The sequence below is a fragment of the Azospirillum halopraeferens DSM 3675 genome (assembly GCF_000429625.1).
GTDB classification, from domain to species: domain Bacteria; phylum Pseudomonadota; class Alphaproteobacteria; order Azospirillales; family Azospirillaceae; genus Azospirillum; species Azospirillum halopraeferens.
Window position 1 is genome coordinate 55,259 of record NZ_AUCF01000014.1, and the last position, 114,489, is coordinate 169,747.

Consider the following 114,489-nt stretch of genomic DNA (forward strand, 5'->3'; position numbering starts at 1 on the left):
CGAGCCGTGCAGCGCGCGCATGGCGCGCCCGGCCGGGCTCTCGATCAGGTTCAGCGACAGCCACACCGCCAGCAGCAGCAGCGCGCCGACGACCCAGTACCACATGGATTCCCCGGCCACTTCGATCCCGAAGACCTCGAAGGGGACGACGACCATGCCGTCGGGGCCGCCGGTGATGTCCGTCTCGGTGCGCAGCACGATGGAGATGATGATGCCGATGCCCAGCGTCGCCATGGCCAGGTAATGGCCCTTCAGGCGCAGGATCGGCTTGGCCACGGCGAAGGCGAGGACGCCGACGAAGGCGGCGCCCGCCAGCAGCGCCGGCAGCGGCGGCCAGCCGTGGGTTCCCACCAGCACCGCCGAGACATAGGCGCCCAGGCCGAAGAAGGCGGCGTGGCCCAGGCTGATCTGCCCGGCATAGCCGATCAGCAGGTTCAGGCCGACGCACACCACGGCGTTGAAGCCGGCGATGATGGCGACGTTGAGCAGGAAGTTGTTGGTCAGGACCAGCGGCAGGACGGCGATCACCGCCGCCAGGCCGACCAGAACGGGAACGCGGCCGAGCATCGGGGACCTCACACGCGCTCGGTGCCGCGCTTGCCGAACAGACCGTTCGGCAGGAACATCAGCACCAGCAGGATGATGACGAAGGCGATGGCGTCCTTGTAGGCGGACGAGATGTAGCCGGCGCCCAGCGCCTCGGCGATGCCGACCAGCAGCCCGCCGACCACCGCCCCGGCACCGTTGCCGAGCCCGCCCAGCACCGCCGCGGTGAAGCCCTTCAGCCCCAGCATGATGCCCATCTCGGTGTAGGAGAAGGTGATGGGCGCCACCACGGCGCCGCCGACGGCCCCCAGCGCCGCCGACAGGGCGAAGGCCACCAGCACCACCCCGCGCACGTTGATGCCGACGAGCTGGGCGGCCAGCCGGTTGTGCGAGGTGGCCAGCATGGCCTTGCCGGCCAGGGTGCGGTTGAAGAAGAAGCCGGTGGCGGCGATCAGCACCAGCGCCACCCCCAGCACCCACAGGGACTGCGGCAGCACCGCCGCCCCCATCACCGCGATGGGATCGTCGCCGGAGAACGCGGCCAGCCGGTGGAACTCCTTGCCCCACACCACCTCGGCCAGGCCGCGCAGGAAGATGGAGGCGCCGATGGTGATGATGATCAGCGTGACGACGGAGGCGTTGCGCGCCCGCTCGATGGTGAACTTCGCGATCAGCACGCCGCCCAGCATGGCGGCGGCCAGGCCGAACAGCATGGCCAGCGGCAGCGGCACGCCGGCGGCCGTCAGGGTCGCGGCGCTCATGCCGCCGATCATGATGAACTCGCCCTGGGCGAAGTTGATCACGTGGCTGGCGTTGTAGATGATCGAGAAACCCAGCCCGGCCAGCGCGTAGATCGCGCCGATGGTGATGCCGGATAGCAGGTATTGCAGGAACTCGGCGAACATGGTCGTTCGTCTCCCGGTGACGGGGCGCCGGAACCCCCTCTTCCGGGACGGAAGAGGGGGGATTGCACTTCGATCGGCGTGCCGCGCGTCAGTCCACCAGCTTCCAGGTGCCCTGCTTGATCTCCACCATGTGGAAGGCGTCCAGGCCCAGGCCCATGTGGTCGGTCGGGCTCATGTTCACGACGCCGCCGGTGCCGATGTAGCCTTTGGTCTTCTCGATCTCGTCACGCACCCTGGCCCGGTCGGTGCCGCCGGCGCGGCGGATCGCCTCGACCGCCAGCATCAGCCCGTCGTAGGCGTGGCCGGCGAAAGTGGAGGGCTCGCCGCCGATGTGGTCGATGTAGAGCTTGCTGAACTCCGCCACCACGCGCTTCTGCGGGTCGCTGTCGGGAAGCTGGTCGGCGACCACCAGACCGGCTGCCGGCAGGCGGACGTTCTCGGCCGCCCCGCCGGCCAGCCGGATGAACTCCATCGAGGCGACGCCGTGCGACTGGTAGATCGGCAGCTCGATGGCGAGCTGGCGGTAGTTCTTCGTCACCATGGCCGGGCCCTGGCCCAGCCCGAAGACCAGCACCGCCTGCGCCTCCTTGTTGGAGCGGATCTTGGTGAGCTGGGGCGTGACGTCGGTGTCCTTGGCGCCGTAGGTCTCATCGGCCACGACGGTGATGCCCATGTCTTTGGCGACCTTGAGCGTCTCGGCGCGGCCGGACTTGCCGAAACCGGAATCCTCCGACAGGAGCGCCAGCCGCGACAGGCCGCGCTTCGTCATGTCGGCCATCACCTTCTCGGCGGCCATGCGGTCGGTGTGGGGCGTCTTGAACACCCAGGGCTTCACCGGCTCGACGATGACCACGGCGCCGGCCAGGGAGATGAAGGGCACCTCGGCGCGCTCCACCAGCGGCACCGCGGCCATGGTGGCGGCGGTCGTGGTGCCGCCCACGATGACGTCGACCTTGTCGCTGTCGATCAGGCGCTTGGCGAAGCCCGCGGCCTTCGCGGCGTCGCCGCCGTCGTCGTAGACGGTGAGCCGGATCGGCCGGCCGTCGACGCCGCCGGCCTTGTTGATGCGGTCCACGTACAGCTCCAGCACCTTCTTCTCGGGCTCGCCCAGGAAGGAGGCCGGGCCCGTCACCGACAGGAAGGAGCCGATGCGGATCGGATCGGCCGCCTGCGCGGCGCCGGCCGCCAGGCCCAGCGCCAGGGCGCCGGCGGCCATCAAGGAGGTGAAGAGGCGGTTGGCCATCGGTTTCTCTCCCAAGATCGTGTTTGTTTTGGTGTCGCTTCGGACCGGCGCGCCGGGGGCATGCGGTCCCGCCCGGCCCCGCCCGGCCGCGGTGTCGCGTCCGCCCTGCCGGTCGGTTCGTGACACATATTATCGTTGTTACCGAACGGTAATGTATCAAATCGAACCGTGTCAAACGGAAAGTGCCCCGCCGATTCCCGCTGGCCGTGCGGTGGTTGCTGCGCTACATGGTTCTGCATCATGTGTTCCGGCCGGGCGGCGGCGGGGGCGGAATCGTGACGCATTCCCCCGGAGCCGTCGGCCGCCGCGCCCGCCGCCGAAGCCCGCCCCGCCAGCCGATCAGATGCGCCCATGGCCCGACACCGCCGCACCGAGGATTTGGTCCCCCACCTGCTGGACGCCGTCGGCCCCCGCGCGAAGTCGCTGATCATCACCGTCTACGGCGATGCGGTGCGGCCGCACGGCGGCTCGGCCTGGCTGGGCAGCCTGATCGACCTGATGGCGCGGTTCGCGCTGAGCGAGCGCATCGTCCGCACCTCGGTCTTCCGCCTGTGCAAGGACGAGTGGCTGATCAACACCCAGATCGGCCGGCGCAGCTTCTACCGCGTGACGGAGAGCGGGCACGAGCGCTTCGCCGCGGCGGAGCGGCGGATCTACGCCCCCCTCGTCCGCGCCTGGGACCGCAACTGGCACATGCTGCTGATCGGCCAGGCGGCCATCGACGCGGAGACGCGCGAGACGCTGCGGCGCGAGCTGGGCTGGCTGGGCTTCGGCACCGTGTCACCCGCCGTGCTGACCCACCCGTCCTGCGACGAGGCGGCGGTCAACCGCCTGCTCGCCCGGCTGGGCGTCAGCGACAAGGTGGTGCTGATGAAGGCGACGCAGGACCCCGGCGGGGCCGGCGGGGTGGCGGCCCTGCGCGACCTGGTGCGGAGCTGCTGGGACATCGACCGGCTGGAGGCCGACTACGCCGCCTTCCTGGCCCGCTTCCGCCCGGTCTGGCAGGCGCTGGAGGATGCCGCGGACCCCGATCCGGGGGCGGCCTTCGTCCTGCGCACGCTGATGATCCACGATTTCCGCCGCATCCTGCTGCGCGACCCGATGCTGCCGCCCGACCTGCTGTCGCCGGACTGGCCGGGTCAGGCGTCGCGCATGCTCACCCGCAACCTCTACCGCCGCCTCCGCCGCCCGTCGGAGGCGTTCCTGGTGGCCGAGCTGAAGACCGCCGACGGCCCCCTGCCCGAGGCGGCCCCCGCCTTCTACGGCCGATTCGGCGGCATCGACGACGACCGGGCCGACGTGGCGGCCCAGTAACCGGCCCGGCACTACCCGCACCCGATACGAATCCCCTGCCCTTACCCGCCGTTCTGCATCGCGAATGCCGCGCCGGAACCCCTGTGCGCGTTGGGGATTCGCGCGTCTAAGGGGCGCCGCGTTTCACATGATACTGAATCACGTTGATCGCCACAAAAATCTGTGTCACGTTCTGTGCGTGCACCGGACGACGCCCGCGGGTGGCCCGGAACGAACGAGAAGCGGTGCGGACCCGGTCCCCCCCATTCCGCACCCACCCCCCAGGAGGAACACGCGCATGGCCAGGAACTACGAGCGGATCGCCGACACCATGGAGCTGCCGCCGCCGACGCCGCAGCCCAACGTCTTTCCGCTGTCGTGGGAATCGCACACCAGGAAGCTGGAGGAGATCTGGACCGCCGCACAGCGCGAGGTGTGGGACCCGGCGAAGCTGCCGTGGGAGACCTTCGACCCCGCGCGCTATTCGTGGGAGGAGCGCGAGGCCATCGCCTATTGGTGGACGTTGCTGTCGGTGTTCGACGCCTCCGCCCCGCCGGTCTTCGCCGAGGCCCTGATCAAGACTTACGAGGTGCACGAGGAGGATCCGGTCCGCCGCTGCTTCTTCTCGGTCACCCGCGACGAGCAGAACCACGAGCAGCTCTGCGGCCTCGCCATCACGCGACTGCTGGGCCACGACAACCCGCTGACCTACGAGCCGCGCACCGAGCTGGGGAAGAAGCTGCGGCGCAACGCCCACTGGCTCTATTACAACGGCGGACGCTACTGGACCGGCTACAAGCAGGCGGTGCCCAAGTATCCGCTGGCGGTGCTGTTCAGCTCGTTCCTGATGGGCGAGATCGCGGCGGCCACCATCTTCCACCAGATGGCCGCGCAGTCGAAGGAGCCGGTGTTCCAGACCGCCTTCAGGAATGTCGGGCGCGACGAGGGCCGCCACATGGCCATCTGCATGTCGCTGATGGAGCGCGACTATCCCGGGCTGCCGGCCGAGGACCGCGCCGTCATCACCAAGCAGATCCGCGCGGGATACCTGTTCCTGTCGGCCGTGCTGTTCGAGCCGCCGCCCGAGTTCTGGGACCTGCCGGAGGACTTCATCCCCGTACAGCGCCGCGCCGAGGAGATCGCCCGCAAGGCCGGCTTCGGCATCCCCACCTACGAGATGAAGCACGAGAACTGGCGCAACGCCATGCTGAACCTGAAGGGCGTGCTGGATAAGTACGGCATCCCCTTCCCCGCCATCCCCGAGGTGGGCATCACCGGCGAGGAGGTCACCGACATCGACATGGACGAGATCATCCCCGTCTTCTGATGCCGTCGGTATGACGACCGTCACATCTCCCGCGTCCGCAACCTGAGGGGCGGCGGTGGCCGATGGTGCCGCCGCCCCCTTTTTTCCCATCCAGCCGAGGGTTCGCCCGTGAGCCGCATCCGCCTGCATCCGTCCGGTCGCGAAGTCCAGTGCGGCGAGGGCGACACCGTCCTCTCCGCCCTGGAGAAGGCCGGCTACGCCCTGCCCAACAACTGCCGTGCCGGCGCCTGCGGCGAGTGCAAGGTGAAGGTGATCAGCGGCCGGTTCGACCAGGGGATGGTGCTGGACATGGCCCTGTCCCGCGACGAGCGCAAGGACGGCTACGGCCTGATGTGCATGGCCAAGCCCATCAGCGAGGAGCTGGTGATCGAGTGGGGCACCGCCGACGCCAAGCCCAAGCTGTTCCCTCCGCGCGAGGACGTGTGGTTCGTCGTCACCGACCGCATCCCCCGCACGCCGCGCATCGTGGAGATCCTGCTGCGCCCGCTGGGCCAGCCGCTGCGGTACTGGCCGGGCCAGTACGTGCTGTTCGGCGACGAGCGCGAGGGCGCGCCGCCGCGCTGCTATTCCATCGCCAACGCGCCGCGGCCCGACGGCGAGATCGCGCTGCACGTCACCCGCGTCGACGGCGGCGCCACCAGCACCTGGATCCACGACCGCGTGAAGGTCGGCGACATGGTGCGGCTGTCCGGTCCCTACGGCACCTTCATCGGCGACCCCTCGGTGGAGACGCCGGTGCTCTGCATGGCCGCCGGCTCCGGCCTCGCCCCCATCCTGGCGCTGGCCGACGCGGCCCTGCGCCGCGGCTACCGCCTGCCGGTGACCCTGCTGTTCTCCGCCCGCTGCGAGGAGGACGTGTACGAACGCGGCCTGATGGCCTATTGGCAGGCGAAGCACCGCAACTTCGAGTTCCGGCGCACGTTGACCCGCGAGGCGCGCCCCGACGCCCTGCACGGCCGCATCCCCGACGTGCTGCCCGGCCTGTTCGCCGACCTGTCGCAGCACAGCGTCTTCATCGCCGGCAGTCCGGAGTTCGTCGATGCCTGCACCGCCGCCGCCCGCGCGCTGGGCGCCGACGAGGCGCTGATCCACACCGAAGGCTATTTCACCCAGCAACAGCCGGAATACCCCGTCGCCGAACGGCTGGCCGGCTGATCCGCATGGGTCCGTGCCGCCGGCGCCCGTATCACGCGTCGGCGCAGGACCGGTCGACGATGCGGGCGAGGACGCTCTTGGCCATCTCCCGCAGGGCGAGGCGCCGCTTCCCGTCCGGCAGGTCGGCCAGGACCTTCATGACCCGGGCCATCTCGGCATCGCTGTCGAGGTGGGTCAGGAAGCCGTCGAGCGCGTCGGAGCGTCCGGCGTCCGGGGCGTGCGCCGCCGACAGGAGCCGTTGCGCGGCCATGGCGTGCATCGCGATCACCCGGTCACCGCTCATCCCCCGGATGCGCCCGACCAGCACCGCGACGCGCATGGTGTCGTCCGGGCCGTCGAGCATGCCGTGCAGGAACATCAGCCCGACGATGCGCAGCATGAACTGCAACAGCTCGTGGGCGTCCCGGCCGGCGCTGGCCGGGGGGAGGTTCAGGTTCCGCTCGATGGCGGCCTTGAGCCAGGGGCTGACGAACGGGGAGACGAGCAAGCGGCGGGGGTCGACCGGCGGGGTCAGAGGGTCCGGGGGAAAGGCGTCGGCGAGAAGCCGGGCGTCCTCGGCCGCGGTCAGCGGCGGGCGCCGCAGGGCGCCGCGCAGCGCCTCGTTCAACCATTCGCAGGCGAAGGGAGCGACCGCCTCGGGGCCGATGTCCGTCCCTTCCGGGCGGCCGCTCGTTCTTCCGGACATGCGCGGACCCCTGCTGACGAATATACCGGGAAGACGATCCGCGTGATTCGGCGTGTCGCGCGTGTCGCCAGTCTTTCCACACCCACTGGGTAACGTGTTTTGCAACCCAGTTCAACACGATTTCTTTCCGTCATGGCCAATCCTGGTCATGCCGCGGGGCATCAATTGCCGGCATTTTGTGGACATTCGGGCCTTCGGCCGTCCGGGCAAAGCCGGGACGGTCCAAACCAAGCCGCTGCACCGGATCAGGCGGCGGTGACACATTGCGCCCGGTGAAGGGAAAACGACCGATGCCACGCCCCACCCACTCCCCCTTTCCTCCCCTGGATGACCTGTTCTCGTCGCTGTCTTCGGCGGGGCCGTTGCGCATGCGCAACATCACCGTGAAGGGTCAGCGCACCACCATGCGCCTGGAATCCGCCCTGTGGAAGGCGCTGGAAGAGATCGGCGCGCGGGAGGGCATGTCGATCAGCCAGCTCTGCTCCCGGGTCAAGGAGCAGATCGAGAACCGGACGCCCGTCTGCGCCGAAGACGAGAAGGTGTCGCTCACGGCGGCGGTCCGGCTGTTCCTGCTGACCTACTACCGCGCCGCGGCGCTGGAGCACCCCCTTTTCGACATCCCGCCGATGATGAACGGGCGGGCGCGCCAGGGCGAGGGCTACCGCCTCTGATACGGCCGGCGCGCCCCCCTGGCCGGGGGGTGCGCACCCCTCATGCCAGGGTATGCAGAATCGTACCCGCAATCGCTGCGCAGTCTTGATGATCGGGCCGCGACCGTGTACTCCTATATGCAGCTTCCGAATTCTCCGGATGCGCGTGGCGGGGTGAGAGGGGTCGTTGATGAGCATCAGCACGGCGATCGGCATTCTTCTCGACCGCGCCGAGCGTTCCGGAGCGGCGCTGAGCGTCTACGACGAGAATGACCGTCTGCTGGCAGCCAATCGGCGCCAGTCGGAAATCTATCAGTTCGTCGACTTCGCCCGGCGACCGACGTTCGACGAACTGGTCTGGAAGTGCATCGAGCACCGCAAGCTCGCCGACGGTACGGTCTACCGCAATCCGCAGCACTGGATATCGACCGCTGCCGCCTTCCGGGGCTTCTCGGAGTTCAGCCAGTTCATCACCCATCATTCCGACGGGCGCACGCTGCTGGTGTGCCATGAGCGCATCCGGGATTCGTCGAACTGGTGGTATCAGGCGCGCATCGACATCACCGCGGAGATGAAGCGGCGGGTGCGCGACGGCGACGACCGGCTGGATTCCGCGAGCTGGACGACCGCGTTCACCCCGCTCACGCGCAATTCCTTCGTTCCCATCGGCAACGTGCTGGCGGCCATTCCCGCCGCCGCGGCGCTGGTCGTTGATCGCGGCAAGATTCTGGACGCCAACCCCGCCTTCCTGAAGATGCTGGTGGCCGCCGACGGGTTCATCAATGTGGGCGGGCGCGTCGCCCTGCACGATGCGGCCGAACAGGCGGACTTCCAGCGCCGGCTGAGCCGGTTCTTTCAAGGGCCGGAGAGCGGAACCACGATCCCCCTGCGGGTGTCCCGCCGCGACGGCGGCGAGCCGTACCTGGCCACCCTGTCGGCCCTGCCGGGCGATGAGGAACAGAACGCGGACGCGGTGCCCCTGGCCCTGCTGACCGTGGTCGATTGCAGCATCCTGCCCACGATCGACCCGCGGACGCTGGCGACCTTCCTGCAGATCACCCTTGCCGAAGCGGACGTCGCCTGTCTGCTCGGCGCCGGACGGACGGTCGAGGACATCGCGCGCGAGCGCGGCGCCTCCCGTCAGACCGTGTACAACCAGGTCAAGTCGATCCTGGCGAAAACCGGATTCAACAATCAGGCCGATATCGCTCGCCGCGTCGTCGGTTTGTCCAGTGTGTTCGGCCGAAGGACCTGAACATCCTGGTCCGTGTCCGTCCTTCAAAACCTTGTGCAACTGAGGACTTCGGTAATGGCGATCATGGACTACAACGCGCAGGCGGCGTCTGAGCGCGTCGCGACGATGGACTTCACCTTCCTGGCCCGTCGCCTGGAGACCATCGGTGAGACGGCCGAGACGAGCGCCGAAGCGGTCTCGCTCTATCGCCAGTTCCTGCAGCTCCACGCGGAGAATCCGCAGCAGCCCCTGGTGCCGCCGCAGGCCGCCGACCGCGCCTGGCACGAGCACATCCTGTACACCCGCCGCTACGATGCGGACATGAAGGCGCTGTTCGGCCACAGCGTCCATCACGTCCCCGACGTGGAGGACGCGTCCACCTACGAGGCGGCCGTCGCCTTCACCCGTGAAGCCTTCAAGGGCCGCTTCGGCGTCGACATGAAGGCCGGTGATTTCGCCATGTGCATCCGCGCCAGCGATTTCGCCATGTGCATCCTCACCGCCGACGAGCGCGTCGCGGCGTGATCCACCGTCCATCCGCACCGGAGGCGCCCCGGTGCGGATGGGTCCGCGCCCGTCAGCGCGGTTCCCCCAGGCCGTGCGGTGCGGGGGCGAGGTGGACGATCCGGGAATAGAGGGCACGCGCCGATTCCTGCGCGTCGTCACTGAACAAGGGATCACGGTTGTCGGCGAAGGCCGCGTCGATGACGCGCCAGTCCTCGGGCGTCAGGGCCCGGGTCGCCATGGGGATGACGATCCCCTCCTCCTTCTGCACGTGGCGAAGCTGCAGGTCGCGGTAGGTCGCGGCCGCCGCCGCGAAGCGTTCGGCCGCGCCCGGCCGGCCGGCCCGGTAGGCTTCCAGCGCCTCCTTCAGCCCCGCCGTGGCGCCGTAGCACCCCTCGTGCTCGCGCTCCAGCTCGTCCAGGATCGGGCCGGCGTCGGGGTCGCGCGCGCGCAGCGCCCGGAACAGGAAGCGGTCCTCCTTGGGGTGATGGTAGCGGTCGGTGAAGGTTTGCAGATACTCCACGATGGCGTCCAGCAGGGCGAAGTCCGGCGCCCGCCGTTCCCCCTCCCCTTCTCCGTCCCCCGGCGCCGCCGCGCGCATGACGATGTCGAACAGGTTGACGACCCGCATGAGGTTGCGGTGCTCGGTCTTGATGACGGCGATGGCGTCGGTCATGGCTTCACGGTGTACAGGGGTTTGGACGTGCCCGCGTCGACCCGCGGACGGTCGGCTTCCGGTTCGGACAGGGGATCGCATGCCACCATGGTGGCGGCGCTGCGCGCCACCAGCCGCTGATAGTCGCGCGTCCCCTCGGACTTCCAGGCGATCTCCGCGTCGTCCAGCGGGCGCAGCACCCGGGCCGGCAGGCCGGCCGCCAGATGCCGCGCCGGCACCCGGAAGCCCGCCTTGACGAAGGCCATGGCGGCGACGATGGCGGACTCCTCCACCACCGCGCCGTCCATCACCACCGCGTTCATGCCCACCAGCGCGTTGCGCCGCACGATGCAGCCGTGCAGCACCGCGCCGTGGCCGATGTGCCCGTCCTCCTCCACCACGGCGTCCAGGCCGGGGAAGGCGTGGAGCGTGCAGTTGTCCTGCACGTTGCTGCCGGCCTCCAGCACGATGCGACCGAAGTCGCCGCGCAGGCTGGCGCACGGCCCGACGTAGCAGCCCGGCCCGATCACGACGTCGCCGATCAGCACCGCCGAGGGATGCACGAAGGCATCGGGGTGGACGACGGGCACCACGCCGTCGATGGCGTAGACCCGCGGCCGCGGGAACCCGCTCACCGGCCGCCCCCCGTCACGCCGCCGCGGGAGCCGCCGCCGCGGGCTCCCGGCTCTGCACCACGCGGAACCGCCCGGCGACGAAGTCGAGATCGCACAGCGCGGCGTTGCAGGCGGGGTTGGCGCCGGTGCCGTGGAAGTCGCTGAAGGCCGCGGACTGGTTGACGAAGACACCGCCGGTCAGGTTGACCGACAGCGCCACCCCCGCCTCCACGAAGGCGTCCCGTGCCGACGCCGCGAGGGCGGGGTCGCGGGTGTAGAGCGCGGCCGTCAGCGCCCCCCGGGTGCGGGCCAGCCGGGTGGCGCGGTCCAGCGCGTCGGCGGTGTCCCGCACCTTCACGATGAAGGTGACGGGGCCGAAGCGCTCCTCTCCGTAGGCCGCTTCGTCCCCGGCGTCGACGGTCAGGATCAGGGGCGTGCGCACCCGCGCCTGCGGGAAGGCGGGATGCTCCACCGCCCGCGACGCCAGCACCACCGTGCCCAGACCGGCCGCCCCGGCGATGCGGTCCAGCGTGGCGTCGGACTGGATGGCGCCCAGCACCTCCACCGCCCGCGCCGGGTCGGACAGCAGGCCGTCCACACCCCGGACCAGCGCCGTGACCACCGCGTCGAAGCCCATGGTGCCGTCGCCGGTGCGGATGCCGTCGCGCGGCACGAAGATCGCCTGCGGCGTCGTGCACATCTGCCCGGAATAGAGCGACAGCGAGAAGGCGAGGTTGCGCGTCATGCCCTTGGGGTCGTCGGTGGAATCGATCACCACCGTGTTGACGCCGGCCTTCTCGGTGAAGACACGGGCCTGGCGGGCGTTCGCCTCCAGCCAGTCGCCGAAGGCGGAGGAGCCGGTGAAGTCGATCAGCTTAACCTCCGGCCGCAGGGCCAGGTCGGCGGTGATCGGGGCGGCGGCGGTGTCGGCGGCCAGCGTCACCAGATCGGGGTCCAGCCCGGCGGCGGCCAGCACCTCCCGGCACACCTCCACGGTGATGGCCAGCGGCAGGATGGCGCCGGGGTGCGGCTTGACCACCACGGCATTGCCGGTGACCAGGCTGGCGAACAGGCCGGGGTAGCCGTTCCAGGTGGGGAAGGTGGCGCAGCCGATGACCAGCGCCACGCCGCGCCCGGTCACCTCGAAGGTCTTGTCCATCACCAGCGGCGGGTTCTTGCCCTGCGGCTTCTCCCAGCGCGTCGCCGGCACCTGGTCGGTCATCGCCTTCCAGCCGTAGGCCACCGCCTCCAGCCCACGGTCCTGGGCGTGCGGGCCGCCGGCCTGGAAGGCCATCATGAACGCCTGCCCGGTGGTGTGCATCACCGCCTGCGCGATCTCGAAGGAGCGGGCGTTGAGGCGGAACAGGATCTCCGCGCACACGCCGGCCCGTCCGTCCGGGCCGACGCGCCGCCACGCGGGCATGGCGCCCCGCGCCGCCGCCAGCAGGGCGTCGACGTCGGGCGGCGGGTAGGTGACGCCGAGGTCGAACCCGTAGGGCGAGCGTTCCGCCCCCACCCGCGCGCCGGTGCCGGGCTGCGCGATGGCGAAGGGGGCGCCGAGGCGGGCCCTGAAGGCGGCCTCCCCGTCCGCCGCCGCCGTCTCGCCGTAGCTGCGCGGGCTCGGCATCTCCGCGAAGGGCGACCAGTAGCCGCGGCCGCGCGCCGCGGCCACCGCCGCCTCCAGCACCGGCCGGTGCCGCTCGAAAAGTTCCCGGGGCGTCATCCGTTTCCTCCTGCCGGCATCGGCCGGTCCGTTTCGTATCGTTTCACGGCGGTGCTATCCGGGCGCAGATCCCCGCCCGGCGCAACATCCGTGCGCATCAGCCGTAGGCACTTTACACGAGGAAACGACTTTTATGATACCGGATTTTATGGTAGACGGAACAAACTGTATCCCATCGGCACGATGCCGGCGGGACGGCTCGACGAGGGCGGAGCGAACCGCCCCGGAGCGTTGGGAGCGAAACGCATGTCCGACCGATCTGTCGCGGCGGCACCGCCGCGGCGCCGCCCCGTCCCGCCTGCATTGTTGACGTTGCGTACAATCGGCGCAATCAGCCAAGGCGGTCGGCGATGACCTATTCCTGCATCCTTTTCGACGTGGCGGACGGCGTGGCGACGCTGACCCTGAACCGCCCGGACAAGCTGAACTCCTTCACCACGGCCATGCACGCGGAGCTGCGCGCGGCGCTGGCGGCGGTGGGCGCCGACGCCTCCGTGCGCTGCCTGCTGCTGACCGGGGCGGGGCGCGGCTTCTGCGCCGGGCAGGACCTGTCCGACCGCGCCGTGGCCCCGGGGGAGGAGGCGCCCGACCTGGGTCTGTCGCTGGAGGACAACTACAACCCCCTGGTCCGCACCCTGCGCGCCCTGGAGATTCCGGTGTTGTGCGCCGTCAACGGCGTCGCCGCCGGGGCCGGGGCCAACCTGGCGCTGGCCTGCGACATCGTGCTGGCCGCCCGCTCCGCCCGCTTCATCCAGCCCTTCTGCAAGCTGGGGCTGGTGCCGGATTCCGGCGGCACCTGGTTCCTGCCGCGCCTCGTCGGCCCGGCCCGCGCCGCCGCCCTGGCCATGCTGGGCGACGCCGTGCCGGCCGAGCGCGCGGAAGCCTGGGGCCTGATCTGGAAGGCGGTGGACGACGACGCCCTGATGGCGGAGGCGACGGCGCTGGCCCGCGACCTCGCCACCCGGCCGACCCGCGGCCTGGCGCTGACCAAGCGGGCGCTGCAGGACTCCTGGACCAACACGCTGGACGACCAGCTCGACCTGGAGCGCGACCTGCAGCGCGAGGCCGGCCGCACCCGCGACTACCGCGAGGGCGTGGCCGCCTTCACGCACAAGCGCACCCCCGTCTTCGAGGGCCGCTGATGGCGCCGCTCGACCGCACCGCCGCCGTGGCCGTGGTCGGCTGCGGCGCCATGGGCACGGGCATCGCGCAGGTGGCGGCCCGGGCCGGCCACCCCGTGCTGATGGCCGACGCCCGCCCCGGGGCCGCCGAAGCCGCCGTCCGCTCCATCGCCGATGCGCTGGCCCGCCTGGTCGACAAGGGGCGCCTGGCGGCGGCGGAGCGCGCCGCGGCGCTGACCCGCCTGACCCCGGTGGCCGCCCTCGCCGACCTCGCCCCGGCCGCCCTGGCGGTGGAGGCGGTGGCCGAGGACGCGGCCGTCAAGACGGCCCTGTTCGCCGAACTGGAAGGGGTGGTCGGGCCGGACGCGATCCTGGCCACCAACACTTCGTCCCTGTCGGTGACCGCCATCGCCGCGGCGCTGGCCCGGCCGGAGCGCGTCGCCGGCCTGCATTTCTTCAACCCCGCCCCGCTGATGCCGCTGGTGGAGGTGGTCAGCGGCGTGGCCACGGCGCCCGCCGTCGCCGACACCCTGTACGCCACCGCCGCGGCCTGGGGCAAGGCGCCGGTGCACGCCCGCTCCACCCCCGGCTTCATCGTCAACCGCGTCGCCCGCCCCTACTACGCCGAGGGCCTGCGCCTGCTGCAGGAGGGGGCCGGCGACCCCGCCACCCTGGACGCCGTGCTGCGCGAGGCCGGCGGCTTCCGCATGGGCCCGTTCGAGCTGATGGACCTCATCGGCCACGACGTGAACTTCGCGGTCACCCGTTCGGTCCACGCCGCGTTCTTCGGCGACCCGCGCTTCCAGCCCTCGCTGATCCAGCAGGAGCTGGTGGAGGCCGGGCGCCTCGGCCGCAAGACCGGCCGCGGCTTCTACCGCTACGCGCCGGAGCCCGAGGTGCCGCAGCCGCGCAGCGTCGCGCCCGGCCCGGCACCGGCGGCGGTGCGGGTGGAAGGCGACCTCGGCCCTGCCGCGCCGCTGGCGGGCCTGCTGCGCGCCGCCGGCGTGGCGGTGGAGGAGGCGCCGGGGCCCGGCCGGCTGGTCGCCGGCGGGCTGGTTCTGGCGCTGACCGACGGGCGCACGGCGACCGAGCGCGCCGCCGCCGACCCCGCCGACGGGCGCGACCTCGTGCTGTTCGACCTGGCGCTCGACTACGCCGCCGCCCCGCGCCTGGCGGTGGCGGTGGCGGACGGGGCGGCGCCCGACGCGGCGGCCCGCGCCGCCGGCCTGTTCGCGGCCGCGGGCAAGCGGGTGTCGCTGATCGACGACGCGCCGGGGATGGTGGTCATGCGCACGGTGGCGATGCTGGCCAACGAGGCGGCGGACGCCGTCCTGCACGGCGTCGCCACGGCGGCCGACGTGGACGCCGCCATGGTGCGCGGCGTGAATTATCCGCAGGGGCCGCTGGCTCTGGGCGACGCCCTGGGCTGGCCGCGCATGCTGGCGGTGCTGGACGCGCTGGCGCGCACCTACGGCGAGGACCGCTACCGCGCGTCCGCGCTGATCCGACGCAAGGTTCAGGGAGGGAGCAGGTTTCATGGCTGAGCGGTACACCGCCCGGGAGATCGCCGAAGCCGTCGGCCGCGGCATGTACGCGCGCGACCGCTGCGCGCAGGCCCACGGCATCGCGTTGCTGGAGATCGCGCCGGGCTACGCCCGCATGGCGATGACCGTGCGCGAGGACATGGTCAACGGGCACGACACCTGCCACGGCGGCATGACCTTCACGCTGGCCGACACGGCGTTCGCGTACGCCTGCAACGCCGCCAACGAGACCACCGTCGCCGCCGGCTGCTCCATCGTCTTCCCCAACCCCGGCCGGCTCGGCGACGTGCTGACGGCGGAGTGCCGGGAGGTCCACCGCCAGGGCCGCAACGGCGTCTACGACTGCACCGTCACCACCGGCGACGGGGTCGTCGTCGGCCTGTTCCGCGGCCAGTCCGCCGCCATCCGCGGCGCCGTCGTTCCCCTGCCCGGCCAAGGAGATGCCCCGTGAGCGACGCCTATCTGTGCGACGCCGTGCGCACGCCCTTCGGCCGCTACGGCGGGGCGCTGGCTCCGGTGCGCCCCGACGACCTCGCCGCCGTCGCCGTCCGGGCGCTGGTGGAGCGCAACCCCGGCCTCGCCGGGGCGGTGCCGGACGACGTGGTGCTGGGCTGCGCCAACCAGGCGGGGGAGGACAACCGCAACGTCGCGCGCATGGCCGCCCTGCTGGCCGGCCTGCCGGTGGCGGTGCCGGGGACCACGGTCAACCGGCTCTGCGGCTCCGGCCTGGACGCCGTCGCCATCGCCGCGCGCGCCATCAGGGCGGGCGAGGCGGACCTGATCCTCGCCGGCGGGGTGGAGAGCATGACCCGCGCCCCCTTCGTCCTGGGCAAGGCGGACGCCGCCTTCGCCCGCAGCGCCGAGGTGCACGACACCACCATCGGCTGGCGCTTCGTCAACCCGTGCATGAAGGAGGCGTACGGCATCGACAGCATGCCGGAAACGGCGGAGAACGTCGCCGACGATTTCGCCGTGTCCCGCGCCGACCAGGACGCCTTCGCCCTGCGCAGCCAGCAGCGCGCGGCGCGGGCCATCGCCGCCGGCCGGCTGGCCCGGGAGATCGTGCCGGTCACCGTGCGGGGCCGCAAGGGCGACACGGTGATCGACGCCGACGAGCACCCGCGCCCCACCACCGCCGAAGCGCTGGCCGCGCTGAAGCCCATCGTGCGGCCGGGGGGCACGGTGACCGCCGGCAACGCGTCGGGCGTCAACGACGGGGCGGCGGCGCTGATTGTGGCGTCGGCGGCGGCGGTGCGCCGCCACGGCCTGACGCCGCGCGCCCGCGTCGTCGGCATGGCCGCCGCCGGCGTGCCGCCGCGCATCATGGGCATCGGTCCCGCCCCCGCCAGCACCGCGCTGCTGGAGCGCCACGGCCTGACCATCGGCGCCGTCGACGTGGTGGAGCTGAACGAGGCGTTCGCGGCGCAGGGTTTGGCGGTGCTGCGCCTGCTGGGGCTGCCCGACGACGCCGACCACGTCAATCCCAACGGCGGCGCCATCGCGCTGGGCCACCCGCTGGGGGCCAGCGGCGCGCGCCTGGTCACCACCGCCATGATGGAACTGGAGGACCGCGGGGCCCGCCGGGCCCTGTGCACCATGTGCATCGGCGTCGGCCAGGGCATCGCCCTGCTGATCGAACGCGTCTGAAAACAAAGAACATCGTATTCGGGAGAGAACGCCATGGCCCCGTTGATCGCGCCGCTGCGCCACGACCGCGACCATTACGAGATGGCGAGCCGTGACGAGATCACGGCGATGCAGACCGCGCGGCTCGCGTGGTCGCTGCGCCACACCTACACCAACGTCCCCCACTACCGTGCCCGCTGCGAGGCGAAGGGCGTCCACCCCGACGATTTCCGGGAGCTGAAGGACCTGGCCCTGTTCCCCTTCACCGTGAAGGACGACCTGCGGCGGAACTATCCCTACGGCCTGTTCGCCGTGCCGATGACGGAGATCGTGCGCCTGCACGCCTCGTCGGGCACCACCGGCCAGCCGACGGTGGTGGGCTACACCCGGGCGGACATCGACCACTGGGCGGACCTGGTCGCCCGCTCCATCCGCGCCTCGGGCGGGCGGCCCGGCGACAAGGTGCACGTGGCCTACGGCTACGGCCTGTTCACCGGCGGCCTCGGCGCCCATTACGGGGCGGAGCGGCTGGGCTGCACGGTGATCCCCATGTCGGGCGGCCAGACGGAAAAGCAGGTGCAGCTCATCCGCGACTTCCGGCCCGACATCATCATGGTCACCCCCTCCTACATGCTGAACATCGCCGACGAGATGGTGCGCCAGGGTCTGGACCCGCGGCAGACGTCGCTGCGCGCCGGCATCTTCGGGGCGGAGCCGTGGACCAACGCCATGCGCGGCGAGATCGAGCGGACCTTCGGCATCGATGCCGTCGACATCTACGGCCTGTCGGAGATCATGGGACCGGGCGTCGCCAACGAATGCGTGGAGACCAAGGACGGCCCCGTGATATGGGAGGACCATTTCTATCCCGAGATCATCGACCCCGAGACCGGCGAGCCGCTGCCCGACGGGGAGTACGGCGAGCTGGTCTTCACCACCCTGACCAAAGAGGGGCTGCCGATGATCCGCTACCGCACCCGCGACCTGACGCGGCTGCTGCCGCCGACGGCGCGCAGCATGCGGCGGATGGACAAGATCACCGGCCGCTGCGACGACATGCTCATCATCCGCGGCGTCAACGTCTTCCCGTCCCAGATCGAGGAGGTGATCTGCCGCGACCCGACGCTCGCTCCCCATTACGAGCTGGTGCTGACCCGCGACGGCCACCTGGACAGCCTGACGGTGCGCGTGGAGACCGCCCCCTCCCCCTTCCCTGCCCCCGCGGGCACCGGCGCCGACCCCGCCGCCCGGGCGGGTGCCCTGAAGCACCACATCAAGTCGCTGATCGGCATCTCCACCCGCGTGGAGATCTGCGCCCCCGGCAGCATCGAACGCTCCGTCGGCAAGGCGAAGCGGGTGCGCGACCTGCGGCCCAAGGGGTGATGGCGGGGAACGGAGCCGGCGCTGCGGAATTTAGCGTGGTGCCGGTTTCCGAACCGGGGCCGGACGTGCCTGCCGGGAAGGCTTCGGGCGGCCGGGCAATCGTGCCGGACCGGCGTGTTCCCCGGCATCCGTGCTGTGGTCTGTTGAGTGTCCGTTCGTAGCAGTCACGCGCCGACCTCCCGTGGGACGCGCCGCTTCAGGCGCCTTCCGGGGATGAACACCTCGTCGCGGCCGCGGGCGATCGGCCGGACCGTGATGCCGAGGGCCACGGCTGCCTTGGCGAGACGCTCGCCGCGATAGCCGGGATCGCCGATGGCTGGCCCTTGGAACCCGCGCCCGACTCCACCGTGTCGCCGCTGGCCAGGCGCCACGTTCGGTGCAGCCGATCGAGCAATCGGCGCCACAGCCCGGGCCGGGCCGGTTGCGTGCCGTCCGCCGCCATCGCTGTCATCTCGACCAGCCCGTCCGCCCGCCGTAAAACCTCTGCTCTCCTTGAAGTCGCATCCCGACCACCGCGAGTCGGTGCGCCCTTGCTACGAACACGGTCTGAAGCGGTTGCGGTCGAAGTGGATCCGGCAGGTTTTCGACACGCTGACCGGTCTCGGGTGTGGCGCCTGTTGGGCGCGAACGATCCGGCGCAGGTAGACCGCCACGCAGGGCATGCGCCTGTGGCGCGGGCAGCCGCCGGAACCGGCCCGCTGTTCCGACGTCGGAACGCCCTTTCAGGTTGTGCTCACGAAGATCCGCAACCATCGGAAGCGTTCCGACGTCGCAACGCCGGCGTTCGTCGCACAAGCTCAGCCGCGCAGCAGCGCGTCGATCTCGTCGCGCAGGGCGCTCAGGCGCTCCCGGTGCTCCGGCAGCAGGCGGTGGCGGACGGTGCGCACCGCCTCGACCTCCTTGCCGATCCGGGTCAGGCTGCGGCCGAGGGTTTGCAGGAGTGCGGCGTCCTTGCCGGCGGTGCCGGCCGCCGCCTTGCGCTGCGCCTGGACCTCGCGGACGGTCAGGCCGGCCTTGGCCCGCTCCCACAGGCGGCGGCGCACCGCGTCGTCGTCGACCTGGGCGATCTCCACGAGGATGGAGCGGCTGATGTCCGCGGTGCGCCGGCGGTAGTCCGCCAGGATGTCGTCGGGCAGGCGGAGCACGGCCAGGCGGCGGTTGACCTCCGCCTTGGTGCAGCCGATCACCGCGCCGGCCTCCTCCTGGGTGTAGCCGTGGGTTTCGACCAGACGGTTCAGCCCGCGGGCGAGGTCGACGGCGTCCAGGTCTTCGCGCTGGACGTTCTCGATGATCGCCACCTCCTCCGGCTTGCCCGTGGTGACGATGGCGAAGATGGTGTCCCGGCCCAGCATGCGGTGGGCCCGCAGGCGGCGCTCGCCGGCGACGAGGCGGTAGCCGTCGCCGTCCGGCTCCTCGCGCACCAGGATGGGCTGCTGGAGCCCGTGCCGCGCGATGGAGTCCGCCAGGGAGCGCAGGCCGGCCTCGTCGAACACGGTGCGGGGCTGGTCCGGGTTGTCGGCGATGCGTTCGATGGACAGCTCGATCAGGCGGGGGAAGTCGGCGGACACGCCGGTCATCCCTTCGACCACCCCCAGCGAGTCCGAAGCGGGGAGGGTGCGGACGGGCTTGCGGGCGAACTTAGGCGGCATCGGCGGTCTCCGGCCGGTGGGCGGCGGCGATCAGGTCGCGGGCGATCGCCACATAGGTTTCGACGCCGGGCGCACCGGGGTCGCCGGCCAGGGTGATGGTCTGGGCGGCCGACGCCTGAGCGTAGACGGTGGAGCGGGGCACCGGCTCGTAGATGGTGAAGCGGCTCCCCCAGAGCGCGCGGATCTCGTCGTACGAGGCGCGGTCCTGGCTGAGGCGGGCGTTGTACAGGGTCGGCACGATGCCCAGCACCTTCAGGCGCGGGTTCTCCTTCTTGCGCACGGCATTGATCGTCTCGTTCACCAGGTCTTCCAGCGCCATCACAGCGAAGGATTCGGTCTGGCAGGGCAGCAGGACGTAGTCCGCCGCCACCAGCGCGTTCAGGGTGACGGCGCCGACGGCGGGCGCGCAGTCGATGACGACGAAGTCGTAGCGGCCGGCCAGGCTGCGGATCATCGTCGCCATCTGCTCGTACCGCGACAGGCCCAGCCCGTTCAGCTCGTTGTCCGCCCGCGCCAGGGCGATGCTGGACGGCAGAAGGTCCAGTCCGGGCACCGTGGTGTCGACGATCAGGTCCTGCGCCGCGGCCCGCCCGAGCAGGGCATCGGCCAGCGTCCGCCCGGCCCGGGCCAGCGCCATGATCCGGTCCTTGCCCACGCCCACATGGACCGAGGCGTTGGCCTGGCTGTCGGCGTCGATCAGCAGCGTGCGGTACCCCGCGCGGGCCAGGATGTAGGCGATGCACACCGCGCTGGAGGTCTTGGAGGTGCCGCCCTTCTGCAACGACAGGGCCAGCACCAGGGGCCGCCGGCTCTCCGGGCGGGTCCGCCCGTCGTCCAGCGCCGCCATCAGCAGCGTGCCTTCGATCTCGCGCGGGATCTTCTCGCGCTCCGTCTCCCAGCGGCTGATCTTGGAGCCGTCGTACTTCCGGTTCAGCAGGGCGTTGATCCACCCCGCGAACTCGACCTGGTTCATCGCCTTGCGCTCGCGAAGCGCGCGCATCTCATCGCCGGTCATGGCGTCCCCCATACCCCCATCGGTCGAGGGATGGTATCGACCTGATTCCAGTGGGTCAATGGTATCAAGTCGGAGGCTTCAACCCACGACGGTGCGGCGGCTCAGGTGCATGGGGTGGCGGCGGAGGGCAGGGGGTGGTGAACCGCAGCCGGCAAACGTTGCCAAACACACAGCCGATCACGCCTCACCGTCACATTGAAACGACAAAGCATACAATATTATGGTGACACGACATGCCTATGTAATCGGTTTTCGACATTTTGAATCATGAAGAACGCTTCTGAATAAATTCCGTTGATTGCTGAAAATTGCGTGTCATAGCCTCCCATGCAGCCAATAGGGAGGTGGATATGCACAACCGGTTCAACCCGCCGCACACCCGTCGGACGGTCCTGAAGGGCGGGGCGGCCGTCATCGGCCTGGCGACCGTCGGTCTGCCGCTGCACCCCGCCGCCGCGGCGACGCCGGTGCGGCCGGCCCTGTCGACGCCGGAAGGGCAGGCGATGCTCGCGATCTACGAGCAGGCCGTGGGCCTGATGAAGGACCCCGCCATCAACAACCCGCCGCAGCCGCAGAGCTGGACGTTCCAGGCGTACATCCACGCCCTCGCCATCGATCCCACCAACCCCAACTCCAAGGGCTATCCCCACGGCTCCGTGGCGTTCAAGGCGAAGATCGACGAGATCTACGGGCTGAACCCGTCGGGACCGGCGGCGGAGTGGAAGAAGGCGGCGCTGGCCTGCTGGTCGACCTGCCCGCACGGCAGCGCCTACTTCCTGCCGTGGCACCGCTGGTACATGTACTATTTCGAGCAGGTGATCCGCGCCGTCACCAACCGGCCGGACTTCGCCCTGCCGTACTGGGACTACGCCGCCAACGAGAGCACGACGCTGCAGCTCCCGGCGGCGTTTCAGAACCCGCAGAGCCCCCTGTACGAGTCGATCCGCGGCAACGGCTTCACCGACCCGCTGAACCTCGTCTCCCAGACGCAGCCGATGAACGACAACGGCTATCTCGGCTACGCGCTCGTGGAGTACGACGGCTCGCTGGTCGCCACGGAGTACTTCCTCGCCGACACGGGCGACACGCTGTTCTTCCCGCCGACGCCCGGCTGGTACGCGTACGGCTACACCGGCCGCACCGAGACCCAGCCCCACGACAACGTGCACGACGGCGTCGGCGGCCTGATGGGGAATGTGCCGACGGCGGCCCGCGACCCGATCTTCTACATGCACCATTGCCAGATCGACCACCTGTGGGCGAGCTGGCAGAGCTATCCCGGCAACGACACCATCAACTTCGCGCCCGCCGGCCAGGGCACCGACGCCCGGCCGACGCAGGCGGATTGGGACGCCACGGTGTTCGCCTTCGTCGACGGCACCGGTGCCCTTGTGACCGCGACCGCCCCCGGCGCCGTCGATTACCGGGGGCTCTACGGCTACGACGGGCTGGCGCCCAAGCCGGGGGACAAGGCGGTGGCGGTCGCCGCCGCCGCCGCCGGGGTGGTCCGGGCGGCGGCACCGGGGGGCGGCGCCCCGCTGGCGGCCACGGCCGGGGTCGTCGTCGGCCCCGGCGGCACGACGCTGACCCTGGACCCCGCGGCCCCCGCCGCTGCCGGCCTGCCCCGCGCGCTGGGGAGCACCGCCGCCCCCGGCACGCTCCTGCTGAAGGACGTGGTGCTGGAGACGCGGCCGCCGGCGCCGCTCTACGTCTTCGTCAATCTGCCGCAGGGTGCCGTGGCGGAGGTGGGCGGCCCCAACTACGTCGGGCCGGTCAACCTGTTCAAGCTGGAGCCGGCGGGCGGCCAGCCGCAGGGCGGCCATGGCAGCCACGGAGGCCACGGCGCTGCGGCCGTCACCTACTCCTACGACGTCGCCGAGGTCCTGCGCGCCCAGCGCGCCGCGGGCACCTGGTCGGGCGGCCCGATCACCGTGACGATCACGACGGCGGGCGCGGTGCCGTCGCCCGACGCCGTCTATCTGCGCATCGGCGCGGTCGAACTCAGCGAATAGCCGGCTCCCGCCTGATCCGCCGGCTTGCGAAGGCCGCCCCCGTCACCGCACGGGGGCGGCCTTTTCGCGCGCCTACGCCCCCCGGACTATTGCGGCATGTCGGTTTGCGGCACATACTGTATGCATACAAGACCATCCCGTCGTGCAAGGAACGGGAGGCCAAGGGGAAGGGAAGGGGGAAGCCATGGAAGGCTCCGGGGCCACGCTCGCCGAGCGCGCCCGGACGGGAAGCATCCGGCTGGCCGTCACGCACCGCGCCGACCCCGACGCGGCGGTGGCGGAGCTGGCCGATGGCCTGAGCACGGACGACCCGTCACTGCTGCTGTTCTTCTGTTCCGCCACCTCCGACCTGCGGCGGCTGGGTCCGGCGTTGCGCCAACGCTGGCCGGGTGCCGGGATCGCCGGCTGCACCACCACGCGGGAGATCACGCCGTCGGGGTATGCCGCCAATTCCATCGTCGGCATCAGCCTGGCGGAACCCGATTTCTTCGCCGTGACGCGGCGCATCGACGATCTGCGCACCTTCGGCATCGAGCGCGGGCAGAAGCTGGTGGCCGATGCCCTGGACGAGCTGTCGGATCGCGCCCAGAAGGCCCGCCGGCCGGTCAACACCTTCGCCATGCTGCTGATCGACGGCGTGTCCTGCTGCGAGGAGACGGTCGTCAGTTCGTTGCAGAGCGTGCTGGGCCACATCCCGCTGCTGGGCGGCTCGGCCGGCGACGACCTGGCGTTCGAGCGGAGCTGGGTGCTGCACGGCGACGGCTTCCACGAACGCAGCGCCGTGCTGGTGCTGGTGGCCACCCATCACCCCTTCGAGGTCTTCAAGACCGAGCATTTCGTGGGTTCCGAGACGCGCCTGGTGGTCACCGCGGCGGCCCCCGACCTGCGCATCGTCCACGCCATCAACGGCCGCCCGGCGGCGGCGGAATACGCCCGCCTCACCGGGCTGGAGCCGCACGAGCTGACGCCCGCGGTGTTCGCCGCCAACCCGCTGGTGGTGCGCTCGGGCGGCGGCAACTACGTGCGCTCCATCCAGCAGGTCAACCCGGACGGCAGCCTGACCTTCATGTGCGCCATCGACGAGGGGCTGGTGCTGCGCATGGCGCGCAACATCGGCATCATCGAGGATCTGGAGCGGCGGCTGAGCGAACTGCGTCAGCGGCTGGGCTCGCTCCAGCTCGTCATCGGCTGCGAATGCATCCTGCGCTACCTGGAACTCCAGCAAAAGCGCCTGACCGAACGGTCGGGGCGAATCCTCAGCGAGAACAACGTCGTCGGGTTCTGCACCTACGGCGAGCAGTTCAAGTCGATGCACATCAACCAGACCTTCACGGGGGTGGCGATTGCCCGGTTCGACCCTGACGACGATCGGGCTGTCTAGCCCGGGCGCGGAGCGGCGATACGACGGCGCCGCCGCCGAACGCATCGCCGCCCTGGAAAGCGAGATCGAGCGCCTGAACCGGGTCAACACCGCGCTGATGGACCGGGTCGAGCGCAATATGGAGTTGCAGGGCAACGCCTTTGCCCTGTTCCAGACCGCCACGCTGCTGGAGCAGCAGGTGCGCGAGCGCACCCGGGCGCTGGAGACGGCGCTGCACGACTACGCCGGCGCCAACCGCGACCTGCAGGCCGCCAAGCGCGAACTGGAGACGGCGCAGAACCGCCTGAACGACGCGCTGGAGGCGATCTCCGACGGCTTCATCCTGTGCGACGTGAACGACCGCATCGTCGCCTTCAACGTCCGCTTCCGTGAGCTGTGGCGCGGCATGGGGGATCTGCTGCGTCCCGGCCAGTCCTTCGCCCGCCTGATCTCGCGCGCCATCGACAGCGGCCTGGTGCGCAACGACAAGGAGGCGCGGCGCTGGCTGGCGCGCCGCGCCCGCAACCGCTATCGCCACACCGCCCACGTGCTGGAACTGTCCAACGGCCTGTGGCTGCGCATCAGCGAACGGCAGACCCGCGAGGGCGGGTCGGTGGGCATCTACAGCGACGTCACCTCCATCAAGGCGCTGGAGCGCCGCCGGCGCGAGCGCGAGCTGGCGGCCAAATCGACGCTCCTCCAGGCGACGCTGGACAACCTGTCCCAGGGGGTGTCGGTGTTCGACCGCAACCTGGAGCTGGTAGCCTGGAACCACCGCCTGGCCGAGCTGCTGGACGTGCCCGAGGATCAGCTCCACCCCGGGGCGGCGCTGGAGGAGTTCCTGCACCTGCCGGCCGTGCGCCGCCAGTTCACCGACGACGCCATGGAGCCGCGCGAGCTGGAGCGCCACCTGAAGGCGGCCCGCAGCTTCGCGGCCCGGTCGCTGGAGATCACCTGCCCGTCGGGGCGGGCGCTGGAGGTGCGCTCCAACCCCATGCCCAACGGCGGCTTCGTCACCACCTACACCGACATCACCGACCACAAGCGCTCGGAGGAGGCGCTGCGCGACAGCGAGCGGCGCATCCGCCTGGTCACCGACGCCATGCCGGCACTGATCGCCTACATCGACACCGAGGAACGCTACCGCTTCACCAACAAGGCCTATGAGGCGTGGTACGGCCGGCCGCAGAGCGAGATCGACGGCCACCGCATGTGCGACGTGCTGAGCCCCGAGCAGTACCGGCTGCGCCGGACCTATGTGAAGCGGGTGCTGGCCGGCGAGTCCGTGGAGTTCGATTTCGAGTTCGCCCTGTCGGACAACGGCGGCGACGGCGCGCGCACCGACGCCCACGCCGTCTATGTGCCCCACCGCGCCTCCGACGGGACGGTGCTCGGGTTCTTCACGCTGATCCAGGACATCACGGAGCGCAAGCGCTCGGCCTCGCAGCTTGCCGAGGCCAACCGCACCCTGGAGCGGCGCGTGGCCGAGCGCACCCACGCCCTGACGACGCTCAACACCCAGCTCCGCCAGGAGGTGGCGGAACGCGCCGCCGCCGAGGCGGCGCTGCGCCTGGCCAAGGCGGAAGCCGAGCAGGCCAACCTGTCGAAGACCAAGTTCCTGGCGGCGGCCAGCCACGACCTGCTGCAACCCCTGAACGCGGCGCGGGTCTTCACCGCCGCCCTGTCCGAACGCCGGCTGGGCCCGCGCAACATGGAGCTGGTGGACAACCTCACCCAGTCGCTGGAAGCGGTGGACGAGATGCTGACCACCCTTCTCGACCTGTCCAAGCTGGACGCCGGGGTGCTGCCGACCTGCGTCACCCATTTCGAGGTGGACACGCTGCTGCGCCACATGGCCACCGAGTTCCAGCCGCTGGCGCTGGAACGCGGCCTGGCCCTGCGCGTCCACACCTGCGGCCTGACGGTGCGCAGCGACGCGGCCCTGCTGGGGCGCATCCTGCGCAACTTCCTGACCAACGCGCTGCGCTACACCCCGTCGGGGCGCATCGTCCTGGGCTGCCGGCGCGGTCCGGGCGGCCTGCGCATCGGCGTCTGGGACACCGGCGTCGGCATCCCGTCGGACAAGCTGGCCGAGGTGTTCCAGGAGTTCCGCCGCCTCAAGGGCTCCGCCGACAAGCTGAGCCGCGGCGCCGGGCTGGGGCTGGCCATCGTCGACCGCATCGCGCGGCGCCTCGGCCATCCCGTGCTGGTGCGCTCCACCTGCGGGCGCGGGTCGATGTTCGCGGTGGAGGTGCCCTACGGCGACCCGGCGCTGGTGGCGCGCGGCGCCCCTGCCTGTCCCGCCGCCGCCGCCGGCACGGTGGCCGGCGCCACGCTGCTGGTGATCGACAACGAACCGGCGACGCTGACCAGCATGGCCTCGCTGCTCCAGGAGTGGGGGTGCAACGTGCTGACCGTGGAAACCGAGGACGAGGCGAGGGCGGCCATCGGCCCGCGCCACGACGCCATCGACCTGATCGTCGCCGACTTCCATCTGCACGACGGCCGCACCGGCCTGGACGCCATCCGCACCATCCGCGAGCATTGCGGGCGCTATGTCCCGGCGGTGGTCATCACCGCCGACCGCACGGCGGAAATGCAGGCGAGCGTCAAGGAGCACGGCCACCACCTGCTGACCAAGCCCGTCAAGCCCGCCCGCCTGCGCGCCACCGTCGCCCACCTGCTGAGCCGGCGCGGGGTGTGATCACCGCGCCCCGCCGGCCCCGCAGCACGGTCGCCGGCGGGTGAAGGCGTCGGCGATCAGGGCGTCGTCGCAGCCGCGCCGGATCTCGAACCAGTGGCTGCGGCCGTCTTCGCCGTCGCGAACGCCGCACAGTCCGACGGACAGCGTGTCGCCGGGGTTGATGTTGCCATAGAAGAACAGGTCGCGCGCCGCGGTGACCAGACCGGCGCTCAGGTCGGGGAACAGCGCCCATTCCGCCCGGTCGACGAAGCCCTGGAAGGACGCGAAGTAGAGGAACCCGGCGCCGTTGAACTCTGAATGCGGGCAGGGGGTGATACGCACGGCGTCCAAACGGCGGCGGTCCGACCGGCGGAAGCCCCCGTGCTCCTCCCAGCGTCCCCGGCCGAAACGGTGGGTGAGCCCGGCCAGGGAATCGGCGGCGGGAGGCCCGGGCGCCTCGACGGCCGCGCGCAGCGGCAGGGCGCGTTCGACGCTGTGGTTGTCGCCGGGCACGGCGCGCCGCAGGAAGGCGGACACCATCGCCATGCGGGCGACGGGGACACCGCCCGCGGTGATGCACTGTTCGCTCTGGAACCGGGTGCGGGTCACGCGGCGGATGCGCCCGTCGAAGCGCAGCGTGTCGTGCTCCGCCACCCGCTCCGGGTGGGCGTCGCAGAGGGACAGGCCGGTGAAGGTGGCGTAGAGCGTGTTCCCGTCGCGGTCGCGGAACTCCGGCCGCGGCAGGCCGAAGAGATCGGCCAGCATGAGCCAGTGGCGGTGGCCGCACTCCTTCAGCAGCCATTGCTCGGACAGGCCGTGGAGCCCGAGCTGCGGCATGCCCGCCACCACCTCGTGCGGCGGCAGCCCTTCCCGGAAGGGCAGGGGAGCGGGGCGCGCCAGCGTCATGGTCATGGGGGAGGTCCTTGCGTTCAGGCGAAGGCGACGACGGTCACCGTGGGCTCCGCGCGGTCGGCGAAACGGGCGGCCATGGCGTCGATCTCGGCGATCTGGCGGGCGGCGCGGGAGCACGGGAACCCGTACCGGGCGGCGACCCGCGCGCCGGCGATGGACAGGGCCTCGCGGCTGATCCGGGCGAAGGCGTCGAGGGGATAGGTCTGCCCCTCCGTCAGGTGCTCCCGGATCACCAGCGACGGGGAATAGCAATCCGACAGGCTGCCGTCGGGCCAGCGGACGCGGAAGATCATCTCGGGCATGGCGCTCTCGTGCTCCACTGGTTCCACAGCTCGGTGTAGACGGTGCGGTGACGCCGGGCGCAGCGGTCCCATCCCATCAGGGCGGCCCGGCGCAGGCCGGCGGCGCGCAGGGCGGATGCGCGGCCGGGTTTGACCGCTTCCCCCATGGCGGCGGCGATGGACGCGACGTCGCAGGGGTCGGCCCACAGCGCGTCGTCCGGGGCGAGGTGCTCGGTGAAGGGCGCGATGGCCGACACGACGCAGGGCGTGCCGCACGCCATCGCTTCCAGCACCACCAGCCCGAACCCTTCGCGCAGGGACGGGAACACCAGGGCGTCGGCGATCCGGAACAGGGCGGGCATGTCCCCGTCCGGCAGCGGTCCGGTGCGCACGACCGGCGCGCCGGGGCCGACCGCGACGCCGTGCGCGGCGATCAGCCCCTCGAAGGCGCGGACCTCGGCGCCATGGTCGAGCAGGGTGGCCCCGCCGGCGATGACGAGCTGCGCCGCCGGCAGGACCGCGCGGACCCGCAGGAAGGCGTCCAGCAGGCGGGCGCTGTTCTTGCGCTCCTCCACCCCGCCGACGGACAGGAAGACCGGTCCGGTCCCGAGGCCCAGGCGGGCGCGCAGCGCGTCGTCCCGCGGCGCCGGTTGCGGCGTGAACCGCCGGGTGTCCACGCCGTTGCCCACGGGGGTGGCGGCGATCCCGTGCTCGCGCAGCAGCCGCTCCTGCCAGAGCGCGCTGACGCACAGCACCCGGTCGGCGTTGCGGATGGCCCGCCACTGCCGGGCCTCGACCGCCGCATCCTCAAAGGCGTCGAGATGATGGACGGTGCAGACGTAGCCGGGAATGCGCCCCCGCTCCCGCAGGGTCGCCAGCGCGTTGCCGCTGATGCCGTCCTGCGCGTGGAGAATGTCGAACCGCTCCACCGCCCCCGGCCGCTCGAAGAAGGCGAGGTAGTCGGCGATGCGCGTCTCCACCAGGGCGCCCAGACCGCCGCTCACCGGCCGGGCCGGCACGGCGACGGTGCCGCAGCGCGTCCGCCGGAAGAAGCCGCGGCCGCCGGCGTCCGGGGCGTGGACCACGGCACGGTGGCCCAGGCCGGCCAGGCTGTCGGCCAGTTCCAGCGCGTGCACCACCCCGCCCCGCGGGTTGGTGGAATGGGCGAGCAGCGCCACGGACAGGGCGGGGCCGGTCATGCCGCGACCCGCCCCGGCCGGCAGCCGATCAGCGGACCGTCGGCGAAGTCCCAGACCACGGCCCGGTCGGTGCCGTCGGTGAGGGTGACGGCGCTGCCGTCCTCCACCGTGCCGATGGCGGCGCAGGCGATGCCGCGCCCGGCGAAGCGGGCGGCGACGGTCTCGGCCGCCTCCGGCGCGACGCTCAGCAGGAACCCGAAACTGGGGAAGGACAGCAGCCAGCGGTCGAGCGGCACCCCCGCCGGCCGCGGCACCGCGGCGACGTCGATGGTGGCGCCGACGCCGGAGCATTCCAGCAGCATCAGCGCCGTGCCCACCGGGCCGGCCATGCTGATGTCCTTGGCGGCGCGGCACAGCCCATCCTCGGCAAGGCCGGGCAGCAGCGCCAGGTCGCCGCGCAGGCGGTCCGGAGGCGCCCCGGTGGCGGCGTCGAAGAAGGGGTTGGGCTCGTGGTAGCGCCCGCGCAGGTCGATGGCCGCCAGCAGCCGGTCGCCGGGGCGCGCGTCGAAGCTGGTCAGCAGGCGGCGCCCGGCCCGGCCGACGATGGCGACGGCAAGCTGCGGGCGGTCCGTCCGCAGGTTGGAATGGCCGCCCACCACCGGCACGCCGTAGGCGGCGGCGGCCGCCCGCAGTCCCTCCAGGATGGGGCGGGCCTCCGCCTCCCCGTGGCTCCACAGCGCGTCGGTGACGGCAACCGGCCACCCGCCCATGGCGGCGATGTCGCTGACGTTGACCATGACCCCGCACCAGCCGGCGAACCAGGGTTCGGCGGCGACGAAGGCGTTGACGAAGCCCTCCATGGCGAACAGCAGGTGCCCGTCGCCGTCGGGAATGGCGGCGCAGTCGTCGCCGACCGGGACGGCGCCGGCGGGCGCCAGCGCGCCCACCACCGCGTCGATGTCGCGTTTGTGGGCGAAGCCGGGGCTCGCCCGCAGGGTCTCCACCAGGGCGGGCAGGGCGATCATGCCGCCCTCCGCGCCAGCGCCAGGAAGCCGCGGTCGCCGTCGTGGATCGGCGGGTAGTGGGCCAGGTCGGCCTGCATGTGGTGGTGGGGATGGCCGTGCAGCGTCACCTCCTCCAGCGTCCGCCAGTGCAGGCGGCGGAACAGCAGGGCGTTGCGGGCCTGCACGTGGGCGTGGAACCGCAGGCAGCCGCGCCCGGCGGCGGTGCACACCGCCATGCGGATCAGCGACGCCCCCAGCGACCCCGCCCGCCGGTGCGCCGGCGCCACCGCCAGGCGGGAGCCGATCCACAGCCCCGGTTCCGGCTGGTGGATGCGCACCGTTCCGACCACGGCGTCGGGCATGCCGCAGAGGTCGGACAGGGCGACGATGGTCAGGGCGTGCGCGTCGACGGCGTCGCGGTCGTCGCCGTCGAACAGGCCCTGCTCGGCGCAGAAGACCTGCCGGCGCAGGGCGGCGGCGCCCGCCCGCTCCCACGCTTCGGTGGCGTGCTTGATGCGGTAGGCGCCGGCCGTGAAGGCGGGGACCGGCCCGTCATACAGGGCGTTCGGTGTCTGGTCCTGCATGGGCGACTCTCCGTGTCGGGGCCGGCCGGGTCATGCCGGCCGTATCAGGCGGCGGCGGCGGTTCCGGCGAGCAGGCGTTCGGACATCACCCGGGCGAGGTGCGCGGCGTCGTCCGCCACGCCGAGGAAGCGGCCGGAGCCCCAGGTGTGCAGCCAGGGAAGCCCGATGAAGTACAGCCCGTCCACCGGCGAGACCCCCCGCGTGAACCTGGGATGGCCGCGCCCGTCGAAGGCCGGCAGGTCGATCCAGGAATAGTCGGGCCGGAAGCCGATGGCCCAGACGATGGCGGTGATCCCGGCCGCCGCACAGTCGATTTCGGTCGGTGTGGCGCGCGGCGTCCACACGGGCAGGAAGGGCGGCTCCTCCGGCGCGTCGATGCCGTTCTTCGCGATGTACGCGTCGATGTCGCGCCGGATCGACACGTACACCTCGTCCGCATCGTCGAGGTTGCGTTCGAGATCGTCGGCGAAGCGGAGCACGGTGCCGTCGATCCCCGCCAGGCTGCCGTAGAGCGACACCCCGTCGAGCGCGAAGCGGCGCAGGTCGATCTCATGCCCGCCGGCGCGGCCGGTCATATAGTGGTTGGTCTTCTCCTTCGCCCGCTCACCCAGCGGATGGCGGTCGATGGTCAGCTTGTAGTAGCCCATCTCCATCAGCCACTCCGTGGCGTCCTTGCCCCGGTACCGGCGCGGCGAGCGCGGGGCCGGGCCGACGCAGAGATGGACCGTGCGGCCGGCGAGATGGAGATCCTCCATGATCTGCACGCCCGACTGGCCGGAGCCGACGACCAGCACCTCGCCCGGCGGCAACCGGTCGGGATTGCGGTAGTGCACGGAATGGACCTGCGTGACGGACGCCGCCAGGGCGTGGGCGAAGGGCGGGACGATGGGGATGTCGTAGCCGCCGGTGGCGACCACCAGGTGGTCGGCGGTGACGGTGCCGGCGCTCGTCTCCACCTCCAGCACGCGGCCGCCGTCCCGGCGCGACACGCGGCGCACCGCCACCCCCTCGCGCACCGGCGGGTCGAAGCGGCGGGCGAACGCCTCGATGTAGGCGACAATCTCGTCCTTCAGCATGAACCCCTTGGGGTCGGGACCGGCGTAGGGGAAGTCCGGAAGCCGGCACTGCCAGTTCGGGGTGACGAGGCAGAAGCTGTCCCAGCGGTCCTCCCGCCAGGAATGGCCGATCCGGTTCTTCTCGAAGATGACGTGATCGATGCCAAGGGCCTTCAGGTGGTAGCTGACGGACAGCCCGGCCTGGCCGCCGCCGACGATGACGACGGGGTGGTGGGGCACGGGGCGGCTGGCGGCGGAGGGGGACATGGCATTCTCCGGAACGGGGGCGCGGGCGCGGGCGGCGTCTCACGCCTCGAAGCTGGCGAGGGAGGAGCAGGCGCCGCATTTGCCGCAGCCGGCCTTGCTGTCGGACGAGCGCATGCCCGCGGCCTTCAGCATCGCGCCGATGGGGGCCAGCAGGTCGCGCATGAAGGTGGCGTCCGGCGGGGGATGGTCTTCCAGCGGGGTGCCGGTGACGGGGACGAACGGCACCACGAAGGGGTAGACGCCCATGGCGATCAGCCGCTCCGCCATGTCCAGGATCGCGGCGCGGCTGTCGCCGAGCCCGGCCAGGATGTAGGTGGACACCTGCCCCCGGCCGAAGACCGGCACGGCGGCCCGGAAGGCGGCGTAATAGCGCTCCAGGGGGACGCCGGCCTTACCGGGCATGATGCGGGCCCGCACCTCCGGCGTCACCGCCTCCAGATGCATGCCCAGCGCGTCGATGCCGGCGTCGCGCATGCGGGTGAACCAGGCGTCGTCATCCGGCGGCTCGCACTGGCCCTGGATCGGCAGGTCCACCGCGGCCTTCACCGCCGCGGCGCTGTCGCACAGGATGGCCGCCCCGCGGTCCGACGTGGCCGGCGTTCCGGTGGTCATGACCATGTGCCGGACGCCGTCGAGCAGGACGGCGGCGCGCGCCACCTCGGCCAGTTGCTCCGGCGTCTTGCGGGCGATGGTCCGCCCGGCGGCCAGCGACTGGCCGATGGCGCAGAACCGGCAGGTCCTGGTCCGGCTCTGATAGCGGATGCAGGTCTGCAGCACGGTGGTTGCCAGCACGTCGGCCCCGTGCAGCACGGCGATCTTCGAATAGGGGATGCCGTCCATGGTCTGCAGCGCGTAGAAGCGCGGCTGGCCGGGGAAGCGGATGCGCCCGACCGGCGCGCCGTCGCGCCGCACCAGCGCCGTGCCGTCGGCGTCCGGCGCCTCGGCCAGGAAGGGCGACCGGAAGGCGCCCGCCGTGTGGACCGGCACCATGACCGCGCGGCCGTCGATGATGACCGCCTTGTGGTCGCTGGGCCCGGCCCCGCCGCGCCGGCTCGGCGCGCCGGCTCGCGGGTCAGCCAGCCTTATGCCGAAGGATTGCAGCTCCGGGATCAGTTGGCCGGACGCCGGCGGGGAAGACGGCGAGGGGGCTGCGGGCGTCGTCATGGTCGGTCGTCTCCTGTTCGGTCCGCGGCGCGGCCGGGCGCGCGGCGGTGGTCATCGGGCGGGCCGGGCGGTCGTCGAGCACCAGGGACAGCAGCTCCGGCCGGGCGTAGTGACCGACGGAATCCATCATCCGCTTGCGCTTTGTGATCAGGGCCATGTCGAGATCGGCCACGAGGATGCCCTCCCCCGTGGTCAGCGGCGGCACGACGTGGCGCCCCTCCGGCGAGATGATGGCGGTCATGCAGCCGCCGCGCAGGCCCTTCTGAAGCGTCGGGTCGGCGGTGATCCCCGCGATCTGGGTGTCGGTCAGCCAGCCCGTGGCGTTGACGACGAAGCAGCCGGACTCCAGCGCGTGGTGGCGGATCGTCACCTCGATCTGGTCGGCGAAGATGTCGCCGACGAGCGATCCCGGGAACTGTGCGACATGGATCTCCTCGTGCCGGGCCATCAGGGCGTAGCGGGCCAGGGGGTTGTAGTGCTCCCAGCAGGCCAGCGCCCCGATGCGTCCCGCCGCGCTGTCCACCACGGCCAGCCCGGCGCCGTCGCCCTGGCCCCAGATCATCCGTTCGTGATAGGTCGGCGTGATCTTGCGCCGCTTCAGCAGCAGCCGGCCGTCGGCGTCGAAGACGAGCTGGGTGTTGTAGAGGGACCCGTGGTCGCGCTCGTTGACGCCGAGCACCACCACGATCCCGTGGGCACGGGCCGTGGCGGCGACGGTATCGGTCACCGGCCCGGGCACGACCACCGCGCGCTCGTAAAGCGTCAGGTGGTCGGCCCCCGCCAGGACCGGCGGACGCACGAAGGAGAAGTAGGGATAGTAGGGGACGACGGTCTCGGGGAACACGACCAGGGCCGCCCCCTTGCCCGCCGCCTCCGCGATGGCCCGGCACACCCGGTCGACCGTGCCGTCGGCGCTGTCCAGGTCGGGGGCGATCTGCACCGCCGCCACCCGGACCGTTCGCTTCTCCGTCATGGATCCGCCCTCCGCCGGCCGCCTACAGGGTCCAGGTGTTGAGGATGAAGGCGTTGGCCTTGCGGTGGAGCAGCACGATGTCGAGCACGTCCAGCGGGCTGATCGGGCGGATGCCGGGGATGAGCGAGCCCTCGCCGTGGCCATAGAGCGCCTGGAGCGCGAAGCGGCAGGCGTAGACCTTGCCGCCCTCCTCCATGAACTTGACCATCTGCTTGTTCATCGCCTGGTGGCCGGGAAACGCCTCGTCGCCCAGGGTCGGGAAGCCGCGCTGCACGCCCAGCGTCACGCCGGGGCCGTACAGCAGGATCGACGTCTCGAACCCCTTGCGCTGAAGGCGCGTCGCCTGGAGCAGGTTGACGAGACCGATCGACCCTTCGAACGCCACGGTGTGGAAGGTGACGAGCGCCAGCTCACCCGGTTCGGCCTTGACGTCCTCGAAGACCTTCTCCTCGTAGTCGACCAGAAAATCGCCCTTCTGGTTGTGCGGCTTGGTAACGGCAGGCATGGGTCTCTCTCCTCTCCTGATGTCGGGCCCCGGCCGTGCGGCAGGCCACCGGACGTTCAGCAAGCACCGTGCCAGTCATTTTCCGAACATGACTGCATTCTAATGAGGCCGAAGACGCATCAATTTTCCGATCAAAGACCGCATTTCAGATGGGGGTATGGACGGTGTGCCGGGCCCGCAGTTTAGGCCACGTCAGGTCAAATTTTGGGCGGCTCGGGTATTTGACTGCATATTGTGCAGTTTTCCGGATGGGTCCGGCGCCCGCACGGGGCGCGACAACGGCCGCACCGCACCCCGCCGCGCCCGGCAAAACTCCATGCTTTCCAAGCATTTTGTCGCGCTTTCCGCGGATGATTGCGGCGGACCGAATCTGCGGCTAGGATGGCGCGCCGATGCGGGAGGGGCGTGCTGCCCGAATGATCAATGCCCAAATTGCATCCATAGACCCGAAGCCGATTGACTGCATTCACTGTTAGGCTATCGTTGCTCGCATGACCCAGCCGACCCACCCCTGGCTTTCCCTGATCCGTGGCAGCGACAAGCCGCGCTACGTGGCGATCGCCGATGCCATCGCCGATGACCTGCGCCGGGGCCGGCTGGCCCCCGGCGACCGGCTGCCGCCACAGCGCACGCTGGCGGAAGCTCTGGATGTGGACTTCACCACCGTCGCCCGCGGCTACAACGAGGCGCAGCGGCGCGGGCTGGTCGAATCGCGCGTGGGCGCCGGCACCTTCGTGCGCCCGCCGGAGACGCCGGCGGCGGCCGTTCCCGGGCCCGCGGCGCCGGCGCCGGTGCGCACCGGCACGCCGCGCCGGGCGGCCGACCGCTCGATGAACCTGCCTCCGGAGATCGAAGACCCCGCCCTGATCGCCCGCATGCGGCAGGGCTGGGCCGAGGTGGGCGAGGATCTCGTCGATCTCCTGCGCTACCAGGAGTTCGGCGGTTCACCGGAGGAGCGGCAGGCCGGGGCCGACTGGCTGGCCCGGCGCGGGCTGCCGGCGCCGGTGGAGCGGCTCCTGGTCTGCCCCGGCACGCACGCAGCCCTGCTGGCCGTGCTGGGATCGCTGACCAAGGCGGGCGACGTCATCTGTGCCGAGGCGCTGACCTACCCCGGCCTGCGGGCTCTGGCGGCGCAGTCGGGGCTGGAGCTGATCGGCCTGCCGATGGACGGGGACGGCATCCTGCCCGATGCCTTCGCCGAGGTCTGCCGGACGCGCGCGCCGAAGGTCCTGTACTGCAACCCGACGCTCCAGAACCCCACCACCATATCCCTGCCGGCCGAGCGGCGGGCGGCGCTGATCGAGGTGGCGCGGCGCCACGGCGTCACCATCGTCGAGGACGACGCCTACGGCGCCCTGCCGGTCGACGGTCCGCCGCCGCTGGCGGCGCTGGCCCCGGACATCGTCTTCTACATCGGCGGCCTGGCGAAAAGCCTGGGTGCCGGCCTGCGCGTGGCCTATCTGGTGGTGCCCGAGGCCCGCCGCATCTGGCAGCTTTCGGCGCATCTGCGCGCCACCACGGTGATGGCGTCGCCCCTGACGGTGGCGCTGGCCACGCGCTGGATCACCGACGGCACGGCGGACGCCATCCTCGCCGCCGTGCGTGCGGAATCCGCGGCCCGGCAGGTTCTCGCGCGCGGCATACTGCCGACACCCAAGCCCCGCTCCGCCCCCGAAGCCTTCCATTTCTGGCTGCGCCTGCCCGACGACTGGAGCCGCTCCACCTTTGCGGCGACGATGCGCACCTCCACCATCGGCATCGTGGTCAGCGACGCCTTCACCGTGTCCGGCCCACCGCCGGAGGCGGTGCGCATCGGCCTCGGCGGCTGCTGCGCGGCGGAGGTCCGCATGGCCCTGGAGATGATGGCCCACACCCTGTCCCGCCCGCCGGCGCTGGCGTCCGCGTTCCTGTGACAGGGCCGGCCCGCCGTCAGGCCGGCGCCGCGGTTTCCCGTTCAACGCGTCGGGTCACCTCGGCCAGCGCTGCGTCCAGTTCGCTGCGCAGCAGCGGCAGCACCGCCGTGCCCGGGTCGGGGTCGCCCTCCCCGGCGGCGCTGTGGATGATGCGGGCCAGTTCCGACACCACGGGAAGCCCCAGGTTGCCGGACTGAGTCCGCAGATCGTGGGACGCCGCGCGCACCACCGCCGCGTCGCCGATGGCCAGGGCGTCGGACATCGCGTTGACCGCGGCCCGTGCGGTCCGCCCGTATTCGGCCACCAGGGCACGCAGCCGGTCGCTCCCCAGTGCCGCACCCAGCGCCGTCAGATGGGACGCGTCGACCCGGCGCGGGGCAGGGGGCCGTGCATCGCCGCTGCCGGCGCCGGTCAGGGCGGCCTTCAGGGAGGCCGGCGTGACCGGTTTGGTCAGGCATCCGTCCATGCCCGCGGCCCGGCACATGTCGGCGGTGTCGGCCGACGCGCTGGCGCTCATGGCGATGACGGGAATGCGGCGCTGCGGGTCGGGCAGGGCGCGGATGGCGGCGGTGACGGCGAAGCCGTTCATGCCCGCCATGCCGAGGTCGATCAACACCACGTCGACGTCCCCCCGTCCGGCCGCGGCCACGGCGTCGGCACCGTCGGCCGCGATCGTCACGGCGTGCCCCAGGCGCCGCAGATACTCCCCGGTCAGGCGCCGGATCAGCGGGTCGGTCTCGGCGAGCAGCACACGCAGCGGCGCCCCGGGACGTGCGTCCGGCCTCCCGGACGCCGGGGCGGGGTCGAGATGGCGGGCGAGCATGCGGCCGATGTCCTCGCGGGTCACCGGTTTGCCCAGGTGGTCGTCCATCCCGGCGGCCAGGCAGGCGTCGCGGTCCTCGGTCAGCACGTTGGCGGTCAGGGCGACGATGCGCTGGCGGTCGCCGCCGGGGGATTGCTCCGCCTCCATGGCGCGGATGCGCCGCGTCGCCTCATAGCCGTCCATGCGCGGCATCTGGCAGTCCATCAGGATCAGCGCGTAGCCGCCGCGCCGCCACTCCTCGATGGCTTCCACGCCGTCGCGGGCGATGGCGACCTCGCACCCGAAGCTGCGCAGCAGCGCCCCCGTCACCTCGGCGTTGATCGCGTTGTCCTCCACCAACAGGACCCGGCCGCGGCTGCGGCCGGGCGCGGCCGCGGCCGCCGGCGGGACCGGCTCCGCGGCCGCGGCCGGGGGAGCCGGCGCGTCGGCGGCGGGCAGGTCGGCCAGGGTGGCGAGCAGGTGGGACTGGCGCACCGGCTTTTGCAGCCGGCGGGTGAACAGGCGGGCCTCGTGGGGCAGGTCGGGCGCGTCGACCGACGTCAGCAGGATCAGCGGCATGGTCGCCGACGCCGGCCGGGCCCGGATGGCGGCGGCCAGGGCCACGCCGTCCATGCCCGGCATGGTGCGGTCCAGCAGGGCGAAGGCGTAGGGGCTCCCCTGCGCCTCGGCGGCGGCGATCAGGGCCAGGGCCTCCCGGCCGCCCTCGGCGCCGTCGGGCACCGCACCCCGGCCGGCCAGCATGCGCGTCAGGATCTCCCGGTTGGTGGCGTTGTCGTCCACCACCAGCACGCGCCGGCCGGCCAGGCGCGCCGGTGCCGGCATCCCGCTGCCCGTACCCGCACCCCGGCGGCAGCGCAGGCGCACGCGGAAGGTGGAGCCCCGGCCCGGCTCGCTGTCCAGCTCCAGCCCGCCGCCCATCATGCGCGCCAGGTCGCGGGCGATGGTGAGGCCGAGCCCGGTGCCGCCGTATCGCCGCGTGGTCGACCCGTCCGCCTGGGCGAAGGCGTCGAAGATGTGGTCGCGCACCGCCGGCGCGATGCCGATGCCGGTGTCGCGCACCGTGATCTCCAGGGTGACACCCTCCGCATCGGCGGCGGCCACCGCCGCGCGCACGACCACCTCCCCCTTGTCGGTGAACTTGACGGCATTCCCCACCAGGTTGACCAGGATCTGGCGCAGCCGGTTGGGGTCACCCTCCAGCGGCGCGGGCACGTCGGGTTCGACCAGGCTGGCCAGTTCGATCCCCTTGGCCAGGGCCCGCGGGGCGAAGGCGTCGGTCACCTCCTCCACCAGGTGGTGGAGGTCGAAGGGGATGGTTTCCAGCTCCAGCTTGCCCGCCTCGATCTTGGACAGGTCCAGAACGCTGTTGATGAGGCCGAGCAGGGTGACACCTGACGTCCGGGCGGTTTCGGCATAATGGCGCTGGCGGGGGTCCAGCGCCGTGTCCAGCAGCAGCTCCAGCATGCCCAGTGTCCCGTTCATGGGCGTGCGGATCTCGTGGCTCATGTTGGCCAGGAACTGGGACTTGGCGCGGCTGGCCAGCTCGGCCGCCTCCTTGGCCGCGCGCAGGTCGGCGACGGTGGCCTCCAGCTCGCGGTTGGCGGCGGTGAGGGCGGCGGTGCGGGCCGCCACCTCCTGCTCCAGGGTGGCGCGGTGGTGGGCCAGGGCACGGTCGCGCTGCTCGATCTGGGAGAGCATGCCGTTGAACCCGCCGATCAGCAGCCCCAGCTCGTCGCGGCCGCTGGCGGGCACGCGCACGGAGTAGTCGTTGCCGGCGGCGATGCGCGCCATGGCCGCCTGCAGCTCGCGGATCGGCCGCGAGATCACCCGTTGCAGCACCAGCGACAAAAGCGCTGCCGCCAGCAGCGCGACCGCGGCGATCACTGTCGCCGTGACGGTGTAGCGCTGCAACCGGTCGGTCAGCCGGCTCAGGTCCGACACGATGGTCACATGGCCCAGCAGTTCGCCGTCGTGGACCACCGGCAGGGTCACCGTCAGCGTGTCGCCGTCGATGCGTTCCTCGGCCCTGACGGGACCGTCGACCGGCGCCATCGGCACCCCCCGGGGCGGCGTGAAGGCGGCCAGCACCCGCCCGGACCGGTCGACCACCCGGCCCGCCCGGATGTGGGTCTGCGCCAGCAGGGCCGACAGGGTGTCCGCCGCCGCCTCGGGATCGCCGAAGGTCAGGGGGGCCGCGAGGTTGCTGGCCATCACCCGGGCCACCCCGTCCACCTCCTCCACGGCGTGGCGGCGCATCATGGCGACGACGTCGAATCCCAGCGCCACCGCCGTCCCGACGATGCCGACGCTGCACACCAGCAGCATGATCGCGATCAGCTTCTGGGCGATCGGGCGGTTGCGCAGCATCCGGGCGATCATGGCGCATCCTCCACGATGCGGGCCAGCCGCAGCACCTGCGAGCTGAGCGTCACGCCGCTGCGCGCCAGGGCGTCGCGGTTGACCTCGAAGCGGACGCGGCCGTCGGCGATGTACAGATTGATGATCCCGCCCCGGTGCGTGAAGCCGTCGCTGTCGGCAATGGTCAGGACCGGCCGGCCCCTCAGGGCACCGGCGACGGCGGTCCAGCGCTCCACCGCCGCCCGGGCGATGAACAGGAGGTGACAGGCCACGGCGTCCTCCGCTGCGAACGCGGCGTCCGCGATCTCGCGCACCGCCAGATGACGGTCGCCCACCGGCCGGTGGTGCAGCGCCCCCAGCGCCGGGCCGAACGGGTTGCCCCCGGCGACGCACAGCACCAGCGGCGCGTCCGGTCCGGTGAAGGCGGCGGGCGGCCAGGTCGCGAACTTGGCGAAATTGTACACGAAGGCGGCCTTCACTTCGTACTCTTCCACCGCCGCATCCTGCGCCGCACCGTCGCGGGCGCCGGCCACCGCCAGCAGCAGGGCCGCCAGCAGCGTCCCCGCACGCTTCGGGATGCGGGCGCGTCGGGCCGGACTGTCCTGATGATTGGCCGCGGTTCTCATCATCCCCGCCCGTCGCCGGTCAGAATCGCCGGATCACGCGGGCGTAGACACCTCTCTGCACCCGGCTGGGCGTCAGGTCGATGACCCCGGGGGTCGCCTCCATCCGTTCGGGTCCGATCAGGTTCTGGCCGACCAGCGCCAGTTCCCATTGCTCGGTGGGATGCCAGGCGAGGCTTACGTCCAGCGCGGCGTAGCCGCTGATGATGCCGTCGCCCAGATCGTCGACGGCGCGGGCCGTCAGGTCGAGCTGCACGCCGGACCCCAGGTCGTGGGAGGACCGCAGGATCACCTGGTGAGCCGGGCTGCCGGATTCGGCAAGCCGGGCGGGTCCGGCGGCGGAGCCGTCCTTGTTGCGGATGTGCATCTTCAGGGCGCTGTATGCTCCGCGCAGGCGCCAGCCCGGACGGACATCCCACTCCGCGGCCACCTCGACCCCGTACGTCTCGCCCTCCAGGGAGTTGGCGGCGCTGACCGGCAGCAGCAGGTGCGGCACCGGCATCCGCACGGGCGCCGGAGCGCCGACCCGGAAGCCGCGCAGGTCGGTGTACGTGTTGTAGAAGGCGGCCACGTCCAGCGACACCGACGCCACCGGCTGCACGCGGTAGCCCACCTCGTAGGCGACCACCTTTTCGGACGCCAGGTCCTCGCTGCCGGTCAGCGCGATCGCCAGGGGCAGGCGGCCGGTGGGGATGACCTGCTGGACGCCCACGAAGTCCTGTTCGGCGCGCGACGGGGTGCGCACGGCGCGCGATACCGCCGCCCACACCACATGATCCTCATGGGGCGTCCACACGGCACGTACGGTCGGTTGCAATTCCAGCCCGGTGGTCTCCCGGTACTCGGCCTTGGCCCCCGCGGTCAACTTCAGCCGGTCGGGGACCAGGGTGTGCTCGTTCTGGGCGAACACGCTGAACAGGGTGGAGGTGCGCGTCGTTCCGCGCGCGGAGATCAGGCCATCCTCGATGTCGCTGCGGTACCAGCGTGCGCCCATGCCCCAGATGAAATCGTCGCGTTCGCTCAGGGCGAAGCGGTGCTCCGCTTCCACGTCGACGGTCTGCTCACGGAAATTGCCGAGACGGCCGCGGAAGGTGCTGTGCTGGTAATAGCCCTGGACCAACAGGTGCGAGGCGGGCGCCAGGGTGCGCCGCCAGCGGCCCAGCACGTTGGCGTTGCCGGAGACCATGTCGGCACGCACCATGCGGACATAGGGCGGCGTCAGCAGCGGGGCGTAAGTGGCGTCGTCGGCCGTGCCGTGGAACATGTCGCCCTGCACCGTCAGCCGGTCCCGCGGCGACAGCTCCAGATCCGCCCGGAAGCCGGCGCGTCCGAACCGGCTGTGGTCCTCACCCGAACCGGGGGAGTCGGCCCCGCCGGCGTCGCGCGCCGTTCCCTCGGCGTAGATGCGCGCGTGTCCGGCGTCGCCCAGCCGGCCGCCGTAGCGCGCCCCGATCGAGCCGCGCTCCTGCGTGCCGACGGTCGCGCTGACCAGCCCGCCGGTGGTCGCCGCGGCGGGCTTGGTGACGATGTTGATGACGCCGTTGACGGCGTTGGCGCCCCACAGGGCGGCACCGGGACCGCGGATGACCTCGATGCGTTCCACATCCTCCAGGAAGACGCCCTCGCGTCCCCACAGGATGCCCGAGAACAACGGGGTGTAGGAGCTGACGCCGTCGATCAGCACCAGCAGCTTGTTGGCGTCACTGCCGCCGAAGCCCCGCGCCGTGACGAACCAGCGGTTGGAGCTGATGCGGGCGACCTGCACCCCCGGCACCAGGCGCAGCGCATCGGGGATCGAGGTGGCGCCAGACCGGCGGATCTCCTCCCCGGTCAGCACGAACATGGCCGCTGCGGTGTCACCCATGCGCTGCGGGCGCTTGGCCGCCGAGGTCACCGTGACCTCCAGCGACATCAACTCTTCCAGGCTGAGCCCCATCAGGCCGGACAGGGTTCCCGCCGCCGTCCGACCGACCGGTCCGTCAGCGGCAAAGACAGCCGCGGGTGTCAGCAGCGGCACCAGCAGCGCGACCAGGGCCGGGAAGGCGACCCGGCGGTGGCCGGGCTTGTGTTCGTTGGTCATCCGCAGCACCCATGGCCATCCCCACACCCGTCGCGGCCGCTGCCGGCCGGCGGGCGTCGCTCAAATACAGGACAAATCGATCGGCGTCGAGGGTGCGCGCCATGTTGCCGATCCGGTGCGGCGGAAAGGACAAAATCCGGGCCATCCGCAATGATTGCAGTAGCGGCGGGATGGGAGAGCAGGGCAGGGCGCCGGGAGGGCCGTCATGCGACGTCGCATGACGGCGCTTCGTCAGGCAACCACCAGTCCGAGAAAGGTCAGCAGGACGAAACCGACCAGTCCGCCGATGAAGACGGCGCGCCGTGCCGGTGTGTTCAGGATGATGCGGCCGCCGCGGGCCTTCTCCGCGGAGATCGGCCGGCCGGCGGAGCCGGGCGGTCGGCGGTCCGTGCGGGGGTCGGGGTTTGCGGGGTCGGTCATGGCAATGCTCCGGCCTGTTGACGGGGTGGCATCCCCCCGTCAACAGGCCGCTGCCCCGTCCCTCACACACCACCGTGCGGTTCAGACGGCCGTGCGGTGGCGCCCGATGCAGGTGGCCAGCACCTCGTCCATGGGCAGCGCCCACCAGCGCTCGGAGAAGATCTCCACCTCCGCGAACCCGGCGAAGCCGGCGGCCTCGACGCGGGCGCGCAGGCGCGGCAGGTCGATGACGCCGTCTCCCATCATGCCACGGTCGTTCAGCAGGTCGGTGGTCGGCACCAGCCAGTCGCAGACGTGGAAGGCCAGCAGCCGGCGCCGGCCGGCGCGGGCGATCTGGGCGTCCAGATCGTCGTCCCACCACACGTGGTAGGCGTCCACCGCCACCCCCAGCGCGCCGCCGCCGTCCGGGTCCAGCCGGTCGCACAGGTCGAGGGCGTGGCGCAGCGTGTTCACGCAGGCGCGGTCGGCGGCGTACATGGGGTGCAGCGGCTCGATCGCCAGGGGCATACGGGCGCCGCGGGCGTACTCCAGCAGCTCGGCGATGCCGTCCTCCACCCGGGCCCGGGCGGCGCCCAGGTCCTTGTCGGGGCGGCAGCCGGGGCGCGAGAACTGCGGCAGCCCGCCGACCACCAGCACCAGGCAGGGGGCGCCCAGCGCCGCCGCCTCGTCCACCGCGCGGCGGTTGTCGTCGCGCACCTCGGCCCGCCGCTCGGCGTCGGCCGGGAACATGCCGCCGCGGCAGTAGCCCGACAGCTCCAGCCCCGCGTCGCGCAGCGCCCGCACCGCCCGCTCCAATCCGATCGCCGCCACCTGGTCGCGCCAGGGGGAGACGGCGCGGATGCCGTGGCGCGCGCAGGCGTCGATGATGGCCGCCAGGTTCCCTTGCCGGCGCACCGTGGCGGTGTTGACGGACAGCCAGCGGTGATCGCCCGAGAAGTCGCGCATGTCCGGCCCCTCCCGTCAGCCCGCGTCCACGCCGCGCACCGCCAGCACCGCGCGCATGCGGGCGGCGGCGGCGGCGGGGTCGCGCAGCAGCCCGGCCCGGTCGGCCAGGCGGAACAGCGCCGCCAGATGCAGGGTGGAACGGGCGCTCTCCTGGCCCCCGATCATGGTGAAATGGTCCTGGTGGCCGTTCAGGTAGGCCATGAACACCACCCCCGTCTTGTAGAAGCGGGTGGGGGCGCGGAAGATGTGGCGGGACAGGGGCACCGTCGGCCCGAGGATGTCGTGGAAGACGTCCTCCCGGCCCTCCGCCAGGGCCGCCAGGGCCGCTGCCGCCGCCGGGGCGATGGCGTCGAAGATGCCGAGCAGCGCGTCGGAGTGATGGGCCCCGTCGCCGGCGATCAGCTCGGCGTAGTTGAAGTCGTCGCCGGTGTACATGCGCACCCCCGGCGCCAGCCGCCGGCGCATGGCGATCTCCTTGTCCTTGTCGAGGAGGGAGATCTTCACCCCGTCCACCCTGGACGCGAAGTCGTTGATGATGGACACGGCCGTGTCCATGGCGGCGTCCGGGTCGTCGCTGCCCCAGTAGCCGGCCAGAGCCGGGTCGAACATGGCGCCCAGCCAATGGATGATCACCGGTTCGCGCACGCGCCCCAGGACATGGGCGTAGACCCGCAGGTAGTCGTCCGGCCCGCGCGCCACACGCGCCAGGGCCCGCGACGCCATCAGGATGATGCGCCCGCCCAGCGCCTCCACCGCTTCCGCCTGCTCCTCGTAGGCGCGGATGACGTCGTCGATGCCGCGGGCATCGTCGGGTGCCAGGTGGTCGGTGCCGACGCCGCAGGCCACGAGTCCGCCGCGCGGCCGGGCGGCGTCCAGGGAGCGGCGGATCAGCTCCAGCGAGGCCGGCCAGTCCAGCCCCATGCCGCGCTGGGCGGTGTCCATGGCCTCGGCGACGCCGAACCCCAGGTCCCACAGATGCTCGCGGAAGGCGATGGTGCGGTCCCAGTCGATGGCGGCGTCCAGCCACGGGTCGGCGTCGGCCAGCGGGTCGGCCACGGTGTGGGCGGCGGCGAAGGCGACGCGGGTCAGCGGCCGCTCGGTGCGGGCCGGAAAGCCCCGCGGCGGGGAGAGCCGGTAGGATTCCAGCGTGCGGTCGGCGCGCGGCAGGCGCAGGGTGATGTCCATGGCGGGGGTCTCCGGTTCAGACGGTCAGCGCCGGCACGTCGACCCAGCGACGCTCGCGCCAGCTCTGCATGGCGCATTCCACCAGCTGGACGCCCTTGGCGCCCTCGATCAGGCCATGGGCGTAGGGGGCGTCCTCCGCCACGTGGCGGATGAACATCTCCCACTGCACCTTGAAGCCGTTGTCGCAGACCTGATTGTCGGGCACCGGCTGCCAGGTGCGGTAGAAGTCGATGGTCTGCTTCTCGTCCGGGTTCCACACCGGGCGCGGCGTGCCCTGGCGCGGCTGGATCACGCAGTCGGTCAGCCCGGCGACGGCGGAGCCGTGGGTGCCGTCCACGTGGAAGGTGACGAGGTCGTCGCGGTAGACCCGCGTCGTCCAGGACGAGTTGATCTGGGCGATGACGCCGCCCTCCAGCTCGAACGTGGCGTAGGCGGCGTCGTCGGCGGTGGCGTCATAGGGACGCCCCTGTTCGTCCCGGCGCTGCGGGATGTGGGTGGCGCCCAGGCAGGACAGACTCTTCACCGCGCCGAACAGGTTGTCCAGCACGTAGCGCCAGTGGCAGATCATGTCGAGGATGATGCCGCCGCCGTCCTCGCTGCGGTAATTCCACGACGGGCGCTGGGCCGGCTGCCAGTCGCCCTCGAACACCCAGTAGCCGAACTCGCCGCGCACCGACAGCATGCGGCCGAAGAAGCCGCTGTCGCGCAGCATGCGCAGCTTCTGCAGGCCGGGCAGGAACAGCTTGTCCTGCACCGTGCCGTTCTTCACCCCGGCCTCCCGCGCCAGGCGGACGATGCGCATGGCCTCGTCCAGGCCGGTGGCGATGGGCTTCTCGCAATAGACGTGCTTGCCCGCCCGAATCGCCCGCTCCAGCAGGGCCGGGCGCATCTGCGTGGTGCCCGCGTCGAAGAAGATGGCGTCGTCGGGGTTGGCGAGGGCTTCGTCCAGGTCGCCGCTCCACCGCTCCACCCCGTGGCGCTGGGCCAGTTCGCGCACCTTGTCGGCGTTGCGGCCGACCAGGATGGGGTCGGGCACGACCCGCGACCCGTCGGACAGGGTGACGCCGCCCTGCGCGCGGATGGCCAGGACGGAGCGGATGAGGTGCTGGTTCATCCCCATGCGCCCCGTGACGCCGTGCATGATGATCCCGAGTCGTCGCTGAGCCATGTCCGCCTCACTCCCTCGCCCGTGTTATAAGTAAGTAACTTGTTAGTTACATAGATGATGAATACAGGATGGCGCGGCCGCCGTCAACGGCCGGGGGCCAGAGGTGCCATCCCTTCGGTTTGCGGATGGGCGCCCGCGGCGAAGCCCGGCCCCCACAGGGAGCCGAGGGCGATCCGCCCGTCGGCGATGCGCAGCCGCACGCGCCCGTTGCGGCGCTCGTAGAGGTCCGGGTGGGCGGCCAGGAAGGCGTCGGCCTCCGCCTGCGGCGCCGTGCCGAACCCGTCCACGTAGTGGTGGCCGTTGCGCTCCACGTGCGTCAGCCCGAGCAGGGCCACCAGCGCCAGGTCCTGCTGCACGCCGAGCCCGGCCTGCGTCGTCAGGTCCTCGGCCGACTGGAAGTGTCGCCGCGTGCCCTCTTCGGCGTTCCAAAGGGCGCAGCGCGCGGCGTTGAGCAGGGATTTGTAGAGCCCCTTGCACGCCTTGCTGGACACGCCCGTGTATCCCAGCGCCAGCGCCCGCACGAAGGCGTCGGGGGTGCCGTCCGCCTCGTCGATGATGACGGGACGATGGGCGGCCAGCGCGTGCACCGGCTCTGCGAAGGTGCGGGCGCGGGCGACGGGCTGTTCGATGAAGGCGGTGGCGGCGGCGAAGCGGGCCAGCCGCGGCGTCTCGCCGATGCGACGCCACAGCTCCAGGATATCCTCCGCCGTGGCGTACTGCTCGTTGCCGTCGAGCGTCACCAGGATCGGGTCGGGGATGCGGTCGAGCACGGCGGCGATGCGGGCCAGCCGGTCCAGGTCGGCGGCGGCGTCGCCGGACACCTTCACCTTGAAGTGCCGGTGCCCGTAGGCCGCCACCACCTCCTCCAGGCTGTGGGGCAGCCCGTCGTCGACCCGGCCGCCGGGCGGGATCTCCGCCGCGGTGACGGGATCGACCAGCCCCACCGTGTGGCGGGCGGCGATGGCCGGTGCCGGGGCCAGGCCGGCCAGGAAGGCCGGCGGGTCGAAGCCGGCCAGATCGGGTGCGGCCTCTGCGGTGGTGAGTCCGACCAGGTTGCGGCGCACCAGATCGGCCGCCGACAGGCCCAGCGCGCGGCCCAGCGCGTCCAGCACCGCCTTGTCCAGTTGCGCCGCCCCGAACCCGGCGGCGAGCGGCGGCACGCCGGTGACCGCGTCGCGGTGCGCCAGGGAATGGCCGTACGCCGTCCGCGCGACGCCGTCCGCGTACGCGGCGCCCGCCCGCCGCAGCACGGCGCGGAGCTGGTCCACCGTGTCGGGGCCGCTGAGCGCCGGGTCCTTGTCGAACCACTTCGGCACCATCAGCTCGGCCGCCATGCCCTCGGCCGTGCGCCCGTCCTCCAGGCGGATGCGGATGCGCACGTACGCCTGGGCGGTCTCGGTCAGGGTGATGATGCCGAAGCGGAAGGGGATGCGCAGGCGCACGGGCCGTTCGTACAGCGCGACGGCGGTGACGGACAGGCGCGGGGCGGTTGCCGGGCTTTCCCTCATGGGGTCTCCGTATCCAGGGCGTCGAGGATGCCGCGCAGATAGCCGATGCAGCGGGCGGCCACCGCCTCGCCGTCGGGTTGGTAGACGAAGGGCTCGACGCTGATCGCCCCGGCGTAGCCGGTGTCCCTGAGCGCGCGCAGCAGCGGGGCGAAGCGGTCGCCGCCCTCGCCGGGACCGCGGCGGTTGCGGTCGCTCACCTGGACGTGGCCGATCAGCCCCCGCGGCACCCAGCGCCGCGCCAGGGCGTCCGGCGCCTCGTCGCCGGACAGGGCGGCGGCGCCGGTGTCGATCATCGTGCGCAGGGCCGGCACGCCGGCGGCCTCCACCAGGGCCGCCGCCTCGGCCACCGTGTTGGCGAAGGCGTCCTCATGGCGGCCCAGGGGCTCCAGGCACCAAGTGATGCCGTGGCGGGCCGCCCGTCCGGCCACGCCGGCCAGCAGGTCGACGGCGCGCCGCCGCACGGCGGCCGCGTCCTCGCCGGGCGGCAGGCGGCGCTGCAGGGGGGAGCCGTGGACCATCACCCGCCCGCCCAGGTCGGCGCACAGCTCCGCCAGCCCGTCCAGCACCGCGGCGGTGCGCCGCCGCAGCGCCGCGTCGGGGTCGGTGATCGACAGCCCCTCCGGCGTCACCAGCAGCCAGTGCAGCCCGACCACCGACAGGCCGGCGTCCGCCGCGGCGCGGCGCAGGCGCTGCCGCTCGCCGGCGGGCAGCCGGTGCGGTTCCGGGCCCAGCGTGAAGGGGGCGATCTCCAGCCCGTCGTAGCCGAGCGCCGCCGCCCGCTCCGCCTGCGCCTCGAAGGGGAGGTGGCGCAGCACCTCGTTGCACAGGTGGATCTTCACGGCGCGCTCCCCTGCCGGCCGAACGCCAGGCCGACCAGGCGGCCGGCGCCGCGCCGCACCGGCGCCAGGCCGACCAGCAGCATGGCCAGCGTCGTCACCCACAGCACCATGGACACCGGCCGCGTCAGGAACGGTGTCAGGTCGCCGTCGGCCAGCATCAGCGCACGGCGCAGGTTCTTGTCCAGCAGGTCGCCCAGGATGATGCCCAGCACCAGCGGCGCCATGGGATAGTCCATGCGCCGCATGACGTAGCCGATCACCCCGAAGGCCAGCATCACCCACACGTCGAACAGGCGCTGGGTGATGGCGTACGGACCGATCACGCACAGCACGAACACCACGGGCATCAGCCGCTCGCGCGGGATGCGCAGCACCAGCAGCAGCGGCCGCGTCAGCAGCAGGCCGAAGATGCCCATGGCCAGCGTGGCGAACACCACCATCCACACCACGCCGTACACGAACTCCGGCTGTTCGATCATGATGGTGGGGCCCGGCCGGATGCCGTGCAGGAACATGGCCGCCAGCAGCACCGCCGCCGGCGCCGAACCCGGCACCGCCAGCGTCAGCGCCGGGATGAGGGCGCCGGGGATGGCGGCGTTGTTGCCGGTCTCCGCCGCCACCAGCCCTTCCGGGGCGCCTTTGCCGAAGCGGTCCCGTTCCGGGCTGGAGCGCCGCGCCGCGGCGTAGGACACCCAGGCGCCGATGTCCTCGCCCACGCCGGGGATGATGCCGACGCCGGTGCCGATCACGCCGGAACGCACGATGGTCCGCCGGTAGCCCCACAGGGTGGACAGCCGCGGCATGATGCGCCCGACGGTGCGCGCCGCCAGCTCCGCCCGGCGTTCGCGCAGCACGCAGAGCACCTCGGCGAAGCCGAAGGCGCCGACCAGCGCCGGGATCAGCGCGATGCCGCCGGCCAGATCGGTGCTGCCGAAGGTGAAGCGGGCGTGGGCGTGCAGCCCGTCCTGCCCGATCATCGCCACCAGCAGCCCCAGCACCCCGGCGATCCAGCCCTTCAGCGGGTCGTTGAAGGCGGTCATGCCGCCGGCGATGACGATGCCGAAGACGGCCAGCCAGAAATACTCGAACGAGCCGAAGCCCAGCGCCACATCGGCGAGCACCGGCGCCACCACCGCCAGCGCCGTCACCCCCACCAGGGTGCCCAGCACCGACGACACGGTGGCCAGCCCCATGGCCTCGCCGCCGCGCCCGGAGCGGGCCAGGGGGAAGCCGTCCAGGGTGGAGGCGGCGCTGGCCGGCGTGCCGGGGATGTTCAGCAGGATGGCCGTGCGGCTGCCACCGTAGATGGCGCCGACGTAGCAGCCGATCAGCACCAGGATGGCCTGGTCGGCCGCCAGCGTGTAGGTCAGCGTCGTCAGCAGCGCGATGCCCATGGTGGCGGTGAGGCCGGGCAGCGCGCCGATGATGATGCCGAACAGGGTCGCCAGCGTGACGTTGAGAAGGCTTGCCGGCGTGGCCATGGCCACGAAGGCGTTCGCCAGGGGGGTGACGCTCTCGAACACGGGGCCTCACGGCATGCGGACGAGGAAGAGGTCCTGGAACAGCAGGTGGATTCCCGCACCCGTCGCCGCCGCCAGGACGGCGGCGGCGAACAGCTTGCGCCGGCGGGCGGCGGGCGGGTCGGCGGGGTCCCGCTCCAGCACGGCGGTGAAGGTGAAGACGAACAGCGCCGTGGCCAGCCAGAAGGGCAGCCGGCCGACCAGCCCCACCGCGTAGACGAGGCAGAGGCCGAGCACCAGCGGCACCCGCAGGCGGTCCCCGTCCGGGGCCGCGGCGTCCGCCGCCGCCGGCGGGGGGCGGCGGACGCCGCGCCGCAGGGCGAGCGCCAGGCCCAGCACCGCCAGCGTCGCGCCGAGGACCCCCGGCACCATCCCCGGCACCGTCCAGGGATCGACGCCGCGCTCCGGCAGCCGGTCCATCAGCACCGCGCCGGCGGTGACGGCGATTCCCAGGGCGGTGAGGAACACGCCGGTGATGCGGTCGGCGCGGACGTCGCCACGGACGTCGGTGCGCACGGGGGTCGTGGCGGTCATGGCCGCACTCCTGTCCCGGCCCGCGGATCAGGGCTTCGGGATGCCCAGCGTCGCCGGGTCGGCCTTGGCCTGGCCGCGCTCCACCATGCCGTAGGCCATCTTCTGGATGGACGGCATGGCCGCCGCATAGGCTTCCTCACCCATGACCACCGCGGGGATGGAGCCCTTCTGGGCGCCGTAGCGCTGCAACGCCTCGGACCCGTCGATGGTCTTCGACCAGATGTGCGCGACGGTGTCGACCACCTCCTGCGGCACGCCCCTGGGAATGAACAGGCCGAAGTAGTCGTCGGCGACGGGGTAGTCGGGATAGAAGCGGGTGATCGGCGGGATCTCGCCGACGCCGTCCAGGGTCAGCGTGCGGCCGCCCAGCACCGCCAGCGGCCGGATCTTGCGGGCGCGGATCATCTCCGCCTGGTCGGCGGCGAGCTGGGTGGTGGCGACGGTCTCGCCGCCGGCGGTGGCGATGGTGGCGGGGTTGCCGCCGTCGTAGGTGACCTGCTTGACCTCGACGCCCAGCGCGTTGCTCAGCGCCGCCACGGCGGCCCCGCCCGAGGAGTTGACGCCGGCGGTGGCGACGGTGACGGTGCCGGGCTTCGCCTTCATGGCGTTCACCAGCTCCTCCGCCGTTTGATACGGGGTGTCGGCGTTGACGCTGAGGACCGAGGTGTTGACCACCGCCAGGAACAGGTGCCAGTCCGTCAGCTTCGTGTCGGCCAGGCCGCTGACGCCGTAGGTGCCGATGTCCTTGGCCGCGCCGGAGGCCCAGGTGTAGCCGTCGCGCGGTGCTTCCATCACCGAGCGGGTGCCGATGGCGCCCTGGGCGCCCGGCTGGTTGACGATCACGAACTTCTGGCCCAGCTCCTTCTCCAGCTCCACCGCCACGAGGCGGACGATCTGGTCGGTCGAGCCCCCGGCACCCCAGGGCACGACGATGGTCACCGGCTTTTCCGGCTTCCACGACGCGGCCGACGCCGGCGTCGCCGCCACGGACAGGGACAGGGCGCCGACGCCGACGGCAGCGCCCAGGGCGAGCAGCTTCTCTTTCAGCATGTCCATCCTCCCTCGGCCAATCCGCTGGATGGCCGGATTGTTTTGTGCTCCCATCATTGCCCGGGGCTTGACCCGGCGTCAATAAGTAAATAACTGGTTAGTTCTATCGTCGGTATCGTGGCCGTCGCGGGTCTTGCGGTTCGCCGCCGCCGCCGCCATAGAGGGTTCGGAACAGGAAGAAGGCGATCCGGATGCCCGCCACCAAAGCCGCTGCCGCCCCCGGCTCCGCCCCGGGCCCGGGGTCCGCCGACGCCACCGTCGCGCCGGACGCCGCCCGGCCGGTCCGCCACCGCCGTTCGGCCGAGGCCACGCGGGCCCGCATCCTGGAGGCGGCGCACCGGGAGTTCGCGGCCAAGGGATTCGAAGGCGCGCGCATCGACGTGATCGCCGACACGGCGGAAGCCAACAAGCGGATGATCTACCAGTATTTCGGCGACAAGGAGGGGCTGTACGTCGCGGTGCTGGAGATGGCGTACGACCGCGCGCGCTCGGCCGAACGCCGGCTCGACCTCAAGCGTCTGAAGCCCGACGCGGCGATGCGCCGCCTGGTGGCGTTCACCTTCGACAGCTTCGTGGAGGACCGCTCCTTCATCCAGCTCCTGAACACGGAGAACATGATGGGGGCGCGCTATCTGGCGCGATCGGGGGCGGTGCAGGCCATGCATTCACCGCTGTTCGGCATGATCGCCGACATCCTGGAGCGCGGGGCCACCGAAGGTTCCATCCGCGCCGACGTGGACCCGGCCCAGCTCTGGATCTCCATCGTCGGGCTCAGCTACTTCTACTTCTCCAACATCCACACCCTGTCGCTGGTCACCGGCCAGGCGCTGGAATCCCCCGACGCCCTGGCCGCCCGGCGGGACCACGTGGTCGGGCTGATCATGGACTATCTGCAGCCGGCCGCCCGGCCGTCGCGCTGACGGCGCCGGCCGCCGCCCGGAATGTCCGCGCCAGATACCGGGCGTAGGCGATGGCGTGGCCGGCGCGCATGAACTCGTGGTAGCGGCTCTGCGGGTGGGTGTTGACCTCCACCACCCAGGGGTGGCGGGCGCCGTCGACCAGCAGGTCGATGCCCAGCTCGTCGATGCCGCCGCCGTACCGGCCATCGACCGTTTCGGCAACCTCCAGGCCCAGCCGGTGCAGCCGGTCCACCAGGGCCGGCGCGTCCTGCTTCAGGCTGGCGAAGAACTGGTGGATGTCGCCCTGGTAGCCGCCGCGGCTGGTGTTGGACACCATCAGGCCGGCCTCCGACAGGCGCACGTACGCGCGCACCGGGGACCACGCGCCGGTGCTGTCCTTGTGCACGTGCACGCGCACATCGAAGTACCGGTCGCCGCGCGCCCGCGACAGGATCAGGCGCTGCATCAGCCAGCGGCCCTCGTCCAGCATCGGCAGCAGGTCGGCGGCCACCGCCGCCACCGTCGTGTCGACCTCCTCGGCGTGGCGGCGCAGGCGGACGCCGCTCTCGGTGGCGGTCAGGAACAGGATGCCGCGGCCCCGCTGCCCCTGGGCCGGCTTCACCACGATGCGCCGGTGGACGGCCAGAAAGTCGGCGATCCGCCCGGCGATCCGGTCCGCCTCCAGCGGGGCGTAGGGGATGACGTGGGGGGCCAGCGCCGTCCCCTCCAGCATGGCGGCGACGCCGATCTTGTCGGCGATGCGCAGGGTGGTGAAGGGGGCGTGCCGGCGCAGGACCGCCTCGACCGCATGGTCGATGTCGCGGCGGGCGTAGATCGGGTTCATGACCACGTCCGGGAAGCGGAACCGGCGCTCCCGCCAGCCGTCCGGTTCCAGGACGAGCCCGCGGATCGTTTCCGAATCCGGGTCCGCGTCCTCGGTCGCGAACACCATGAAGGATGCCCCCTGCAGCAGGGCTTCCGCCGCCAGGGCGCGCAGCCGCAGGGGCTCGACCGCGTCGAGGGGCGGGCGAAAGCCGGTGTACAGGCCGATCAGGGGCGGCCGGTCGTGTCGGTCGGGCATGGGGGGAGCGCGATGAGGTGGTCGAGGATGGCGCCGCTGACGTCCTGCGCCTCGCCTTCCCATGGGTAATGGTACAGGACGACGCCGGGCGAGCTGTTGATCTCCAGCACCCGGTGGTTGTCGGGTGCGGCGGGGCGTCCGCGGTCGGCGACGACCATGTCGACGGCGGCCACGACGAGGCCGGGAATCGCCCGGCACGCCGTCTCCGCCACCGCGGCGTAGGAGGGGTGGGTGTCGCCGGGGCAGGCGATGCTGTCGGCGCCGGTGGCCCCGTTGGAGGTGGCGCGCAGCAGCACGCGCATGCCCGCCGCCGGCACGCTGGCCAGCGACAGGCCCTGCCCGGCGAGGTGGCCGAGCAGGTCGTCGTCGACGATGATCGGCAGGTGGTCGGGCAGGGCGCGCACGGCCCGCTCGCGGTTCTTCGCCTCGATCAGCCGGGCGATGGTGGCGGCTCCGTCGCCCGTCACGTTGGCCGGCCGGTTGAGCGACACCGCCACCGCGCGTGCGCCTGCGAGGAAGAAACGGATGACCTCGCCCTCGACGCTGTCCTCCACGAGGATGCGGGCGAAGCGGCTGCCGGCCCGCTCGAACGCGGTGCGGACCGCCGCCGCGTCCGTTAGCCCGGGGAAGACCATGATGCCCTTCATCCCGTTGTTCGGCTTGACGCACTGCGCACACCCCGCGGCGGCGGCGTGGGCCAGCGCGCCGGACAGGTCGCCGGCGTCGAAGACGGCGCCGGCCGGAACGGGCACGCCGGCGGCGGCCAGGATGGCCTTGGTCCGCGCCTTGTTCGTGGTGATCGCGGCGGCGGCGCCGTTGACGTGGCGCCAGGGTGCGCCGTCCGGTGCGCGCAGCAGCATGCCGACCCGGTAGGCGTACACCCGGTCCCCGATCGCCAGCCGCAGCCACTGCCGCACCGGATGGGACGGGGATCGGGCGGCGCGGACGACCGACAGGGGAATGCCACGGGCCAGGGCGGCGGCGGCCAGGCAGCGGGACTGCACCTCGAGGGTGCGCAGGGGCGCCGGATCATCCCCGTCCCGGCCAACCGACGGGGCCGCCGACCCCTGCGGGGGGAGCGTATGAGGATGTTCGGTCACGGTCGGCGCGTTCCCCCTGCACCACGTCCCGCCCCGACACGGCGGCGCGCGGACGGCGGACCCTAAGGCGGATAAGCCGGCATCGTCAATCGGGCACGCCACCCGCATCGCGGGCATCGTTACAATTTGTACAAAATGGTCCGTTGACGCGCCTTGCGCAGATGCGGAATACCTTTGCGTTGACCACAAATGGTGCCCGGTCAGCAAGTATATCAGTTTCGCCGCCGCCTTCGACCCCGGTCGTTCGACGCATTCGACGCCGGCGTGGAACAGAACACGTCACATTGCAGTCCAGCTTAACCGTCACCGCGGAGTTTTTTTTATGTCGAACTACACCCATATGGGAAACGGCGAAGGCAATTACCTGACGGGCAGTGACGGCGACGACTGGATCGGCGGCTTTCTCGGTGACGACACCCTCGACGGGGGCAACGGAAACGACACGCTGGAGGGCGGTGGCGACAACGACATCCTGTACGGCCGGGCCGGCGACGACGTGTTGAGCGGGGAAGCCGGAAACGACACGCTCTATGGCGGTAACGGCAACGACATCCTGTACGGCGGCGACGGCGACGATCTGCTGCAGGGCGGCAACGGGTCCGACACGCTGTACGGCGGCGCCGGCAACGATCTCTTCCTCATCGAACCCGTGGGTTCGGGAACGGATCTCATCGGCGATTTCGCGGACGGCGACGTGATCCGCATCAACGACACGACGCTGACCGGACCGGTCAGCGCCGGCGCCGGCATCGGCATGACGCCGTTCTCCGTTCAGATCGACGCCTTCGACGCGGTCAGCGGCACGACCACCGTGCACTTCGATGTCGGGGGCATGCTTCGGTCGGTGGTGCTGTCCGGAAGCTACGATCTCGAAGGCTTCGCGGTGAACAACGGCGCCCTCACCTACTCGTTGCCGCGGCTGACCGGCTCCGCGCCGGCCGACGACGCCACCGGGGTGGCGGTGGGCAGCGCCATCGTCCTGACCTTTTCCGAGACCGTCCAGGCGGCGACCGGCTCCATCACGCTGCGCCGCCTGTCCGACGGCGGGGCGGTGGAAACCTTCGCGGTGACCGACACGGCCCGGGTCACGATCAACGGCAACCAGGTCACGATCGTCCCGTCCAATCCGCTTGCCCATCTGACCGGTTATTACGTGGAGATCGCCGCCGGCGCCTTCACGGATGCCGAGGGCAACGCCTTCGCCGGCCTGAGCGGCTCCACCCGGCTCAACTTCTCGACCGCAGCCGCCGCCTCGCCGCCACCGTCCACGGGCGGCGGCGACGGCGGGGGGACGCCGTCGACGGTCACCCTGACGGTGGACGGCGTCAGCGTGCAGCAGACGACGCAGACCGCCGGCGACGGCACGGTCACCCGGACGCTGACCATCCCCGTGGTGACCGCCGACCGGCGCGAGGAGATCGCCTCCACCCCCAACGCCGACATCCCGCTGGCCAGCGACGCCGGCGGACGGACGCTGCTGATCGCCCACGTGCCGGTCGGCGTGGGCATGCAGGTGGACGCGGTCACCACCGCCGGCGGTTCGGCGGCGGACGGGCTGATCCGCGCCATCCTGGGCCGCACGCAGGAACAGCCGGCCGCCGGGCAGGACATGTCCGGCATCGGGCAGACGTTCCTGAACGGGCTGCCGGCGGGCACCAACCTGACCGTGCGCACCATCACGCCGGTCGTCGCCCCCGGCGCCACGGCTCCGCCGGGCCAGCCGATCATCATCGACGGCACCTCCTCGGCGCCGCCGGCCGGCGGCGGACCCGTCACCGAACGCCAGGCGATCGTCATCGACGCCCGCGGCCTGCCCTCGGGATCCGTCATCGAACTCCACAACGTCGAGTTCGCCGCCGTGGTCGGCGCGGTCCGCGTCACCGGCGGCACCGGTTCCCAGGTCGTGGTGGGCGACGGCTCCGACCAGTGGATCGTGCTGGGCGAGGGCGACGACACCCTGCACGGCGGTGCCGGCAACGACTACGTGGGGTCGGAGGGCGGCAACGACGTGCTGTTCGGCGGGTTCGGCGCGGACACCGTGGTCGGCGGCAGCGGCGACGACGTGCTGTACGGCAACCAGCAGGACGACCTGCTCTTCGGCAACCGGGGCATGGACACCCTGTTCGGCGGGCAGGACAGTGACACGCTGTTCGGCGGCCAGGATGGCGACGTGCTCTATGGCCAGCTCGGCGGGGATGTGCTGTACGGCCAGATGGGCGACGACACGCTGTTCGGCGGTCAGGGCAACGACGTGCTGTTCGGCGGCGAGGGTCGCGACGTCCTGTACGGCGGTCTGGGCGCCGACACCTTCGGCTTCGAGAGCACGCTCGACGGCGGCGACGTCATCGGCGACTTCGAGGCGGGGGTGGACCGCATCGCCGTGGTCGGACCCAACTTCGGGTCGATCCCGGCGGGCACCCTGCCGGCCGCCCACTTCGCGCTGGACAACCCGGCGTCGGCCAACGCGACGTTCGTGTTCGACACGCGCACCGGCGTGCTGTCGTTCGACGCCGACGGATCGGGGGCCGGCGCGGCGGTCACCATCGCCACGCTCAACGTCCGCACGCTGAGCCACACCGACATCATCGTGGTACCCGGCGGCGCCTGACGGCTCCGCCGCCCGCCGCCCGGGGGTTCCCGTACCCCGGGCGGCGGGGCCGGTTACGGGCTCGTCGCGACGGCAGGGGAAAGCGCATCGTCGAGGCTGACGTGGCCGGCGAAGCGGCCGGTCGTGACGGCGGGCTCCCCGTGCTCCACCGCCCGGGCGAAGCGGACGGCGGGGTCCTCGCAGAGCCGCTCGTACAGGCGGTTGACGGCGGGGTACGCGCGCCGGTCGAGTGCGTCGTGGACATCGACCCAGCGCGCGATGCCGGCGAAATAGGCGTCGGCCAGGCTGCGCCGCTCGCCGAGAATCCAGTCGCGGCCGTCCAGCATCCGCTCCAGGTCGGCGTGCGCCTCCGCCACCATGCGGTGACCGAAGGCGGTGAGGACGGTCTTCTCCGGCTCCCCGACGTCGCTGTCCAGGGTGTGCCAGAGCGGCGTGAAGGCGTTGAAGAAACTCGTGTTGAGAAACGCCAGCGCCTGGTTCAGGCGGTCGAAGCCGGCGCTCCCCTGCGGGAAGGCGAGCCCCCGGTCGATCGCCCCGGCACCGATGTGGTTGAGGATCGCCATGCTCTCGACGATGATCGCGCCCGTCGCGGTCATCAGTGCGGGCGTCTCGCCGACGGGATTGACCCGCCGGTAGGCCGGGCTCGCCGCCATCTCGGGCAAGGCGATGCGGCACAGCCGGTACGGCCGGCCGGCCCATTCCAGCGCGACGATCGATCCGAAGGAGCAGCCCTCGGGCACGCCGTAGAAGAGAATTGGGTCCATGATCGTCTCCCTGTCGCCGCAACGGCGGATTGCCGTCGCCGCCGGCAGCATGCAGGTGTGGACAATCAGCCGATAGACGCTAGAATCCGAACTCATTGTTCACAGACGTGGACGACGTGGCCCCGGAATGCTGAACCTCAACGACCTCCGCTATTTCGTCCGCGCGGTGGAGGACGGGGGAATCACCGCCGCCGCCCGGCGGCTCGGTGTGCCGAAATCGACCGTCAGCAAACGCATCGCCGAGCTGGAGGAGAGTCTCGGGGCCCGGCTGCTCCGCCGCACCACCCGCAGCCTCACGCTGACCGACCCGGGGCGTGATTTCTACGAACACGCCCGTGCCGCGCTGATCGAAGCCGAAACCGCGGAGACCGCCGTGCGCATGCGGCTGGCCGCGCCGAGCGGGACGGTGCGGCTGACGGCGTCGGTCCCCGTTGCGCAGTTCCATCTGGCCGATCACCTGGCGGAGCTGGCGCGGGCCTATCCCGCGATCCGGCTGGAGGTGCACGTCACCGACCGCTTCGTGGACCTGGTGCAGGACGGTTTCGACATCGCCGTGCGCAGCCATTTTCAGCCGCTGCCGGATTCGGGGCTCGTGCAGCGCCGCGTGGCGGTCGATCCCGTGGTCATGGTCGCCGCCCCCGGGTACCTGGACCTCCGCGGCACCCCGGAACGGCCGGACGACCTCGCCGCCCATTGCGGCCTGCTGACCGGCCCGACGGCCACGGTCTGGCGCATCGGCGACGGCCAGGGCGCCGAGGTGACGGTCGCGCCGCGGCCCCGCCTGGTGGCCGACGAATCGCTGGTGCTGCTGCGGTCGGCCACCGCCGGCCTGGGCATCGCCTGCCTGCCCGAGGGCCTGTGCCGCGCCGGTCTCGCGGCCGGGGCGCTGGTGCGGGTGCTGCCCGGCTGGACCGCCGGTGCCGTGACGACCACGATCCTGACCACGCACCGCCGCGGCCAGTTGCCCGGCGTGCGCGCGGTGGTGGAGTTCCTGTCCGACCGCCTGGCGCGGTGACGCCGCCGGGGCGGCAACCGGTCTGCGGCCGTATCAGTCCGTGGTCGGAGTCAAAAGGGCATTTTCCGGCGGCACGGAGCCGCGCAGGACGCGGGCGACAACGTCCGGTCGATCGCCCCCCGGATGCGGCGGACAAGGCCGGCTGTACGGGCGGTCAGACGGTCCACCAGCCCCGCAAGGTCGAGGGGCGCCGAATCGGCGGGCTGCCAGCGCTTCCTCCGTCCGGTCCGGAAGAGGAGCAGGATGCCGTAGCGCGAGCGGTGGTCGCGCAGGTGCCGGCCGACAAGCTTGTGTTCGAGGGCGTTTTCCAGATCAGGAACGCTCCGGCCCTTTTCCAGCACCTTGATCTCGATACACGCCGGTCCATCGCGGGCGGCGTTGTGCAGTCGGATGTCGGTCCGCATTTTCCGGTCAACCTGTTCCTCGCGATGGACCGTGTGCCGGCAATTGGCCCGGATGCGCAGAACACCGGCAAGCCAGGCGACCAGTACTCATCGCCACGGCACAGGATGTTCACGTGCGTGCTGGCGGGGCGTTGCTCCTTCCGTTTGATGTCGGCCGCCCGCTGCCAGAACACCGCCCGCTTCAAGGCGGGATGACGGGCCACCGCGTCGCGGACGGCGTTGGAACCGCGATCACGGTCGGGCAGGTGCCAATGCGTGGACTCCGGCACGCGCTGACATCCCGGGGAACGAGCCTCCTGAGGCGCCGTGCGAGGATCGAGACGAAGGCGATTTCGACGAACGCGACGAGGTGCTCGTTCGTCCGCTCGACGATGGTTGTTCAATCGCCGGTAGCGGCTGCTCCAGCTGAAAGAACGCTCCACGACCCGGGCGATTTCGCTGGGGATGAACATCCCGTCGCGGCCGCGGGCGATCGGCTGGATCGTGATGCCGAGCGACTCCCCGGCTTTGGCGAGGCGCTCGCCGCGATAGCCGAGATCGCCGATCGCCGGCTCCTGGAAGCCGCGGCCGGCGAGCCGGCGCAGGACCGGGACGATGTCTTTGGTGTCATGCACGTTGGCCGGCGCAGCATCGATTGCCAGCGGGATGCCGTACGTCTCGACCGCGATGTGGACCTTCACGCCGCGGATCTTCTTGCCGCCGTCCACGCCCCGCGCGAAGCAGCTCGGGGCCGAGGGGCATGTCCGGCTGTCGATCACCACCGTGCTCGGCTCTGGCGTATCGCCGCAGGCCAGCCGCCACGTGCGGCCCAGCCGATCGAGCAACGGCGCCACAGCCCCGGCCGGGTCCAGCGGGCGAACAGCGTGTACAGCGTGCCGAAGGGGATGCCCGAGAGCTGACCGATGGCGCGCCACCGCATGCCGCAAAAGCACACGCACCACACGGCCATGATCGCCTTGCGCAGGGCGCTTCCGGTGATGGGCGCTCAAGGGTCGCGGCGGGTCGGCCGCGTACCGTCCGCCGCCATCGCCGTCAGCTCGACCGGCACCGCATCGACGAAGGCATCGACATCCGAGAACGCGTCCCGGGACGCCGGCGTGGTGCTTGCCGGACGGACGGCGGTGCCCATGGACTACCGGTCCAGGCGCTGTTGACGACGGCCATAAATCCACCAGCCCGCCCGCCACAATACCTCTGCTCGCCTGAACCTCTGCTCGCCTGAAAATGGCATCACGACCGCCGCGAGCCGGGACGCCCCAGCTACGAACAGGCCCTGAATACGGGCAGGTCGATGCCTCCTCCGGCGGACGTGAAGGAGACCTCAACCGGCAGGCCGACGCTGATGCGGTCGAGGTCGTCGGCGAGGATGCGGGTCATCAGCCGCGGTCCCTCCGCCAGGTCGACGAGCCCGACGGCGTACGGCGCCTCGTCCCGGAAACCGGGGGGCGCCTTGTGGACGATGGTGAAGGAGTAGACGGTGCCGCGGCCCGACGTCTCGACCCACTCCAGCGCGTCGCTCATGCAGTGGGGGCAGAGCAGGCGGGGATAGAAGATGTGTTCGCCACAGGCCCGGCACCGCTGGACCAGCAGCCGCCCCTCGCGGGCGGCGTCCCAGAAGGGGGCGGTCTCGGTGTTGGGGATCGGCAGGGGCTTGGCGGGGGATGGGGTGGGTGTGCTCATCGTGGTTCGCTCCCGAGAATCAGTGTCGCTCCCGACGACAGGGCGCCGCCGGTGCCGTGGCAGAGGGCCAGACGGGCGCCGGCCACCTGCCGCTCGCCGCATTCGCCGCGCAACTGGCGCACGGCTTCCGTGATCAGGAAGATCCCGAACATGCCGGGATGGGTGTAGGAGAGGCCGCCGCCCTGGGTGTTCATGGGGAACGCTCCCCCGGGGGCGATGCGGCCGTCCCCGACGAAGCGGCCGCCCTCGCCCTTGGGGCAGAAGCCGAGGTCCTCCAGGGTCATCAGGACGGTGATGGTGAAGGAGTCGTAGATCTGCGCCACGTCGATGTCGGCCGGGGTGATGCCGGCGCCGGCGAACGCCCGTGGCCCGGTGATGGCGGCCGGGGTCACCGTCAGCTCCGGCATCGCGCCGATGCTGGTCTGGTTGTGGGATTCCGCCGAGCCCCACAGATAGACCGGAGCCTTGGCCGTATCGCGCGCCCGCTCCCGGCTGGTCACCACCACCGCACCGCCGCCGTCGGTGACGAGACAGCAGTCGAGCCGGTGCAGCGGCGAACTGACGGGAGCGGAGGCGAGGACGTCCTCCACGGTGATCGGCTCCCGCCGGAAGGCCAAGGGGTTCATGGCCGCCCATTGCCGGGCCGCCACGGCGACGCGGGCGAGCTGCTCGCGCGTCGTGCCGTAGAGGTGCATGTGCCGTTGGGCCGCCAGGGCGTAGGCGCCGGCCATCATCGGCAGACCGTAAGGCGCCTCGAACTGGGAGGCCGGCAGCCACGGTTCGGCCCCGCCGCCGAAGGACCCGCCGCCGGTGCGCTGGGTGCTGCCGTAGGTGATCAGGCAGACCGAGCACAACCCGGCGGCGATGGCCATCGCCGCGTGCTGCACATACGCCTCGAACGAACAGCCGCCCAGCGAGGTGGAGTCGGAATAGCTCGGGACGATGCCAAGGTATTCGGCCACCTGCATGGAGGGGAAGCGCACACCGCGCGCGGAGCCGATGGACAGGATGCCGTCGACCTCGCTCTTGGCGATGCCCGCGTCGTCCAGGGCGCGCTTGGCGGCCCGGGCATGCAGTTGCAGCTCCGTGCGGTGCGGCAGGTGCCCCAGTTCGGACTCGGCGACGCCGACGATGGCGACCCGGTCCCGGAAGTCGTCGCGTGGTCCGGCGCGCGTCATCGGGCGATCTCCTCACGTTGGGGTGACTGCACGGCCCGGTCGGCGAAGGTCTCGTCCGCCGCCGCCAGGCGCGCCAGCAGGGGCGCCGGCAGAAGGCTGTCGTCACCGCATTCCGCCGCCAGCGCCCGCAGGCGATCGGCGATGTGGCGCAGGCCCACGGCATCGGCGTGGTGCATCAGGCCGCCCCGGTGCGCAGGAAAGCCGTAGCCGTGGACGTAGACGACGTCGATGTCGCCGGGGCGGGCGGCAATGCCGTCCTCCAGCACCCGCGCGGCTTCGTTGATCATCGGGAACAGCAGGCGCTCGACCATGTCCTCGTCGGACAGCGGGCGCGGTGGTACGCCGTGCTCGCGGGCGAAGTCGGCCACAAGCGCCTCCACTTCGGGGTCCGGCACCGGCGTGCGCGAGCCGTCCTCGTAGCGGTGATAGCCGCGGCCCGTTTTCTGCCCGTGCCAGCCGCGATCGGTCACGAGGTCGGCGATCGGCAGAACGATTCCCCGGGCACGGCGCACCCGCTGCGAGACGTCCAGCCCGGCGAGGTCGGCCATCGCGAAGGGGCCCATGGGAAAGCCGAACCCCACCAGCGCACGGTCCACGGCGGCCGGCGTGGCGCCCTGCTGCAGCAACCGTTCCGCCGCGGCGTGGCGGCGCCAGAGGATGCGGTTGCCGACGAAGCCCGGCGCGTTGCCGACGATCACCGGGATTTTGCCGATGCGCGGCGCCAGCGCGGTGACGGACGCCAGGACGGCAGGCGACGTGGCGCCGCCGCGGACGATCTCCAGCAGGCGCATGACGTTGGCCGGGCTGAAGAAATGCATCCCCAGCACCGCGTCCGGCCGGGACGTCGCCGCGGCCATGGCGTCGATGTCCAGGGACGAGGTGTTGGTGGCGAGGATCGCCCCCGGCGGGGCAATGGCATCCAAGCGGGCGAACAGTGTGCGTTTGACCGCCATATCCTCGAACACCGCCTCGATCACGAGGTCGGCCGCGGCGACGCCTTCCGGGCCGGTGCCGGGGGCGATCAGCCCGAGGCGCCGCTCCACCTCATCCGCCGACAGACGGCCGCGCGCGGCGGCGCTCTCGTAATTGCGGCGGATGCGGGCGAGCCCGCGGTCCAGCGCCTCGCGCGATTCCTCCAGGAGCGCGACGGGAATGCCGGCGTCGGCGAAAGCCATGGCGATGCCGCCGCCCATGGTGCCGGCGCCGATCACGGCGGCCCGGCGGATCGGACGGCTGTCGCCCGGTTCCGCGCCGGCCACCTTGGCGGCGGCCCGTTCGGCAAAGAACAGGTGGCGCAGCGCCCGTGATTGCGGGCCAGCGCGCAGGCGCTGGAAGAGCACCTGCTCCTCCTCCAGGGCCTCGGCGAAGGGACGGTCGAAGGCGTTGCCGACCGACGCCACGGCAGCCCGCACCGCCTCGCTCGCGCCGGCGCGCCGGAGGAGGGCCTCGGCCGTCGCGTCGAAGGAGGCGCGTTGGTCGGGGGCGATGCGCTCCGCCGGCGGCACCGGGCGCGCCCCCGCCTCCGCCAGGGACCGGGCCAGCGCCACGCCGGCGGCGAGCGCGTCCTGCGCGGACGCGGCCACCTCGGACACCACGCCCAGCGCCAGGGCTTCGGCTGCGGACAGGATGCGCGCCCGCGCGATCAGGTCGAGCGCCGGCCCGGCGCCGATGATCCGCGGCAGCCGCTGGGTACCGCCGGCACCGGGAATCAATCCGAGCTTGACCTCCGGCAGGCCGACGCGGGCGGCCGATGCGGCCACCCGGCCATGGCAGGCCAGCGCCAGTTCCAGCCCGCCGCCCAGGGTCTGGCCATGGACGACCGCGATCACCGGTTTGGCGAAGCCCTCGATGCGCCGCAGCAGGTCGGTCGTCCGCGGCGGGTCCTGCGGCTTGCCGAATTCCTTCAGGTCACCGCCGGCGCACAGGCATCGGCCGGCACCGGCGATGACCACGGCGGCGACGGCCGCGTCCGCCCCGGCGCGGTCGAGGTGGTCGGCCAGGGCGACGCGCAGCCGGTGGCTCAGCGCGTTCACCGGCGGGTTGTCCAGCGTCAGGACGGCGACCGCGCCGTCCATGCGCAAGGTGACGGCGTGCTCCGTCATCCTTGTCCTCCCGTTGATGGTTATGGGGTTTGGCCGATGCGTCGCATGCGACGGGCGGCGGAGGCGAGGTAGGGCCAGAACGACACCAGGATCAGCGCCGCGGTGGCGCCCATCAGGACGGCGCTGATCGGCCGGTCGATGAAGACGGCGAAGTCGCCGCGCGACACCAGAAGCGAGCGCTTGAGGTGCTCTTCGATCAGCGGTCCCAGGATGAAGCCCAGCAGCACCGGGGCCGTGGGATAGCGCAGCACGTTCATGAAGAAGCCGAGCACGCCGAACGCCAGGGCGGTGTAGACATCGAACACGCTGGAGCGCACGGAATAAACGCCGACGCAGATCAGGAACAGCATGGAGGGGTAGAGCATCCGGTAGGGGATGGTCAGGATGCGCACCCACAGGCCGACCAGCGGCACGTTGAGGATCAGCAGCAGGACGTTGCCGATCCAGAAGCTGGCCACCAGCCCCCAGAACATGGTGGGCTGCTCGGCGACGAAGCCGGGGCCGGGGATGATGCCGTGGATCATCAGCGCCCCCAGGAGGATCGCCATCACCGAATCGCCGGGAATGCCGAGGCTGAGGGTCGGGATGAAGGCGGCCTGGACCGACGCGTTGTTGGACGCTTCCGGCGCCGCGATCCCCTCCACCGCACCCTGGCCGAAACGTTGGGGTGCGGACGACAGGCGCTTCTCCACGGCGTAGGAGATGAAGGTCGCGATGCTGGGGCCGGAGCCGGGCAGCGCGCCGATGATCGAGCCGATGCCGGTGCCGCGCAGGATCGGCATACCGATCCGCCGCCATTCCTCGCGGGTCGGCAGCATCGAGCGCAAGGTGATGTCGCGGGCGCGGACCGCGGCACCGTCGCGGTTGACCAGGGTGGACATGATCTCGCTGATGCCGAACATGCCCATGGCGATGGGCACGAGGTCGAACCCGTCGGCCAGTTCGAACCGGCCGAACGTGAAGCGCATCAGCCCGGAATTGACGTCCGTTCCGGGGATTGCCAGGGCCAGCCCGACGAGAACCATCGCCAACCCCTTGACCGGTGAGCCCACCGACAGGGTGGAGGCGGCCACCAGCCCCAGCAGCATGGCCGCGAAGTACTCCACCGAGGAGAAGTTCAGCGCCAGCGACGCCAGGAGCGGCGTGAAGAACATCATCAGCACCACGGCGAGGCAGCCGCCGATGAACGACGCGGTGCTGGTGATCAGCAGGGCCACCCCGGCGCGCCCCTGCTTGGCCAGCGGGTTGCCGTCCAGACAGGTGATGGCCGCGGTGGCCGTGCCGGGAATGTTGAGCAGGATGGCCGCGGTGGAGCCGCCGTACTGCGCGCCGTAGAAGATGCCGGCCAGCATGATCAGCCCGACCATCGGCTCCAGGTAGTAGGTCAGCGGCAGCAGCATGGAGATGGCCGCCAGGGCGCCGACGCCGGGCAGGACCCCGACGAAGGTGCCGATGGTGACGCCGAGGAAGCAGAACAGCAGGGCTGCGGGCGACAACGCCGCCTCGAAGCCCAGGGCAAGGTTGGAGAGGGTCTCCATGGCTCACCACCAGAAGGCCGGGAGGGAGACGCCGAGCGCCCGGATGAACAACTGGTCGCCCAGGATCGCCATCGCCACCGCGGTTATCACCGCGCTGCGCAGGTGAGCCGGCCGTTCCGCCCGGGCGCTGACCATGACCAGCAGCAGCGTCGTCGGCACCAGGCCGATGCGCGGTGCCAGCAGGGCAAACAGCAGGACCGGCAGGGCCATGAACAGGATCGGCCGCGGCGCGAAGGGGATCGTCGCCCTCGACGCCGCCAGGGCCTGCACCAGCAGCACGGCGCCGAGGCCGCACAGGGCCACGCCGAGGACCACGGGGAAGAATCCGGGGCCCATTCTCTGGATGGAGCCGAACGGGTAGGTCAGCCCGACGCCGACCATGAACAGGCCGAACAGCAGGACCACCGCGGCGGCGGTGATCTCGGGCAGATTGAGCGTGCGGAGCGGGGGAATGCGCATGGAAACCTCCCGTTACCAGGCGTCGACCAGGGGGCGCCGGGCGTCCTTGGGGGCGTGGACCCGTGGCGCCGCCGTCATCGCGGCGACGAGCCGGCGGCGCGTGTCGGCGGGATCGATGACGTCGTCGATGCTGAGGAAGGGGGCGATGTTGACCGCCTTGCCGTCGGTATAGAGCCGGGCCACCAGTTCCTCGTAGCGGGCCTGCCGCTGCGCCGTGTCGACGATCGCCTCCAGTTCCTTGCGGTATCCCAGACGCACCGCCCCTTCCAGCCCCATGGCGCCGAACTCGCCGGTCGGCCAGGACAGCGTCATCAGGGAGCTTTCGTGGAAGCTGCCGCCGCTCATCGCCATGGCGCCCAGTCCGTAGGCCTTGCGCAGGATCACCGTGAACAGCGGCACGGAGAGGCTGGCGCCGACCAGGAACAGCCGGGCGAAGTGGCGCACCGTCGCGCGCTTTTCCGCCTCGGGCCCGACCATGAAGCCCGGCGTGTCGCACAGCGACACGATCGGCAGGCCGAAGGCGTCGCACAGCTTCATGAAGCGGGCGGCCTTGTCGGCCTCGTCGCGGTCGACGGCCCCGCCCCGGTGGGCCGGCACGTTGGCGATCAGGCCCGCCGGCCGCCCCTCCAGGCGGACCAGGGCGGTGACCAGCCCCGGCCCGAAGCGGCGCCGCAGCTCCAGAACGCTGCCTTCGTCGGCAAGCGTGTCGATCACCGTGCGCACGTCGTAGGCGCGCAGCCGGTTTTCCGGAACGGCGGCGCGCAGCCGCCGCTGGTCGGCGCAGCGCCAGTCGGCGACCGGGCCCTGGAAGTAGGAGAGATAGGTCTTGGCCAGCCGGGTCGCCTCGGCCTCGTCCCCGGCCACCAGATCAATGACGCCATTCGGCTCCTGCACGGCAACGGGGCCCACGTCCTCCGGCGCCACGGTGCCGAGCCCGGCCCCCTCGATCATCGCCGGACCGCCCATGCCGATGGTGGCGTCGCGGGTGGCGATGACCACGTCGCAGCAGCCGAGCACGGCGGCGTTCCCGGCAAAGCAGCGGCCGCTGACGATGCCGACCAGCGGCGCCACCGCGCTCATCCGGGCGAAGCGCCAGAACGTCGGGTTGGCGAGGTTCACGCCGGGGCGATTGTCGGTGTCGCCGGGCCGGCCTCCGCCGCCCTCGGCGAACACCACCACCGGCAGGCGGGCCTTCTCCGCCACGTCGAGCAGCCGGTCCGTCTTGCGGTGGCCCATGTGCCCCTGGGTTCCGGCGAACACGGTGTAGTCGTAGGCCATGACGGCGCAGCGCGCCCTCTCCGGCCCGAACAGCGCGCCGTTCACCGCACCGATCCCCGACACCAGCCCGTCGGCCGGGCTGATCGCCCGCAGGGTCTCCACCGGGTGCCGGCTGCGTTGCGCGGCGACGGCCAGCGCGCCGTATTCCACGAAGCTGTCGGGATCGCAAAGGTCGGCGATGTTCTCCCGCGCCGTGCGCTTGCCGGCGGCGTGGCGCCGGGTGACCGCATCCGGGCGGCCGGCGTCCAGCCCCTCGGCGTGGCGCGCGATGGCCTCGGCAAGGTCGGGGCGGATCGCATCGGGGTCCGCGGTCTCCTCCGCCTCGACTGCACCGGCGTCGACCTCGGCCGGCTCGATGAAGGCCAGCGGCGCACCTTCGGCCACCGTGTCGTCGACGCGGGCGAGCGCGCGGACGATCCCGCTCACCGGGGCGGCGATCAGGTGCTGCATCTTCATCGCCTCGATGACGGCGAGTGCCGCACCCCGGCGCACCGGTTCGCCTTCGGCAGCGCGCAGCTCGACCAGAAGGCCGGTCATCGGCGCCCGGGCCGCAACGGTGCCCGGCGGGCCTTCGACCTCCCCCGCGGCGGCGGCCGTGGCCGCCTCCTCCTCGACGTAGAGGCGCGGGTGGTGCGTCGCGGCGCCGGCGAGGTCGGCGGCGCGCTCGTCGACGAACCGCGTGTGGACGTCGTTGGCGCGCACCTCCGGCAGGGCCAGCAGGTTCTGCAGGAAGCCGATGTTGGTGTTGACACCGGTCACCCGGAACTGGCACAGCGCGCGGTAGGCGCGGCCGATCGCGGCGTCGAAGCCGCCCGTGCGGGCGTGGACGATCACCTTCGCGAGCAGGGAATCGTAGCGCGGGTTCGCGGGGTAGCCGCGATAGCCGCTCCCGTCGACGCGCACGCCGGGCCCGCCCGGCGGTTCATAGACCTCCAGGACACCGCCGGCCGGCCGGGCGGTGCCGTCGGCGTTCATGGTCTCCATGTTGACCCGGACCTGGACGGCGTGCCCGACCGGGGCGGGGATGGCGTCCCGGGTCAGCCCCAGCTCCTCCAGCGTGGCGCCGCCGGCGATGCGAAGCTGCGCCCGGACGATGTCCACGCCGGTGACCTCCTCGGTCACCGTGTGCTCCACCTGGATGCGCGGGTTGGCCTCGATGAAGGCCAGGTCGCCGCGGTCGGCGTCGAGCAGGAACTCGAAGGTTCCGGCGCCGCGGTAGCCGACGGCGCGGGCCATGCGCAGCGCGTGGTCCAGCAGCGCCTGCCGGGTGGTGGCGGACAGGCTCGGCCCGGGGGCTACCTCCACCAGCTTCTGGTTCCGCCGCTGCAGGCTGCACTCGCGCTCCCACAGGTGGACCACGCCGCCCCGCCCGTCCCCGAGGATCTGCACTTCCAGGTGACGGGCGCGCGGGATGAAGCGCTCGAGGTAGAGCGTGCCGTCGCCGAAGGCCGCGCGGGCCTCGGCGGCACAGCGGGCGAAGGCCTCGTCGAGCGCATCGGCCGCGCGGACCACGCGCATGCCGCGCCCGCCGCCGCCGGCCACCGCCTTGACCATGACGGCGGCGCCCGGCCCGAGGTCGGCCAGGAAGGCGTGCGCGTCTGCCAGGGTTGCCGGACCGGTGCCGGGGATGACGGGGATGCCCAGCTCCACCGCCAGGGCGCGCGCGCGCGTCTTGTCGCCCAACAGATCCAGCGTCTCCGGCGTTGGGCCGACGAAGATGATGCCGTGCTCCTCGCACCGCCGGGCGAAACCGGCGTTCTCGCTGAGGAAACCGTAGCCGGGGTGGATGGCGCCGCACCCCGTGACCCGTGCTGCGGCCACGATCCCGGCCGCGTCCAGGTAGGCGTCGGCCCCCCGGCCGTCGAGCCGGTGGGCCGCGTCGGCGACGCGGGTGTGCAAGGCGCGGGCGTCGTCGTCGGGATGGACGGCGACCGTCCGGATGCCGAGTTCGGCGGCCGAACGGGCGATGCGGACCGCGATTTCCCCGCGGTTGGCAATCAGCAGGCCGTTTGTCATGGCCGGTCGGACCGTCCGTTGCCGGCGTGGTTGATCATCCCCCCTGTTCCCATTATCGTTCTCCACAGTGGAACGTATGTTCTATTTTCTAGATAGCGGATTGTTGGTGGTCGTGCAATGCCGCTTTTGCCGGCCCCATCGCCGGTCGGGTCGAGCGGAGGCACGCAAACGCCGCCATTTGGTGTAGAAAGGCCGCGTCGAGACGCGCAGTCGGACACGGGGGAGCAACAATGAAGAACGCGGGCGAACCGAAGCCGGAACGCGAGGCCGGCGAGGACGGAAAGGACGGCACCAAGGGCGGGGTGGCGGCGGTCGAGCGCGCCCTGTCGATCCTTGCCGCCCTGGAGGCCGAGCCGGAGCCCCTGACCCTGTCGGAGCTGTCGCGCCGGACCGATCTCTACAAGAGCACCATCCTGCGTCTCCTGGAGACGTTGCAGTCCCACGGCTACGTCGTGCGCATCCTCGACACGCGCTACGCGCTGGGGCCCACCGTGCACCGCCTGGGGATGGCGTACGAACGCCGCAACCCGCTGCGCCACCACGTCATGCCGGTGATGCGGCGGTTGGTGGAGGAGGGAACCGAAAGCCCCTCCTTCCACATCCGGCAGAACGACGACAAACGGCTGTGCCTGTTCCGTCTCGATTCACGCCATTCGACCCTGGACCGGGTGAACGTCGGCGATCTGCTGCCGCTCGACCGGGGGGCCGCCGGCCGGGTGATCCTCGCCTTCGACGGTGCGGCCGGGGAGTATTACGACCGCATCCGCGCGGACGCCTTCGCCATTTCCCTGGGTGAGCGGGACCCGGTCTGCGCCGGCATCGCGGCGCCCGTGTTCGGTCCGGGTGGCCGATTTGTCGGTGCCCTCTCGATGTCCGGACCGCGCGAGCGCTTCACGGAAGAGAACATCGCCACCATGCGCCGCCAATTGGTTGCGGCGGCGCAGGACATCAGCGAATCGCTGGGCGGCGCGTACCCCAAACCGGCCACCTGACACTCGTCCTTGCCGCAGCAACGCACACGGGCCGCCCCCTCGGGCGGCCCGTGTGCGTTCGGGCGTGTGCGTCCGCCGGCCAAGCCGGCCGTTGCGCGGTGCTCCCCGATGTGCTAGTTAGAAAATGCAACAAATGGTCTGTCTGACGGACCAAGCGCGACCGCCCTGCGATGGCGGGGCACAAAAGGGAGGAGAAAATGCGCAATCCATCGCTCGCCGCGGCGGCGGCGTGCCTCATGCTGGCCCTGGGAGTGTCCGGCGCCGGGGCCGACACCTGGCCCGCCAAGCCGATCAAGTTCATCGTCGGGTTCAGCGCCGGCAGCTCCATCGACGGCGTCGCCCGTATCCTGGGGGAGCGGCTGTCCCACGACCTGGGTCAGCCGGTGGTCGTCGAGAACCGGACCGGTGCGAACGGCATGCTGGCGGCGACCGCGGTCGCACAGGCGGAGGCGGACGGCTACACGGTGCTGATCAGCAATTCCAGCTCGATCACCGTCAATCCGAGCCTGTACAGGACCATCCAATACCAGCCGCTGAAGGACTTCGTGCCGATCACCAAGGTGGTCGCGACACCGTTCATCCTGGCGATCAACCCCGGGAACGAACGCACCAAGGGCGTCGACGACGTCAAGGCGTTGATGGAGAAGGCCCGCGCCAACCCCGGCGGGCTCAGCTACGGCTCCGCCGGCGTCGGGAACCTGATCCACATCGCGACCGAACTGCTGGCCCAGCAGGCCGGCGTTTCCATGGTCCACGTACCCTACCGCGGCGCCGCGCCGATGGAGGTCGGACTGCTCAACGGCGAGATCGACCTGGGATTCGACACCCCGGCCGGGGTGCCGCAGTTCACCGCCGGGTCCTTGCGCGCGCTCGCCGTGTCGGGAGCGGACCGCTGGCCCGGCCTGCCCGACGTGCCCACCATGATCGAGGCGGGCTTCCCGGATTTCGACGTCACGTTCTGGACCGGAGTGTTCGTGCCCAAGGGGACGCCCGAAGCGGTGACCAACAGGCTCTATGACGCCATCGTCGCCGCCGTCGAGCACCCGGACACCCGCAAGAAACTCGAATTGCAGGGCCGCCCGGTGGTTCCCAAGCCGGCCGAGTTCGTCGAGCAGATCAAGGCCGAGACCGCGCAGAACGCCGCGATCATCGAAAAGGCCGGCATCGTCGTCCAGCAGTAGCACCGCCCCCGCACTCACGGTCGATACACGGTCGCCGCCGTCTTCGGCGGTCGGAAAGGAGGATTCATGGACGGACGGCGGCCCCTCGCGTCGGCCGAATGCCTGCGCCGGCTCTTTGCACCAACGAGCATCGCCATCGTCGGCGCCTCGGCCCGGCCGGGCTCATTCGGCGCGCGCACGGCGGAAAACCTGGCACACTTCACCGGACACCTTCATCTGGTCAACCCGCGCTACGATCACATCGGCGACCGGCCGTGCCACCGCTCCCTCGCCGACCTGCCGGAAGCACCGGACGTCGTCGTGCTGGCGACCGGCAAGGAGACGACCGAAACGCTGCTGGACGAGGCGATCGCTGTCGGTGCCGGCGGTGTCGTCGTTTACGCCTCGGGCTTTGCCGAAACCGGCGATCCCCGCACCACCGCCATGCAGGCGCGCATCGCCGGACGGGCGCGCGAAGCCGGCATCCCGCTGATCGGACCCAACGCCATCGGCTTCGTCGCTTTCGAACGGCGGGCGGGGGTGACCTTTCTCACCGGCCTCGACCTGGAGCGCGGCTACGCGCGGCCGGCCGGGGACCGGCGCATCGGGCTGGTCAGCCAGTCCGGAGCGCTTGGCCTGTCGCTGGCCCAGGCGATGCAGCGGGACCTCTACCTCAGCCACGTCCTGACGTGCGGCAACTCCTGCGACGTGGACGTGGCGGATTGCGTGTCCTTTCTCGCCGAGGACCCGTCCTGCCGCGTTATCGCCTGCGTGCTCGAAGGGCTGGCGGATCCCCGCCGCCTGGAGGAGGCGGTGCGCAAGGCCACCGCCGCCGGCAAACCGGCGCTGGTCTGCAAGATGGCCAAGGGGGAGGAGGGGGCGCGCGCCGCGGTCTCCCACACCGGCAGCCTCGCCGGTTCCCATGCGGCCTACCGCACGATGGTGGAACGGGCGGGCGGCCTGTTCGTCGACGGCTACGACGCGCTGCTGCCGCTGGCCTCGTTCCTGGCCAAGGCACCGCCCCCGACGGCGCCGGGCGTGGCCGTGATCGCCACCTCGGGCGGCGCGGCGATCATGGCGGCGGACGCCGCCGAGGCGGCCGGCGTTCCCTTGCCCCAGCCGTCGCCGGAGGTGGCGGCCGTGCTGGGTTCGCACATTCCCGACTTCGGCTCGGCCCGCAATCCCTGCGACGTCACGGCGGAGGTCGTCAACGACCTGCCGTCCCTGACGGCCTGCGTTACCGCCGTGCTGGCCCAGCCCGACATCGGCGCTGTCGTCGTTCCCTATCCCCTGGCCTACGAGACGGCGTTTCCCCGCATCGCCCTGCTTGACCGACTCGCCGCCGAGGCGGGCAAGATCATCTGCAAGGTCTGGCTGTCGGGCTGGCTGGAAGGGCCGGGAGCACGGGAGATCGAGGCGGCGCCCCATCTGGCGCTGTTCCATTCGATGGACCGCTGCTTCGCCGCACTGGCCGCGCGGTCGCGCTGGCACGGCCGCGCGGCGCCGCCGGCCGACCGACCGCGGCGCGCCCCGGCCGATGCCGCTCCCGCGGTGGCGGCGGCGCTGGAATCGGCCGGTTCCGGCGCGGTGGCGGAGCGGACGGCCAAGGCGCTGCTGGCGCGCTACGGCGTGCCGGTGGTCGAGGAGCGGCGCGCCGCCACCGCTCCGGAAGCGCGACGGGTGGCCACGGAACTCGGCTTTCCCGTGGTGATGAAGATCGACAGCGCCGACCTTCCTCACAAGACCGAGGTGGGAGGCGTGGCTTTGGGGCTGGCCGACGCCGACGCGGTGGAAGCGGCCTGCACCGCGATGGTGAGCCGCATCGCCGCGTCGCATCCCGAGGCCCGGCTGGACGGCGTCCTGTTGCAGCGGATGGTGCCGAAGGGTGTGGAAATCGTCGTCGGCGCACGCATGGACCCGGCCTTCGGGCCGCTGGTCGTGGTCGGGCTGGGCGGCGTGCTGGTCGAACTGCTGCGCGACAGCGTTGCCGCCCCGGCTCCGGTGACCCCGGGCGAGGCGGAGGCCATGCTGCGCGGCCTTAAGGGCGCGCGCATCCTCGACGGCTTCCGCGACCTGCCGGCGGTGGACGTGCCGGCGCTGTCCGAACTGGTCGCCCGCGTCTCGGAGTTCGCCGCCGACCAGGCCGGCCGCTTCACCGAACTGGACGTGAACCCGCTGATCTGCCGCGGCGACGACATCGTCGCGGTGGACGCGCTGATCGTGCGGGACTGATGCGGTCGGCCCGCGGCGCCGGATGTTTCCGGCGCCGCGGGCCGCGTCATCGCGCCGCTTTACGACCGTAGCGGCGTCGTGCGGTGCGACACGCACTTCACCACGGTGTAGCCCTGCAACCCTTCCACGCCGCCCTCGCGGCCGTAGCCGCTGTCCTTGACCCCGCCGAACGGGGTTTCGGCGACCGAGGCGACGAAGTGGTTGATGGAGAGGTTGCCGCAGGCCAGCTCGTCCGTCAGCACCGCCACCGTGTCGGCGGAGTTGGTGTAGGCGTACGCGGCGAGCCCGAAGTCGAGGGCGTTGGCACGGGCGATGGCGTCGGCCACGTCCCGTATGGGCTGGATCAGCATCAGCGGGCCGAACGGTTCCTCGCGCATGGCCTGTGCGTCGTCGGGCAGGTCGGCGAGCACCGTCAGCGGGAACCAGTATCCGCGATCACCCGTGCGCCGGCCGCCGGCGACGAGCCGGGCGCCCCGTTCCACGGCATCGGCCACCAGCGCTTCCATGGCGTCGCGCCGGCGCACGTTGGCAAGCGGCCCCAGTTCCGACGCGGGATCGCGGCCGTCGCCGATCCGGAGCGCCTGCGCCCGCCGGCCGGCGGCGGCGACGAAACGCTCGTAGATGCGCTCATGCACGAAGAAGCGGGTCGGCGCCACGCAGACCTGCCCGGCGTTGCGGCTCTTCGCCATCACCGAAGCGACGGCGACCGCCTCCGGGTCGACGTCGTCGCAGACGATCACCGGGCCGTGGCCGCCCAGCTCCATGATCGCCGGCTTCATGTGACGCCCCGCCATCGCGGCGAGGTGTTTGCCCACGGGGACCGAGCCGGTGAAGGTGACCAGCCGCACGGCGGGCTGCGGGATCAGATGGTCCGAGATCGCCGCGGGGTCGCCGAACACCAGGTTCAGCACGCCGGGCGGCAGGCCGGCGTCGGCGAACGCCTGGACCAGTTGGACCGCGCCGGCCGGCGTCTCCTCCGACGCCTTCAGGATGATGGAACAGCCGGCCGACAAGGCTCCGCCCACCTTGCGGGCGGGCGAACTGACCGGGAAGTTCCAGGGCGAGAAGGCGGCGACCACGCCGACCGGCTCGCGCAGCACGGTGTGGCGCATGCCGGGTTCCGCCGGAATGATGCGCCCGTAGAGGCGGCGCCCCTCGTTGGCGTCCCACTCGATGATGTCGCAGGCGCGCAGCACCTCCAGCCGCGACTGCCCGATGGGCTTGCCCTGCTCCAGGGTCATGGCCAGCGAGACCTCCTCGATCCGCTCGCGCAGAAGCGCTGCGGCGCGCAGGATGATCCCCGCGCGCTCGGCCGGAGCGGTGCGGCGCCACACCGCGAACCCCTCCTCGGCGGCCGCCACCGCGTCGGCGAGGTCGTCCGACGTGGCATGCGGCAGGGTGGCCAGGAGGCTTTCGTCCATCGGGTTGAGCACCGGCTGCCCGGGTCGCCCGCGGCGCCACGCGCCGCCGATGTGGAGGCCGAGTTCGGGATAGGGTTGCATGTCTTGGACCTTGCAGGGATGGAATCGGGCACCCGCCGCGTCACCGGGCGGCGGGGGCGAGGTGAAGGCAGGCGATGTCGTCGGGTGCCGCGGGATGGCGGGGGTAACGGGCCAGCACGAGCGGGTCGTGGCCGGGGACGACGTGCGCCGGAGTCGGCGCCATCTCCTTCAGCCGGCGGTGGCCCTCCAGCATCGCGGCGACGTCGTGGACCAGCGGAAAGGGATTGCCGTCGAGGTTGGCGTAGTAGTGCGCCGCGTCGGAGGCCAGCACGACCCAGCCGCGCGCGGTGTGGACGCGCACGGACTGGAGACCGGCGGTGTGGCCGCCGATGCGATGGAGCGTGATGCCGGGAGCCAGTTCGGCGTCGCCGTCGTGGAAGCGCACGCGGCCGGCGTAGACGTGACGCACCATCTGCACCACGTCCTCCACCTCGAAGGTGTGGCGCAGCACGCCGTGGCACATGCAGCGCCCGGTGGCGAACGCCATCTCGGCGTCCTGGATGTGGAAGGTGGCGGCCGGGAACCGGTCGAGGTTGCCGGCGTGGTCGTAGTGCAGGTGGGTGATGATGACGTCCGGCACCACCGCCGCGTCGATTCCGAGTGCCTCCAGCATGGCCACGGGATGGCGGATCATCCGGCGCGCGCGCCGTTCCGCCACCAAATCGCCGAATCCGGTGTCGACCACCACCGTCCGCCCGTCGCCGACGATCGCCCACAGGAAGAAGTCCAGCGGCATCGGCCCGTCGTGGCCATCCACCGCCGCACGGTTCAGGAAATTGTCGGCGACGCGCCGGTCCATCACACCGTAGCGCAGCGCGTACACCTCATACTCCGGCAACCCCATCGGTCCCCTCCCGTCGTTTCCCCCGCGTTCCGTCCGGACCTGTGCGCGAGGCGGCTTGTCAGCGCCCGTGAAAGAGCGTACAACCAACCTATAAAGAGAACACATGTTCTGTCAAACAGAACATTCTCAAGGTGGGCAGCGGCGGGGCGCTTCGCCCCGAACGCTCTCCGCACCCCGCCGCGCCGCGCCGCGGCGGGTCCGCAGACAACCCGACGACAGGGGAGGATCAGGTGAAATCGAAAACCCTCGTGTGCTCGGCCGTCCTTTCGGCTGCACTGGCCCACGGCGCGCCGGCGCAGGCCGCCGACGCCATCCGCATCGGCGTGCTCAACGACCAGTCCGGCGTGTTCGCCGACAACGGCGGCATGGGTTCGGTGATCGCCGCCAGGCTGGCGGTCGAGGATTTCGGCAAGACGACGGTGCTGGGACAACCCATCGAGGTCATCTCGGCCGACCACCAGAACAAGGCGGACATCGCCTCGGCCACCGCCCGGCGCTGGATCGACACCGAGGGTGTCGACCTGATCGCCGACGGTGCCGCCTCGTCGGCCGGTCTGGCGATCCAGGAGGTGGTGCGCGACCGCGGCCAGATCTTCGTGGTGTCGGGCCCCGCCTCGTCGGACTTCACCGGCAAGTTCTGCGCACCCAACAGCTTCCACTTCAACTACGACACCTACGCCCTGGCCAAGATCACCGGCAAGGCGGTGACCGAGGCGTCGGGCAAGGACTGGTACTTCATCGGTGCCGACTACGCCTTCGGGCACGCCCTGGCGCGCGACACCACCGCCTTCATCGAGGAAGCCGGCGGGCGTGTCGTCGGCTCGGTGTTCCACCCCCTGGGGACCAACGACTTCTCCTCCTACCTGCTTCAGGCGCAGGCGTCGGGGGCGAAGATCGTCGGGCTGGCGACCTCGGGCGCCGACGCCCAGACGGCGATCAAGCAATCGGCCGAATTCGGCATCGTCGAGAGCGGCCAGACGCTCGCCGGCCTTCTCATCTTCATCACCGACGTCCACGCCCTGGGGCTGGACGCGGCGCAGGGGCTGCAGATCGCCTCGTCCTTCTATTGGGACCACAGTGACACGACGCGGGCCTGGGCAAAGCGCTTCATGGCGGCCAGCGGCGGCAAGCCGCCGAGCATGGTGCAGGCCGGCGTCTACAGCGGCGTCCTGCACTATCTGCGTGCCCTCGAAGCGGCCGGCACCGACAACCCCAAGGCGGTCGCCGCCAAAATGCACGAGATGCCGGTGAACGACATGTACAACAAGGACATCCCGATTCGCGCCGACGGCCGCGTGCTCAACGATATGCACCTCTACCAGGTCAAGGCCCCGGCGCAGTCCAGGTACCCCTTCGACTATTACACCCTGATCTCGACGACGCCGGGCGAACAGGCGTTCCGCCCGCTGGCACAGAGCGCATGCCCGCTGGTGACGAAGCCGTGAGCGCGGATATGGACCCGACTGCGCAAAGCCCTATCGGTTTCATCGGCCTGGGCGTGATGGGGGAGGCGATGTGCCGCAACCTCGCACGCAAGAGCGGACGAACGGTGATCGGTTTCGACCGCTCGCCGGCTCCGCTGGAGCGTCTCGATGCCCACGGGGTGCGGACGGCCGGCGGTCCGGATGAAGTGGCGGAGCGTTGCGCCGTCGTCTTCCTGTGCCTGCCCAGCGGCGTCCACGTGGACGCCGTGTGCCGCGGGCCGGACGGCCTGCTGGCGTGCATGCGGCCGGGCGCGACGGTGGTCGATTTCGGCACCTCCCCGGTCGGGTTGACGCGGGAGCTGGCGGCGGCGTTCGCGGCGAAAGGTGTGCGCTACGCCGACGCGCCGATCGCCCGCACGCGGCAGGCCGCCGAGACGGGGACGCTCAGCATCACCGTCGGCGCCGACGCGGAGACCTTCGAGGCGGTTCGCCCGCTGCTGGCGTGCTGCGGCAGCGACATCACCCATTGCGGGCCCGTCGGCAACGGGCAGATCGTCAAGATCCTCAACAACATGGTGCTGATCGAAACGGTCGTCGCCCTGTCCGAGGCGCTGGCGGTCGCCCGGCGCAGCGGCCTCGACGGCGCCGTGCTGTTCGAGGCGCTGTCCAAGGGCTCGGCCGACAGTTTCGCCCTGCGCAACCACGGCATGAAGGCGGTCCTTCCGGGGACGTTCCCGGAGCAGGCGTTCTCCACGGCGTACGCGCTCAAGGACCTCGGCTACGCCCTGAACCTCGCCGACGAGGCCGGGCTCCCGCTTGACGGGGCACGGCTTGCCGAACGGCTGCTGGAGCGGGCGGCCGAGCAGGGCTACCGCGACCTCTACTGGCCGGTGGTCAGCCGCGTCATCGGCACCGCCGGCTGACGGCGCAACCACCAGCAATCCCTCCGGAACGGTGCCGCGCGGTCTCCCCTGCGGGGCGCCTGCGGAACGCCCGCGCGCGCCGCAACCGGGGCACGACGGACAAGGAAGCCAGACATGGACAGCGACACGGTCCTGGAAGCACGCGGACTTTCCAGGGAGTTCAAAGGCTTCGTCGCGGTGAAGGCGGTCGACCTGCGGGTCCGCCGCGGCACCATCCACGCCCTCATCGGCCCCAACGGTGCCGGGAAGAGCACCGTCTTCAACCTGCTCACCGGGTTCCTGGCCCCCACCCGGGGACGCATCCTCTACAAGGGCCGCGACATCACCCGTGCCAAGCCCGCCGACGTGGCCCGCATGGGCCTGGTGCGCTCGTTCCAGATCTCCGCGGTGTTCCCGCACCTCAGCGTGCTGGAGAACGTGCGGGTGGCGTTGCAGCGCCCGCTCGGCACCTCCTTCCACTTCTGGAAGCCGCAGGCCGGCCTGCACGCCCTGCACGACCGGGCACACGCGTTGCTGGAGGCGGTCAACCTCGCCGACCGGGCCGCCCGACCGGCGGGGGAGCTGCCTTACGGCCGCAAGCGCGCGCTGGAGATCGCCACCACCCTGGCGCTCGACCCCGAGGTCCTCCTGCTGGACGAACCGCTGGCCGGCATGGGGCACGAGGACATCGAGCGCACCGCCGCCCTCATCCGGCGCGTCGCCGCGCACCGTACGGTGCTGATGGTGGAGCACAACCTGTCCGTCGTCGCCGACCTGTCCGACACGATCACCGTCCTGCGGCGCGGCGAGGTGCTGGCAGAGGGGCCCTACGCCACGGTGTCGCGCGACCCGCAGGTCGTGGAGGCCTATCTCGGCACGGAGGCCGTCCATGCCTGACCGTGCCGACACCGCCGCGACGATGCTGGAGGTGCGGGACCTCCACGCCTTCTACGGGGAGAGCCACATCCTGCACGGCGTGTCGCTGGAGGTGCGCCGTGGCGAGGTGGTGACCCTGCTGGGCCGCAACGGGGCGGGCAAGACCACCACCCTGCGCGCCATCATGGGCATGGTGGGACGCCGCACCGGCTCCATCCGCTTCGCCGGGACGGAACTGGTCGGCATGGCGCCGCACCGCGTCCCGCGGCTGGGCATCGGCTATGTGCCGGAGGAGCGCGGCATCTTCGCCTCGTTGAGCACGGCGGAGAACCTGATGCTGCCGCCGGTCGTGCGCGAGGGCGGGATGAGCGTGGAGCAGATCCACACCCTGTTCCCGAATCTGCGCGAGCGCGGCGCCACGCAGGGCACGCGGCTGTCGGGCGGCGAGCAGCAGATGCTGGCGATCGCCCGCATCCTGCGCACGGGTGCCGAGCTGATCCTGCTGGACGAACCGACCGAGGGTCTCGCCCCGGTCATCATCGACCAGATCGGCGTCGCCGTGCGGCGGCTCAAGGACCGCGGCTTCACCATCGTCCTGGTGGAACAGAACTTCCGCTTCGCCGCGACCATCGCCGACCGCCACTACGTGATGGAGGAAGGGCACGTGGTCGACATGATTCCCAACGACCGGCTCGACGCGAGCATGGACCGGCTGCACGCCCGTCTCGGCGTGTGACGCGGGTCCGGAGCAGGAGACTTCCCGACGTGCTCGACCTTCTCGGCGTACCGCCGCAGGCGCTGTTCGGCCAGCTGCTGCTGGGCCTGATCAACGGCTCCTTCTACGCGCTGCTCAGCCTCGGGCTGGCGGTCATCTTCGGCATGCTCAACGTCATCAACATGGCGCACGGGGCCCTCTACATGGTCGGCGCCTTCGTCGCCTGGCTGCTGCTGACGAAATTCGGGCTCGGCTACTGGTGGGCGCTGGGGTTGGCGCCGCTGGCGGTCGGCGCCCTCGGCCTGGTGCTGGAGCGGGGCTTGCTGCGCCACCTCTACAGCGTCGACCATCTCTATGGTCTGCTGCTGACCTTCGGGCTGGCGCTGATGATCGAAGGCGGCTTCCGCCACGTCTACGGCGTTTCCGGGCAGGCCTATCCGATCCCGGACCTGCTGCGCGGCGGCACCAACCTGGGCTTCATGGTCCTGCCGTCCTACCGCGGCTGGGTGGTCGTCTTCGCACTCGCCGTCTGTTTCGGCACCTGGTTCGCCATCGAGCGCACCCGGCTCGGTTCGCGCTTGCGCGCGGCGACGGAGAACCCGGCGCTGGTCCAGGCCTTCGGCATCGACGTGCCGCGCATGGTGTCGCTGACCTACGGCTTCGGCGTGGCGCTGGCCGGTCTGGCCGGCGTGCTGGCGGCGCCGATCTATCAGGTGAGTCCGATGATGGGGACGAACCTGATCATCGTCGTCTTCGCCGTGGTGGTGATCGGCGGCATGGGATCGATCCTGGGCGCCATCCTCACCGGCATCGGGCTCGGCCTGCTGGAAGGCCTCACCAAGGTCTTCTACCCCGAAGCCTCCAACATCGTCGTCTTCGTCATCATGGCGGTCGTGCTGCTGCTCAAGCCCGCCGGCCTGTTCGGACGGGAGCGCTGACCCATGACCACCGACACCCGCACCGACCCGGCGCAGCCCGGCCTCCTCCCGGACGGGCGGACCCGCACGCTGCTTCTGGCCGCGGCCGGCTTCGCCGTCGCGGTGGCCGCACCCCACGTGCTGTACCCCGTGTTCGTCATGAAGGTGCTGTGCTTCGCGCTGTTCGCCTGTGCGTTCAACCTGCTGCTGGGCTTCGCCGGCCTGCTGTCCTTCGGCCACGCCGCATTCTTCGGCGGGGCGGCCTACGTCAGCGCCCACGCCGCCAAGGTCTGGGGCTTCCCGCCGGAGCTGGCGATCCTCGCCGGCACCGCGTCGGCCGCCATGACCGGCCTGCTGTTCGGCTGGCTCGCCATCCGCCGCCAGGGCATCTACTTCGCCATGATCACCCTGGCGCTCAGCCAGATGGTGTTCTTCCTGGCGCTCCAGCTCCCCTTCACCGGCGGCGAGGACGGCATCCAGGCCGTGCCGCGCGGCGTCCTCTTCGGCCTGGTCGACCTGAACGATCCGCTGGCGATGTATTGGACCGTGCTGGGGGTGTGCCTGTTCGGTTTTGCGGTGATCCGGCGCGCCGTCCATTCGCCGTTCGGGCAGGTGCTCAAGGCGATCCGCGAGAACGAGCCGCGGGCGATCTCGCTGGGTTACCGCACCGAACGCTACAAGCTGCTGGCCTTCGTGCTGTCGGCGGCGCTGGCCGGGATGGCCGGGGCCACCAAGGCGCTGGTCTTCCAGCTCGCCAGCCTGACCGACGTGACGTGGCAGATGTCCGGCGAGGCGGTTCTGATGACGCTGCTCGGCGGCGTCGGCACGCTGGCGGGGCCGGTGGTCGGCGCCGCCCTGGTGGTGACGTTGCAGAACCACCTCGCCGACAGCGGGGTGCCGGTGACCGTGGTCACCGGCTTCATCTTCGTCGTCTGCGTCCTGCTGTTCCGCCGCGGAATCGTCGGCGAGATCGAACACCGCCTGCGGCGCCGCGCGCCGTGACCGCTCCAACCACCCCGGGGGAAACGACCGAGACCATGTCCGCCGTGCCCGAATTCGCCCGCCGCTACGACACGCTGGTCGTCGGCGGCGGCAACGCCGCCCTGTGCGCGGCCATCAGCGCGCGCCGCGCCGGCGCCTCGGTGCTGGTGCTGGAAGGCGCGCCGCGCTTCTACCGCGGCGGCAACACCCGCCACACCCGCAACATGCGCTGCGTCCACGACAGCGCGACCGCGTTCCTCACCGGCCCCTATTCGGAAGAGGAATTTTGGGACGACCTGCTGCACGTCACCGGCGGGCGCACCGACGAGGAGCTCGCCCGCCTGATGATCCGCCGGTCGCGCGACATGCTGGGCTGGATCGCCGAGCAGGGGGTGCGGTTCCAGCCGTCGCTCGGCGGCACCCTCAGCCTGGGGCGCACCAACGCCTTCTTCCTCGGCGGCGGGCGGGCCATGCTCAACGCGCTGTACCGCACGGCCGAGGACCTGGGCGTCGTCATCGCTTATGAGTCCGAGGTGATCGGCCTGGACATCGCCGACGGACGGTTCGAGAGCGCCCTGGTGCACCGGGACGGCGTCCGCCACACGGTGCGGGCGGCGACCCTGGTGGCCGCCGCCGGCGGCTTCGAGGCGAACCTGGAGTGGCTGAAGGAGCATTGGGGCGAGCCTGCCGACAATTTCCTGATCCGCGGCACACCCTACAACCGCGGGACCGTGCTGCGCATGTTGCTGGACTGCGGAGTGGAGGCGGTCGGCGACCCCACCCAGTGCCATGCGGTGGCCATCGACGCGCGCGCGCCGAAGTTCGACGGCGGCATCATCACCCGGCTCGACTGCGTGGTGTTCGGTATCGTCGTGAACCGCGACGCCCGGCGCTTCCACGACGAGGGCGAGGATTTCTGGCCCAAGCGCTACGCAATCTGGGGCCGGCTGGTGGCCGCCCAGCCGGACCAGATCGCCTACATCCTGTTCGACGCGAAATCGCGGGACCTGTTCATGCCGTCGCTCTACCCGCCGGTCGAAGCGGCCACGCCGGGCGAACTGGCGGAGCGGCTGGGCCTCGACCCCGCGGCGCTGGAGCGCACGGTGGCGGAGTTCAACGCCGCGGTGCGCCCCGGTACCTTCGACCACACGGTGCTGGACGACTGCCGCACCGAAGGGCTGTCGCCCCCCAAGAGCCACTGGGCGCGCCGGCTGGACACGCCGCCCTTCTACGCCTACCCCGTGCGGCCCGGCATCACCTTCACCTATCTCGGCACCCGCGTCGACGGCGACGCCCGCATGCGCATGGCCGACGGAAAACCGGCCGCCAACATGTTCGCCGCCGGCGAGATCATGGCCGGCAACGTGCTGGGCCGGGGCTATGCCGCCGGCATCGGCATGACGATCGGAAGCGTCTTCGGACGCATCGCCGGGCAGGAGGCGGCGAGCCATGCACGCAACTGACGCTCTCAACGAGGCGGATCGGCTGATGACGGTGTGCAACTCCTGCCGCTACTGCGAGGGGCTGTGCGCCGTTTTCCCGGCGATGGAGCTGCGCCGCACCTTCACCGCGGGTGACCTCAATTACCTCGCGAACCTTTGCCATTCCTGCGGCGCCTGCTTCGACGATTGCCAGTTCGCGCCACCCCACGCCTTCGCCGTCAACGTACCGCAGACCCTGGCGAGCGTGCGCGCGGAGTCCTACCGGGCCTATGCCTGGCCGCGGGCCCTGGCCGGGGCGTTCGACCGCAACGGCCTGGTGATCGCGGTGGTGGCGGCGCTGAGCGTGGCGGCCTTCATCCTGGGTTTTGCCGCGCTCAACGACCCGGCGGTGCTGCTGGGCGCCCATTCCGGTCCCGGCGCCTTCTACCGGCTGATGCCGCACAACGCCATGGCCGCGCTGTTCGGCGCCGCCTTCCTCTACGCCATCGTCGCCATGGCCATGGGGCTGCGCGCGTTCCTGCGCGATGCCGGCACGCCCGGCCGGGCGGCTCCGACCGGTGTATCGCTGTGGCAGGCCGTGCGCGACGCCGGGCGGCTGCGTTACCTCGACGGCGGCGGCGTCGGCTGCGTCAATGCGGACGAGCGGCCGACCGATCGCCGCCGCCTGTTCCATCACCTGACCTTCTATGGCTTCCTGCTCTGCTTCGCCGCAACGTCGGTGGCGACCCTCTACCATTACCTGCTGGGCCGCGTGGCACCCTATCCCTGGTATGATGTGCCCGTGCTGCTGGGAAGTGCCGGCGGACTCGGCCTGATGGTCGGGACGGCCGGCCTGCTGGCGGCCAAATGGCGACGACGGCCGGAATTGCGCGACGACGCACGCTTCGGCATGGACGCCGCCTTCCTGGCCATGCTGTTCCTCACGGCGGCCACCGGCATGGCGCTGCTGGTCCTGCGGGCGACGCCGGCCATGGGCGTGCTGCTGGCGCTGCACCTGGGCGTCGTCTTCGCCTTGTTCATCACCATGCCCTACGGCAAGTTCGTGCACGGCCTTTACCGGTTTGCCGCGCTCGTCCGCTACGCCGGAGAGTTGGGAAGGATCTGAGAGCTTGTTCGTAGCAGGGGCGTCCCGACTCGCGGCGGTCGGGATGCTATTTTAAGGAGAACAGGGGGTTTAAGGAGAACAGGGGGGTGAACCACGCCGGGTTCGTCGGAGGTGGTTCGGATTGAGACCCCCACAGCATCTTTGATGCAAATGGCGCTTCCATATCTGGCCGGCCTATGATCCCTCGCCGCCGTCGGGTTCCAGCATTCCTTCTTCGCGGCCGCGATCGAGCAACGCCTTGACGCTCGACGGCGCCCGGGTCCGGGCTCCCGTCGCCGTGAGAACGCCCCGGCGCTCGAGCTGCCGGCCGATGCGGGCGAGCGTCGGCTGCTCGCCGTCCGCGGCGTTGTGGATTGTGGATCGGCGTCCACGTCCCGGCCGGGAGCCAATGCCGCCAAGCTCTTGGCTTTGCGAAGAAAACCATCATCCGGAGTGGCCCGCCATCCTCATTCGCGTTGACACGTACCGGGCCGCATCAGTCGAAGCCGCCGCGCAGGGCATGTCGCACGCTGCCCCGGCCCAACGCCGCCGCCACTCCGGCCCCCACCGCCGCCATGGCGGCCACCGTGGCGGCCGCGGCGGCGGCGGGGACGCCGGGGCCGGGCAGGGGGCTGCCGGGGCCGCTCACCGCAACGGCCACGGCGGCCCCGCCCAGCCAGCCCAGGGGGGCCGCCACCAGGGCCACGGCGGCGCCCAGCAGGGTGAACTCCAGCACCAGCGTGGCGGCCAGGCGGCGCCGGCCGATCCCCAGGACGTGCAGCACCGCCGCCTCGTGCCGCCGCCGCCGCAGCCCGGCGGCGACGGTGCCCAGCAGCACGACCGCCGCCGCCCCCAGCGCCGCCGCGGCCACCCCGTCCAGGGTGGCGCGCAACCGCTCCACCGCCCCGCCCAGGGTCTCCAGCACCTCGGCCGCGCGCACGGCGGGGGCGTCGGGTGCCAGGGCGGCCATGGCCGCTTCCACCGCGGGCACCGCGGCCGGATCGGACCACACCGCCGCGATCAGCGTGTGCGGCGGCGGCACGGGCGGCGGCGACAGCAGGACGGGAAAGTCCAGGTCCAGGCGCGACCAGTCGAGGGACCGCAGGTTGGCGACGGTCGCCGTCACCGGCCCCCGGGCCAGGGCCAGCGTCAGGGTGTCGCCCACCGCCAGCCCCAGCCGCCGGGCGACGCCGACGTCGACGGAGGCCAGCGGCGGCCCGGCGTAGCCCGCCGGCCACCAGGCGCCGGCGGTCAGCGCGGTGTCCGACGGCGGGCGGTCGCGCCAGCTCACCCCGCGGTCGCCGCGCACCGCCCAGGCGACGGAGCGCGGCACGTCCGCCTCGCCCACCGGCACGCCGTTCAGGCGGCTGATGCGGGCGTGCAGGAAGGGGGCGGTCTCCACCCGCGTCACGCCGGGAAGGCCGGCCAGCCCGGCGCGCACCGGCTCCGCCGCCGCCTGCGGCAGGTTGAGGAAGGCGACGGCGGGCATGGTCGCGGGCAGCGTCGCGTCGACGTGCCGCCGCGCCGCCCCGGCGGTGACGCCCACCGCCACCAGCAGGGTGAGGCCGATCCCCAGCGCCATGGCGACGGGCACGGTGGGCGCCCCCGGCCGGCCCAGGTTGGCCACCGCCGGGCGCAGCAGCGGCCCGCCGCGCCGGGCCAGCCGCCGCGCCGCCGCGGCGACGGCGCGGCCGAGCAGGGCGAAGGCGCCGGCGACGGCGGCGGCGACCAGCAGGAAGCCGGCCGTCGCCACGGGCATGCCGGTCCAGGCGGCGACCAGCAGGGCGAGCGCCAGGCCGAGGACCGCGACGGCCGCCGGCACCCGCCGGCCGGGGCGGGCCGGCGGCGGTTCCGCCGGGTTGCGCCACACCGCGGCCGGCCGGGCGGCGACGGCGCGGGCCAGCGGCGGCAGGGCGCACAGCAGGGTCGCCAGCAGGCCCGCCAGCGCCGCCAGCACCAGGGCGTCCGGCCGCACCGCCGCCGCGGCGCCGGGCATCCAGTCCGCCGGCAGGGCCCGCGCCGCCGCCGCCGCCAGCAGGGCGCCGCCCGCCGCGCCCGCCAGGACCGCCGCACCGGCCGCCGCCAGCGTCTGGCCGAGGAAGGCGGCGAAAAGCTGGCGCGGAGCGCCGCCCAGCGCCTTCAGGGTGGCGATGGCGGGCAGCCGCCGGGCCAGATGCGCCGTCACCGCGCCGGCGACCCCGACGCCGCCGATCAGCAGCACCGCCAGGGCGGCCAGCAGCACCAGGGCGCGGACGAGCTGCACCGTCCGCTCCACGCCGGGGATGCCCCGGGAGGCGTCGACGATCCGCCAGCCGGCGTCGGGGAAGCGCCGCTCCAGGTCGCGCACCACGGCGGCTCCGGCTTCGGCCCCGGCGGGCAGGGCGACGCGATAGTACCAATAGACCGCCGCCCCCGGCCCGGCGAGGCCGGTGGCGTCCAGGGCGTCGCGGGCGATGATGACCCGCGGCCCCAGGGTGAAGGCGCGGAAGGCGCGGTCGGGCTCCTGCACGATCACCGCCCGCACCGCCACCTCCAGGCCGCCCAGCCGCAGCCGGTCGCCGGGGGCGAGGGCGAGGGCGTCGAGCAGGGCGGGGTCGACCGCCGCCCCCCACACCCCGTCCCGCCGGGCCAGCGCGTCGTGCAGGGATGGCGCGCCCGCCACCACGGCGGTTCCGGCCAGGGGGTAGGCGGCGTCCACCGCCTTCAGCTCCACCAGCGTGCGGGCACCGCCGTCGGGGCGGGTGGCGACGGGGCGCAGCTCCGCCGTCTCGCTGACCGTGCCCGCCGCGTCCAGCGCCGCCCGCTGATCGGGGGTGACGGGGGCGTGGAACAGGCGCAGCGACAGGTCGCCGCCCGCACTCTCCCGCGCCGCGGCGTGCATGCCCGCCAGCACGCCGCCGCCCAGCGAGCCCACCGCCGCCATCACGGCGGTGCCCAGCGCCACCCCGAGGACGAGAATCCACAGGCTCGCGGCACCGCCGCGCAGGTCCCGCCATGCCAACCGGATCGCCGTGCCCACCCACATCATGCCCGCACTATCGCGGGCCGCGGCCGCCGCGGCAAGCCGCTGCGACCGTCGTACCCTCTTCCTCCTACGCCGCGACGATGGCGGCGTAGGTGTCCACCAGGCGGTTGGCGAACATGTCCACGCCGGGGATCATCTGCTTCTGCCGGCAGACCGCCAGGTCCAGGTGGCGCGGCATCACCGCGCCGTTGCGCAGGTCCCGCGGCGCCACCGCGTTGATGTCCCACAGGGGAAAGCCGGTGGGCGGGACGACCAGGCTGCCGCCGGGATGGGGGCAGTCGGTCCGGTTGGCCAGCACGACGGCCACCCGGTTGTCCTCCGCCCGGGGGATGGCGATCAGCTCGCGCTCGAACGGTTCGCGCAGGCTGGCCGGCCAGAGGATCACGTCGGCGCCGGCGATGGCCAGGCAGCGTGAGGTTTCCGGGAACAGGGCGTCGTAGCCGGCCATCACGCCGATCCGCCCGAAGGGCGTGTCGAACACCGGGTACTCGTCGCCGGCCACCGCCCAGTCCCGCTCCTCCGCCGTCAGGTGCGTTTTGCGGTAGACGCCGATCTCCCGTCCCCCCGGTCCGATCAGGATCGTGGTGGGGGCAAGGCCGGCGGCCGTGCGCTCCACCGTCGGCAGGGCGATCAGGCAGTCGTACGCGGCGGCGATCTCCGCCGCCCGCCCCGTCAGGTCGGCCCGCCGGTCGGCCAGCGCCGCCGCCTGCGCCCCGTCGGGCAGCCAGGACGGGGAAAGGGCGTATTCCGGCAGCGTGATGACCTTCACCCCCAGCTTGGCGGCGTGCCCGACCATGTCGAACACGGCGTCCGCACCGATGTCGCCGGCGGCGTGCATCTGGACCGCCGCCACCTTGGCGGTGGCGCGCGCCGGGATCAGCGGCGTCTCGGCCAGGGCCGCCACGGGTGTACGCGCGTACGGCACCGTCATCAGGCTGTACGTCTCCGGCCGGCGGTCGGCGATCCGGTCGTTGCGGGCGTAGATCCGCTTCTCCCCGGCCAGGCCGGGGTCCACGTCGGCGATGGCCAGGCCGTGGGTGTCATAGGGCACCTTGGACAGCACGCGCCCGCCGGGGTCCACGATCATGCTGCCGCCGGGGTAGTAGATGGAACGCTCGTGCCCGGCCTTGGTGGCGGCGACCAGCCAGACGCCGTTCTCGTAGCAGCGCGCCGGACCCCACAGGTCGGCCTGGTCCATGGTGAAGAAATTGGCCATGTCGACGATCACCTCGGCGCCCTGCAGCGCCATCGACCGGAAGATCTCGGGGATGCGCCCGTCGAAGCAGATCAGCAGGCCGATGCGACCGAGGTCGGTGTCGACCACGGGGCAGCCCAGCTCGCCGAAGGCGAACCAGTTCCGGTCGTGGGTGGCGAGGAACTGCTTGTGGTAATGGCAGGCCAGCGCGCCGCTGCGGTCGAACAGCACGCCGCTGTTGAACAGCTTGCGGCGCACCGGGTCCCATTCGGTGATGCCGCTGGCGATGTGGACGCCGTGGCGGCGGCTGAGCGCCGCCAGGGCCGAGACGAAGGGGCCGTCGGGGACGGTCTCGGCCAGGGCGCGGCAGTGCTCGGGGGAATCGAACAGGTACCCGGTGTCCATGCACTCGGGGAAGACGATCAGCTCCGCGCCCTGGCGGACGGCCTCCTCGACGTAGGCGGTGGCGAGCGCGATGTTGTGGTCGTAGTCGCCGAGCTTGGCCAGGGTCTGCACGGCGGCGGCGCGGAAGCGGCGCGTGGTCATGGGGGCTCCGTTGATGATGCGGGAAGGCGGGTGCGGGCTCAGCGGCCCTTCACCTCGTTCCAGAAGACGTCCAGGCAGTGGCGCTTCAGGTCGACGAAGCGCGGGTGCGTGGTGATCCGGGCGGTGCGCGGCCAGGGCAGGTCGATGTCGACCATCTCCGCCACGCGGGTCGGCCGCCGGGTGAGGAGCAGAACGGAATCGGCGAGCTGCACCGCCTCCTCCAGGTCGTGGGAGACCAGAAGCGTCGTGGTGCCCGTCTTCATGTAGATCTTCTGGATCTGCTCGCGCATGAACAGCGTCATCTCGTAGTCCAGCGCGGAGAACGGCTCGTCGAGGAACAGCACCTCGGGGTCGGTGACCAGCGCCCGCAGGATCGACACGGTCTGCTGCTGGCCTCCGGACAGGGTGTAGGGATAGGCGTTGATGTCGATGCGCACGTCGAACTCGGCCAGCAGGCGGGCGACGCGCTCCTCGCGCCGGCGCCGCGGCATGCCCAGGACCTTGAGGGGATAGTGGATGTTGTCGATGGCGCGCAGCCAGGGGAACAGCGCCTCCCGGTAGTTCTGGAAGACGTAGGAGATGCGTGTCTCCCCGATGGTCCGGCCGTCGTAGAGCACGCTGCCGGCGTCCATCGCCATGAGGCCGGAGATCATGTTGATCAGCGTGCTCTTGCCGCAGCCGTTGGGGCCGAACACCGAGATGAAGCGGCCCTGCGGCAGGTCGAGGTCGAGGCCGTCGTAGACCACCGCGTCACCGAACGTCTTCCTCAGCCCGCGGATGGCGATGGACCCCCGCCGTCGGCCGGCGGCGGCGGGCGGCGGGGCGGCGGCGGCGTCCGCCGTGGCGGCGGTGCCGCTGGCGGGTGCGCCGGTGACGAGGCGGGCGATGGAGCGTTTCATGGCGTGCGCCTCCGCGTCGGGGTCAGCCGGGGAAATCGGTCGGCTTCAGGATCTTGCTGCGGACGTCCATGGGCTCCGCCAGCACCTTCTCCTTGACGAAGATGTCGACGAACGCCTGGTAGGAGGTCATGTCCGTCTCGTCCAGGGCGTGGAACGGCCGAAGGTAGGGCTTGGCCAGCAGGTCGAGCTGGGTCTCCTGGATCGGCGTGTACCGGGGGATGATCGCCTTGTAGGTGTCGAAGTCGGCGTTGACCAGGTCGGTGGCGGCGTCGATCACCTCCACCACCCGGCGGGCCACGTCCGGGCGTTCGCGGATGAAGCGGGTGGTCAGCAGCGAGGCGCCGGAATAGAAGGGATCGGCGATCACCGCGGCAACCGGGTTGGTCATCGCCCGCTTCGCCTTGCCCGAAGCCGCGGCGACGGACCCCACCGGCTCCAGCGACAGGGTGGCGTCGACGCTGCCGCCGGCCACCGCCGGCACCTGCATGGCGACCGCCAGGTCGGTCAGCGTCACGTCGGTGTCCGGGTCCAGCCCGGCGGCGCGCACCATGTGGCGGGAGATGGTGCGCCACTGGATGCCGGGGACGTGCCCCAGCGTCTTGCCCTTCAGGTCGGCGAAGCTCGCGATGGGACTGTCGGGGCGGACGATGAGGGCGTCGTTGATCAGGTTGACGGCGATGCCGCCGCCTTGCAGGCCGAACACCTTGAAGGTGCCGGGGAATTTGGATTCCGCCAGCATCGCGATGCCGGCGGCGGCACCGGGCGGGCCGAAATCGGCGCGGCCGGCCACCAGCGCGTCGATGATGTGGTTGGGCGACTGCATCTTCTGGCTGTCGATCTCGATGCAGGCCTTTTCGAACAGCCCTTCCTCCAGGGCCACGTAGTAGGCGGTGGTCTGCATGATCGGCAGCCAGGCGGCCACCACCTTGTCCCTGGTTTCACAGGCCGTGGCGGCGGCGGAGCCGAGCACGAGCGCGACGGCCGCCGCGGTGGCGAGGGTCGTTTTCATGGTGCATGTTTCCTTGTCCGGCGGGCGCCGGGGCGCCCCTGTCGTTGCGATCCGGGGTCAGCGCCCCGACCAATGGACGAACGTCCGCTCGACGAGCAGAAGCAGGAGGTTGAGCCCGTACCCCATGGCGCCGGCCACGAGGATCGAGCCGTACATGTCCGTGAGCTGGTAGGCGATCTGGGCGTCGATGATGCGGTGGCCCATGCCGTCCACGGCGCCGATGAACATCTCGGCGACGATGATGACGACCAGCGCGATCGACACCCCGTTGCGCAGGCCCACGAAGGTCTGCGGCAGCGTTTCGAAGAACACCACGTCGCGGAAGATCCGCAGCCGCGACGCGCCCATGGAGCGGGCGGCGAGGATGCGCGTCCGGCGGGCGTTCATCACGCCGTAGGCGACGTTGAAGATGACCACCAGGGCGGCGGCGAACCCCGCCACCGCGATCTTCGACCCGTCCCCCAGCCCGAACAGCAGCAGGAACAGCGGGAACATGGCCGTGGCCGGCGTGGAGCGGAAGAAGTCGACGACGAATTCCAGCGACCGGTAGAGCCAGTCGTTGGCCCCCAGCACGATGCCGAGCGGCACCCCGGCCACCACCGCGATCGCCACCGCGTAGCCGACGCGCACCAGCGTGCGCAGGAAGTCGTGGGCCATGTCGCCGTGCACGATGTTGTGCGCCGTGTCGGCCAGCGTTGCGAAGGGTGACGGCAGCAGGTCGGGGTTCACCAGATCGCCGGCGTAGGCGATCCACCACACCAGGATCAGCACGATGGGGCCGGCGATCAGCTCCAGCGCCCGGCGGGTGCGCCGATGGTTCAGGAAGGAGCGCAGGGAAGGTGGCATCGTCCTCTCCTCCTTTGGGGTCGGGCGGCTCCGGCCGCCGCACCGCACGGCCATTGAAGCGGGTCGGATCGCCCGGCGAAATGCCCAGTTCTGCAAAGGGATGTGCAGAAATGCACGCTGGCGGCGGCAGCGCGGCGTTCACTTGGGAAAAACGCCTGCGTAGAAAGCAGGCGCTCCGGCAGTCTGCCCGATGCGTGTGCAGAAATCGGTGGTGCGGCTATTCGGCGGCGCGGTGCAGCGGCGGCATGAGAAAGGTCCGGTCGCCGGCGATGCGCCGGTCGAGGTAGCCCAGCAGCAGCTTGATGCGCGCGACGTGCAGCAGGTCCTCGTGCACCGAGATCCAGATGTCGCGGGTGGTGAACAGCTCCGGCAGGACCGGGACGAGGTCGGGGTGATGGGCGGCGACGAAGGACGGCAGCATGGCGATGCCGCGCCCCTCGGCGGCGCAGACGCACTGGGCCATCAGGCTGGTGCTGCGGAAGGGGACGGTGCGGGGCCGGACGATGTCCGACAGCCAGCGGTTCTCGTTGACCAGGACCAGCTCGTCGATGAAATCCACGAAGACGTGCTCGTCCAGGTCGCCCACCGTGCGCGGACGGGGACGGGCGTCGAAGTAGCGGCGTCCGGCGAACAGCGACACCTTGAACTCCCCGGCCTTGCGCACCGACAGGCGCCGCCCCGTCGGCTTGTAGAAGCTGACGAAGATGTCCGCCTCGCGCCGGCTGAGGTCGAGCAGGCGCGTGTCGGTGATCAGCTCGATCTGGATGGCGGGATAGAGCGCGCTGAAGGCGCCGACGCACCGGGTCAGGTAGAGGCTGCCGATGCCCTCCATGCTGGCGATGCGCACCGCCCCGCCGGGGCCGCCGTCGTCCAGGCCGATGGCCTCGCTGATGGATTCCGCATGGCTTTCCATGCCCTCGGCGTGGCGCAGCAGGCGCAGGCCCGTCTCGGTCAGGCGGAACCCCGCCTTGCTGCGCGTGAACAGGGCGGTGTTGAGGCTGCGTTCCAGCTCGCGGATGCGACGGCTGACCGTGGTGTGATCGACGCGCAGCTTGGCCGCCGCCCGCACCAGGCTGCGCTGGCGGGCGACCTCCAGGAAATAGACGATGTCATGCCAGTTGTAGCGCGGCTGCTGTACGGAGGACATGGACCCGCTCCCCTCGGCCGGATGGACCGGCGCGGTCCAAGCAGGTTTCGCGCCACACCGCCCCGCCGCCCTGCGTGGCGCCGCGTCCGCAAGAGAGTGCCGACGGCGCTCCGTCACTCCCGTGGTGGCGATCCGTGCCTTTTCTTGGTAGCTCCTCGAAACGATACGTGCCTCCGGGCATTCGGGGTGCGTAAACTGCGAGCGGCAGCATGCCGGAGGAGGGCGGGATGATCGACCTGGAGGAGTTGACGGCGCGGACGCAGGCCCTGAGCCAGAGGTTCCGGACCGCCGACGACCGCCACCGGGCGGCGGTCGCCGGCGCCCGCCGGGTGCGAGAGCAGGCGCGCCTGACCTGCGACCGCATTCGTCATGACCGACAGGCGCTGCTGGCGCCCATCGGCGATCCGCCGCCGGAAGACCAGACGTTAGGTATATGACCAGTGTCGCCCAAGAATGCCGGATGGCAGGCCTCCGGCCGGTGCTGCGCGTCCGCGAAATTCTCTTAACGATTCTGTAAGAAAGTTGAGAGCACTCTGTATAGCGAACAATGAAAACGTTGGAATCGCGCGCGGAGGAAGCGATGGCCGTAGTGCTTGTCGTGGACGATGAAGAACTTGTCCGCACGGTTCTGCGGCAATTTCTTGAGAAATGTAAATTCTCTGTTCTGGAAGCCAGAGACGGCGAAGAAGCTCTGGCGCTAATCAAGTCTCAACGTGTCGATATCGTGATTTGCGATCTGATCATGCCGCGCTTGGACGGAATTGCTACCATAATGAGCATTCGTCGTGTGGCGCCGGCGATGAAGATCATAGCGATATCCGGCGGAGGACGGAGTCAGGCCCTGGAATTGTTGAAGGTTGCCGGACACATGGGTGCCGATCATGTTCTCGGCAAACCGTTCACCAAAGATCAGATCCTGGGGCTGGTCGCGCGATGCCTGACGGAGTCCGTCGGCAAGGACGCCGTTGCCACCTGAGCCGGTTCGTCCGGGCGGGGTGATACGCCGGCGGAGTCCGGAATAACCCCGTTCGACGGCCGCTGAACGACCCCTGTCCAAGTTTTCAGAGGGACGGCCCATGCGCGTCTTCCCCTTCGGCGACGCCCTGCGCAACTGGTTGGGAACCGACGATCCGCCGGCGAAGCGGACGCCGGCAGCCCCGGCCGGTACCGAACCACGCGATGATGGCGAGCGGGAGCGCCTGCGCACCCTTCAGCGGCGGCTCCGGGAACTTCTGGCGCAGCCACAGCTTCTCGCCACGGGGCGGGTCCACATGATCAACCTGGACCGCGTGCGCGAGCGGCTGGGAGCGGCCTGGCCCGAACAGCGCGATCGCATCCTGGATACGGCGGACCGGGTGATCGACCGGCACCTCGGGAGCCGTGACGTGCGCTTCCGGGCCGGCGAGGGGGAGTACATCGTCGTCTTCGCCAGCCTGGACCGGGAGGCCGCGAAGCTGGTGTGTGCGAAGATCGCCGAGGAACTCCACCGCCTGTTCCTCGGCAACCCCGACCTGCGGGACGTTCGCATCGCCACGGCGGTGGCCACCGTCGATGGAACGTTGCTGTACGACCGGGCGTCGGTGGCCGATCTCCTGGTCGAGGCCGGTCGGGCGGCAACGGCCCCGGACGCCGGGGAGGCCGGTGCCGGCACGGAAGGCGCGCCCGATGCGGCCGCCGACGAGGCGGCGGCGTTGCAGCGGCTGCGTCTGGCGGGGCAGGAGTTCGAGCGCATCGACAGCATGTTCCGCCCCGTCTGGGACGTGGAGCGCCAGGTCATCTCGACCTACATGTGCACGCCGGTCCGACACTTTCCCGATCGTTCCATGCTCGAGGGGAGTGCGGTGCTGGAGGGGATCACGCAGCCGCAGCGGCTGGCGCGGATCAATGCGGATGCCCTCGTCTTCACGGCGGAGACGCTGGACGAGCTGTTCCGCAACAAGTTCCGCCTGATGGTGTCCGTCCCCGTCTGTTTCGAGACGCTTGCGGCGCGGCGCACGCGCCAGGACTACATCGGCCTGTGCCAGTCGATCCCCGATTACCTGCGCCGTTTCATCACCTTCGAATTGCTGCGCTTTCCCGCCGGGGTGCCGAACGGACGCCTGACGGATCTGGTGAACGAGTTGCGGCCGTTCTGCCGGTGGACATTCCTGCGGGTCGATCTGAAGCAGACCAGCTTCTCCAACCTGATCGGGTCGGGTCTGACCGGCGTCACGGCGGCGGTGCCGGCCGACCGCGCCGCCGAGGCGCGGGCGATGGAGGAGCTGAACGGCTTCGTCGCCGCCGCGGAGCGGGCGCACCTGCACACCTGCGTGGTCGGGATCAACACCACCAGCCTCGCCCTGGCGGCCCGCGGCGCCGGGATCACGTTCATCGCCGGCGACCGCATCGGCGGCCTTGAGGAGATTCCGCAGCACATGCTGCGGTTCGATTGGCAGGACCTGTTCCGTCGCGGCCGGCGGCGGACCTGACGACGGCAATGACCATGGTGGCGGAGGGCGCCCATGTCACGGACGGTCGACACGCACGGCACCTTGGTTCGCACGCTGACGCTGACGTCCGGTGACCTCGCGCCGCGGCGCGCCGCCCGCCGGCTGGCGGAACTGACGGACGGCGCCGGGGCGCCGCGTGTGGTGCTCGGCTTCGTTTCGCCCCATCTCGATGCCGACACCGTCGTCCGGACGGTCGGTGCCGGGCTGCCCGACGGCACCGTGCTGGTGCTTCTGTCGACCGCCGGCGAACTGTGTCCGTGCGAAACGGGCGGCGTCTACCTGCCGGCCCGGGGAGTGTGGGATTCCCTCGTCCTCCTGGCCTTCAGCCGGGCGCTGTTTCAGGATGCCAGCGTGCACGCCGTGCCTCTGCACAGCGAGGACATCCGGTCGGGCGACATCCGGTTGGACCATGATGAACGCATCGCCGCCATCGCCGGCGGCCTTGCCGGCATCCGTCCGCCGTTCACGCTGGATTGCCACGACACGGTCGCGCTCACCTTCATCGACGGGCTGGCGGCCAGCGAGAACCACTTCATGGAGGCCGTCTACGCCACCGCCGGCTTTCCGGTCCTGTTCGTCGGCGGATCGGCGGGAGGTGCGCCGCACTGCACGGACACCTGGATCTTCGATGGCACCAGCGTGCTGCACAACCATGCCGTCGTGCTGTTCGCCAAGCTGGCGGCCGGAATCCGGTACGATGTCCTGAAGTCGCAGAATTTCCGCAAGACGGAGACCGTGTTCACCATCTTCGACGCCGATCCGGTCCGGCGGACGGTGAGCACGGTCATCGACCCCGACACGCTGGAGGTCTCGACCTTCGTCGATGCCCTGTGCAAGGCTCTGGGGTGCGGTGCCGACGGATTGCAGGCGATGCTGACACGCCGCACCTTTGCCATCGATCTGAACGGCGAACTGCTCGTGCGGTCGGTCGCCCGCCTGGATGCCGACGCAGGCCGCGCCGTCTTCTACTGCGACGTCAATCCCGGTGACGAGCTGTTCCTGGTCGAGGCCACGGACTTCGTGGCGCAGACCGCGTCCGACGTGGCGGCCTTCCTGGCCGACAAGCCCGCGCCGGTTGCCGGCATCCTGAACGACTGCGTGCTGCGGCGGCTGAACAACCTCGCGAGCCTCGGCGCCATGACGATGTTCGACGGCTTGCCGGTCGCCGGGTTCTCGACATTCGGGGAGCTGCTGGGCATCAACATGAACCAGACCCTCTCGGCCATCTTCTTCTTTGCGGTCGACGATCGATCGTCCTTCCCGGACGATTATGCCAGCCGTTTTCCGGTGCACTACGCCCGCTATCAGGCCTATTTCGATCGGACGCGGCAGAACCGGCTGAGAATGCTGGACCGGCTGCGGGGGCACCTGGTCCGGTCGCTGCTCGACCGCGGCGACGCCTCTGCGGTCCTGTATCAGCGGTTCGAGCAGATCACCGCCTGTGCGGAGCGCGTGGCACCGGACGGCGACGGCCGGCTCTCCCGGTCCACCGCGGACCTGGTCGGTGCGGTGCGCCTTGCCCGCAGCGAACGCAACGCGGTCGCCGCCGCCCTGTCCCACCGCGAGGAGGAACTGCGCCTGGTGGAGGCCAGGCTTGAACTGGAGGCGCGCCTGCGCCGGGCCCGCAAGCTGGAGGCCCTCAGTTGCCTGGCCGGCGGCATGGCCCACGAGATCAACAACATGCTGCTGCCCATCATCGGTCTGACCGAACTGGCCCTGGAGGAGGTGCCCCGCGGCGGCTCCGTCCATCGCAACCTGACCCGCGTCATCGAGGCGGCGCAGCGTGCGCACGCCGTCACGGCGCAGGTCCTCACCTTCGGCAGCGACGACCGCATCCGCACCCGCCCGCTCCCCCTGGCGGCGGTCGTCCGCAACGCCGACCGGATCATCGACCTGCTCGTCCCGCGCGGCGTCACCATCCGCTGGTGCATCGAGGCCGAGGACGCCGTGGTGCGGACCGACGAGACGCAGGTGGTCCAGGTGCTTATCAACCTGGTCCGCAACGCCGCCGACGCCATGGAGGGCACCGGCGGGACGATCACCATCGCGCTGGAGAAGGCCGGCGTCGATTCCGACGACGGGAGCCCGCCGGTCGGCCGGTGTGCCGTGCTCAGCGTAAGCGACACCGGACGCGGCATCGATCCGGCGATCCTGGAGCGCGTGTTCGATCCGTTCTTCACGACCAAGGAGGTCGGCCGCGGCACGGGGCTGGGGCTTGCCGCCGTGCACGGGATGGTGACCGACTGGGGCGGCCGCATCGCCATCGACTCCTGCGTCGGCGCCGGCACCACCGTGCGCATCATCCTTCCGCTCTGCCCCGACGGGGCCGTCTAGCGGGCGCGATCTTTGCCCCCCGGTCCTGTTGATGGCCGGCGATCCCGCGACGGGATCCGATGACGGAAGGAGACACCGATGGCCGGCAAGAAGTCCATGCGCGACCTGCTGATCGAGGAACTGCGCGACGTCTACAACGCCGAGAAGCAGCTCACCCGTGCGCTGCCGAAGATGGCGCGCGCCGCCCATTCCGAGGATCTCAAGACCGCCTTCAAGGAGCATCTGGAAGAGACCCAGGGCCAGATCGAGCGTCTGGAACAGGTCTTCGAGAAGCTCGACGTCCGCGCCCGCGGCAAGCTCTGCCACGCCATGGAGGGCCTGGTGGAAGAGGCGAAGGACATGATGGAGGAGGGGCTGGAGCCCGACGTGCTCGACGCGGCGCTGATCGCCGCGGCCCAGAAGGTGGAGCATTACGAGATCGCCAGCTACGGCACGCTGCAGGCCTATGCGCAGGCTCTGGGCGAGAAGGAGGTGGCGAAGCTCCTGGAAGAGACGCTGAAGGAGGAGAAGGCGACCGACGAGCGCCTGAACAAGCTCGCCTGCGGCGACATCAACAAGAAAGCGGTCAAGGCGGCCTGACGGCGCCCGACCCGGAGACATCCCATGACCAAGACCCTATTGCTGGCCGGCGCCGCCCTGGCGCTGGCCCTGTCGGCGCCCCCGGCGTCGGCGCAGAGTCAGGGCCAGCTCGAAGCGCAGCAGGCGCCGGTGGAGCGGGCGACGCCCCTGGACACCCATGGCACCGGCCGCGCCTACAGCCCGGCGGAGAAGGGGGTGGGCGAGCAGCACGGCGGCCCGCCCGGCGACGCCCTGGCCCGCCCGGCCGTGCCGGACGAGGAGGCGGCGATGCCCCCGGCCGACGGCCGGGCCGAATTCGGTGACACCACCGCCACCAGCGCCCTGCCGGAAGAGGAGCTGATGGGCCACACCGACGGCCGAGCCGCGGCCGAAGACGGGTCCGGGCGCATCGACCCCGGTGGCCGCACGCCGATCCGCCGCGCGGGCGAGGACGTGGAGCGGAGTTGGGAAGATGCCGAGGAGCAGCAACAGTAACGCCACGGCCGGCTCCTTTGATACGCGGTCAGGAATATCCTGACCGCTGCGTTCAAACGCCACGCAGGCTTCGACGCTATCGGGCCGCGGCCGCCGTCGCGGCCGATACCGGGGGCGGGTGGATCACCCGCCCCCGATGCGCGTGCGCAGCCCGGCCAGCGCCGCTTCGCCCAGGCGGGCGTGAGCGGTGGCAGTGGGGTGCACATGGTCCCAGAACAGGTGGCCGTTGCAGCCGCCCGCGCCGCCGCAGGGCGTGGTCACGTCGGTGAAGCCGAAGGCGGCGGGATCGGCGGTCACCCGTTCCGCCATCGTCCACACGTCCAGACGGTGAAGGCGCAGGCCCGCGGGTGCCGCGTCCTGCAAGGCGCGGTCGACGGCGGCGTTGAAGCGGCGGCTCAGGGTGCGGGCCTCGGCGACCGCTCCGGGGCCGCGGGCGCGCACCTGCGGCGTGATGCCCACGTCCGGCAGGTTGGGGACCAGCACGTCGGTGGCACCGCGGCGGGCCAGGTCGGCGACGATGCCCGCCAGCACCGCGGCCGCCTCGTCCACCCGCCGCTCCGCCGCCGGTGCGCCCAGTGCGGCGAGAACGTCGTTGCCCCCGCCATAGACCACATGCAGCGTGCGTCCCGCCGCCCGCGGCGCCGGCCGGGCGAGGTACATGTCCGCCTGGGCGCGCAGCCCGAACGGGCCGGCCTGCGGGTCCAGCCGGGCGCCCCCCACCGCGAAGTTGGCGCCGCCGTCGCGGGCCGGGTGCAGCTCCAGGCCCAGATCGGCGGCCAGCCGCTCGGCCCACACCGGTCCGTTGGTGAAGCGGCCGGCGTTGCCGGTGTCGGACAGGCTGTCGCCGAAGACCACCAGGCGGTCGAACGCCTTCGGTGCCGCGGCCGCACCGCCGGCGGACGCGGTCACGGCGAGGAGGCCGGCGGCGAGAAGAGGAAGCAGGCGCATGTCATGGGACTCCCCGGTGTACGGATTCCCGCCGTTGGGTGGTGCGATGGCCGGCGGCGAGACGGGCGGCGACGATGCCGGTGACGGCACCCCACACCACGTGCGCCGCCAGCATCAGGGTGTTGCGGGCCGGCGGGTGGCGGGTGGCGGGGGTGAGAATGCCGGCAGCGGGCAGCCAGCCGAGATAGCTGGCCGCCCACACCGCCAGTCCGTAGCCGATGCCGCTGGCCATCGGCGGGCCGCCGATCCGTTGCGCCACCGCGGGATAGAGCGCGCCGGTGGCGGCACCGTAGGCGTAGTGGGCCGCCAGGGCCAGGTCCCGGCGGCCCCGCTCCCCCGCCGCCGCCGGCAGCCCGGTGGGGCCGAAGGTGCGATCGGTGATCAGCCGCGGCGGCAGCGGGTACCGGTCGTGCTCCGGCAGGGCGCGGAACATCAGGCGCATGGCCGCGGTCATGGCGACCGTGGCGGTGATGCCGGCGACGGCGCCGGCGGCGGTGCGGTTCATGGCGCAGCCGGTCAGCGCATCAGGCCGGCGGTCGGCGCCGCCATGGCGCGGATCTGCCGCTCGTGGTCGCGCAGGGCCGGCAACCAGCGGGCCGCGAACGCGCGGACGTCGGGATCGCCGACCCCGCGCGCCTGCGCGTCGTAGAGGGCGATGGCCACGGCGTGTTCGGCAAGCTGCTGTTGCAGGTACTGCCGGTCGAACTCGGCCCCTTCCAGCGTGCCCAGGGCCGCCGCCGTGGCCTGGCGGCCCATGTCGGGGGCGGTGGGGGGCGACATGCCCTTGGCCTGCGCCAGGGCCATCAGTTCCCGGTTCACCATGTCATGCTCGCTGACCATGCGCCGGCCGAGGTCGCGCACGGTCGGGCTGGCGGCGCGCTCCGCGGCGAGCTGCCCGGTCGCCACTTCCGCCAACCCGCCGTAGGCGGCCTGGGTCAGGAACGACTGGTCGGTGACGGTCAAGGTCGTGGCCGCCGACGCGCCGGAGGCATCGCCCGCGGCGGCCGAGGCGCCGAAGCTTTCCGTCGGCAGCGCGAGGTCGGACACGTCGGAATTCGCCGCGCAGGCGGTCAGGGCGAACACGGCCGCCGTCGCCAGAACGGCACGGTGAAATGATGACATCGTCCTCTCCGGAAGGGGAATGAACCTTGGTGCGTAACAGACAGGAGAGGATTCCGTTGCCGTTGCCGCCCGCCGCTTCAGCCCGGCGGCGCCTGTTCGCGGTCGTCCGGGCCGTAGTCGCGCACCACGGCGGCCACGCGCAGGCGGTAATCGGCGAAGACGCCGCCGCGGCCCTGCGCCTGCGCGGCGCGGTGGCCGGCGTGGGTGCGCCAGGCGGTCACCGCCGCTTCGTCGCGCCAGAACGACAGGGACAGGATCTTGTCCGGGTCGCTCAGGCTGCGGAAGCGCTCGATGGAGAGGAACCCGTCGATGGTCTCCAGCTCCGGCCGCAGGCGGGCGGCCAGGTCGAGATAGCGGTCGCTTTGCCCCTCGGCGGGGCGGACTTCGAAGATGACGGCGATCATGGGCGGTCTCCGGTTCGGGGTGCGGGTGCGGTCATGGCGGCGACGCCGCCGACGATCAGGACAAGGCCGAGCCAGGCGGTGGGGGCGGGTGCTTCGCCCAGCGCCAGGACGCCGATGGCGACGCCGACGGGAACGCGCAGGTAGGCCTGCGCCGTCGCCCCCACCGGCCCCAGCGTGCGGAACAGGCGGAAGTAGATCACGAAGGCCAGCGCGGTGGACAGCAGCGCCAGCGCCGCCAGCGCCACCAGCGAGGTGGCGGAGGGGTCCAGCGTCCACGGCCGGTCGAGGACCAGCCCGAGGGGGACCAGCAGCGCCGCCCCGCACAGCAGCGACCCCGCCGCCGGCACCATGGAATCCATCCCCCGGAACCGGGCGCCGTAGACCGCGGCGGCGCCGTAGGCGACGGTGGCGGCGACCACCGCCAGTTCCGCCCACAGGTCGCCGCCGGCACTCTCCAGCGCCCGCGGGCCGATGACCAGCACGATCCCGGCCAGCCCCGCCGCCACCCCGAACAGCTTGCGCGGGCCGGTGTCGCCCCGACCCGGCAGGGCCAGCGCGATGAGGAAGGCGAAGACCGGCGTGGTGGCGTTGAGGATCGCCGCCAGCGAGGCGTCCACCCGCAGCTCCGCCCAGGCGATCAGGGTGAAGGGCAGGGCGCTGTTCAGAACCGCCTGCACCGCGAACGCCCGCCAGGTGGCGCCGTCGGATGGCAGCGCCACCCCGCGCAGCCGCAGCAGCGCCAGCAGCGCCAGCCCGGCGATCAGCGTGCGCGCCGCGATCAGCGTCACCGGCGGGATGGTCGCCACCCCCAGCTTGATGAAGGTGTAGGAGGCGCCCCACAGCGTGGCGAGCAGGGCGAGCAGCGCCAGCTCGCGGGCAATGGCGGGAGACGGGGCGGGGGACGGGGCGGGCAGGGCGGATGCGGTCATCGGCGGCGGTCCGTGGCGGATGGCGTGCGCCGACCCTGTCACGCCGCCCCCTGCCCGTCACCCGCGAACGCTACGGCCGCGGCCGCACTGTCGCCGCGGGCGCCTGTCGCCAATTCCGGGTCCGTCTCAGGGACTCCGGACCGGCGCACGCAGCCCGGTCACCGGCCGCGGCGCAGCAGGGAGTCGCGCAGAGCCGTGATCTCGGCGCGCAGCCGTTCAAGGTCTCCCGCCTGCATGCCCGACGCGTCGAGGATGCAGCGGGGGATCGCCAGCGCCGGTTCATGCAGGGCACGCCCCTGATCGGTCAGGGACACCCGGACCTGCCGTTCATCGGCGGGATCCCGGGTCCGCCGGACGTGCCCCAGAGCCTCCAGCCGCTTGAGCAGCGGCGTCAGTGTGCTCGATTCCAGAAGCAGCTTTTCGCCCAGGCTCCCGACCGTCCGGCCGTCCTCTTCCCACAGCAGGACCATCACGAGGTACTGGGGGTAGGTCAGGCCGATCCGGTCCAGCAGCGGCTTGTAGACGCGGTTGAACGCGTGGCCGGCGGAATAGATGGCGAAGCACAGGAACTCGCCCAATTTCAGGATGTCGTCGCCCGGCGTCAGGGGGGTGTCGTCCTGCGGGGGCGGGGTGGCGGGGTTCGGCACGATGCAGCTCCTTCACGCGATCGTGATCATATAGGTCGCGCGCGATCAAATCGCAAACGCTTGACATCGGATCGCGCCGGTGTTTTATATAGCGCACGACCAAATCGCACACGATCATACAGAGCAGACCATGAGCACCACCGCACGCACGCCATCGCGTCGCAGCGTCATCGCCGCCGGCTCCGGCCTGGCCGCCCTGTCCGTGATGGCACCCGTCGCCGGCCGGCCGGCCGCGGCATCTCCCCGCACCCCGAATGGAGGAAAGACCATGAACACCATCACCACCCGCGACGGCGTCGAGATCTATTTCAAGGACTGGGGGTCGGGTCCGCCCGTCATCCTCAGCCATGGCTGGCCGCTGAACGCCGACAGCTGGGAGTCGCAGGCGTTCCACCTCGCGTCCAACGGCTTCCGGGTCGTCACTCATGACCGCCGCGGCCACGGCCGCTCCGGCCAGCCGTGGGACGGCAACGACATGGACCACTACGCCGACGACCTGGCGCAGGTGATCGAGGCGCTGGACCTGCGGGACGTCTCGCTGTTCGGCTTTTCCACCGGTGGCGGCGAGGTCGCCCGGTACGTCGGCCGCCACGGCACCGGCCGTGTCGCCAAGCTGGGCCTGATCGCCGCGGTGCCGCCGCAGATGGTGCAAAGCGCCACCAACCCCGGCGGCCTGCCCGTCAGCGTGTTCGACGGCCTGCGCGCCGCCAGCCTCGCCGACCGTTCCAAGCTCTACCGCGACATCGCGTCGGGGCCGTTCTTCGGCTTCAACCGGCCGGGCGCCACCGTCTCGCAGGGGATGATCGACGCCTTCTGGCTGCAGGGCATGCAGGCCGGCCACAAGAACGCCTACGACTGCATCAAGGCGTTCTCGGAGACCGACTTCACGGAGGATCTGAAGAAGTTCGACCGGCCGACCCTGATCGTCCATGGCGACGACGACCAGATCGTGCCCATCGACGCCGCCGGCCGCGCCGCGGCGCGGCTGATCCCGCACGCGACGCTGAAGGTCTATCCCGGCGCGCCGCACGGCCTGGCGGACACCCACAAGGACCAACTCAACGCCGACCTGCTGGCCTTCCTGACGGCGTGACCGGCGTTCCGTCGCGGTCATGGGCCCGCCACCCCGCGCGGCACGCGCCGCGCGGGTCCTGCATCACGGGGCGGGCGTGTCGACGAAGGGGGCGACGGTGGTCCGCCGGCCGATCATGAAGGCATCGGCCACCAGGCGCAGCGGTGCGAGGTCCACGTCCGAGCGGCCCCCGGCCAGCAGCGCGGCGAAGCGGGCGTAGATGCCGGCGTACTCGGCGTCGGGCTCGTCCAGCAGCACCGCGCCGTCCACCTCCAGGCGCCGCCCGCCGTCGCGGAGCAGCATCACCCCGGCGTCGGTTTCGGCGCGGATGTCCCAGATCTGCGTCCCCTCCCGCCGCCAGTCGAAGTCGGCGGTGATGTCGGCGCCGGTCTCGCTCGCGAAAGCCAGCCGCGCCGCGATCGGCGTCTCGCGATTCTCCGGCACCTCCAGCACGGCGGATTCGAGGCGGAGCGGGAAGGGCGCGATGGCCGTCAGGATCGACAGGGCGTTGATGCCGGGGTCGAACACGCCCAGCCCGCCGGCCTGCCAGATCCATTCCTGCCCCGGATGCCAGCGCCGCACGTCCTCCTTCCAGGTGACGGCGACGCGCCGTACCGTGCGCCCGGCCAGCCACGCCGCGGCGCGCGGCACCGCCGGGGCGAAGCGGGAATGCCAGGTGGCGAACAGGGTCACGCCGGCCGTGGCGGCGCGGTGCGTCAGGTCCTCCACCTCCGACAGGGTGGCGCCCGGCGGCTTCTCCAGCAGCACGTGGCGGCCGGCGGCGATGGCGCGGGCCGCCAGGGCGTGGCGCACCTGCGGCGGCGTGCACAGGGCCACCGCCGTCACGTCCGGCCGCGCCACCAGCATCGCGTCCAGGTCGGTGTAGGCGGGCACGCCGTCGAAGAAGCCGTGGCGGCTGACCGTCGCCGCCAGCGTGAAGGCGGGATTGCCGGCGATGCTCGGGCGGTGCTGGTCGCGGGCGATCTTGCCCACGCCGACGATCGCGATCCTGTGGGGCTCGGAGGGCATGGCAGGGTCCGTCAGTGGGAGTCGCGGCCGACGGCGCGGCCGCGGCAGCCTTTCAGGAAGTCGAAGTCGGCGCCCGTGTCGGCGCCTTCCACATGGCTGTGGAAGAGGCGGGCGTAGCCGCCGCCGGCCGGCGCGGCGGGCGGCCGCCAGTCCTCCAGCCGGCGGGCGATCTCGGCGTCCGGCACATCCAGGTGCAGGCGCCGCGCCGGCACGTCCAGCTCGATCATGTCGCCGCTGCGCACGATGGCCAGCGGGCCGCCGACCGCCGCCTCCGGGGCCGTGTGCAGCACCACGGTGCCGTAGGCGGTGCCGGACATGCGCGCGTCGGAGATGCGGACCATGTCCTTGACGCCCCGGCGCAGCACCTTGGGCGGCAGGCCCATGTTGCCGACCTCCGCCATGCCGGGATAGCCTTTGGGGCCGCAGTTCTTCAGCACCATGACGCAGGTCTCGTCGATGTCGAGGTCGGGATCGTTGATGCGCGCCTTGTAATCGTCGATGTCCTCGAACACCACGGCGCGGCCGCGGTGGCGCATCAACTCCGGCGTGGCGGCGGAGGGCTTGATCACCGCGCCGTTGGGGGCGAGGTTGCCGCGCAGCACGGCGATGCCGCCCTGCGGCGTCAGCGGCCGGTGCAGGGGGCGGATCACCTCCTCGTTCCGGTTCTGCGCGCCGGCCACCTCCTGCGCCATGGTGCCGCCCGACACGGTCAGCGCGTCGCCGTCCAGCAGCCCGGCGTCCAGCAGGGCCTTCAGCACCACCGGCAGGCCGCCGGCGTAGAAGAACTCCTCCATCAGGAAGCGGCCCGACGGCATCAGGTCGACGATGGTGGGGACGTCGCGGCCCAGCCGGTCCCAGTCGTCCAGCGTCAGCTCCACCCCGACGCGGCCGGCGATGGCCAGCAGGTGGACCACCGCGTTGGTCGAGCCGCCGACCGCGCCGTTGGTGCGGATCGCGTTGGCGAAGGCGGCCGGCGTCAGCACGTCCGACGGCTTCAGGTCGTCCTTCACCATGTCGACGATGCGCCGCCCGGCCAACTGGGCCAGCACCCGGCGGCGGCTGTCCACCGCGGGGATGGCGGCGTTGCCCGACAGGGCCATCCCCAGCGCCTCGGCCATCGACGCCATGCTCGACGCCGTGCCCATGGTGTTGCAGCTTCCGGGGGAGCGGGACATGGACTGCTCCGCCTCCAGGAAGTCGGCGGTGGTCAACTCGCCGGACTTCACCATCTCGCTCATCTGCCACAGCGCGGTGCCGGAGCCGACGTCGGTGTTGCGCCACTTGCCGTTCAGCATCGGCCCGCCGCTGACGACGATGGCCGGCAGGTCGACGCTGCACGCCCCCATCAGCAGCGCCGGCGTGGTCTTGTCGCATCCCACCATCAGGACGACGCCGTCGACGGGGTTGGCGCGCAGCGCCTCCTCCACATCCATGGCGCAGAGGTTGCGGTACATCATCGCCGTGGGGCGCAGCGAGCTTTCGCCGGGCGAGAACACCGGGAACTCCAGGGGCAGCCCGCCCGCCTCCCAGACGCCGCGCTTCACCCGCTCCGCCAGGTCGCGGAGGTGGGCGTTGCAGGGGGTCAGCTCTGACCAGGTGTTGCAGATGCCGATGACCGGCCGGCCGTCGAACAGGTCGGCGGGCAGCCCCTGGTTCTTCATCCAGGAGCGGTGATAGATGTTGTCCCGGCTGGTGCCGCCGAACCATTCGGCCGAGCGCAGCCGGCGCGGCCAGTCCGCCTTCCTGAACGTCATGATGCCGTTTCCTTACGCAGCGAGATACGCCGTCTTCACGGTGGTGAAGAACTCTGCGGCGTAGCGGCCCTGTTCGCGCGGGCCGTAGCTGGACCCCTTGCAGCCGCCGAAGGGGACGTGGAAGTCGACGCCGGCGGTGGGCAGGTTGACCATCACCATCCCCGCCCGGGCGTTGCGCCGGAAATGGGTGGCGTGCTTCAGGGCGGTGGTGCAGATGCCCGCCGACAGGCCGAAGGGGGTGTCGTTGGCCACGGCCAGCGCCTCGTCGTAGTCGCGCACCCGGATCACCGCGGCGACGGGGCCGAAGATCTCCTCCCGGCAGATGCGCATGGTGTTGCTGCATTCGGTGAACAGCGCCGGTTGCAGGTAGAAGCCGGGGGTGGCGCGGTCCAGCCGCTCGCCGCCGAAGGCCAGGTGCGCCCCCTCCTGCCGGCCCAGATCGATGTAGGACAGGTCGCCGGCAAGCTGGCGCTCGTCCACCACCGGGCCGATGTGCGTGCCCTCCTTCAGGGCGTGATCGACGGTGAGGCCGCGCAGCCGCTCCACCACCGCCGCCACGAAGGCGTCGTGGATGCCCGCGGTGACGATCAGGCGCGACGACGCGGTGCAGCGCTGGCCGGTGGAATAGAAGGCGCCGTTGACCGCGCACTCCACCGCCGTCTCCAGGTCGGCGTCGTCCAGCACCACCAGCGGGTTCTTGCCGCCCATCTCCAGTTGCATCTTGCGCATGTGCTGCGCGCAGGCCGCCGCCGCCCGCCGGCCGGTGGGGACCGACCCGGTGAAGGTCAGCGCGTCCACGTCCGGGCTGTCCAGCAGCACCTGGCCGACCTCGGCCCCCGTGCCCATCACCAGGTTGAGGACGCCGTCGGGCAGGCCGGCGCGGTGCAGGATGTCGACCAGGGCCCAGGCGGAGCCCGGCACCAGCTCCGCCGGCTTGAACACCACCGTGTTGCCGTAGCACAGGGCCGGCGCCAGCTTCCAGGCGGGGATGGCGATGGGGAAGTTCCACGGGGTGATGACGCCGACGACGCCCACCGGCTCGCGCGTCACCGCCACCTCGACGCCGGGCCGCACCGAGGGCACCAGATCGCCGGTCAGGCGCAGCGCCTCGCCGGCGAAGAACTCCATGATCTGGGACGCGCGCAGCGCCTCGCCGATGCCTTCGGCGCGGGTCTTGCCCTCCTCGCGGGCCAGCAGGGTTCCCAGCTCGTCCTTGCGCGCGGCGATCTCGGCCGCCGCGGTCTTGAGGATGGTGTGGCGCTGCATCGGCCCCGAGCGCGACCAGGCGGGAAACGCCGCCCGTGCCGCGGCGCAGGCGGCGCGGGCGTCGTCCGCCGTGGCGCGGGCGTACAGGCCGACCACGTCCGTAGTGTCGGACGGGTTGATGTTCGGCCGTCCGTCCTCGCCCGCCGGGGCGCCGCCGATCAGATTGCGATGGATGGTCAACGGGATGCTCTCCTTCCAATGCGTCGTCGCGTCGGGCTCCCGCCCGATCCTCCCCCGCCGGGGGCGGGGGAGGGCCACGATCGTTCTACAGCACCCTGACCGCCACCGCCCTGCCGTCCGGTGCCGGCTCGCCGACCAGGGGGTTGCGCAGGGGCAGGCCGAAGGCGGCCACCTCGATCTCGAAGACGTCGCCGGGCTCGGCGCGCATCCCGTCGGCAAACGAGATGGTGGCGGTGCCGAACATGTGGACGTGGACGTCGCCGGGCTGCCGGAACAGCGCGTACTTGAAGTGATGGTGCTCCAGGTTGGCGATGGTGTGGGACATGTTGGCCTCGCCCGACAGGAAGGGCTTTTCCCACACGGTGCGGCCGCCGCGGCGGATGCGCGAGGTGCCGCGCAGGTCGGCGGGCAGCGGGCCCACCAGGATCTCCGGCCCGAAAGAGCAGGGGCGCAGCTTGGAGTGGGCAAGGTACAGGTAGTTCCGCCGCTCCAGCACATGGTCGGAGAACTCGTTGGCCAGCGCGAAGCCGATGCGCGCCGGCGTGCCGTCATCGGCCACCACGTAGACGCCGGCGATCTCCGGCTCCTCGCCGCCGTCCTCGGCGAAGCCCGGCGACACCAGCGGCGCGCCGGGGGCCGCGACGGCGAAGCCGTTGCCCTTGTAGAACCATTCGGGCTGGACGCCGATCCGGCCGGGGGCGGGCTTGCCGCCGTCCAGCCCCATGCGGAACATGCGCATGGAGTCGGAGATCGTCTCTTCCGCGTCCGCCGCCGCCTGGTGCATGGCGTCGCGCGCCGCCGCCGACCCCAGGTGGGTCAGGCCGGTGCCGGTCAGGTGCAGGTGGGCGGGGTCGGGGTGGGTGACGGGGGGGAGCATGCGCTCCTCCTCGCCGGCGCGGGCGAGGTCCACCGCCTCGTCGAAGCCGCAGGCACCGATGCGGTCGGCCAGGGTGGTTCCGGCCCGCACGGCCTCCAGGGCCAGGGTGTAGACGCTGTCGGCGCCGCGGACGAGGTAGGCTTCGTGGCCGTCGCGGGCCACCACGCGGGTGCGGCCGTCGCGGTCGCGGATCTGCGAAACGAACATGGCGTGCGCCTTTCAGTCGCGGGACTTGTTGGTGACGTCGAAGATGACGGCGGCGAGCAGCACCAGACCCTTGATGAGCTGCTGCCAGTCGATGCCGATGCCGAGGATGGACATGCCGTTGTTGGTCACGCCCATGATGAAGGCGCCGACCACGGCCCCCATGATGGTGCCGACCCCGCCGCTCATGGATGCCCCGCCGATGAAGACGGCGGCGATCACGTCCAGCTCGAAGCCGAGGCCGGCCTTGGGCGTGGCGGTGTTCAGGCGGGCGGCGAACACCAGCCCGGCCAGCGCGGCCAGGAAGCCCATGTTGACGAAGGTGAGGAAGGTCAGCCGCTCCGTCGGGATGCCGGACAGGCGCGCCGCCTTCTCGTTGCCGCCGATGGCGTAGATGCGCCGGCCGATGGTGGTCCGCCCGGTGACGAAGCTGTAGACGGCGATCAGCAGCGCCATGACGATCAGCACGTTGGGCAGGCCGCGGTACTCCGCCATCAGCCAGGCGAGATAGACGATCGCCGCGGCGATCAGCCCGTGCTTGAGCGCGAAGACCGCGACCGGCTCGTCGGCGGTGCCGTGCCGGCGGTCGCGGGCGCGGCCGCGCAGGGCCATCACCACCATCGCCGCCGCCAGCCCCGCCCCGACCAGCAGGCACAGGAGGTTGAACCCCTCCACGCCGGGAATGTCGGGCACGAAGCCGGAGCTGAGCAGCCGGAACCCCTCGGGGAACGGCCCCAGCGACTGGCCCTGCAGCAGGGCCAGCGACAGGCCCTTGAACACCAGCATGCCCGCCAGGGTGACGATGAAGGAGGGAATGCGGAAATAGGCGATCCAGTACCCCTGGGCGGCGCCGATCAGGCAGCCCGTCAGCAGGCAGATGGCGCCGGCGATGATGAAGTGGACGCCGAACTGCACCATCAGCACCGCTGCCAGAGCGCCGATGAACCCCATGACCGACCCGACGGACAGGTCGATGTGGCCGGACACCACCACCAGCAGCATGCCCAGCGCCATGATGATGATGTAGCTGTTCTGCAGGACCAGGTTGGTCAGGTTGATCGGCCGCAGCAGGATGCCGTCGGTGACCACCTGGAAGAACGCCATGATCGCGACCAGCGCGATCAGGATGCTGTATTCGCGCAGGTGCCCGTGGATGAACCCGAGGTACGCGGCGGCCCGCGGGCGAGCGGGGATCCGGCTGTCCTGAACCGAGGTCATGGGGTCACCCGTTCCTTGCGATAATCATGTGCATGATCTTTTCCTGCGTCGCCTCGGCCGCCGGCAGCGCGCCGACGAAGCGGCCTTCGTTCATCACGTAGATGCGGTCGCACATGCCCAGCAGTTCCGGCATCTCCGACGAGATCATCAGGATGCCGGTGCCGGCGGCGGCGAGGTCGTTGATGATCCGGTAAATCTCGTACTTGGCGCCGACGTCGATGCCGCGGGTGGGTTCGTCCAGCACCAGCACCCGGGGGTCGGCGAAGAGGGCGCGCGACAGCACCACCTTCTGCTGGTTGCCGCCGGAGAGGGTGCCGGTCTTCTGCTCCACCGACGGGCTCTTGATGGCCATGCGCCGGCGGAAGCCGTCGGCGACCGCCAGCTCCCGGTGATCGTCCACCACCAGGAAGCGGGCGATGCCCTCCAGGTTGGACAGCGGGATGTTGCGGCGGATGGACTCGTCCGGCAGCAGGCCGCAGTGCTTGCGGTCCTCGGTGACGTAGCACAGGCCGGCGTCGATGGCGGCGCGCGGGGTGGCGGCGTCCACCGGCCGGCCGCCGATGCGCATGGTGCCGGCGGTCCACCGGCCGTAGCTGCGCCCGAACAGGCTCATCGCCAGCTCGGTGCGGCCGGCGCCCATCAGCCCGGCGATCCCCACCACCTCGCCGCGGCGCACCGTGAGGTCGACGCCGTCGACCACCGAGCGGTCGGGCTGGGTGGGATGGCGCACGGTCCAGCCGCGCACCTCCAGCACCGGCTCGCCCACCGTCGCGCTGCGCGGGGGGAAGCGGTCGGTCAGCGGCCGGCCGACCATGTCGCGGACGATCTCGTCCTCGGCGATGGTGCGGTCGCGGCAGTCCAGCGTGCGCACGCACGCCCCGTCGCGCAGCACGGTGATGCGGTCGGCGACCCGCGCCACCTCGTTCAGCTTGTGGGAGATCAGGATCGAGGCGATGCCGCGCGCCTTGAGCTGCAGCAGCAGCTCCAGCAGCGCCTCGCTGTCGGTCTCGTTGAGGCTCGACGTCGGTTCGTCGAGGATCAGCAGCCGCACCTCCTTGGCCAGCGCCTTGGCGATCTCGACAAGCTGCTGCTTGCCCATGCCGAGGCGCCCGCACAGGGTGCGCGGCGATTCCGCCAGGCCGACGCGGGCCAGCAGGTCGCGGGTGCGGGCGTGCGTCTCGCGCCAGTCGATGACGCCGGCCGTCGCCCGCTCGTTGCCGAGGAAGATGTTTTCGGCGATGGACAGCAGCGGGATCAGCGCCAGTTCCTGATGGATGATGATGATCCCCAGCCGCTCCGAATCGCGGATCGACCGGATGGTGCGCTCGGCGCCGTCGAAGACGATGGTCCCCTCGTAGGACCCGTGGGGATAGACGCCGCTGAGGATCTTCATCAGCGTCGATTTGCCGGCGCCGTTCTCGCCGACCACGGCGTGGATCTCGCCGGGGTCGATGCGGATGGTGACGCCGGCGAGCGCGGTCACGCCGGGAAACGTCTTGGTGATCCCGCGCATCTCAAGCAGGGGGGGCATGGTCCGGGCTCCGGGGGGTTGGGTGGGAGTGGTTGCGCCGGGGCTCCCGCCCGACCCACCCCCCATCGTCGACGGGGAGAGGGTCGGGCGGGGCCCGATGCGACTCCCGAACTCACGGCCGGATCTGTTCCACCGTGTAATAGCCGCTGCCGACCAGCACCTTCTCCCAGTTGGAGGCGTCGACCGGGATCGGCTTCAACAGATAGGAGGGCACGACCTTGACGCCGTTGTCGTAGGTCGTGGTGTCGTTGACCTCCGGCGTGCCGCCCTTCAGCAGGGCGTCGACCATGCCGACGGTGACCCTGGCGAGTTCGCGCGTGTCCTTGAAGACGGTGGAGTGCTGCTCGCCCGCGAGGATGGATTTCACCGACGGCAGCTCGGCGTCCTGGCCGGTGATGATGGGCATCGCCAGGTTGCCGGAGCCGTAGCCGACGCCCTTGACCGATGACAGGATGCCGATGGACAGGCCGTCGTAGGGCGACAGCACCCCGTGCAGCCGGCGGCCGCCGCCGTAGTGGGCGCTCAGCAGATTGTCCATGCGCGCCTGGGCGACCGAGCCGTCCCAGCGCAGCGTGCCCACCTTGTCCATGCCCGCCTGGCCCGAGGGGATCACCACCTCGCCCGCGTCGATGAGCGGCTGGAGCACCGACATGGCGCCGTTGTAGAAGAAATAGGCGTTGTTGTCGTCGGGCGAGCCGCCGAAGAGTTCCACGTTGTAGGGGCCGGGGCCGCGCCCGCGCAGGCCCTGCACCAGCGATTCCGCCTGCTGCACGCCGACCTGGAAATTGTCGAAGGTGGCGTAGTAGTCGACGTTGGCGCTGCCGCGGATCAGCCGGTCGTAGGCGATGACCTTGATGCCGCTGTCGGCCGCGGTTTGCAGCGCCTGCGACAGGGTGGTGCCGTCGATGGCGGCGATGACCAGCACGTTGACGCCCTTGACGATCATGTTCTCGATCTGGGCGAGCTGGTTGGGGATGTCGTCCTCGGCGTATTGCAGGTCGGTGGTGTAGCCGGCGTCCCGGAAATACCGCACCATGTTCCCGCCGTCGGCGATCCAGCGGGCCGAGGACTTGGTGGGCATGGCGATTCCCACATAGCCCTTGTCCGCCGCACCGGCCGTGCCGGCCAGCAGGACGGAGGTCATGGCCAGAGCGGCCAGGACGGTCTTGGCGATCTTCACGTGCTCCTCCCTGTCGGATGGGGACGCCGTTCGGCCGGCGGTCCGTTCATTCCGACGGGCAGGATCGATCCTTGCCTTATGCGGGTCAAATCAGTAGATCTGACGATCCCATATCTGAATTGTTATAACAGTAAGCGATGAGGCCGCCGTGGACGACGCCGCCGACAGCCGTTTCCTGCGCCGCGGCCTGAAGATCAGCCATCTGCGCCTGCTCCGCGCGCTGGCCCGCACCGGCCAGATGAGCGCCGCCGCCGACGCGCTGGGCGTGTCGCAGCCGGCGGCGTCGCGGCTGGCGGCGGAAGCCGAGCGGATCGCCGGGGCCAAGCTGTACGAGCGGACCAGCCGCGGCATCGTGCTGACCGTGTGCGGCGAGGCGCTGGCCCGGCGCGTCCACCACATCCTGGACGCGATCGGCCAGGCGGAGCGCGAGCTGGCGGAGATCGCCGCCGGCGCCGGCGGCACGGTCAACGTGGGCGCGGTGACCGGGCCGGCGGTGGAGCACATGCTGCCGGCCATCCGCGCCGCGCGCGTCGCCCATCCCGCCATCGCCGTGAACATGGAGGTGGCGACCAGCGACGTGCTGGCCGGCAAGCTGCTGGACGGCAGCCTCGACTT

99 protein-coding genes (2 of these 99 only partly in view) are annotated in these 114,489 nt (G+C 71.5%); 37 read left to right on the forward strand and 62 right to left on the reverse strand.

Translation table 11 applies throughout. The features are described from left to right. The 3 genes from G472_RS0114720 to G472_RS0114730 form a co-directional block, all read right to left on the reverse strand. Window positions 1-567 carry the 5' portion of a branched-chain amino acid ABC transporter permease gene (locus tag G472_RS0114720; RefSeq protein WP_211100197.1) on the reverse strand. The gene continues 369 nt to the left of window position 1, outside the view, so 567 of the gene's 936 nt are visible here — the first part of the coding sequence; the start codon lies at window positions 565-567; the stop codon falls past the left edge of the window. Between the two features lie 8 nt (window positions 568-575). Next, a complete protein-coding gene (locus tag G472_RS0114725; RefSeq protein ID WP_029009011.1) occupies window positions 576-1,451 on the reverse strand; it encodes a branched-chain amino acid ABC transporter permease in 876 nt (291 codons plus the stop codon). Window positions 1,452-1,539: 88 nt separating this feature from the next. Further along, entirely contained in the window at window positions 1,540-2,694 is a 1,155-nt protein-coding gene (locus G472_RS0114730) for an ABC transporter substrate-binding protein (RefSeq protein WP_029009012.1), read from the reverse strand. A 351-nt stretch (window positions 2,695-3,045) separates the two neighbouring features. Between G472_RS0114730 and paaX the strand changes: the two genes are divergently transcribed. The 3 genes from paaX to G472_RS0114745 all read left to right on the forward strand — a co-directional run bounded on the left by paaX (window position 3,046) and on the right by G472_RS0114745 (window position 6,469). Then, entirely contained in the window at window positions 3,046-4,008 is a 963-nt protein-coding gene (gene paaX / locus G472_RS0114735) for a phenylacetic acid degradation operon negative regulatory protein PaaX (RefSeq protein ID WP_029009013.1), read from the forward strand. Between the two features lie 277 nt (window positions 4,009-4,285). Continuing rightward, window positions 4,286-5,314 (forward strand): diiron oxygenase, encoded by a 1,029-nt coding sequence (locus tag G472_RS0114740; protein WP_051340837.1) that lies wholly within the window; start codon window positions 4,286-4,288, stop codon window positions 5,312-5,314. Between the two features lie 108 nt (window positions 5,315-5,422). After that, window positions 5,423-6,469 carry a 2Fe-2S iron-sulfur cluster-binding protein gene (locus G472_RS0114745; protein ID WP_029009015.1) on the forward strand — a complete coding sequence of 349 codons (1,047 nt, stop codon included), beginning with the start codon at window positions 5,423-5,425 and terminating at the stop codon, window positions 6,467-6,469. Between the two features lie 31 nt (window positions 6,470-6,500). On the opposite strand, the gene G472_RS0114750 is transcribed toward G472_RS0114745, so the two are convergent. After that, the gene (locus tag G472_RS0114750; protein WP_029009016.1) at window positions 6,501-7,154 is read right to left on the reverse strand and encodes a hypothetical protein; all 654 of its coding nucleotides are present in this window, start codon (window positions 7,152-7,154) and stop codon (window positions 6,501-6,503) included. Window positions 7,155-7,444: 290 nt separating this feature from the next. Between G472_RS0114750 and G472_RS37220 the strand changes: the two genes are divergently transcribed. The 3 genes from G472_RS37220 (at window position 7,445) to G472_RS37225 (ending at window position 9,563) form a co-directional block, all read left to right on the forward strand. Further along, window positions 7,445-7,825, forward strand: a complete 381-nt coding sequence (locus G472_RS37220; RefSeq protein WP_051340838.1) for a ribbon-helix-helix domain-containing protein — start codon at window positions 7,445-7,447, stop codon at window positions 7,823-7,825. 169 nt (window positions 7,826-7,994) lie between these two features. Continuing rightward, window positions 7,995-9,059 carry a helix-turn-helix transcriptional regulator gene (locus G472_RS0114760; RefSeq protein ID WP_029009017.1) on the forward strand — a complete coding sequence of 355 codons (1,065 nt, stop codon included), beginning with the start codon at window positions 7,995-7,997 and terminating at the stop codon, window positions 9,057-9,059. 54 nt (window positions 9,060-9,113) lie between these two features. Further along, window positions 9,114-9,563 carry a glycine-rich domain-containing protein gene (locus tag G472_RS37225; protein WP_051340839.1) on the forward strand — a complete coding sequence of 150 codons (450 nt, stop codon included), beginning with the start codon at window positions 9,114-9,116 and terminating at the stop codon, window positions 9,561-9,563. Window positions 9,564-9,615: 52 nt separating this feature from the next. On the opposite strand, the gene G472_RS0114770 is transcribed toward G472_RS37225, so the two are convergent. The 3 genes from G472_RS0114770 to paaN are packed head-to-tail and all read right to left on the reverse strand — an operon-like array spanning window position 9,616 to window position 12,534. Next, window positions 9,616-10,218 carry a hemerythrin domain-containing protein gene (locus G472_RS0114770; protein WP_029009018.1) on the reverse strand — a complete coding sequence of 201 codons (603 nt, stop codon included), beginning with the start codon at window positions 10,216-10,218 and terminating at the stop codon, window positions 9,616-9,618. Then, entirely contained in the window at window positions 10,215-10,832 is a 618-nt protein-coding gene (locus tag G472_RS0114775) for a transferase hexapeptide repeat family protein (RefSeq protein ID WP_029009019.1), read from the reverse strand. Before G472_RS0114775 ends, G472_RS0114770 begins: the two co-directional genes overlap by 4 nt. 13 nt (window positions 10,833-10,845) lie before the next feature. Beyond that, window positions 10,846-12,534: a phenylacetic acid degradation protein PaaN gene (gene paaN / locus G472_RS0114780; protein WP_029009020.1), complete on the reverse strand. Its 1,689-nt coding sequence runs from the start codon at window positions 12,532-12,534 to the stop codon at window positions 10,846-10,848. A gap of 350 nt (window positions 12,535-12,884) precedes the next feature. On the opposite strand from paaN, the gene paaG reads away from it, so the two are divergent. Genes paaG through paaK form a run of 5 tightly spaced genes read left to right on the forward strand, consistent with a single transcriptional unit; the run spans window position 12,885 to window position 18,208 of the window. Continuing rightward, the gene (paaG, locus tag G472_RS0114785; protein WP_029009021.1) at window positions 12,885-13,676 is read left to right on the forward strand and encodes a 2-(1,2-epoxy-1,2-dihydrophenyl)acetyl-CoA isomerase PaaG; all 792 of its coding nucleotides are present in this window, start codon (window positions 12,885-12,887) and stop codon (window positions 13,674-13,676) included. Beyond that, a complete protein-coding gene (paaH, locus tag G472_RS0114790; RefSeq protein ID WP_029009022.1) occupies window positions 13,676-15,199 on the forward strand; it encodes a 3-hydroxyacyl-CoA dehydrogenase PaaH in 1,524 nt (507 codons plus the stop codon). Before paaG ends, paaH begins: the two co-directional genes overlap by 1 nt. Further along, on the forward strand, window positions 15,192-15,650 hold the full coding sequence (gene paaI, locus G472_RS0114795; RefSeq protein WP_029009023.1) for a hydroxyphenylacetyl-CoA thioesterase PaaI: 459 nt from the start codon (window positions 15,192-15,194) through the stop codon (window positions 15,648-15,650). The genes paaH and paaI overlap by 8 nt, the downstream gene beginning before the upstream one ends. After that, window positions 15,647-16,846 (forward strand): 3-oxoadipyl-CoA thiolase, encoded by a 1,200-nt coding sequence (gene pcaF / locus G472_RS0114800; protein WP_029009024.1) that lies wholly within the window; start codon window positions 15,647-15,649, stop codon window positions 16,844-16,846. The genes paaI and pcaF overlap by 4 nt, the downstream gene beginning before the upstream one ends. A gap of 33 nt (window positions 16,847-16,879) precedes the next feature. Next, complete coding sequence (paaK, locus tag G472_RS0114805; RefSeq protein ID WP_035692487.1) at window positions 16,880-18,208, forward strand: phenylacetate--CoA ligase PaaK; 1,329 nt, start codon at window positions 16,880-16,882, stop codon at window positions 18,206-18,208. A gap of 797 nt (window positions 18,209-19,005) precedes the next feature. On the opposite strand, the gene G472_RS0114815 is transcribed toward paaK, so the two are convergent. Together G472_RS0114815 and G472_RS0114820 are read right to left on the reverse strand one after the other, a co-directional pair. After that, on the reverse strand, window positions 19,006-19,857 hold the full coding sequence (locus G472_RS0114815; RefSeq protein WP_029009026.1) for a ParB/RepB/Spo0J family partition protein: 852 nt from the start codon (window positions 19,855-19,857) through the stop codon (window positions 19,006-19,008). Then, a complete protein-coding gene (locus G472_RS0114820) occupies window positions 19,847-20,872 on the reverse strand; it encodes a ParA family protein (RefSeq protein WP_029009027.1) in 1,026 nt (341 codons plus the stop codon). Before G472_RS0114820 ends, G472_RS0114815 begins: the two co-directional genes overlap by 11 nt. Before the next feature lie 350 nt (window positions 20,873-21,222). Here G472_RS0114820 and G472_RS33330 point away from each other — a divergent pair, with 350 nt between their 5' ends. The 3 genes from G472_RS33330 (at window position 21,223) to G472_RS0114835 (ending at window position 26,948) form a co-directional block, all read left to right on the forward strand. After that, complete coding sequence (locus G472_RS33330) at window positions 21,223-22,884, forward strand: tyrosinase family protein (protein ID WP_051340840.1); 1,662 nt, start codon at window positions 21,223-21,225, stop codon at window positions 22,882-22,884. Window positions 22,885-23,068: 184 nt separating this feature from the next. Continuing rightward, the gene (gene nosP, locus G472_RS33335) at window positions 23,069-24,265 is read left to right on the forward strand and encodes a nitric oxide-sensing protein NosP (protein WP_084536656.1); all 1,197 of its coding nucleotides are present in this window, start codon (window positions 23,069-23,071) and stop codon (window positions 24,263-24,265) included. Beyond that, complete coding sequence (locus tag G472_RS0114835; protein ID WP_156927125.1) at window positions 24,228-26,948, forward strand: NahK/ErcS family hybrid sensor histidine kinase/response regulator; 2,721 nt, start codon at window positions 24,228-24,230, stop codon at window positions 26,946-26,948. The genes nosP and G472_RS0114835 overlap by 38 nt, the downstream gene beginning before the upstream one ends. On the opposite strand, the gene G472_RS0114840 is transcribed toward G472_RS0114835, so the two are convergent. The 9 genes from G472_RS0114840 to G472_RS0114880 are packed head-to-tail and all read right to left on the reverse strand — an operon-like array spanning window position 26,949 to window position 34,811. Beyond that, entirely contained in the window at window positions 26,949-27,839 is an 891-nt protein-coding gene (locus G472_RS0114840; RefSeq protein WP_051340842.1) for a Pnap_2097 family protein, read from the reverse strand. Window positions 27,840-27,856: 17 nt separating this feature from the next. Then, entirely contained in the window at window positions 27,857-28,141 is a 285-nt protein-coding gene (locus tag G472_RS0114845; RefSeq protein WP_029009030.1) for an MSMEG_0570 family nitrogen starvation response protein, read from the reverse strand. Next, a complete protein-coding gene (locus G472_RS33340; RefSeq protein WP_051340843.1) occupies window positions 28,129-29,319 on the reverse strand; it encodes an MSMEG_0565 family glycosyltransferase in 1,191 nt (396 codons plus the stop codon). The genes G472_RS0114845 and G472_RS33340 overlap by 13 nt, the downstream gene beginning before the upstream one ends. Continuing rightward, on the reverse strand, window positions 29,316-30,284 hold the full coding sequence (locus G472_RS0114855; protein WP_029009031.1) for a sll0787 family AIR synthase-like protein: 969 nt from the start codon (window positions 30,282-30,284) through the stop codon (window positions 29,316-29,318). The genes G472_RS33340 and G472_RS0114855 overlap by 4 nt, the downstream gene beginning before the upstream one ends. After that, window positions 30,281-30,847, reverse strand: a complete 567-nt coding sequence (locus G472_RS0114860) for an MSMEG_0567/Sll0786 family nitrogen starvation N-acetyltransferase (protein WP_051340844.1) — start codon at window positions 30,845-30,847, stop codon at window positions 30,281-30,283. Before G472_RS0114860 ends, G472_RS0114855 begins: the two co-directional genes overlap by 4 nt. Before the next feature lie 44 nt (window positions 30,848-30,891). Beyond that, window positions 30,892-32,169 (reverse strand): MSMEG_0569 family flavin-dependent oxidoreductase, encoded by a 1,278-nt coding sequence (locus G472_RS33345; RefSeq protein WP_035692489.1) that lies wholly within the window; start codon window positions 32,167-32,169, stop codon window positions 30,892-30,894. 39 nt (window positions 32,170-32,208) lie between these two features. Continuing rightward, on the reverse strand, window positions 32,209-33,333 hold the full coding sequence (locus tag G472_RS0114870; protein ID WP_051340845.1) for an MSMEG_0568 family radical SAM protein: 1,125 nt from the start codon (window positions 33,331-33,333) through the stop codon (window positions 32,209-32,211). Next, on the reverse strand, window positions 33,242-34,306 hold the full coding sequence (locus tag G472_RS0114875; RefSeq protein ID WP_029009034.1) for a Nit6803 family nitrilase: 1,065 nt from the start codon (window positions 34,304-34,306) through the stop codon (window positions 33,242-33,244). The genes G472_RS0114870 and G472_RS0114875 overlap by 92 nt, the downstream gene beginning before the upstream one ends. A 22-nt stretch (window positions 34,307-34,328) precedes the next feature. Beyond that, entirely contained in the window at window positions 34,329-34,811 is a 483-nt protein-coding gene (locus tag G472_RS0114880) for an MSMEG_0572/Sll0783 family nitrogen starvation response protein (protein WP_029009035.1), read from the reverse strand. A 491-nt stretch (window positions 34,812-35,302) separates the two neighbouring features. Here G472_RS0114880 and G472_RS0114885 point away from each other — a divergent pair, with 491 nt between their 5' ends. Continuing rightward, window positions 35,303-36,724, forward strand: coding sequence for an aminotransferase-like domain-containing protein (locus G472_RS0114885; RefSeq protein ID WP_035692490.1), 1,422 nt, complete (start codon window positions 35,303-35,305; stop codon window positions 36,722-36,724). Window positions 36,725-36,740: 16 nt separating this feature from the next. Here G472_RS0114885 and G472_RS33350 read toward each other — a convergent pair whose 3' ends face one another. The 12 genes from G472_RS33350 to G472_RS0114945 all read right to left on the reverse strand — a co-directional run bounded on the left by G472_RS33350 (window position 36,741) and on the right by G472_RS0114945 (window position 51,777). Beyond that, window positions 36,741-39,926 (reverse strand): response regulator, encoded by a 3,186-nt coding sequence (locus tag G472_RS33350; protein WP_051340846.1) that lies wholly within the window; start codon window positions 39,924-39,926, stop codon window positions 36,741-36,743. Next, window positions 39,923-40,534, reverse strand: a complete 612-nt coding sequence (locus tag G472_RS33355; protein WP_084536657.1) for a TOL_0243 family YfiR-like periplasmic protein — start codon at window positions 40,532-40,534, stop codon at window positions 39,923-39,925. Before G472_RS33355 ends, G472_RS33350 begins: the two co-directional genes overlap by 4 nt. Window positions 40,535-40,550: 16 nt before the next feature. Continuing rightward, window positions 40,551-42,608 (reverse strand): TonB-dependent receptor plug domain-containing protein, encoded by a 2,058-nt coding sequence (locus G472_RS33360; protein ID WP_156927126.1) that lies wholly within the window; start codon window positions 42,606-42,608, stop codon window positions 40,551-40,553. 231 nt (window positions 42,609-42,839) lie between these two features. Next, window positions 42,840-43,028 carry a hypothetical protein gene (locus G472_RS33365; protein WP_035692492.1) on the reverse strand — a complete coding sequence of 63 codons (189 nt, stop codon included), beginning with the start codon at window positions 43,026-43,028 and terminating at the stop codon, window positions 42,840-42,842. 81 nt (window positions 43,029-43,109) lie between these two features. Further along, entirely contained in the window at window positions 43,110-43,973 is an 864-nt protein-coding gene (locus G472_RS0114910) for a sugar phosphate isomerase/epimerase family protein (protein ID WP_029009037.1), read from the reverse strand. A 15-nt stretch (window positions 43,974-43,988) separates the two neighbouring features. Then, window positions 43,989-45,158 (reverse strand): dihydrodipicolinate synthase family protein, encoded by a 1,170-nt coding sequence (locus G472_RS0114915; RefSeq protein WP_029009038.1) that lies wholly within the window; start codon window positions 45,156-45,158, stop codon window positions 43,989-43,991. Between the two features lie 16 nt (window positions 45,159-45,174). Continuing rightward, window positions 45,175-46,326 carry a Gfo/Idh/MocA family protein gene (locus tag G472_RS0114920; protein WP_029009039.1) on the reverse strand — a complete coding sequence of 384 codons (1,152 nt, stop codon included), beginning with the start codon at window positions 46,324-46,326 and terminating at the stop codon, window positions 45,175-45,177. Between the two features lie 83 nt (window positions 46,327-46,409). Continuing rightward, window positions 46,410-47,834 carry an enolase C-terminal domain-like protein gene (locus G472_RS0114925; protein WP_029009040.1) on the reverse strand — a complete coding sequence of 475 codons (1,425 nt, stop codon included), beginning with the start codon at window positions 47,832-47,834 and terminating at the stop codon, window positions 46,410-46,412. Further along, window positions 47,831-48,673, reverse strand: a complete 843-nt coding sequence (locus G472_RS0114930) for a sugar phosphate isomerase/epimerase family protein (protein ID WP_029009041.1) — start codon at window positions 48,671-48,673, stop codon at window positions 47,831-47,833. The genes G472_RS0114925 and G472_RS0114930 overlap by 4 nt, the downstream gene beginning before the upstream one ends. Then, window positions 48,670-50,196, reverse strand: coding sequence for a tripartite tricarboxylate transporter permease (locus G472_RS0114935; protein ID WP_245593499.1), 1,527 nt, complete (start codon window positions 50,194-50,196; stop codon window positions 48,670-48,672). The genes G472_RS0114930 and G472_RS0114935 overlap by 4 nt, the downstream gene beginning before the upstream one ends. A gap of 6 nt (window positions 50,197-50,202) precedes the next feature. Beyond that, entirely contained in the window at window positions 50,203-50,727 is a 525-nt protein-coding gene (locus G472_RS0114940) for a tripartite tricarboxylate transporter TctB family protein (RefSeq protein WP_029009043.1), read from the reverse strand. A gap of 27 nt (window positions 50,728-50,754) precedes the next feature. Further along, window positions 50,755-51,777, reverse strand: a complete 1,023-nt coding sequence (locus G472_RS0114945; RefSeq protein ID WP_051340861.1) for a Bug family tripartite tricarboxylate transporter substrate binding protein — start codon at window positions 51,775-51,777, stop codon at window positions 50,755-50,757. 191 nt (window positions 51,778-51,968) lie between these two features. Between G472_RS0114945 and G472_RS0114950 the strand changes: the two genes are divergently transcribed. Further along, a complete protein-coding gene (locus G472_RS0114950) occupies window positions 51,969-52,697 on the forward strand; it encodes a TetR/AcrR family transcriptional regulator (RefSeq protein WP_035692494.1) in 729 nt (242 codons plus the stop codon). Here the strand turns inward: G472_RS0114950 and G472_RS0114955 are convergent. Next, window positions 52,657-53,757 (reverse strand): YheC/YheD family protein, encoded by a 1,101-nt coding sequence (locus G472_RS0114955; RefSeq protein ID WP_029009046.1) that lies wholly within the window; start codon window positions 53,755-53,757, stop codon window positions 52,657-52,659. The genes G472_RS0114950 and G472_RS0114955 overlap by 41 nt on opposite strands. Continuing rightward, the gene (locus G472_RS0114960; protein ID WP_156927127.1) at window positions 53,727-54,857 is read right to left on the reverse strand and encodes a hypothetical protein; all 1,131 of its coding nucleotides are present in this window, start codon (window positions 54,855-54,857) and stop codon (window positions 53,727-53,729) included. Before G472_RS0114960 ends, G472_RS0114955 begins: the two co-directional genes overlap by 31 nt. A 322-nt stretch (window positions 54,858-55,179) precedes the next feature. Between G472_RS0114960 and G472_RS0114965 the strand changes: the two genes are divergently transcribed. Continuing rightward, the gene (locus G472_RS0114965) at window positions 55,180-57,465 is read left to right on the forward strand and encodes an Ig-like domain-containing protein (RefSeq protein WP_029009048.1); all 2,286 of its coding nucleotides are present in this window, start codon (window positions 55,180-55,182) and stop codon (window positions 57,463-57,465) included. A 53-nt stretch (window positions 57,466-57,518) separates the two neighbouring features. Here G472_RS0114965 and G472_RS0114970 read toward each other — a convergent pair whose 3' ends face one another. Next, the gene (locus tag G472_RS0114970; protein ID WP_029009049.1) at window positions 57,519-58,229 is read right to left on the reverse strand and encodes a glutathione S-transferase family protein; all 711 of its coding nucleotides are present in this window, start codon (window positions 58,227-58,229) and stop codon (window positions 57,519-57,521) included. Window positions 58,230-58,356: 127 nt separating this feature from the next. Here G472_RS0114970 and G472_RS0114975 point away from each other — a divergent pair, with 127 nt between their 5' ends. Then, window positions 58,357-59,244, forward strand: a complete 888-nt coding sequence (locus tag G472_RS0114975; protein WP_029009050.1) for a LysR substrate-binding domain-containing protein — start codon at window positions 58,357-58,359, stop codon at window positions 59,242-59,244. A gap of 154 nt (window positions 59,245-59,398) precedes the next feature. Here G472_RS0114975 and G472_RS38095 read toward each other — a convergent pair whose 3' ends face one another. From G472_RS38095 to G472_RS0115020, 8 genes are all read right to left on the reverse strand, one after another. Beyond that, complete coding sequence (locus tag G472_RS38095) at window positions 59,399-60,481, reverse strand: transposase (RefSeq protein WP_169732814.1); 1,083 nt, start codon at window positions 60,479-60,481, stop codon at window positions 59,399-59,401. Between the two features lie 152 nt (window positions 60,482-60,633). Beyond that, window positions 60,634-60,777, reverse strand: a complete 144-nt coding sequence (locus G472_RS38845) for a hypothetical protein (protein ID WP_156927129.1) — start codon at window positions 60,775-60,777, stop codon at window positions 60,634-60,636. A 131-nt stretch (window positions 60,778-60,908) separates the two neighbouring features. Further along, a complete protein-coding gene (locus G472_RS0114995; RefSeq protein WP_029009053.1) occupies window positions 60,909-61,328 on the reverse strand; it encodes a Zn-ribbon domain-containing OB-fold protein in 420 nt (139 codons plus the stop codon). Next, a complete protein-coding gene (locus G472_RS0115000) occupies window positions 61,325-62,506 on the reverse strand; it encodes an acetyl-CoA acetyltransferase (RefSeq protein ID WP_029009054.1) in 1,182 nt (393 codons plus the stop codon). The genes G472_RS0114995 and G472_RS0115000 overlap by 4 nt, the downstream gene beginning before the upstream one ends. Beyond that, window positions 62,503-64,608 carry a 3-hydroxyacyl-CoA dehydrogenase NAD-binding domain-containing protein gene (locus G472_RS0115005; protein ID WP_029009055.1) on the reverse strand — a complete coding sequence of 702 codons (2,106 nt, stop codon included), beginning with the start codon at window positions 64,606-64,608 and terminating at the stop codon, window positions 62,503-62,505. The genes G472_RS0115000 and G472_RS0115005 overlap by 4 nt, the downstream gene beginning before the upstream one ends. A 20-nt stretch (window positions 64,609-64,628) precedes the next feature. Then, the gene (locus G472_RS0115010) at window positions 64,629-66,146 is read right to left on the reverse strand and encodes a tripartite tricarboxylate transporter permease (RefSeq protein WP_029009056.1); all 1,518 of its coding nucleotides are present in this window, start codon (window positions 66,144-66,146) and stop codon (window positions 64,629-64,631) included. A gap of 3 nt (window positions 66,147-66,149) precedes the next feature. Continuing rightward, window positions 66,150-66,605 carry a tripartite tricarboxylate transporter TctB family protein gene (locus G472_RS0115015; protein WP_029009057.1) on the reverse strand — a complete coding sequence of 152 codons (456 nt, stop codon included), beginning with the start codon at window positions 66,603-66,605 and terminating at the stop codon, window positions 66,150-66,152. 12 nt (window positions 66,606-66,617) lie between these two features. Continuing rightward, on the reverse strand, window positions 66,618-69,899 hold the full coding sequence (locus G472_RS0115020) for an acetyl-CoA carboxylase family protein (protein WP_029009058.1): 3,282 nt from the start codon (window positions 69,897-69,899) through the stop codon (window positions 66,618-66,620). Between the two features lie 230 nt (window positions 69,900-70,129). Between G472_RS0115020 and G472_RS33370 the strand changes: the two genes are divergently transcribed. From G472_RS33370 to G472_RS0115035, 3 genes are all read left to right on the forward strand, one after another. Then, window positions 70,130-70,891 (forward strand): IclR family transcriptional regulator, encoded by a 762-nt coding sequence (locus G472_RS33370; RefSeq protein WP_084536660.1) that lies wholly within the window; start codon window positions 70,130-70,132, stop codon window positions 70,889-70,891. Between the two features lie 197 nt (window positions 70,892-71,088). Further along, window positions 71,089-72,072 (forward strand): Bug family tripartite tricarboxylate transporter substrate binding protein, encoded by a 984-nt coding sequence (locus G472_RS0115030; protein ID WP_051340849.1) that lies wholly within the window; start codon window positions 71,089-71,091, stop codon window positions 72,070-72,072. A gap of 66 nt (window positions 72,073-72,138) precedes the next feature. Continuing rightward, on the forward strand, window positions 72,139-74,283 hold the full coding sequence (locus G472_RS0115035; RefSeq protein ID WP_029009060.1) for an acetate--CoA ligase family protein: 2,145 nt from the start codon (window positions 72,139-72,141) through the stop codon (window positions 74,281-74,283). A 59-nt stretch (window positions 74,284-74,342) separates the two neighbouring features. Here G472_RS0115035 and G472_RS0115040 read toward each other — a convergent pair whose 3' ends face one another. Both G472_RS0115040 and G472_RS0115045 read right to left on the reverse strand, forming a co-directional pair. After that, window positions 74,343-75,785, reverse strand: a complete 1,443-nt coding sequence (locus G472_RS0115040; protein ID WP_029009061.1) for an NAD-dependent succinate-semialdehyde dehydrogenase — start codon at window positions 75,783-75,785, stop codon at window positions 74,343-74,345. Between the two features lie 40 nt (window positions 75,786-75,825). Next, on the reverse strand, window positions 75,826-76,629 hold the full coding sequence (locus G472_RS0115045; protein ID WP_035692498.1) for an N-acyl homoserine lactonase family protein: 804 nt from the start codon (window positions 76,627-76,629) through the stop codon (window positions 75,826-75,828). A 230-nt stretch (window positions 76,630-76,859) separates the two neighbouring features. On the opposite strand from G472_RS0115045, the gene G472_RS0115050 reads away from it, so the two are divergent. The 8 genes from G472_RS0115050 (at window position 76,860) to tcuB (ending at window position 84,991) form a co-directional block, all read left to right on the forward strand. Next, a complete protein-coding gene (locus tag G472_RS0115050; protein ID WP_029009063.1) occupies window positions 76,860-78,074 on the forward strand; it encodes an ABC transporter substrate-binding protein in 1,215 nt (404 codons plus the stop codon). An 8-nt stretch (window positions 78,075-78,082) separates the two neighbouring features. Then, the gene (locus G472_RS0115055; protein ID WP_029009064.1) at window positions 78,083-78,976 is read left to right on the forward strand and encodes an NAD(P)-dependent oxidoreductase; all 894 of its coding nucleotides are present in this window, start codon (window positions 78,083-78,085) and stop codon (window positions 78,974-78,976) included. A 114-nt stretch (window positions 78,977-79,090) separates the two neighbouring features. Next, window positions 79,091-79,852: an ABC transporter ATP-binding protein gene (locus G472_RS0115060; RefSeq protein ID WP_029009065.1), complete on the forward strand. Its 762-nt coding sequence runs from the start codon at window positions 79,091-79,093 to the stop codon at window positions 79,850-79,852. Next, window positions 79,845-80,567: an ABC transporter ATP-binding protein gene (locus G472_RS0115065; RefSeq protein ID WP_029009066.1), complete on the forward strand. Its 723-nt coding sequence runs from the start codon at window positions 79,845-79,847 to the stop codon at window positions 80,565-80,567. The genes G472_RS0115060 and G472_RS0115065 overlap by 8 nt, the downstream gene beginning before the upstream one ends. A 29-nt stretch (window positions 80,568-80,596) precedes the next feature. Further along, window positions 80,597-81,484 carry a branched-chain amino acid ABC transporter permease gene (locus G472_RS0115070; RefSeq protein ID WP_029009067.1) on the forward strand — a complete coding sequence of 296 codons (888 nt, stop codon included), beginning with the start codon at window positions 80,597-80,599 and terminating at the stop codon, window positions 81,482-81,484. Between the two features lie 3 nt (window positions 81,485-81,487). Further along, complete coding sequence (locus G472_RS0115075; protein WP_029009068.1) at window positions 81,488-82,465, forward strand: branched-chain amino acid ABC transporter permease; 978 nt, start codon at window positions 81,488-81,490, stop codon at window positions 82,463-82,465. Window positions 82,466-82,500: 35 nt separating this feature from the next. Next, window positions 82,501-83,907, forward strand: coding sequence for an FAD-dependent tricarballylate dehydrogenase TcuA (gene tcuA, locus G472_RS0115080; protein ID WP_029009069.1), 1,407 nt, complete (start codon window positions 82,501-82,503; stop codon window positions 83,905-83,907). Beyond that, window positions 83,894-84,991 carry a tricarballylate utilization 4Fe-4S protein TcuB gene (gene tcuB, locus G472_RS0115085; protein WP_029009070.1) on the forward strand — a complete coding sequence of 366 codons (1,098 nt, stop codon included), beginning with the start codon at window positions 83,894-83,896 and terminating at the stop codon, window positions 84,989-84,991. Before tcuA ends, tcuB begins: the two co-directional genes overlap by 14 nt. A gap of 475 nt (window positions 84,992-85,466) precedes the next feature. On the opposite strand, the gene G472_RS33375 is transcribed toward tcuB, so the two are convergent. The 6 genes from G472_RS33375 to G472_RS0115115 form a co-directional block, all read right to left on the reverse strand. After that, entirely contained in the window at window positions 85,467-87,998 is a 2,532-nt protein-coding gene (locus G472_RS33375; protein WP_035692501.1) for an ABC transporter permease, read from the reverse strand. Window positions 87,999-88,062: 64 nt separating this feature from the next. Beyond that, entirely contained in the window at window positions 88,063-89,736 is a 1,674-nt protein-coding gene (locus G472_RS0115095) for a carbon-nitrogen hydrolase family protein (RefSeq protein WP_029009071.1), read from the reverse strand. A 38-nt stretch (window positions 89,737-89,774) separates the two neighbouring features. Continuing rightward, complete coding sequence (locus tag G472_RS33380) at window positions 89,775-90,635, reverse strand: ABC transporter ATP-binding protein (protein ID WP_084536661.1); 861 nt, start codon at window positions 90,633-90,635, stop codon at window positions 89,775-89,777. 22 nt (window positions 90,636-90,657) lie between these two features. Further along, a complete protein-coding gene (locus G472_RS0115105; RefSeq protein WP_029009072.1) occupies window positions 90,658-91,644 on the reverse strand; it encodes an ABC transporter substrate-binding protein in 987 nt (328 codons plus the stop codon). A gap of 57 nt (window positions 91,645-91,701) precedes the next feature. Next, window positions 91,702-92,490: an ABC transporter permease gene (locus G472_RS0115110; RefSeq protein ID WP_035692502.1), complete on the reverse strand. Its 789-nt coding sequence runs from the start codon at window positions 92,488-92,490 to the stop codon at window positions 91,702-91,704. Window positions 92,491-92,707: 217 nt separating this feature from the next. Further along, the gene (locus G472_RS0115115) at window positions 92,708-93,637 is read right to left on the reverse strand and encodes a LysR family transcriptional regulator (protein WP_035692504.1); all 930 of its coding nucleotides are present in this window, start codon (window positions 93,635-93,637) and stop codon (window positions 92,708-92,710) included. 227 nt (window positions 93,638-93,864) lie between these two features. On the opposite strand from G472_RS0115115, the gene G472_RS0115120 reads away from it, so the two are divergent. From G472_RS0115120 to G472_RS33395, 6 genes are all read left to right on the forward strand, one after another. Further along, window positions 93,865-94,074, forward strand: a complete 210-nt coding sequence (locus G472_RS0115120) for a hypothetical protein (RefSeq protein WP_029009075.1) — start codon at window positions 93,865-93,867, stop codon at window positions 94,072-94,074. 143 nt (window positions 94,075-94,217) lie between these two features. Beyond that, window positions 94,218-94,613: a response regulator gene (locus G472_RS38100; protein ID WP_084536662.1), complete on the forward strand. Its 396-nt coding sequence runs from the start codon at window positions 94,218-94,220 to the stop codon at window positions 94,611-94,613. Between the two features lie 100 nt (window positions 94,614-94,713). Continuing rightward, window positions 94,714-96,105 carry a hypothetical protein gene (locus tag G472_RS33385; RefSeq protein WP_051340850.1) on the forward strand — a complete coding sequence of 464 codons (1,392 nt, stop codon included), beginning with the start codon at window positions 94,714-94,716 and terminating at the stop codon, window positions 96,103-96,105. A gap of 33 nt (window positions 96,106-96,138) precedes the next feature. Beyond that, a complete protein-coding gene (locus tag G472_RS37230; RefSeq protein ID WP_051340851.1) occupies window positions 96,139-98,460 on the forward strand; it encodes an ATP-binding protein in 2,322 nt (773 codons plus the stop codon). Between the two features lie 78 nt (window positions 98,461-98,538). Then, on the forward strand, window positions 98,539-99,039 hold the full coding sequence (locus tag G472_RS0115140; RefSeq protein ID WP_029009076.1) for a YciE/YciF ferroxidase family protein: 501 nt from the start codon (window positions 98,539-98,541) through the stop codon (window positions 99,037-99,039). A 24-nt stretch (window positions 99,040-99,063) separates the two neighbouring features. Further along, complete coding sequence (locus G472_RS33395; RefSeq protein ID WP_035692506.1) at window positions 99,064-99,513, forward strand: hypothetical protein; 450 nt, start codon at window positions 99,064-99,066, stop codon at window positions 99,511-99,513. Window positions 99,514-99,636: 123 nt separating this feature from the next. On the opposite strand, the gene G472_RS33400 is transcribed toward G472_RS33395, so the two are convergent. From G472_RS33400 to G472_RS0115175, 6 genes are all read right to left on the reverse strand, one after another. Beyond that, entirely contained in the window at window positions 99,637-100,461 is an 825-nt protein-coding gene (locus tag G472_RS33400; protein WP_084536663.1) for an SGNH/GDSL hydrolase family protein, read from the reverse strand. A gap of 1 nt (window position 100,462) precedes the next feature. After that, the gene (locus G472_RS33405) at window positions 100,463-100,966 is read right to left on the reverse strand and encodes a hypothetical protein (protein WP_051340852.1); all 504 of its coding nucleotides are present in this window, start codon (window positions 100,964-100,966) and stop codon (window positions 100,463-100,465) included. A gap of 11 nt (window positions 100,967-100,977) precedes the next feature. Continuing rightward, entirely contained in the window at window positions 100,978-101,583 is a 606-nt protein-coding gene (locus G472_RS33410; protein WP_051340853.1) for a DUF4142 domain-containing protein, read from the reverse strand. 77 nt (window positions 101,584-101,660) lie between these two features. Continuing rightward, window positions 101,661-101,987: an antibiotic biosynthesis monooxygenase family protein gene (locus tag G472_RS0115165; protein WP_029009077.1), complete on the reverse strand. Its 327-nt coding sequence runs from the start codon at window positions 101,985-101,987 to the stop codon at window positions 101,661-101,663. Further along, a complete protein-coding gene (locus G472_RS0115170) occupies window positions 101,984-102,916 on the reverse strand; it encodes a DMT family transporter (protein ID WP_051340854.1) in 933 nt (310 codons plus the stop codon). Before G472_RS0115170 ends, G472_RS0115165 begins: the two co-directional genes overlap by 4 nt. A 158-nt stretch (window positions 102,917-103,074) precedes the next feature. Further along, complete coding sequence (locus G472_RS0115175; RefSeq protein WP_425387987.1) at window positions 103,075-103,563, reverse strand: MarR family winged helix-turn-helix transcriptional regulator; 489 nt, start codon at window positions 103,561-103,563, stop codon at window positions 103,075-103,077. Between the two features lie 130 nt (window positions 103,564-103,693). Between G472_RS0115175 and G472_RS0115180 the strand changes: the two genes are divergently transcribed. Next, window positions 103,694-104,656 carry an alpha/beta fold hydrolase gene (locus tag G472_RS0115180; RefSeq protein WP_029009080.1) on the forward strand — a complete coding sequence of 321 codons (963 nt, stop codon included), beginning with the start codon at window positions 103,694-103,696 and terminating at the stop codon, window positions 104,654-104,656. A gap of 63 nt (window positions 104,657-104,719) precedes the next feature. Here the strand turns inward: G472_RS0115180 and G472_RS0115185 are convergent, their stop codons facing one another. From G472_RS0115185 to chvE, 7 genes are all read right to left on the reverse strand, one after another. Continuing rightward, complete coding sequence (locus G472_RS0115185) at window positions 104,720-105,664, reverse strand: Gfo/Idh/MocA family protein (protein ID WP_029009081.1); 945 nt, start codon at window positions 105,662-105,664, stop codon at window positions 104,720-104,722. A gap of 11 nt (window positions 105,665-105,675) precedes the next feature. Continuing rightward, window positions 105,676-107,418 carry an L-arabinonate dehydratase gene (gene araD / locus G472_RS0115190; RefSeq protein ID WP_029009082.1) on the reverse strand — a complete coding sequence of 581 codons (1,743 nt, stop codon included), beginning with the start codon at window positions 107,416-107,418 and terminating at the stop codon, window positions 105,676-105,678. Window positions 107,419-107,430: 12 nt separating this feature from the next. Next, complete coding sequence (locus G472_RS0115195) at window positions 107,431-108,864, reverse strand: aldehyde dehydrogenase family protein (protein ID WP_029009083.1); 1,434 nt, start codon at window positions 108,862-108,864, stop codon at window positions 107,431-107,433. 85 nt (window positions 108,865-108,949) lie between these two features. Beyond that, entirely contained in the window at window positions 108,950-109,948 is a 999-nt protein-coding gene (gene araD1, locus G472_RS0115200; RefSeq protein WP_029009084.1) for an AraD1 family protein, read from the reverse strand. Between the two features lie 12 nt (window positions 109,949-109,960). Continuing rightward, window positions 109,961-111,163 (reverse strand): multiple monosaccharide ABC transporter permease, encoded by a 1,203-nt coding sequence (gene mmsB, locus G472_RS0115205; RefSeq protein WP_029009085.1) that lies wholly within the window; start codon window positions 111,161-111,163, stop codon window positions 109,961-109,963. Window positions 111,164-111,167: 4 nt separating this feature from the next. Continuing rightward, the gene (gene mmsA, locus G472_RS0115210) at window positions 111,168-112,760 is read right to left on the reverse strand and encodes a multiple monosaccharide ABC transporter ATP-binding protein (protein ID WP_425387988.1); all 1,593 of its coding nucleotides are present in this window, start codon (window positions 112,758-112,760) and stop codon (window positions 111,168-111,170) included. A gap of 46 nt (window positions 112,761-112,806) precedes the next feature. Next, window positions 112,807-113,874, reverse strand: coding sequence for a multiple monosaccharide ABC transporter substrate-binding protein (gene chvE / locus G472_RS0115215; protein WP_029009087.1), 1,068 nt, complete (start codon window positions 113,872-113,874; stop codon window positions 112,807-112,809). Between the two features lie 148 nt (window positions 113,875-114,022). Here chvE and G472_RS33415 point away from each other — a divergent pair, with 148 nt between their 5' ends. Then, on the forward strand, window positions 114,023-114,489 hold the 5' portion of the coding sequence (locus G472_RS33415; RefSeq protein ID WP_051340855.1) for a LysR family transcriptional regulator. The gene runs 511 nt beyond the window's last position; the window shows 467 of its 978 coding nt (coding positions 1-467); its start codon is at window positions 114,023-114,025; its stop codon lies beyond the right edge, outside the window.

Coding starts and splice junctions, on each gene's coding strand:
- G472_RS0114945 (WP_051340861.1), bottom strand. CDS start 51,777: ATGCTGAAAGAGAAGCTGCTCGCCCTGGGCGCTGCCGTCGGCGTCGGC.
- G472_RS38845 (WP_156927129.1), bottom strand. CDS start 60,777: ATGGGCACCGCCGTCCGTCCGGCAAGCACCACGCCGGCGTCCCGGGAC.
- G472_RS0114770 (WP_029009018.1), bottom strand. CDS start 10,218: ATGACCGACGCCATCGCCGTCATCAAGACCGAGCACCGCAACCTCATG.
- G472_RS33345 (WP_035692489.1), bottom strand. CDS start 32,169: ATGTCCCCCTCCGCCGCCAGCCGCCCCGTGCCCCACCACCCCGTCGTC.
- araD1 (WP_029009084.1), bottom strand. CDS start 109,948: ATGTTCGTTTCGCAGATCCGCGACCGCGACGGCCGCACCCGCGTGGTG.
- G472_RS0114875 (WP_029009034.1), bottom strand. CDS start 34,306: ATGACGGAGAAGCGAACGGTCCGGGTGGCGGCGGTGCAGATCGCCCCC.
- G472_RS0114820 (WP_029009027.1), bottom strand. CDS start 20,872: ATGACCGGCGATGAGATGCGCGCGCTTCGCGAGCGCAAGGCGATGAAC.
- G472_RS33330 (WP_051340840.1), top strand. CDS start 21,223: ATGCACAACCGGTTCAACCCGCCGCACACCCGTCGGACGGTCCTGAAG.
- paaK (WP_035692487.1), top strand. CDS start 16,880: ATGGCCCCGTTGATCGCGCCGCTGCGCCACGACCGCGACCATTACGAG.
- G472_RS33375 (WP_035692501.1), bottom strand. CDS start 87,998: ATGATGTGGGTGGGCACGGCGATCCGGTTGGCATGGCGGGACCTGCGC.
- G472_RS0115185 (WP_029009081.1), bottom strand. CDS start 105,664: ATGCCCTCCGAGCCCCACAGGATCGCGATCGTCGGCGTGGGCAAGATC.
- G472_RS0114910 (WP_029009037.1), bottom strand. CDS start 43,973: ATGCGCGACTTCTCGGGCGATCACCGCTGGCTGTCCGTCAACACCGCC.
- G472_RS0114840 (WP_051340842.1), bottom strand. CDS start 27,839: ATGACCATGACGCTGGCGCGCCCCGCTCCCCTGCCCTTCCGGGAAGGG.
- tcuB (WP_029009070.1), top strand. CDS start 83,894: ATGCACGCAACTGACGCTCTCAACGAGGCGGATCGGCTGATGACGGTG.
- G472_RS33410 (WP_051340853.1), bottom strand. CDS start 101,583: ATGTCATCATTTCACCGTGCCGTTCTGGCGACGGCGGCCGTGTTCGCC.
- G472_RS0115045 (WP_035692498.1), bottom strand. CDS start 76,629: ATGGGGTTGCCGGAGTATGAGGTGTACGCGCTGCGCTACGGTGTGATG.
- paaN (WP_029009020.1), bottom strand. CDS start 12,534: ATGACGCCCCGGGAACTTTTCGAGCGGCACCGGCCGGTGCTGGAGGCG.
- paaG (WP_029009021.1), top strand. CDS start 12,885: ATGACCTATTCCTGCATCCTTTTCGACGTGGCGGACGGCGTGGCGACG.
- araD (WP_029009082.1), bottom strand. CDS start 107,418: ATGACGTTCAGGAAGGCGGACTGGCCGCGCCGGCTGCGCTCGGCCGAA.
- G472_RS0114955 (WP_029009046.1), bottom strand. CDS start 53,757: ATGCCCGACCGACACGACCGGCCGCCCCTGATCGGCCTGTACACCGGC.
- G472_RS0115035 (WP_029009060.1), top strand. CDS start 72,139: ATGGACGGACGGCGGCCCCTCGCGTCGGCCGAATGCCTGCGCCGGCTC.
- tcuA (WP_029009069.1), top strand. CDS start 82,501: ATGTCCGCCGTGCCCGAATTCGCCCGCCGCTACGACACGCTGGTCGTC.
- G472_RS0115010 (WP_029009056.1), bottom strand. CDS start 66,146: ATGGAGACCCTCTCCAACCTTGCCCTGGGCTTCGAGGCGGCGTTGTCG.
- G472_RS0114940 (WP_029009043.1), bottom strand. CDS start 50,727: ATGACCGCCACGACCCCCGTGCGCACCGACGTCCGTGGCGACGTCCGC.
- G472_RS0115105 (WP_029009072.1), bottom strand. CDS start 91,644: ATGAAAACGACCCTCGCCACCGCGGCGGCCGTCGCGCTCGTGCTCGGC.
- G472_RS0114880 (WP_029009035.1), bottom strand. CDS start 34,811: ATGCCTGCCGTTACCAAGCCGCACAACCAGAAGGGCGATTTTCTGGTC.
- G472_RS0115040 (WP_029009061.1), bottom strand. CDS start 75,785: ATGCAACCCTATCCCGAACTCGGCCTCCACATCGGCGGCGCGTGGCGC.
- G472_RS0115170 (WP_051340854.1), bottom strand. CDS start 102,916: ATGACCGCATCCGCCCTGCCCGCCCCGTCCCCCGCCCCGTCTCCCGCC.
- G472_RS33400 (WP_084536663.1), bottom strand. CDS start 100,461: ATGCGCCTGCTTCCTCTTCTCGCCGCCGGCCTCCTCGCCGTGACCGCG.
- G472_RS33340 (WP_051340843.1), bottom strand. CDS start 29,319: ATGACCGGCCCCGCCCTGTCCGTGGCGCTGCTCGCCCATTCCACCAAC.
- G472_RS0114920 (WP_029009039.1), bottom strand. CDS start 46,326: ATGGCTCAGCGACGACTCGGGATCATCATGCACGGCGTCACGGGGCGC.
- G472_RS0115005 (WP_029009055.1), bottom strand. CDS start 64,608: ATGACGGAGCACGCCGTCACCTTGCGCATGGACGGCGCGGTCGCCGTC.
- G472_RS0115095 (WP_029009071.1), bottom strand. CDS start 89,736: ATGACCACGCGCCGCTTCCGCGCCGCCGCCGTGCAGACCCTGGCCAAG.
- mmsB (WP_029009085.1), bottom strand. CDS start 111,163: ATGACCTCGGTTCAGGACAGCCGGATCCCCGCTCGCCCGCGGGCCGCC.
- G472_RS37225 (WP_051340839.1), top strand. CDS start 9,114: ATGGCGATCATGGACTACAACGCGCAGGCGGCGTCTGAGCGCGTCGCG.
- G472_RS0114870 (WP_051340845.1), bottom strand. CDS start 33,333: ATGACGACGCCCGCAGCCCCCTCGCCGTCTTCCCCGCCGGCGTCCGGC.
- G472_RS0114730 (WP_029009012.1), bottom strand. CDS start 2,694: ATGGCCAACCGCCTCTTCACCTCCTTGATGGCCGCCGGCGCCCTGGCG.
- G472_RS0114815 (WP_029009026.1), bottom strand. CDS start 19,857: ATGCCGCCTAAGTTCGCCCGCAAGCCCGTCCGCACCCTCCCCGCTTCG.
- G472_RS0114725 (WP_029009011.1), bottom strand. CDS start 1,451: ATGTTCGCCGAGTTCCTGCAATACCTGCTATCCGGCATCACCATCGGC.
- G472_RS0114855 (WP_029009031.1), bottom strand. CDS start 30,284: ATGATCGCCCTGCCCGCCCTGGTGGAGACCCTGCGGGCGAGCCCCGGC.
- G472_RS33385 (WP_051340850.1), top strand. CDS start 94,714: ATGCGCGTCTTCCCCTTCGGCGACGCCCTGCGCAACTGGTTGGGAACC.
- G472_RS33365 (WP_035692492.1), bottom strand. CDS start 43,028: ATGACCGACCCCGCAAACCCCGACCCCCGCACGGACCGCCGACCGCCC.
- G472_RS0114950 (WP_035692494.1), top strand. CDS start 51,969: ATGCCCGCCACCAAAGCCGCTGCCGCCCCCGGCTCCGCCCCGGGCCCG.
- G472_RS0115075 (WP_029009068.1), top strand. CDS start 81,488: ATGACCACCGACACCCGCACCGACCCGGCGCAGCCCGGCCTCCTCCCG.
- G472_RS37220 (WP_051340838.1), top strand. CDS start 7,445: ATGCCACGCCCCACCCACTCCCCCTTTCCTCCCCTGGATGACCTGTTC.
- G472_RS33370 (WP_084536660.1), top strand. CDS start 70,130: ATGAAGAACGCGGGCGAACCGAAGCCGGAACGCGAGGCCGGCGAGGAC.
- G472_RS37230 (WP_051340851.1), top strand. CDS start 96,139: ATGTCACGGACGGTCGACACGCACGGCACCTTGGTTCGCACGCTGACG.
- G472_RS0114995 (WP_029009053.1), bottom strand. CDS start 61,328: ATGAGCACACCCACCCCATCCCCCGCCAAGCCCCTGCCGATCCCCAAC.
- G472_RS33355 (WP_084536657.1), bottom strand. CDS start 40,534: ATGATGAGAACCGCGGCCAATCATCAGGACAGTCCGGCCCGACGCGCC.
- paaH (WP_029009022.1), top strand. CDS start 13,676: ATGGCGCCGCTCGACCGCACCGCCGCCGTGGCCGTGGTCGGCTGCGGC.
- G472_RS0115180 (WP_029009080.1), top strand. CDS start 103,694: ATGAGCACCACCGCACGCACGCCATCGCGTCGCAGCGTCATCGCCGCC.
- G472_RS0115015 (WP_029009057.1), bottom strand. CDS start 66,605: ATGCGCATTCCCCCGCTCCGCACGCTCAATCTGCCCGAGATCACCGCC.
- G472_RS0114760 (WP_029009017.1), top strand. CDS start 7,995: ATGAGCATCAGCACGGCGATCGGCATTCTTCTCGACCGCGCCGAGCGT.
- G472_RS0115055 (WP_029009064.1), top strand. CDS start 78,083: ATGGACCCGACTGCGCAAAGCCCTATCGGTTTCATCGGCCTGGGCGTG.
- paaI (WP_029009023.1), top strand. CDS start 15,192: ATGGCTGAGCGGTACACCGCCCGGGAGATCGCCGAAGCCGTCGGCCGC.
- G472_RS0115165 (WP_029009077.1), bottom strand. CDS start 101,987: ATGATCGCCGTCATCTTCGAAGTCCGCCCCGCCGAGGGGCAAAGCGAC.
- G472_RS33360 (WP_156927126.1), bottom strand. CDS start 42,608: ATGACCAACGAACACAAGCCCGGCCACCGCCGGGTCGCCTTCCCGGCC.
- G472_RS0115000 (WP_029009054.1), bottom strand. CDS start 62,506: ATGACGCGCGCCGGACCACGCGACGACTTCCGGGACCGGGTCGCCATC.
- G472_RS0114965 (WP_029009048.1), top strand. CDS start 55,180: ATGTCGAACTACACCCATATGGGAAACGGCGAAGGCAATTACCTGACG.
- G472_RS0115110 (WP_035692502.1), bottom strand. CDS start 92,490: ATGCCACCTTCCCTGCGCTCCTTCCTGAACCATCGGCGCACCCGCCGG.
- G472_RS0114925 (WP_029009040.1), bottom strand. CDS start 47,834: ATGAGGGAAAGCCCGGCAACCGCCCCGCGCCTGTCCGTCACCGCCGTC.
- G472_RS0114845 (WP_029009030.1), bottom strand. CDS start 28,141: ATGCCCGAGATGATCTTCCGCGTCCGCTGGCCCGACGGCAGCCTGTCG.
- G472_RS0115115 (WP_035692504.1), bottom strand. CDS start 93,637: ATGTCCTCCGTACAGCAGCCGCGCTACAACTGGCATGACATCGTCTAT.
- G472_RS0114915 (WP_029009038.1), bottom strand. CDS start 45,158: ATGGACATCACCCTGCGCCTGCCGCGCGCCGACCGCACGCTGGAATCC.
- G472_RS0115060 (WP_029009065.1), top strand. CDS start 79,091: ATGGACAGCGACACGGTCCTGGAAGCACGCGGACTTTCCAGGGAGTTC.
- G472_RS0115120 (WP_029009075.1), top strand. CDS start 93,865: ATGATCGACCTGGAGGAGTTGACGGCGCGGACGCAGGCCCTGAGCCAG.
- G472_RS0115030 (WP_051340849.1), top strand. CDS start 71,089: ATGCGCAATCCATCGCTCGCCGCGGCGGCGGCGTGCCTCATGCTGGCC.
- G472_RS33380 (WP_084536661.1), bottom strand. CDS start 90,635: ATGAAACGCTCCATCGCCCGCCTCGTCACCGGCGCACCCGCCAGCGGC.
- G472_RS0115140 (WP_029009076.1), top strand. CDS start 98,539: ATGGCCGGCAAGAAGTCCATGCGCGACCTGCTGATCGAGGAACTGCGC.
- mmsA (WP_425387988.1), bottom strand. CDS start 112,760: ATGGGGGGTGGGTCGGGCGGGAGCCCCGGCGCAACCACTCCCACCCAA.
- G472_RS0114975 (WP_029009050.1), top strand. CDS start 58,357: ATGCTGAACCTCAACGACCTCCGCTATTTCGTCCGCGCGGTGGAGGAC.
- G472_RS0115020 (WP_029009058.1), bottom strand. CDS start 69,899: ATGACAAACGGCCTGCTGATTGCCAACCGCGGGGAAATCGCGGTCCGC.
- G472_RS38100 (WP_084536662.1), top strand. CDS start 94,218: ATGGCCGTAGTGCTTGTCGTGGACGATGAAGAACTTGTCCGCACGGTT.
- G472_RS33405 (WP_051340852.1), bottom strand. CDS start 100,966: ATGAACCGCACCGCCGCCGGCGCCGTCGCCGGCATCACCGCCACGGTC.
- G472_RS0114970 (WP_029009049.1), bottom strand. CDS start 58,229: ATGGACCCAATTCTCTTCTACGGCGTGCCCGAGGGCTGCTCCTTCGGA.
- G472_RS0114740 (WP_051340837.1), top strand. CDS start 4,286: ATGGCCAGGAACTACGAGCGGATCGCCGACACCATGGAGCTGCCGCCG.
- G472_RS33350 (WP_051340846.1), bottom strand. CDS start 39,926: ATGATCGCCCGGATGCTGCGCAACCGCCCGATCGCCCAGAAGCTGATC.
- nosP (WP_084536656.1), top strand. CDS start 23,069: ATGGAAGGCTCCGGGGCCACGCTCGCCGAGCGCGCCCGGACGGGAAGC.
- paaX (WP_029009013.1), top strand. CDS start 3,046: ATGGCCCGACACCGCCGCACCGAGGATTTGGTCCCCCACCTGCTGGAC.
- G472_RS0114885 (WP_035692490.1), top strand. CDS start 35,303: ATGACCCAGCCGACCCACCCCTGGCTTTCCCTGATCCGTGGCAGCGAC.
- G472_RS0114750 (WP_029009016.1), bottom strand. CDS start 7,154: ATGTCCGGAAGAACGAGCGGCCGCCCGGAAGGGACGGACATCGGCCCC.
- G472_RS0114860 (WP_051340844.1), bottom strand. CDS start 30,847: ATGCAGGACCAGACACCGAACGCCCTGTATGACGGGCCGGTCCCCGCC.
- G472_RS33395 (WP_035692506.1), top strand. CDS start 99,064: ATGACCAAGACCCTATTGCTGGCCGGCGCCGCCCTGGCGCTGGCCCTG.
- G472_RS0115065 (WP_029009066.1), top strand. CDS start 79,845: ATGCCTGACCGTGCCGACACCGCCGCGACGATGCTGGAGGTGCGGGAC.